This is a genomic window from Cronobacter muytjensii ATCC 51329 (genome assembly GCF_001277195.1).
Classification (GTDB): domain Bacteria; phylum Pseudomonadota; class Gammaproteobacteria; order Enterobacterales; family Enterobacteriaceae; genus Cronobacter; species Cronobacter muytjensii.
This window is the reverse complement of sequence record NZ_CP012268.1, coordinates 1768536-1882438: the sequence shown is the minus strand read 5'-3', so window position 1 is coordinate 1882438 and position 113903 is coordinate 1768536. Positions and strand designations below refer to the sequence as shown.

Annotated in this window: 108 protein-coding genes and 1 pseudogene (2 of these 109 cut by a window edge); 50 read left to right on the top strand and 59 right to left on the bottom strand. The window is 59.8% G+C overall.

The window, feature by feature from the left end:
- From AFK63_RS08740 to AFK63_RS08705, 8 genes are all read left to right on the top strand, one after another.
- Positions 1-36 carry the 3' end of a glycosyltransferase family 2 protein gene (locus AFK63_RS08740; RefSeq protein WP_038862953.1) on the top strand. The gene continues 1779 nt to the left of window position 1, outside the view, so 36 of the gene's 1815 nt are visible here — the last part of the coding sequence; the start codon falls outside the window, past its left edge; it ends in the stop codon at positions 34-36.
- Positions 33-1373, top strand: coding sequence for a DUF3131 domain-containing protein (locus AFK63_RS08735; RefSeq protein WP_053531563.1), 1341 nt, complete (start codon positions 33-35; stop codon positions 1371-1373). Before AFK63_RS08740 ends, AFK63_RS08735 begins: the two co-directional genes overlap by 4 nt.
- The gene (locus AFK63_RS08730) at positions 1370-2920 is read left to right on the top strand and encodes a DUF3131 domain-containing protein (protein WP_038862952.1); all 1551 of its coding nucleotides are present in this window, start codon (positions 1370-1372) and stop codon (positions 2918-2920) included. Before AFK63_RS08735 ends, AFK63_RS08730 begins: the two co-directional genes overlap by 4 nt.
- On the top strand, positions 2905-4302 hold the full coding sequence (locus AFK63_RS08725) for a DUF3131 domain-containing protein (RefSeq protein ID WP_038862951.1): 1398 nt from the start codon (positions 2905-2907) through the stop codon (positions 4300-4302). Before AFK63_RS08730 ends, AFK63_RS08725 begins: the two co-directional genes overlap by 16 nt.
- Complete coding sequence (locus tag AFK63_RS08720; RefSeq protein WP_038862949.1) at positions 4299-4736, top strand: globin family protein; 438 nt, start codon at positions 4299-4301, stop codon at positions 4734-4736. The genes AFK63_RS08725 and AFK63_RS08720 overlap by 4 nt, the downstream gene beginning before the upstream one ends.
- The gene (locus AFK63_RS08715; protein WP_038862948.1) at positions 4733-7411 is read left to right on the top strand and encodes a response regulator; all 2679 of its coding nucleotides are present in this window, start codon (positions 4733-4735) and stop codon (positions 7409-7411) included. The genes AFK63_RS08720 and AFK63_RS08715 overlap by 4 nt, the downstream gene beginning before the upstream one ends.
- Positions 7411-9618 carry a glycoside hydrolase family 2 protein gene (locus tag AFK63_RS08710; RefSeq protein WP_038862947.1) on the top strand — a complete coding sequence of 736 codons (2208 nt, stop codon included), beginning with the start codon at positions 7411-7413 and terminating at the stop codon, positions 9616-9618. The genes AFK63_RS08715 and AFK63_RS08710 overlap by 1 nt, the downstream gene beginning before the upstream one ends.
- A gap of 201 nt (positions 9619-9819) precedes the next feature.
- On the top strand, positions 9820-11403 hold the full coding sequence (locus AFK63_RS08705; RefSeq protein ID WP_236613100.1) for an alpha,alpha-trehalase: 1584 nt from the start codon (positions 9820-9822) through the stop codon (positions 11401-11403).
- Between the two features lie 88 nt (positions 11404-11491).
- Here AFK63_RS08705 and AFK63_RS08700 read toward each other — a convergent pair whose 3' ends face one another.
- The 10 genes from AFK63_RS08700 to sad all read right to left on the bottom strand — a co-directional run bounded on the left by AFK63_RS08700 (position 11492) and on the right by sad (position 24287).
- On the bottom strand, positions 11492-13471 hold the full coding sequence (locus AFK63_RS08700; RefSeq protein ID WP_038862943.1) for an autotransporter domain-containing esterase: 1980 nt from the start codon (positions 13469-13471) through the stop codon (positions 11492-11494).
- Between the two features lie 293 nt (positions 13472-13764).
- Positions 13765-15216 carry a tagaturonate reductase gene (locus AFK63_RS08695; protein WP_038862942.1) on the bottom strand — a complete coding sequence of 484 codons (1452 nt, stop codon included), beginning with the start codon at positions 15214-15216 and terminating at the stop codon, positions 13765-13767.
- Between the two features lie 117 nt (positions 15217-15333).
- A complete protein-coding gene (locus AFK63_RS08690; protein WP_038862940.1) occupies positions 15334-15861 on the bottom strand; it encodes a GNAT family N-acetyltransferase in 528 nt (175 codons plus the stop codon).
- Between the two features lie 88 nt (positions 15862-15949).
- Positions 15950-16921: a sensor domain-containing diguanylate cyclase gene (locus AFK63_RS08685; RefSeq protein WP_038862938.1), complete on the bottom strand. Its 972-nt coding sequence runs from the start codon at positions 16919-16921 to the stop codon at positions 15950-15952.
- A 69-nt stretch (positions 16922-16990) separates the two neighbouring features.
- Positions 16991-17983 (bottom strand): sensor domain-containing diguanylate cyclase, encoded by a 993-nt coding sequence (locus AFK63_RS08680; RefSeq protein WP_038862937.1) that lies wholly within the window; start codon positions 17981-17983, stop codon positions 16991-16993.
- A gap of 213 nt (positions 17984-18196) precedes the next feature.
- The gene (locus AFK63_RS08675; protein ID WP_038862932.1) at positions 18197-19642 is read right to left on the bottom strand and encodes a GGDEF domain-containing protein; all 1446 of its coding nucleotides are present in this window, start codon (positions 19640-19642) and stop codon (positions 18197-18199) included.
- Positions 19643-19760: 118 nt separating this feature from the next.
- On the bottom strand, positions 19761-20108 hold the full coding sequence (locus AFK63_RS08670; RefSeq protein ID WP_038862931.1) for a DUF4186 domain-containing protein: 348 nt from the start codon (positions 20106-20108) through the stop codon (positions 19761-19763).
- A gap of 9 nt (positions 20109-20117) precedes the next feature.
- Positions 20118-21044 carry a glutaminase B gene (gene glsB, locus AFK63_RS08665; protein ID WP_038862930.1) on the bottom strand — a complete coding sequence of 309 codons (927 nt, stop codon included), beginning with the start codon at positions 21042-21044 and terminating at the stop codon, positions 20118-20120.
- Positions 21045-21091: 47 nt separating this feature from the next.
- Positions 21092-22681: a methyl-accepting chemotaxis protein gene (locus tag AFK63_RS08660; RefSeq protein WP_038862929.1), complete on the bottom strand. Its 1590-nt coding sequence runs from the start codon at positions 22679-22681 to the stop codon at positions 21092-21094.
- 217 nt (positions 22682-22898) lie between these two features.
- Positions 22899-24287 (bottom strand): succinate-semialdehyde dehydrogenase, encoded by a 1389-nt coding sequence (gene sad, locus AFK63_RS08655; protein WP_038862928.1) that lies wholly within the window; start codon positions 24285-24287, stop codon positions 22899-22901.
- Between the two features lie 138 nt (positions 24288-24425).
- On the opposite strand from sad, the gene ptrR reads away from it, so the two are divergent.
- Positions 24426-25301 carry a putrescine utilization regulator PtrR gene (gene ptrR, locus AFK63_RS08650; RefSeq protein ID WP_038862927.1) on the top strand — a complete coding sequence of 292 codons (876 nt, stop codon included), beginning with the start codon at positions 24426-24428 and terminating at the stop codon, positions 25299-25301.
- Here the strand turns inward: ptrR and AFK63_RS08645 are convergent.
- Entirely contained in the window at positions 25258-25734 is a 477-nt protein-coding gene (locus AFK63_RS08645; protein ID WP_038862925.1) for a GNAT family N-acetyltransferase, read from the bottom strand. The two genes, ptrR and AFK63_RS08645, sit on opposite strands and share 44 nt — an antisense overlap.
- A gap of 168 nt (positions 25735-25902) precedes the next feature.
- On the opposite strand from AFK63_RS08645, the gene AFK63_RS08640 reads away from it, so the two are divergent.
- Positions 25903-26847 (top strand): L-lactate dehydrogenase, encoded by a 945-nt coding sequence (locus AFK63_RS08640; RefSeq protein WP_038862924.1) that lies wholly within the window; start codon positions 25903-25905, stop codon positions 26845-26847.
- Positions 26848-26880: 33 nt separating this feature from the next.
- Here AFK63_RS08640 and AFK63_RS08635 read toward each other — a convergent pair whose 3' ends face one another.
- Entirely contained in the window at positions 26881-27678 is a 798-nt protein-coding gene (locus tag AFK63_RS08635) for a PhzF family phenazine biosynthesis protein (RefSeq protein WP_038862922.1), read from the bottom strand.
- Between the two features lie 209 nt (positions 27679-27887).
- Here AFK63_RS08635 and AFK63_RS08630 point away from each other — a divergent pair, with 209 nt between their 5' ends.
- The 4 genes from AFK63_RS08630 to marB all read left to right on the top strand — a co-directional run bounded on the left by AFK63_RS08630 (position 27888) and on the right by marB (position 30434).
- Positions 27888-29087 (top strand): sugar transporter, encoded by a 1200-nt coding sequence (locus AFK63_RS08630; protein ID WP_038862921.1) that lies wholly within the window; start codon positions 27888-27890, stop codon positions 29085-29087.
- A 247-nt stretch (positions 29088-29334) separates the two neighbouring features.
- The gene (marR, locus tag AFK63_RS21225) at positions 29335-29769 is read left to right on the top strand and encodes a multiple antibiotic resistance transcriptional regulator MarR (protein WP_038862977.1); all 435 of its coding nucleotides are present in this window, start codon (positions 29335-29337) and stop codon (positions 29767-29769) included.
- Between the two features lie 18 nt (positions 29770-29787).
- The gene (gene marA / locus AFK63_RS21220; protein WP_004384918.1) at positions 29788-30162 is read left to right on the top strand and encodes an MDR efflux pump AcrAB transcriptional activator MarA; all 375 of its coding nucleotides are present in this window, start codon (positions 29788-29790) and stop codon (positions 30160-30162) included.
- Positions 30163-30230: 68 nt separating this feature from the next.
- A complete protein-coding gene (gene marB, locus AFK63_RS08615) occupies positions 30231-30434 on the top strand; it encodes a multiple antibiotic resistance regulatory protein MarB (protein ID WP_038862920.1) in 204 nt (67 codons plus the stop codon).
- 37 nt (positions 30435-30471) lie between these two features.
- Here marB and eamA read toward each other — a convergent pair whose 3' ends face one another.
- A complete protein-coding gene (eamA, locus tag AFK63_RS08610; RefSeq protein WP_038862918.1) occupies positions 30472-31368 on the bottom strand; it encodes an O-acetylserine/cysteine exporter in 897 nt (298 codons plus the stop codon).
- A gap of 208 nt (positions 31369-31576) precedes the next feature.
- Here eamA and ydeE point away from each other — a divergent pair, with 208 nt between their 5' ends.
- Positions 31577-32770 carry an efflux MFS transporter YdeE gene (gene ydeE / locus AFK63_RS08605; RefSeq protein WP_038862917.1) on the top strand — a complete coding sequence of 398 codons (1194 nt, stop codon included), beginning with the start codon at positions 31577-31579 and terminating at the stop codon, positions 32768-32770.
- 136 nt (positions 32771-32906) lie between these two features.
- Here the strand turns inward: ydeE and urtE are convergent, their stop codons facing one another.
- The 11 genes from urtE to AFK63_RS08550 form a co-directional block, all read right to left on the bottom strand.
- Positions 32907-33605, bottom strand: coding sequence for an urea ABC transporter ATP-binding subunit UrtE (urtE, locus tag AFK63_RS08600; RefSeq protein ID WP_038862916.1), 699 nt, complete (start codon positions 33603-33605; stop codon positions 32907-32909).
- 9 nt (positions 33606-33614) lie between these two features.
- Positions 33615-34412, bottom strand: a complete 798-nt coding sequence (gene urtD / locus AFK63_RS08595) for an urea ABC transporter ATP-binding protein UrtD (RefSeq protein WP_038862915.1) — start codon at positions 34410-34412, stop codon at positions 33615-33617.
- Positions 34412-35485 (bottom strand): urea ABC transporter permease subunit UrtC, encoded by a 1074-nt coding sequence (gene urtC / locus AFK63_RS08590; protein WP_038862914.1) that lies wholly within the window; start codon positions 35483-35485, stop codon positions 34412-34414. Before urtC ends, urtD begins: the two co-directional genes overlap by 1 nt.
- Positions 35482-37047 (bottom strand): urea ABC transporter permease subunit UrtB, encoded by a 1566-nt coding sequence (gene urtB / locus AFK63_RS08585; RefSeq protein WP_038862913.1) that lies wholly within the window; start codon positions 37045-37047, stop codon positions 35482-35484. Before urtB ends, urtC begins: the two co-directional genes overlap by 4 nt.
- 190 nt (positions 37048-37237) lie before the next feature.
- Complete coding sequence (urtA, locus tag AFK63_RS08580; protein WP_038862912.1) at positions 37238-38509, bottom strand: urea ABC transporter substrate-binding protein; 1272 nt, start codon at positions 38507-38509, stop codon at positions 37238-37240.
- A 36-nt stretch (positions 38510-38545) separates the two neighbouring features.
- Positions 38546-39247: a GntR family transcriptional regulator gene (locus AFK63_RS08575; RefSeq protein ID WP_038862911.1), complete on the bottom strand. Its 702-nt coding sequence runs from the start codon at positions 39245-39247 to the stop codon at positions 38546-38548.
- A 184-nt stretch (positions 39248-39431) separates the two neighbouring features.
- The gene (gene uca, locus AFK63_RS08570) at positions 39432-43040 is read right to left on the bottom strand and encodes an urea carboxylase (RefSeq protein WP_038862910.1); all 3609 of its coding nucleotides are present in this window, start codon (positions 43038-43040) and stop codon (positions 39432-39434) included.
- 12 nt (positions 43041-43052) lie between these two features.
- Positions 43053-44867 (bottom strand): allophanate hydrolase, encoded by a 1815-nt coding sequence (atzF, locus tag AFK63_RS08565; protein ID WP_038862907.1) that lies wholly within the window; start codon positions 44865-44867, stop codon positions 43053-43055.
- Positions 44868-45424: 557 nt separating this feature from the next.
- Complete coding sequence (locus tag AFK63_RS08560; protein ID WP_038862906.1) at positions 45425-46528, bottom strand: cobalamin-independent methionine synthase II family protein; 1104 nt, start codon at positions 46526-46528, stop codon at positions 45425-45427.
- 201 nt (positions 46529-46729) lie between these two features.
- Positions 46730-47503 carry an OBAP family protein gene (locus tag AFK63_RS08555; RefSeq protein WP_038862905.1) on the bottom strand — a complete coding sequence of 258 codons (774 nt, stop codon included), beginning with the start codon at positions 47501-47503 and terminating at the stop codon, positions 46730-46732.
- Between the two features lie 114 nt (positions 47504-47617).
- Complete coding sequence (locus tag AFK63_RS08550) at positions 47618-47788, bottom strand: con-10 family general stress protein (protein ID WP_038862904.1); 171 nt, start codon at positions 47786-47788, stop codon at positions 47618-47620.
- A gap of 313 nt (positions 47789-48101) precedes the next feature.
- On the opposite strand from AFK63_RS08550, the gene AFK63_RS21480 reads away from it, so the two are divergent.
- From AFK63_RS21480 to AFK63_RS21785, 4 genes are all read left to right on the top strand, one after another.
- A complete protein-coding gene (locus tag AFK63_RS21480) occupies positions 48102-48266 on the top strand; it encodes a hypothetical protein (RefSeq protein WP_007726200.1) in 165 nt (54 codons plus the stop codon).
- Positions 48267-48346: 80 nt separating this feature from the next.
- Complete coding sequence (locus AFK63_RS08545; protein WP_038862903.1) at positions 48347-49258, top strand: bestrophin family protein; 912 nt, start codon at positions 48347-48349, stop codon at positions 49256-49258.
- A gap of 162 nt (positions 49259-49420) precedes the next feature.
- Entirely contained in the window at positions 49421-50224 is an 804-nt protein-coding gene (locus AFK63_RS08540) for a MerR family transcriptional regulator (protein ID WP_038862901.1), read from the top strand.
- Positions 50225-50321: 97 nt separating this feature from the next.
- Positions 50322-50417, top strand: a complete 96-nt coding sequence (locus tag AFK63_RS21785) for a hypothetical protein (RefSeq protein WP_407638546.1) — start codon at positions 50322-50324, stop codon at positions 50415-50417.
- A gap of 132 nt (positions 50418-50549) precedes the next feature.
- Here AFK63_RS21785 and dcp read toward each other — a convergent pair whose 3' ends face one another.
- Positions 50550-52595, bottom strand: a complete 2046-nt coding sequence (gene dcp / locus AFK63_RS08535) for a peptidyl-dipeptidase Dcp (RefSeq protein ID WP_038862898.1) — start codon at positions 52593-52595, stop codon at positions 50550-50552.
- 160 nt (positions 52596-52755) lie between these two features.
- Here dcp and ydfG point away from each other — a divergent pair, with 160 nt between their 5' ends.
- From ydfG to ydfZ, 4 genes are all read left to right on the top strand, one after another.
- On the top strand, positions 52756-53502 hold the full coding sequence (ydfG, locus tag AFK63_RS08530; RefSeq protein ID WP_038862897.1) for a bifunctional NADP-dependent 3-hydroxy acid dehydrogenase/3-hydroxypropionate dehydrogenase YdfG: 747 nt from the start codon (positions 52756-52758) through the stop codon (positions 53500-53502).
- A gap of 91 nt (positions 53503-53593) precedes the next feature.
- Positions 53594-54280 carry a GntR family transcriptional regulator gene (locus AFK63_RS08525; protein WP_038862895.1) on the top strand — a complete coding sequence of 229 codons (687 nt, stop codon included), beginning with the start codon at positions 53594-53596 and terminating at the stop codon, positions 54278-54280.
- Between the two features lie 33 nt (positions 54281-54313).
- A complete protein-coding gene (locus AFK63_RS08520; protein ID WP_038862892.1) occupies positions 54314-55210 on the top strand; it encodes a hypothetical protein in 897 nt (298 codons plus the stop codon).
- 124 nt (positions 55211-55334) lie between these two features.
- Complete coding sequence (gene ydfZ / locus AFK63_RS08515) at positions 55335-55538, top strand: putative selenium delivery protein YdfZ (RefSeq protein ID WP_038862890.1); 204 nt, start codon at positions 55335-55337, stop codon at positions 55536-55538.
- 171 nt (positions 55539-55709) lie between these two features.
- Here ydfZ and AFK63_RS08510 read toward each other — a convergent pair whose 3' ends face one another.
- The 4 genes from AFK63_RS08510 to AFK63_RS08495 all read right to left on the bottom strand — a co-directional run bounded on the left by AFK63_RS08510 (position 55710) and on the right by AFK63_RS08495 (position 60366).
- Positions 55710-57176 carry a mannitol dehydrogenase family protein gene (locus tag AFK63_RS08510; protein WP_038862889.1) on the bottom strand — a complete coding sequence of 489 codons (1467 nt, stop codon included), beginning with the start codon at positions 57174-57176 and terminating at the stop codon, positions 55710-55712.
- A 164-nt stretch (positions 57177-57340) separates the two neighbouring features.
- Positions 57341-58618, bottom strand: coding sequence for an MFS transporter (locus AFK63_RS08505; RefSeq protein WP_038862888.1), 1278 nt, complete (start codon positions 58616-58618; stop codon positions 57341-57343).
- A 50-nt stretch (positions 58619-58668) separates the two neighbouring features.
- Positions 58669-59883 carry a D-mannonate dehydratase ManD gene (gene manD, locus AFK63_RS08500; RefSeq protein ID WP_038862885.1) on the bottom strand — a complete coding sequence of 405 codons (1215 nt, stop codon included), beginning with the start codon at positions 59881-59883 and terminating at the stop codon, positions 58669-58671.
- Positions 59884-60039: 156 nt separating this feature from the next.
- Positions 60040-60366 (bottom strand): YnfA family protein, encoded by a 327-nt coding sequence (locus AFK63_RS08495; protein ID WP_038862975.1) that lies wholly within the window; start codon positions 60364-60366, stop codon positions 60040-60042.
- Positions 60367-60482: 116 nt separating this feature from the next.
- Here AFK63_RS08495 and AFK63_RS08490 point away from each other — a divergent pair, with 116 nt between their 5' ends.
- Together AFK63_RS08490 and speG are read left to right on the top strand one after the other, a co-directional pair.
- On the top strand, positions 60483-60812 hold the full coding sequence (locus tag AFK63_RS08490) for a DUF1283 family protein (protein WP_038862884.1): 330 nt from the start codon (positions 60483-60485) through the stop codon (positions 60810-60812).
- Between the two features lie 66 nt (positions 60813-60878).
- Entirely contained in the window at positions 60879-61439 is a 561-nt protein-coding gene (gene speG / locus AFK63_RS08485; protein WP_038862882.1) for a spermidine N1-acetyltransferase, read from the top strand.
- Positions 61440-61493: 54 nt separating this feature from the next.
- On the opposite strand, the gene AFK63_RS08480 is transcribed toward speG, so the two are convergent.
- Complete coding sequence (locus tag AFK63_RS08480; RefSeq protein ID WP_038862881.1) at positions 61494-62201, bottom strand: YnfC family lipoprotein; 708 nt, start codon at positions 62199-62201, stop codon at positions 61494-61496.
- 115 nt (positions 62202-62316) lie between these two features.
- On the opposite strand from AFK63_RS08480, the gene AFK63_RS08475 reads away from it, so the two are divergent.
- The 5 genes from AFK63_RS08475 (at position 62317) to dmsD (ending at position 67464) form a co-directional block, all read left to right on the top strand.
- Positions 62317-62613: a DUF1161 domain-containing protein gene (locus AFK63_RS08475; RefSeq protein ID WP_007671423.1), complete on the top strand. Its 297-nt coding sequence runs from the start codon at positions 62317-62319 to the stop codon at positions 62611-62613.
- A gap of 285 nt (positions 62614-62898) precedes the next feature.
- Positions 62899-65334 (top strand): dimethylsulfoxide reductase subunit A, encoded by a 2436-nt coding sequence (gene dmsA / locus AFK63_RS08470; protein WP_038862879.1) that lies wholly within the window; start codon positions 62899-62901, stop codon positions 65332-65334.
- A gap of 9 nt (positions 65335-65343) precedes the next feature.
- Positions 65344-65961: a DMSO/selenate family reductase complex B subunit gene (locus tag AFK63_RS08465; protein ID WP_038862878.1), complete on the top strand. Its 618-nt coding sequence runs from the start codon at positions 65344-65346 to the stop codon at positions 65959-65961.
- 1 nt (position 65962) lies between these two features.
- On the top strand, positions 65963-66811 hold the full coding sequence (locus AFK63_RS08460) for a dimethyl sulfoxide reductase anchor subunit family protein (protein ID WP_038862877.1): 849 nt from the start codon (positions 65963-65965) through the stop codon (positions 66809-66811).
- 44 nt (positions 66812-66855) lie between these two features.
- Positions 66856-67464 (top strand): Tat proofreading chaperone DmsD, encoded by a 609-nt coding sequence (gene dmsD / locus AFK63_RS08455; RefSeq protein ID WP_038862876.1) that lies wholly within the window; start codon positions 66856-66858, stop codon positions 67462-67464.
- On the opposite strand, the gene AFK63_RS08450 is transcribed toward dmsD, so the two are convergent.
- Positions 67461-67796 (bottom strand): GlpM family protein, encoded by a 336-nt coding sequence (locus AFK63_RS08450; protein ID WP_038862874.1) that lies wholly within the window; start codon positions 67794-67796, stop codon positions 67461-67463. The genes dmsD and AFK63_RS08450 overlap by 4 nt on opposite strands.
- Positions 67797-68125: 329 nt before the next feature.
- Here AFK63_RS08450 and AFK63_RS08445 point away from each other — a divergent pair, with 329 nt between their 5' ends.
- From AFK63_RS08445 to osmV, 4 genes are read left to right on the top strand one after another with little or no spacing between them, the layout of a single operon-like run.
- On the top strand, positions 68126-68839 hold the full coding sequence (locus tag AFK63_RS08445) for an ABC transporter permease (RefSeq protein WP_038862873.1): 714 nt from the start codon (positions 68126-68128) through the stop codon (positions 68837-68839).
- Positions 68840-68855: 16 nt separating this feature from the next.
- Positions 68856-69758 (top strand): osmoprotectant ABC transporter substrate-binding protein OsmX, encoded by a 903-nt coding sequence (gene osmX, locus AFK63_RS08440; RefSeq protein WP_038862872.1) that lies wholly within the window; start codon positions 68856-68858, stop codon positions 69756-69758.
- Positions 69759-69767: 9 nt separating this feature from the next.
- A complete protein-coding gene (osmW, locus tag AFK63_RS08435; RefSeq protein ID WP_038862871.1) occupies positions 69768-70415 on the top strand; it encodes an osmoprotectant ABC transporter permease OsmW in 648 nt (215 codons plus the stop codon).
- Positions 70415-71563 (top strand): osmoprotectant ABC transporter ATP-binding protein OsmV, encoded by a 1149-nt coding sequence (gene osmV, locus AFK63_RS08430; RefSeq protein ID WP_038862869.1) that lies wholly within the window; start codon positions 70415-70417, stop codon positions 71561-71563. The genes osmW and osmV overlap by 1 nt, the downstream gene beginning before the upstream one ends.
- A gap of 218 nt (positions 71564-71781) precedes the next feature.
- Here the strand turns inward: osmV and bioD are convergent.
- The 3 genes and pseudogenes from bioD to AFK63_RS08415 form a co-directional block, all read right to left on the bottom strand.
- Positions 71782-72473 (bottom strand): annotated as a pseudogene (gene bioD, locus AFK63_RS08425) (dethiobiotin synthase).
- Positions 72474-72588: 115 nt separating this feature from the next.
- Positions 72589-73806, bottom strand: a complete 1218-nt coding sequence (gene mlc / locus AFK63_RS08420) for a sugar metabolism global transcriptional regulator Mlc (RefSeq protein ID WP_038862867.1) — start codon at positions 73804-73806, stop codon at positions 72589-72591.
- 106 nt (positions 73807-73912) lie between these two features.
- A complete protein-coding gene (locus AFK63_RS08415) occupies positions 73913-74833 on the bottom strand; it encodes a LysR family transcriptional regulator (RefSeq protein WP_038862865.1) in 921 nt (306 codons plus the stop codon).
- Positions 74834-74954: 121 nt separating this feature from the next.
- On the opposite strand from AFK63_RS08415, the gene AFK63_RS08410 reads away from it, so the two are divergent.
- The 4 genes from AFK63_RS08410 (at position 74955) to AFK63_RS08400 (ending at position 78979) form a co-directional block, all read left to right on the top strand.
- Positions 74955-76205 (top strand): MFS transporter, encoded by a 1251-nt coding sequence (locus AFK63_RS08410; RefSeq protein WP_038862864.1) that lies wholly within the window; start codon positions 74955-74957, stop codon positions 76203-76205.
- A gap of 73 nt (positions 76206-76278) precedes the next feature.
- Positions 76279-77763, top strand: a complete 1485-nt coding sequence (locus AFK63_RS08405; protein ID WP_038862863.1) for a carboxypeptidase M32 — start codon at positions 76279-76281, stop codon at positions 77761-77763.
- A gap of 210 nt (positions 77764-77973) precedes the next feature.
- Positions 77974-78054 (top strand): small membrane protein YdgU, encoded by an 81-nt coding sequence (gene ydgU / locus AFK63_RS21830; RefSeq protein WP_455708993.1) that lies wholly within the window; start codon positions 77974-77976, stop codon positions 78052-78054.
- 103 nt (positions 78055-78157) lie between these two features.
- Positions 78158-78979, top strand: a complete 822-nt coding sequence (locus AFK63_RS08400; protein WP_038862862.1) for a trypsin-like serine peptidase — start codon at positions 78158-78160, stop codon at positions 78977-78979.
- Positions 78980-79025: 46 nt separating this feature from the next.
- On the opposite strand, the gene mdtI is transcribed toward AFK63_RS08400, so the two are convergent.
- The 3 genes from mdtI to AFK63_RS21825 form a co-directional block, all read right to left on the bottom strand.
- Positions 79026-79355 (bottom strand): multidrug/spermidine efflux SMR transporter subunit MdtI, encoded by a 330-nt coding sequence (mdtI, locus tag AFK63_RS08395; protein ID WP_038862861.1) that lies wholly within the window; start codon positions 79353-79355, stop codon positions 79026-79028.
- On the bottom strand, positions 79342-79701 hold the full coding sequence (mdtJ, locus tag AFK63_RS08390) for a multidrug/spermidine efflux SMR transporter subunit MdtJ (RefSeq protein ID WP_038862860.1): 360 nt from the start codon (positions 79699-79701) through the stop codon (positions 79342-79344). Before mdtJ ends, mdtI begins: the two co-directional genes overlap by 14 nt.
- 153 nt (positions 79702-79854) lie before the next feature.
- Positions 79855-79959, bottom strand: a complete 105-nt coding sequence (locus tag AFK63_RS21825) for a protein YdgV (protein ID WP_428830480.1) — start codon at positions 79957-79959, stop codon at positions 79855-79857.
- A 272-nt stretch (positions 79960-80231) separates the two neighbouring features.
- On the opposite strand from AFK63_RS21825, the gene AFK63_RS08385 reads away from it, so the two are divergent.
- Together AFK63_RS08385 and AFK63_RS08380 are read left to right on the top strand one after the other, a co-directional pair.
- On the top strand, positions 80232-80642 hold the full coding sequence (locus AFK63_RS08385) for an ASCH domain-containing protein (RefSeq protein ID WP_038862858.1): 411 nt from the start codon (positions 80232-80234) through the stop codon (positions 80640-80642).
- 217 nt (positions 80643-80859) lie between these two features.
- Positions 80860-81585: a hypothetical protein gene (locus AFK63_RS08380; RefSeq protein WP_050568142.1), complete on the top strand. Its 726-nt coding sequence runs from the start codon at positions 80860-80862 to the stop codon at positions 81583-81585.
- Here AFK63_RS08380 and umuC read toward each other — a convergent pair.
- The 4 genes from umuC to AFK63_RS08360 all read right to left on the bottom strand — a co-directional run bounded on the left by umuC (position 81540) and on the right by AFK63_RS08360 (position 86165).
- Complete coding sequence (umuC, locus tag AFK63_RS08375) at positions 81540-82808, bottom strand: translesion error-prone DNA polymerase V subunit UmuC (protein WP_038862857.1); 1269 nt, start codon at positions 82806-82808, stop codon at positions 81540-81542. The two genes, AFK63_RS08380 and umuC, sit on opposite strands and share 46 nt — an antisense overlap.
- A 1-nt stretch (position 82809) precedes the next feature.
- Positions 82810-83229: a translesion error-prone DNA polymerase V autoproteolytic subunit gene (umuD, locus tag AFK63_RS08370; protein WP_038862853.1), complete on the bottom strand. Its 420-nt coding sequence runs from the start codon at positions 83227-83229 to the stop codon at positions 82810-82812.
- 205 nt (positions 83230-83434) lie between these two features.
- Complete coding sequence (locus AFK63_RS08365; RefSeq protein WP_038862852.1) at positions 83435-85399, bottom strand: peptidase U32 family protein; 1965 nt, start codon at positions 85397-85399, stop codon at positions 83435-83437.
- A 235-nt stretch (positions 85400-85634) separates the two neighbouring features.
- The gene (locus AFK63_RS08360; protein WP_038862850.1) at positions 85635-86165 is read right to left on the bottom strand and encodes a helix-turn-helix domain-containing protein; all 531 of its coding nucleotides are present in this window, start codon (positions 86163-86165) and stop codon (positions 85635-85637) included.
- Positions 86166-86259: 94 nt separating this feature from the next.
- Between AFK63_RS08360 and AFK63_RS08355 the strand changes: the two genes are divergently transcribed.
- Positions 86260-87423: a benzoate/H(+) symporter BenE family transporter gene (locus AFK63_RS08355; RefSeq protein ID WP_038862847.1), complete on the top strand. Its 1164-nt coding sequence runs from the start codon at positions 86260-86262 to the stop codon at positions 87421-87423.
- Positions 87424-87453: 30 nt separating this feature from the next.
- On the opposite strand, the gene AFK63_RS08350 is transcribed toward AFK63_RS08355, so the two are convergent.
- Both AFK63_RS08350 and tehB read right to left on the bottom strand, forming a co-directional pair.
- Positions 87454-88122 carry a DUF3313 domain-containing protein gene (locus tag AFK63_RS08350; protein WP_038862846.1) on the bottom strand — a complete coding sequence of 223 codons (669 nt, stop codon included), beginning with the start codon at positions 88120-88122 and terminating at the stop codon, positions 87454-87456.
- A 215-nt stretch (positions 88123-88337) separates the two neighbouring features.
- Positions 88338-88931, bottom strand: coding sequence for a tellurite resistance methyltransferase TehB (gene tehB / locus AFK63_RS08345; RefSeq protein WP_038862845.1), 594 nt, complete (start codon positions 88929-88931; stop codon positions 88338-88340).
- Between the two features lie 171 nt (positions 88932-89102).
- On the opposite strand from tehB, the gene ydcK reads away from it, so the two are divergent.
- The gene (gene ydcK / locus AFK63_RS08340; RefSeq protein WP_038862843.1) at positions 89103-90083 is read left to right on the top strand and encodes a YdcK family protein; all 981 of its coding nucleotides are present in this window, start codon (positions 89103-89105) and stop codon (positions 90081-90083) included.
- On the opposite strand, the gene rimL is transcribed toward ydcK, so the two are convergent.
- The 4 genes from rimL to hglS form a co-directional block, all read right to left on the bottom strand.
- On the bottom strand, positions 90080-90652 hold the full coding sequence (gene rimL, locus AFK63_RS08335; protein WP_038862842.1) for a 50S ribosomal protein L7/L12-serine acetyltransferase: 573 nt from the start codon (positions 90650-90652) through the stop codon (positions 90080-90082). The genes ydcK and rimL overlap by 4 nt on opposite strands.
- A 163-nt stretch (positions 90653-90815) precedes the next feature.
- Entirely contained in the window at positions 90816-92471 is a 1656-nt protein-coding gene (locus tag AFK63_RS08330) for a glucan biosynthesis protein D (RefSeq protein ID WP_038862841.1), read from the bottom strand.
- A gap of 558 nt (positions 92472-93029) precedes the next feature.
- Entirely contained in the window at positions 93030-94541 is a 1512-nt protein-coding gene (locus AFK63_RS08325) for a carboxylesterase/lipase family protein (protein WP_038862839.1), read from the bottom strand.
- A gap of 44 nt (positions 94542-94585) precedes the next feature.
- Positions 94586-95929, bottom strand: coding sequence for a 2-oxoadipate dioxygenase/decarboxylase HglS (gene hglS / locus AFK63_RS08320; protein ID WP_038862837.1), 1344 nt, complete (start codon positions 95927-95929; stop codon positions 94586-94588).
- 355 nt (positions 95930-96284) lie between these two features.
- On the opposite strand from hglS, the gene AFK63_RS08315 reads away from it, so the two are divergent.
- Positions 96285-97208: a LysR substrate-binding domain-containing protein gene (locus AFK63_RS08315; RefSeq protein WP_038862835.1), complete on the top strand. Its 924-nt coding sequence runs from the start codon at positions 96285-96287 to the stop codon at positions 97206-97208.
- Positions 97209-97326: 118 nt separating this feature from the next.
- On the top strand, positions 97327-98394 hold the full coding sequence (locus AFK63_RS08310) for an alkene reductase (RefSeq protein ID WP_038862833.1): 1068 nt from the start codon (positions 97327-97329) through the stop codon (positions 98392-98394).
- Between the two features lie 151 nt (positions 98395-98545).
- Here AFK63_RS08310 and AFK63_RS08305 read toward each other — a convergent pair whose 3' ends face one another.
- The 4 genes from AFK63_RS08305 to AFK63_RS08290 all read right to left on the bottom strand — a co-directional run bounded on the left by AFK63_RS08305 (position 98546) and on the right by AFK63_RS08290 (position 102540).
- Entirely contained in the window at positions 98546-99046 is a 501-nt protein-coding gene (locus AFK63_RS08305; RefSeq protein WP_007726297.1) for a YciE/YciF ferroxidase family protein, read from the bottom strand.
- A gap of 197 nt (positions 99047-99243) precedes the next feature.
- Positions 99244-100941 (bottom strand): methyl-accepting chemotaxis protein, encoded by a 1698-nt coding sequence (locus AFK63_RS08300; protein ID WP_038862830.1) that lies wholly within the window; start codon positions 100939-100941, stop codon positions 99244-99246.
- A 173-nt stretch (positions 100942-101114) separates the two neighbouring features.
- Complete coding sequence (locus AFK63_RS08295; protein WP_038862828.1) at positions 101115-102233, bottom strand: S-(hydroxymethyl)glutathione dehydrogenase/class III alcohol dehydrogenase; 1119 nt, start codon at positions 102231-102233, stop codon at positions 101115-101117.
- Between the two features lie 31 nt (positions 102234-102264).
- Positions 102265-102540, bottom strand: a complete 276-nt coding sequence (locus tag AFK63_RS08290; protein ID WP_038862827.1) for a metal/formaldehyde-sensitive transcriptional repressor — start codon at positions 102538-102540, stop codon at positions 102265-102267.
- Positions 102541-102896: 356 nt separating this feature from the next.
- Between AFK63_RS08290 and AFK63_RS20370 the strand changes: the two genes are divergently transcribed.
- Positions 102897-103379, top strand: coding sequence for a DUF2778 domain-containing protein (locus AFK63_RS20370; protein WP_071603682.1), 483 nt, complete (start codon positions 102897-102899; stop codon positions 103377-103379).
- Between the two features lie 331 nt (positions 103380-103710).
- On the opposite strand, the gene AFK63_RS08280 is transcribed toward AFK63_RS20370, so the two are convergent.
- Positions 103711-103896 (bottom strand): DUF2188 domain-containing protein, encoded by a 186-nt coding sequence (locus AFK63_RS08280; protein WP_236613099.1) that lies wholly within the window; start codon positions 103894-103896, stop codon positions 103711-103713.
- A gap of 311 nt (positions 103897-104207) precedes the next feature.
- On the opposite strand from AFK63_RS08280, the gene AFK63_RS08275 reads away from it, so the two are divergent.
- Positions 104208-104567, top strand: coding sequence for a hypothetical protein (locus tag AFK63_RS08275; protein ID WP_038862823.1), 360 nt, complete (start codon positions 104208-104210; stop codon positions 104565-104567).
- 15 nt (positions 104568-104582) lie between these two features.
- On the opposite strand, the gene AFK63_RS08270 is transcribed toward AFK63_RS08275, so the two are convergent.
- Together AFK63_RS08270 and cybB are read right to left on the bottom strand one after the other, a co-directional pair.
- The gene (locus tag AFK63_RS08270) at positions 104583-105911 is read right to left on the bottom strand and encodes an MFS transporter (RefSeq protein ID WP_053531562.1); all 1329 of its coding nucleotides are present in this window, start codon (positions 105909-105911) and stop codon (positions 104583-104585) included.
- A gap of 167 nt (positions 105912-106078) precedes the next feature.
- The gene (gene cybB, locus AFK63_RS08265; RefSeq protein WP_038862822.1) at positions 106079-106609 is read right to left on the bottom strand and encodes a cytochrome b561; all 531 of its coding nucleotides are present in this window, start codon (positions 106607-106609) and stop codon (positions 106079-106081) included.
- 105 nt (positions 106610-106714) lie between these two features.
- On the opposite strand from cybB, the gene AFK63_RS08260 reads away from it, so the two are divergent.
- Positions 106715-107647, top strand: a complete 933-nt coding sequence (locus AFK63_RS08260; protein ID WP_053531561.1) for an alpha/beta hydrolase — start codon at positions 106715-106717, stop codon at positions 107645-107647.
- 33 nt (positions 107648-107680) lie between these two features.
- Here the strand turns inward: AFK63_RS08260 and aldA are convergent, their stop codons facing one another.
- From aldA to AFK63_RS21215, 3 genes are all read right to left on the bottom strand, one after another.
- Entirely contained in the window at positions 107681-109120 is a 1440-nt protein-coding gene (gene aldA / locus AFK63_RS08255; RefSeq protein ID WP_038862789.1) for an aldehyde dehydrogenase, read from the bottom strand.
- A 208-nt stretch (positions 109121-109328) separates the two neighbouring features.
- Positions 109329-110132 carry a YdcF family protein gene (locus AFK63_RS08250; RefSeq protein WP_038862788.1) on the bottom strand — a complete coding sequence of 268 codons (804 nt, stop codon included), beginning with the start codon at positions 110130-110132 and terminating at the stop codon, positions 109329-109331.
- Between the two features lie 69 nt (positions 110133-110201).
- The gene (locus AFK63_RS21215) at positions 110202-110507 is read right to left on the bottom strand and encodes a hypothetical protein (protein WP_144420897.1); all 306 of its coding nucleotides are present in this window, start codon (positions 110505-110507) and stop codon (positions 110202-110204) included.
- Between the two features lie 30 nt (positions 110508-110537).
- Here AFK63_RS21215 and AFK63_RS08245 point away from each other — a divergent pair, with 30 nt between their 5' ends.
- The gene (locus tag AFK63_RS08245) at positions 110538-111860 is read left to right on the top strand and encodes an MFS transporter (protein ID WP_038862787.1); all 1323 of its coding nucleotides are present in this window, start codon (positions 110538-110540) and stop codon (positions 111858-111860) included.
- Here the strand turns inward: AFK63_RS08245 and fos are convergent, their stop codons facing one another.
- Positions 111861-112268 carry a FosA family fosfomycin resistance glutathione transferase gene (gene fos, locus AFK63_RS08240; protein ID WP_038862786.1) on the bottom strand — a complete coding sequence of 136 codons (408 nt, stop codon included), beginning with the start codon at positions 112266-112268 and terminating at the stop codon, positions 111861-111863.
- Positions 112252-112740, bottom strand: coding sequence for a GNAT family N-acetyltransferase (locus AFK63_RS08235; protein ID WP_038862784.1), 489 nt, complete (start codon positions 112738-112740; stop codon positions 112252-112254). The genes fos and AFK63_RS08235 overlap by 17 nt, the downstream gene beginning before the upstream one ends.
- A 189-nt stretch (positions 112741-112929) precedes the next feature.
- Between AFK63_RS08235 and AFK63_RS08230 the strand changes: the two genes are divergently transcribed.
- Both AFK63_RS08230 and AFK63_RS08225 read left to right on the top strand, forming a co-directional pair.
- Positions 112930-113361 (top strand): MarR family winged helix-turn-helix transcriptional regulator, encoded by a 432-nt coding sequence (locus tag AFK63_RS08230; RefSeq protein WP_038862783.1) that lies wholly within the window; start codon positions 112930-112932, stop codon positions 113359-113361.
- Positions 113361-113903, top strand: the 5' end (the start) of a protein-coding gene (locus AFK63_RS08225) for an MFS transporter (RefSeq protein WP_038862780.1). It continues 1113 nt past the right edge of the window; only the first 543 of its 1656 coding nucleotides appear in the window; it begins with the start codon at positions 113361-113363; its stop codon lies off the right edge, out of view. The genes AFK63_RS08230 and AFK63_RS08225 overlap by 1 nt, the downstream gene beginning before the upstream one ends.

Sequence of the window (113903 nt, the reverse complement as noted above, 5' to 3'; positions counted from 1 at the left end):
ATGTGGCAACCGGCGGATGAGGAGAGCGGCGCATGAAAGTCACCGACGCCCTGCTGAGCGCGCGCAGCTATATCACCATTCTGGTGGGCTTTTTGATTGGGTTCGCCGTCGTGGTCTGGGTTGAACGCCAGATGCCGACGCGCGTGGAGAGCAGCAGCGGCATTACGCTTAGCGAAGATTTCCCGCCGCTGCCGCAATCGCGCCAGCTCACCTTCGACGAAGCCGTGTGGGCGCGCGTCGCCTGGCAATATTTTGTCAACAATACCCGCCCCGATGGCCTGGTGAACGCCCAGGACGGCGCGCCGTGGTTCAGCCTCTGGAGCACTGGCAGTTACCTGCTGGCGGCGGTCTCCGCCTACCGCCTGGAGGTGATCACCCGCGACGAGTTTGACGAGCGCGTCACAGAGGCGCTGTATACGCTCGGCGAACTGCCGCTCACACCGCAGGGCCTGCCAGCCGCTTACTACCGTGCAGAGTCGCAGGAGATTTTGGGCAAGCCCGAGAGCAGCGCCATTGGAGCCGGACGCTTGCTGATGGCCTTACAGGTGCTGCTGTGGCACTACCCGCAGCATGCGCCCGCCGTGACCGCGCTAATGTCGCGCTGGGATCTCGACGCGCTGTTTGTTGAGGCGAAAAATACCAGCGCGGCGCTGCCGGTGCGCCACTGGGTGATCCCGACCGACGAGCCGCGCGACAGCTTCGGCTATCGCACCTACGCAAGCCATACGCTGCGCCTGATTAACACCACGGCCGGGCTTGCCGTCACGCAGCCACCGGAAGGCCAGAGCATGATTGATATCGACGGGATCATGGTGCCGGACGAAGGGCTTCGCACGCCGTGGGGCAAACAGCCGTCGCTGGTGAGCCTGCCCTGGCTGTTGACCGGGCTTGAGCTGGGTTTTGACGCGCAGAGCGGCGAAGTGGCGTGGCGCATCATGCAGATCCAGCAGCGCCGCAACAGCCTGCGGGTACGCAAGCCGCCCATCAGTACCGACTACGCCGAACAGGCGCCCGATTACGCAGCCGCCATTCCTGAGCGTCAGCCGGAGCGCGAGGCTGGCGAAACCGCCTATGACAAAACCGCGCCGGAGCGCACGGCCATTACATCCACCCGCTCCGCCTTCGCCTGGTACGCGCTTTTTCGCAACGGCTGGAGCGAAGCCCTGCGCCAGCAGGTGCAACCGTTGCTGGTGCCGGGTAAAGGCTGGCAGCGCGGTCTGAATCTGAATAACAGCGTGAATAACGTGATTGATGCCGACACCAACGCGGTGGTGCTGGAGAGCCTTGCCTATATCACCGGCGGGCAATTGCTCTGTCTGGGATGCCAGCACACGCCTTCCACCGCCAATGCTTCTGCGGGAGTAACACCATGACTTTGACATCTTTGCCCCAGTTTTTTCGCTTTTGCGCCTGCATTTTTTTACTGCTGGGCTGTTCGGTGACGGCCCAGGGGCGGGGCCAACTGCCCGCGAATGATTATCCGGCGCGTCACGGCGAGCTGACCGAGCGTGAAATGACCATGGCGAAAAACGCCTGGCAATATTTCGTGGTCAACTATCAGCCCAAAACCGGGCTGGTCAATGCCGTAAACCAGTATCCGTCGACCACCATGTGGGATACCGGCTCTTATATCGGCGCGCTTGTCGCGGCGCGCGAGCTGGGGATTATCGATAAAGCGGAGTTCGACCGCCGGATGCTGAAGCTGCTCGGCACGCTCAACAAACTCGATCTGTTTCGCAACCAGGTGCCGAACAAAGCCTATAACACCATTACCGCGCAGAAGGTGAACTACGTAAACAAACCCGGCGAGATAGGCTTCTCGGCGCTGGATATGGGACGCATGCTGCTGTGGCTGCGGATCGTTAAAGAGCGCTACCCGGAGTATGGCAACAGCGTCGATAACATCGTGCTGGGCTGGGATTTCACCAACGTGGTCGACCCGTGCGGCACCATGTATGGGGCTTATCTCGAAAACAATCAGCCGAAATATGTGCAGGAAGGCCGCCTGGGGTATGAAGAGTACGCGTCGGCGGGCTATCAGCTCTGGGGTTTTAACACCTGCCAGGCGAACCGCCCGGAGCCTTACGCGCTCGCCGATATCTATTGCGTACTGGTGCCGTATGACTCCCGCGACCCGCGTCGCACTAATCAGCATAACTACGTGGTCACCGAATCGTACCTGCTCTACGGGCTTGAGATGGGCTGGGATACCGCCAAAGACCGCGACGACAGTCCGAATAATTTCACGCACCCGTGGATGAAGGATTTCGCCGACCGCGTCTATCAGGCTCAGGAAAACCGCTACACCATTACCGGCGTGCTGACTGCCCGCTCCGAGCATCAGCTCGATAAAACTCCCTACTTCGTTTACGACACCGTGTTCAGCGACGGTTTCAACTGGAACACGATTACTGATAAAGGCCAGTACGTGCCGCAGGTGGCGGCGGTGTCGCTCAAGGCGGCGCTCGGCATGTGGGTGCTGTGGGATTCGCCCTACACCGACCGTCTTTTTACCACCATCGAGAACGCCAACGATCCGAAACAGGGCTACTACGAAGGCATCTATGAAAACGGCGACGGGACCATTAACGCCTTCACCGGTAACAACAACGGCATCATGCTCGAAGCGCTGCTGTACAAAAAACAGGGCAAGCTGATGCGCTTTAACACTAACGATCCGAAGAACAAAGATTACGCGCCGTCATTGTGGGAGAAAAAACTGGTCGATCTGTTTGAGGACAATAACACCCGACGCAACCGTCCGTTCCTCAACATGACGCCAGGCATCCAGAACTGGTGCCAGCAGAGCGGCACGGCGGTACGCAGCAAGCCGACCTGTCAGGCCTGCCAGTGCGCCACCTGTAACGATGACGCACCAGTGAAATTGCCACCGGTAACCGCGACATGCTTAAAACAGTAAGCCGACTGCTGCTTATTCTCGCCGTTCTGGGCGCGCTCGTCGCCTGGCTTTTGCTGCGCGATGACCGCGCGGGGTGGCGCTGGGTCTCGCACGGGGGCTGGCACACCACGGCACGCATCAGCGCGCTCACGCCGCAGGAGCGCGAATGGGCCGCTATCGCCTGGCGCTATTTCGAAAATAACACCCAGGAGGCGACGGGCCTGGTGAACGGCAGCGATAAGCGCCCTGTCGCCTCGCTATGGCAGATGGGCGACGCGCTGATTGCGCTGACCGCCGCGCGTGAGCTTAACCTGGTGGATGAAAAGACGTTCGATGCGCGCCTGACCCGCCTGCTCGGCACGCTCAACCGCCTGCCATTGACCGCCCGCCAGACGCCGAACCGGCTCTATTCGACCTGGACCCCGGCGATGGTGGATTTTACCGGCAAACCGGGCGTGATGGGCTGGTCGGCGCGCGATATGGCGCGCCTGATGCTGGCGCTGCGCCTGGTGGCGCAATATCACCCGCAGTACAGCGAATATCTGGAACGCGTGGTGATCCGCTGGAATTTCTGCCCGGTCATCGATAAAGACGGCGCGCTGTATGCCGCGCAGATGCAGAGCGGGCAGCTCGCGCCGCGTGACGAAATCCGGCTCGGCGAGAGCGAATACGCCGCTGCGGGCTTTAGCCTGTGGGGGTTTTCGCCCGCGAAAGCCTGGAGCCCGCCTTCGCAGAACGTGATTATGTATGATCGCGCGCTGCCGGTGGACGCCCGCGATCCGCGTACGACCTGGCAGCCATCGCTGATTACCACGCTGCCCTACACCCTGCCGGGGCTGGAGTTCGGCTGGGAAGTGCCGGGGGTTGAACGTGACAAAATCAACAACCTGCGCGAGCGCGCCCATCTCGTTTACCTGACTCAGGAGAGCCGCTGGCAGCAGGAGCGTATTCTGACCGCCCGCGCCGATTTCAATACCAGCGCCGCGCCGTGGCACGCCACCGACACCCTCTGGGCTAATGGCTATGCGTGGAACACGCTTGGCGACGACGGCAAAGAGTATCCGCGTCTGGCGCAGGTCTCCACCAAAGCGGTGTTCTCGCTCTGGGTGCTCTGGGATACGCCTTATACGGACGCGCTGATGCAGGCGACCCGCCTGATGTATGACGAAAAGCGCGGCTGGTATGAGGGCCGCATTGAGGCGACGGGCGACTACAACCGGTCGCTGACGCTTTCCACCAACGCCACCGTGCTGGAGGCGCTGTTTTACAAAGCCAACGGCGGCCCGCTGTTGTCCAGTGACGCCCCCGCCTCCGGCAGCTATTTCAGCCGCCGTCTGAGCGACGTGTTCAACCCCCTGCGCCAGTGTCTGCCTGGCGAAAGCCGCCCGGAGGTTCGCCGATGATGCTCTATCGGGATCTGTTTGATGAAAGCTACAGCCGTCTCTTTCCCAACGACGACAAACAGCCGTTTTTCGAACGCTTTTTTGCCCGTTTTATCCATATGACGCCGGAAACCGAACACCACTTCGCCACGGTGGATCCGCAGACGCTGCGCAAATTCGTCTATAAAAGCTTTTTCGCGATGTTAATGGTCGACGGCGTGCTGATGGTGCCCGATTTTCTGGAACGCCTGGCGCGCCAGCAGGAGAGCAATGGCGTGCGCCTGCCGCCCAACTTCTTCGCCCACTGGCGGCGAGCGATCCTGGAGACGGTAGCGGAGCTCGATCCGAACTGCGATGAAGAAGTGCTGACGGCCTGGGCGATGACCATCGCGCCGGGGCTTGAGTATATGCGGCGCCAGGCGGAGCTGAACTATAAGCCAGGGGCGCAATTATGAACGGCCACGCCTTTCCGCCAGCGCTCGACGCGCTGCCCGCCGCCCTGCTGTTTTACGATAAAGACGAGCGGCTGGTCGCCTGGAATGCCCAGGTCAGCCACTTTTATCCGGGGATCGTCGGCCATCTGGCGCACGGCGCGACGCTAAGCGCGCTGGCGGCGCAGTTTGTTAACGCCGGTTTTCAGACCGACAGCCGCAGCCGTAACGCGCTTATCGCCTCGCTGCTGGCCAACTGTCGGCAGGATGGGCACTGCGAAGTGCGCCAGCTTCACGCGCGGCGGCTCTTTATTCAGCATCAGCGTACCGCCGACGGCGGCATTATCAGCCTGCACACCGATATCAGCGCGCTCGATACCCTCCAGAGTACCCGTCAGCTGCTGCATGACGATTTCCTGCTGGCCGCCGAGTCGATTCATATCGGCATCTGGGACTGGCAGGTCACCACCGACGCCCTGCACCTTAACGACGCCCTTCTGAACCTGCTGGGCGAGCCGCGCGGGCAGTTGCAACACAACAGCCGCTTTTTACTGGGGCTTATCCATCCCGAAGACCGGGATCTGCTGAAAAACGCCATGCAGCGCGCCAGTGAACACCAGATGCCGGTGTTTGAATGCGAAATTCGCGTGCAGCATCGCAGCGGTAAATGGCTCTGGATGCTGCTCTCCGGGCAGATAATCGCGCTAACCGTCAGCGGCGAAATTGAGCGGTTAATCGGTACGCTCCAGGATATTACGCGCCGCAAAGAGGCGGAGCTTATCTCCCGCGAGGCGGCCAACGCCGCACGCGCCGCCAGTGAAGCTAAAAGCGCGTTCCTGGCGAACATGAGCCATGAGATCCGCACGCCCATGAATGGGATCCTCGGCATGACGCAGCTGTGCCTGGATACCGATCTCAACGCCGAACAGCGCGAATACCTGACGCTGGTGATGAGCTCCGCGCAGTCGCTGCTGCATATCATTGATGACATCCTTGATTTCTCCAAAATCGAGGCGGGTAAAATTGTGCTGCATGAAGAATATGTGGCGCTGCGGCCCTTTATTCAGTCGCTGGTGCGCCCGCTGATGCCGCTCGCCAGCGAAAAACAGATAGAGCTGCTGGTAGACGTGGACGAACGCGTGCCGGAGATGATGCGCGTCGACGTCGTGCGGCTGCGCCAGGTGCTCACCAATTTGCTCAGCAACGCGCTGAAATTCACCCCTCAGGGCGAGATCCTCCTCGCCGTCGCGCCCGGCGCGCAGCCCGGTGAATGGCGTTTTCGGGTGCGTGACAGCGGCATCGGCATTCCGCCGGAAAAACAGCAGGTGATTTTCGAAGCCTTCAGCCAGGCCGACACCTCAACAACGCGCCGCTACGGCGGCACCGGTCTGGGGCTGACGATTTCCGCGCGGCTGGTGGCGATGATGGGCGGCAAGCTGACTGTGGCCAGCGAGCCGAACCAGGGCAGCGAATTCAGTTTTACTCTGCCGCTGCAAAGCGCGGCGCAGACGACGCCGGACGTGCAGCCGCTGACGCACTTTAGCGGCGAGCGGGTGCTGGTGGTGGACGATAATGCCACCAACCGCCGCCTGATGCAGGCGATGCTCAATCAGCTTGGCTTAAACCCGATCTGCGTTTCCGGCGCTGCCGGCGCGCTCGCCCTGCTGGAGACCGACAGCGATTTCCCCGTGATCGTGCTCGACGCCCAGATGCCGGAGATGGACGGCATCTCGCTCGCACTGGAGATCTCCGTACTGCCTCAGGCGTCGCGCAGCAAAATTATTATGTTGAGCTCCATGAGCCGCGACCTGGATCTCTCGACGCTGCGGCGCACCGGCATTGCCTGGTATCTCAATAAACCGGTCGACCAGCATGAACTCGCCCGTGCGCTTGGCGAAGCGCTGAGCCCCGATCTGGCGCCATCCCCCGCGCCGGTGGCGGTCGCGCCTGCGCCGGTGCTGGCGGAAAGCGCGCCGATGCGCATTCTGCTGGCAGAGGATAACCCGGTAAACCAGCTACTGGCGGTGCGGCTGCTGGAGAAACTCGGCCATACGTGCGTGACGGTGGATAACGGCCTGCTGGCGCTGGAGCAATGGCGTCAGGGCGGCTGGGATATTTTGCTGATGGATTTGCAGATGCCGGTGATGGACGGCGAAGCGGCGATCCGCGCGCTGCGCCAGGAAGAGGTTCAGCGCGGTGGGCATCAGATGGCGATTGTGATGACCGCGCATGCGATGCAGGGCGACAGAGAGCGCTGTCTGGCGATGGGGTTTGACGGGTATCTCTCCAAACCGGTCTCTCTGGTAGCGCTGGCCGATGAGCTGTCGCGCTTCTCCCCCGGTACGCCGCCCCCACCGCCCGGCGGCCTGCCGGACGCCGCGCAGCTGCTGGCGGCATTCGACGGCGATCTGGGGCTGCTAAAAGAGCTGCTCGGGCTCTTTTCCGACGGTTTTGACGAGCTGGCGGCGCTGCTGGACGCGGCTCTGGCCAGCGGCGATGGCGAACAGGCCCACCGGCTGGCGCACAAACTGCGCGGCGAAGCGGCGACCTTCGGTTTTGAAGGGCTGACGACGCTGTTGCAGGAGGTCGAAAGCCAGGAGCCCGGCGCGTCTGCGGCGCAGCGCGAGGCGTGGCGTCAGGCGCTCGCGACGCAGCAGCGTCGGGTGCGTGAATTCCTGATTCAACTGCTGGAGGAATAATGAAACGTCTGGCCTGTGCGGTATTTTTGCTGACGAGCGGCGCGGCGTATGCCAGCCCGACACCTTCTGTACCCGTGCCGGTGAGCTGGTCGCTCGCGGGCGACTGGCGCGCCCATGACGGCAACGACGCCGCCTTTATCGGGCAGCAAAGCCCGGTGCGCGACTGGCGCAAACTGCGGGTGCCGGCAAACTGGTACACGGCGGGACTCGATCATCAGGGCGTGCTCTGGTATCGCCACGAATTCACCTTGCCGCCGCTGCCGGCGGACACGATGGCGACGCTGCAATTTGACGGCGTGGATTACTTCGCCGAGACCTGGCTGAACCGGCAACCGCTCGGTAAACATGAAGGTTACTTCCAGCGTTTCGCGTATGACATCAGCGATAAGTTACAACGTCACAACAAGCTCGCGGTACGCGTCGACAGCCCGTTTGAAGATCCGAAAACCATCTGGCCTTTACATAAAACGATGGTGAAAGGCGTACTGAATCAGCACGATACCCGCCCCGGCGGCGCCTGGTCGCCGCGCGGACAGGATGCTAACTCCGGCGGCATCTGGGCGCCGGTGCGGCTGCATCTAAGCCGCGGCGTAACGGTGGATAACCTGATCCTGCGCCCCGACTGGCAACACGGGCTCGATAAACCGCAGCTGCGCGTCGAGCTGGTCTACCGCGCTACCACGGCGCGCGAGGTGGATTTAGTCTTGCGCGCCCGTCCGGCGAATTTTGCGGGCGAGCGTTTTACGCAACAGCAGAAAGTGCGCCTTGAAGCCACAGGCGCCACGCCGCAGCGCCTGACATTCACCCTGCCGATGGAAGGCGCCAGACTCTGGTGGCCGAAAGGCTACGGCTTCCCGCATCTTTATCGCGTCAGCGCAACCTTCAGCGATGACCAGGGCGTGATGGAGCAGATTGCGAGCCGCACCGGGTTGCGGCAGATAGTGGAACAGCCGGATAACAAAGGCTGGGTGCTGAACGGCAAGCGGATTTTCATCAAGGGCAGTAACTATATCGGCTCGCCGTGGCTGAGCGAGATGGATGAGAAGAAATATCGCCGCGATATTCAACTGGTGCTGGATATGAACGCTAATGCGATCCGCGTACACGGGCATGTCGCGGGCCGCCCGCTCTACCGGATGGCCGATGAAATGGGCCTGATGATTTGGCAGGATGTCCCGCTCCAGTGGGGCTATAACGACAGCGAGGCGTTCGCCGACAACGCCGCGCGCCAGAGCCTTGAGATGACCGAACAAATCGGCAACTCCCCCGCCATTATCGCCTGGGGCGGTCATAACGAGCCGCCGTGGAACTCGCCGTGGATGGAAAAACGCTTCCCGGACTGGCACAACAACCTGAACCGCGTGCTGACGGAGCGCGTGGCGGATGCGCTGGCGAAGGACAACAGCCGTATCGTGCACCGTTATTCCGCCGTGGAAGAGCATTACTGGCAGGGCTGGTATTTCGGCGTGATGACTGACGTGCTGCAACCGGCGAAAACCGGCATCATCACAGAGTTTGGCTCCCAGGCGCTGCCGAAACTCTCGACGCTCAACACCATCATCCCTGCCGACAAACGCTGGCCCGCCTCTACCCGCGCGGATGACCCGGACTGGACGGTATGGAAATACCATAACTTCCAGCCGTTCCAGACATTCAGCTTTGCCAAAATCCCGCGTGGCGAAAATATGGAGCAGTTCATTCATAATACGCAGAAATATCAGGCCGATCTGGTGAGCCTGGCGGCGGAGAGCTATCGACGCCAGCGGTATCAGCCGGTGACCGCCCTGTTCCACTTTATGTTTGTCGAAACCTGGCCGTCGATTAACTGGGGCGTGGTGGATTATCTGCGCCAGCCGAAGGCGGGCTACTATGCGCTGCAACGCGCCTATCAACCGCTGCTGCCTTCCATCGAACCGGTGACGCTGAACTGGCGGGCCGGCACGCCAGGGACGATTAAATTATGGACAGTAAACGATAGTTTTTCAGCCTGTGACGGGTGTACACTGCGCTGGCGCGTGAAAATGCCCGGCAACACCGAGCAGCAAGAGAGCAAGCCGATGACCATCCCGCCTGACAGTGGTCGCCAGGTGGCCCAGTTGACGTTCACTCCCTCCGCCCCAGGCGCGCTGCGTATTGAGTATGAAATCCTTGATTCGCAAGGCAAAACGGTAGGTCAAAACGTTTACGAGACCGCCGTCGCGCCCTGAGGCGATTAAGCACTGTATGGATAACTGGACGCCCCGTGGCGTTCAGTCTCTTCTTAAACTCTTTGCCGCCCGGTTAAAGAGCGATAGCGATTTGCTAAACTTACAGAATCTGAAACGAAAGCCGCTCTGGAGGTACGTATTAGCATGTTTCAACAGACAACACGCTTACCTTTTACAGAGGAGTTAGCTGAAAAGGTGCGTATGGACCCTGAATCTGGCGAACTTATCCCGGATACCCGCGATGTCGAGCCGCAGCCTGAGACGATCGAGGGCATGCCTGCCCCGGACGCGCTGACGCCCGCCGACCGCTACTTAGAGCTGTTTGAGCATGTTCAGGCCTCCCGTATTTTCGCAGACAGTAAAACGTTCCCGGACTGCGCGCCGAAAATGTCGCCGCTGACTATCCTGATGAACTATCGTCAGGCCAAACGCCTGCCAGGTTTCGACCTGCGCCGTTTTGTCGAAGAGCATTTTTACTTTCCGGTGATTAACACCAACCCGTATGTCTCAGACCCGAACCGGACGCTGACGGAGCATATCGACAATCTATGGCCGATCCTGACGCGCCAGCCGCATGAGCATCTGGAGAACTCCTCGCTGCTGCCCCTGCCGCAAGCCTATATCGTGCCGGGCGGGCGTTTTACCGAGACCTATTACTGGGACTCCTACTTCACCATGCTCGGCCTTGCCGAAAGCGGCCGTCACGATATGTTGCGCTGCATGGCGGATAACTTCGCCTGGATGATCGAAAACTACGGGCATATTCCGAACGGCAACCGGACATATTACCTGAGCCGCTCGCAGCCGCCGGTGTTCGCGCTGATGGTAGAGCTTTTTGAGGAAGACGGGGTGCGAGGCGCGCGACGCTATCTGGATCACCTGCTGATGGAGTACGCGTTCTGGATGGACGGCGCGGAAAACCTCGACGCAGGCCAGGCCTTCCGTCACGTGGTGAGAATGCCTGACGGCGCGCTGCTGAACCGCTACTGGGACGATCGCGACACGCCGCGTGACGAATCCTGGCGCGAGGACGTGGAAACCGCGAAACTCTCGGGCCGCCCGGCGAGCGAAGTGTATCGCGACCTGCGCGCGGGCGCGGCGTCCGGCTGGGACTACTCCTCGCGCTGGCTGCGCGACGCCGACCGTCTGGCAAGCATCCGCACTACCCATTTCCTGCCGGTCGATCTTAACGCGTTTCTCTACAAACTGGAGACGGCTATCGCCAATGTCGCCCAGCTGAAAGGCGATCCGCTGACCGCGACGGTATTCCGTAAAAAGGCTATCGATCGCCGCGAAGCGGTGAATCGTTATCTCTGGGATGATGAACTCGGCTCGTTTCGCGATTACGACTGGCGGCGCGGCCGTCTGGCGTCGTTCTCCGCCGCCTGCGTGGTGCCGCTGTATGTCGGGATGTCCAGCTACGCGCAGGCGGATCGTATCTCAGCGAACATCCGCGAACGGTTACTGTCGCCGGGCGGTATCCTGACCACGGAAGTGGAAACCGAACAGCAATGGGATAAACCTAACGGCTGGGCGCCGCTGCAGTGGATGGCGATCCAGGGCCTGAAAAACTATGGCGATGACGCGCTGGCGGACATTATCGCCAATAACTGGTTGCGTACGGTGAAACGTTTCTACAATGAAAACCATAAGCTCATTGAGAAATATCACATCGCCGACTACTCGCCACGCCCCGGCGGCGGCGGTGAATATCCGCTGCAGGACGGCTTCGGCTGGACTAACGGCGTGACGCGTCGCCTGATTGCGCTCTACGGCGAGCCGTAAAGCAGTGAACGCGTTGGCGCGAGCGTAAAGCCCGCATAAAACATAAGGGCAGCCCTGCGGCTGCCCTTTTTACTGCGATGTCTGACCATCAGAACGAGGCGCTGACACCGAGGTTATAGCGCGTCTGCTCGCCGCTGTTCAGTCCCGCCGTTTGTGACAGCGCCGCAAATGCCGAGACGTTACGGCTAAGCGCAACGCTGGCCCCTGCGGTAATATCCATCCAGTTTTTGTCATCCTGCGCGCCGTCGCGGCTGAACGTGAGCGCAGTCGATTTCAGCCCACCCTGACCGCGCCACACCGAATCCCCGAACTGATGACGATAATCCACCTGCGCGTACGGTTTCACCGGGCCAATGTCCGCATCAAGACGCCAGCCGACGCTGCCGATTTGCGAATGGAAATTCTGGTCGCGAAAGCGCATCGCGGTACTGTCGTCACCCGCTTCGCTGTACCCATCCACATGGCTGTAATCCCAGGCGTATTGCACAACGGGGCCGGTTTTTAGCGCGTCGGTCACGGGGATATCCAGGCCCGCCGTCAGGCGCGCGCCCCAGAGCTTAGCGTCGGTTTCGCCTGTCTCGACGCGCGTCAGCGGCCCGAGCTCTACGCGACGCTGGATGTTGCGGTACTCGCCTTTAAGCCAGTGGACGTCCGCGTTGATCCAGCCAGGCCCGACATCGAGCGCCGTAAAGAGCGCCGCCTGATAGCCGCGCGCGTCGAAGCTCAGATTATCGGTTGGCCGCTGGTCATCCAGCGAACCGGCAATCAACGCGCCGACCAGCCAGTTTTCGGTAATACGGTAATCCGCGCCCAGGGTGAGATTGTTGGTGTTGGCGCTGCCGTCGGCGGTTTCATTCGCGGTAAAGCGCGCATACTCGCCGCTGTAACCACCGAACACGCCCGCGCTGCCCTGCTCGCGATCCTCACTACGGCGCTGCTGATAGCGGCTGTCGAGCGTGGCGCGGCTGTTCTGCACCTGCGCGGCGGTCGCTTTGTTGAGCAGCGCAACCTGCGCCGGCGCGGCGAGGATTGACTCGATGTAATCGGCGATAAGGCTGTGCACCTGCGGGCTCGGATGCAGGTGATCGGCGAAGAGCCACGCCTGGCTTGCGTCAAAACCGGGGCTTGACGAGGCGCAGTCGGCGGCGGAAAGCCCCGGCGGACACGCCATTCCGGCGGTATTGGTGATACCGAACTGCGTCGGGTTAGCGAGGATTTCATTGAAAATTTTGTTGATGTCGGCGCGCACGATATTGCCGCCGCCGCTGGCGACCAGCGCCTGCTCTTCGGTGGTGTTATAAAGCGTACTTAATGCCGACACCTGCTCTGCAAGCGTCTGATATGCGGAATAGAGACCGTCGGCCAGCGCCTGTTGCAGCGCAGGCAGCGCGCTGACCTCGCCCGCCGCCGCGAAAAACGCAGCACGGATAGCCTCCTGACGCGCCGCAAGCGTCGGCGTGGCGGCGCTGTTGAGCGAGGCGAACGCGGCCTGTAGCGCCGCAGTGTTGCCGCCGGTGCCGAGCTGAATAACGGATTCCATCATCGTCGGCGTGGCGGAGACATCCGGGACCGTTGGTACAATCACTGTTCCCGCCCCCGCGTTCAGCAGCGTGCGCACCTGCGAGGCGGCCGCCGTCGCGCTCCCCGTGACCACCGAGGTGGCCTGTAACGGGTTCAGCACCGCCGCGCCGAGATCGTTACCGCCGACCCAGTGAATATATAGCCCATTTTTATCTGCCCGCCCGCCGGTCTGGCTGAGATAGCGTTGCACCTGATCCTGGGTATTGTCATCGCCCAGCGCAGGCACTGCCACGCCCCCACCGGCCGCATAGTTATTGCCGCCGCTGTCGGATGGCGAAAGCGTGACCCCATATTTTTGGGCGAGGATTTCGTCATACAGCGGATAGCGGTCGCTGTCGAAGGTATAACGGCCATTGTTGCCGGTGTCGCTCAGGCTGTCGCCGAAGACATAAAGGTTATCCCAGGCGACGGCGGGCGCGGCGGCGCTACAGGCTAAGCCCAGCGCCAGCGCTACCCGGACAGAGAGACCAGAGAGAGGAAAAGACATACGCGCTCCTGCGTTTCACATGTTTCAGAGGTAAATGTCATAACCAGGGTTATGCGCTATTGAGTGTAGAGCGTTTCTGAAAGCGCACCGGGCAAACGCCTGGAAATGAGAGCCTGCCAGAAAAAGATGACAGTTTGCCCTTTTTCTCCTGCTGGAAATTTACCGACGCGGTGGTTGAGGCGATGGGTTTTATTTCAGATACAAAGAATGTTGTAACTAAAGAGTTGTGCCTAAAACAGATGTGCCATAAAAAAACCCGGGCAGCGCCGGGTTTGCTCAGAGTGTCGTGTGATTTAACACAGCGGCGCGACGGCCTCGCGCATCCCTTTGGTGAGGATAGCGTCGAGATCGCGCGTGACCTGCTCCGCAAGCCCTGGGACCGCGGTAAGATCCTGCTCCCAGTGTTCGCAATCAGCCAGTACCACGTCCACCAGCTCGCGCAGCGAAATAGTGTTATCACTAAGTTTTGTCCAGAGCTGCTGATAGCGCTCCAGCCAGTGGGCGTCATCCTGCAACGGATAGCTTTCGCCGTTGCGCTCGCCGCGATAAAACGCCACCAGCGCCGCCAGCGCGAATGTCAGGCGCGGCGGTAGCGTCCCCTGCTGCGCCTGTCCTGCCAGCAGTTGCGGCAGAATACGGGTGCGGAATTTTGTCATGCCGTTGAGCGCAATCGACAGCAGTTGATGCTTGAGATACGGGTTGCGAAAACGGCTCACCACCGCGTCAGCAAAGGATTTAAGCTCGTCACGAGGCAGATCCAGCACCGGGATAATCTCATCGTGGATAGCCTTCTCCACAAAAGCGCACATCTGCGTATCATCCATCGCCTCGCCGACCGTATTCAGCCCCGCCTGGAAAGCCACCGGCACCAGCGCGGTATGCGCGCCGTTCAGGATCGCGACTTTACGCGCTTTATACGGCTTGATGTCATCCACAATCCGCACGTTGAGCGGCAGTTTATCGAGCCGTAATTCCTGCGCGAGCCACTGCGGCCCCTGGATAACAAACAGGTAGAAGTGCTCGGCGGTATCGAGAAACGCGTCGTGGTAGCCGAGGCTCGCCTCAAGGGCCGCGACTTCATCGCGCGGATAACCTGTGACGATGCGGTCTACCAGCGTCGAGCAGAACGTACAGGCGCTGTCGAGCCATGCGCTAAAGGCTTCCGGCAGCGCCCATTCGCGGGCATAACGCAGCACCAGTTCATAAAGCGCCTCGCCGTTATAATCAATCAGCTCGCAGGGAATGATCACCCAGCCTTTATCCTGCGCGCCGTGACAATAGCTGAAACGCTCGAACAGCAGCCGGGTCAGCTTCGCCGCGTAACTGACCGCGGGCGCGTCGTCAAACTTATCGCCCGCGTGATAGCTGATCCCCGCTTCGGTGGTATTGGAGAACACAAAACGGATATCCGGATTATGGGCAAGCTCCAGAAATTGATCGTACTGCGTGTAAACGGCAATCTCACGATTCACGGAGCGAATAAGTCGCGCTTCGCTCACCGCCTCGCCCTTCTCATTCAGACCGCGAATGATAGTGGTATAAAGCCCGTCCTGCGTATTGAGCGAAGGTGGGAAATCGCTGGCGATGGGACGCACGATCACCACCCCGGCATTCAGATCGGTGTGTTCATTGAGCAGATCCACCTGCCAGTCGACAAACGCCCGCAGGAAGTTCCCTTCACCGAACTGAATGATGCGCTCCGGGTAGAGCGCGCCGGGAAAATCACGACGATTCAATGTTTTCACAATGTGTTCCTTGATGGATGATAAGCAGACCACGGACTGAGAATGCTCTCCACGCTATCAGAACAAACATTAATGAAACCCCGTTTCGATCAAACTGCACTGAGTTATTAAAAATTTTTATAGATGCTTAAAAAAATAGGTGGTCGAACAGGTGTCGCCATCCGGCATTAAGGCGTAATGCGGGATCTCACCGACTCGTTGCCATTGATTTCGTGAATAAAAACGTTCGGCATCGCTCCCGGTAGCGGTATCCAGCACCAGAACCGTTTTCCCGGCCTTGCGGGCTTCCTGTTCCAGCGTTTCCATCAATGCCTGCGCCACACCGCCGCGTCGCGCGCGAGTATGCACCAGCAGCTTTGAAACATCCGCCCGGTGCGGCTGGTTTTCTGGCTGATCGGTCACCAGTTGCACAGTCCCAATGACGTGGCCGCCCTCATCCAGCGCCGCCAGCACAACGCGCTCGTCCCGCGCCGCGCTTTGCGCCACGTTGAGCCAGAACGCGCGGGCTTTCTCCGGGCTGAACGGCAGCATAAAGCTCACCGAAGCGCCGCCTTCCACGCAGTTAATCAGGACATCACACAGGGAATCGAGATGAGAGGGAATTTCCGCCGCGCTGAGGCGACGCACAGTATAGGGTAACGCCATGTTTACTCCGCCATGAGTTGTTATTAAAAGGTTAACCTGCTAATCACTATCATGGCGGAGAAACGACGCCAAAGGTCAGAGGAAAATCTTATCGTCCGGCCTTTTTATTCGCCGTTTTCATCTGATACATCTCTTCGTCGGCCGCGTTGAGAAGCCCTGCGAGCCCCTGATGCTTCTCCTCATCAAACTGCACCACGCCCCAGGAAAAACCGAGTCGCCACGGCTTGCCGCTGTCGCGGTTAAAGGCGTCGGTCTGCTCTACCAGATACTGCATCGCAATCCAGGCGCCTTTATCGTCGGTATCGTTAAACAGCACCGCGAATTCATCGCCGCCCTGGCGCGCCAGCAGATCGCTGTCGCGAAACGCGCTTTTCATCAGCGTGGCCATCGCGCTTAATGCTTCATCCCCGGCGGCATGCCCCCAGGTATCGTTGATCGCTTTAAACTCATCGAGGTCAATAAACCCGAGCGACATCGGCTCGCTACGACGACGATGGGTGGAAATGGCATACCCCGCAAGCGAGGCGAAACCGCGGCGATTCAGCAGGCCGGTCAGCTCATCGCTGGTCGCGACACTCAGCACCGTAAACTCATCTTCAACGATGGCCGCCAGATCGCGCAGCAGCATCGCGTCAGTCTCACTGAACGCGCGGGGTTCGGTATCGATAATGCACAGCGAGCCGGCAGTCGCGCCATCGGGCAGCCGTACCGGGCAACCGGCATAAAAACGAATATGCGGCGGACCGCTTACCAGCGGGTTATCGCGAAAGCGCTCGTCGCTCAACGCATCAGCAATAATCAGCGGCGCGTTGTTGAGAATGGTGTGACCGCAGAATGAGACGCGGCGCGGCACCGGCTCGGGTGCGATGCCATCGCAGGAGGCAAACCAGAGCCGCTCCTGATCCACGAGGCTAATCAACGCCACCGGCGAGTTAAAAAGGCGCTTTGCAAGCCGGGTAAGACGGTCAAAACGCTCTGTCGGCGCCGCATCTAGCAGGCCAGAATCATGCAGGGACTGAAGACGCGCCTGCTCATTAACCGGGATATCGGGTGTTTTCATTGCGCAACCTGTAAGCACTGTTTAATTGAAGCATAGCGTATCCGGCATCAGGCAAAGAGACCGCCGCCGTCAAAGCGCGTAAATACGATTTTTACCTTCGCGCCTGGCGCTGTAAAGCGCGTTGTCCGCGGCCTTCAGCCACTGCGCCGCCCCGCTCATTTCCGGTGCGGCGCGCGCGATGCCGATACTGAGCGTGCAGCGCAGCGCGCTGTCCTCAAAGACATTGACCAGCGCGGCCTGCGCCATCATCCTGTCAGCCACGGCGCAGGCGACGCCAAGCGGCGTATCAGGCAGCAGGATGACACACTCATCGCCACCAAAACGCGCCACCGTATCGCCAGGCCGCGCTGTCTGGCGCAGGATATCGGAAAACGTCACCAGCAGCCTGTCGCCCGCCTCATGGCCGTAGCGGTTGTTGGCGGCTTTAAAATCGTCGATATCGATAAACATCAGCGCCGCGGGCTGTCCGCTTCTGTCGCAGCGCTGGAGCGCCCTGTCGATATCGCGCTCCAGCTGTCGCCGGTTGGCGATATTCAGCAGCGGATCGGGATTAGCGTAACGCTCCAGTTCCCGTGACTTCAGACGCAACCGCTGCGCCAGCGCATGGCTCACAAAACTCAGCGTCAGCACATAGACCGCGATCAGCGGCAGCGTGGCGTAAAGCGTACGGGGCGAAACCGCAAGATGTCGCGGCAGACCTGGCGCGCACCTGGTGGCGGCGACCATCAAAGTCATGACGCACGCGGCCTGCCGCATCAGGGCGAAACCGCCTGCGGCGAGCCGGTCGGAGAGTAAAATGGTGGCGATAACTACGGAAGTGAGCGGTGAGACCACCGTCTGGGCTATCCACAAGCCGCCCGCCGCCGCGTCGGCCACCAGGTGTTGCCGCTCGGTTTTGGCGGGATGACGGCTGCGCCGGGCGCGAAGCCGCGCGACACCGGGCCAGAGAAACGCGTTCGCCGCCAGCAGCCCCTGTGTCCATAACGGACGATGCAGCTCCTGCAACAGGACAATGAGCGGAATAAAGCAGAGCGTGGTGCCCAGCTGGCGCATAAAAAACATGCGCCTGACAAACCTGAGCGCAGAGGAAGGCTGATGACGGTTTAGCTGCTCAGATGCGCTCTTCATACCAGTATCCGGTGACGAAACCCAGCCATCTTAGTAACCCAGGATCGTACCGGCAAGTACTTTAAAGCGCTTCGAGAAACAATCGGTCACATTCTGAAAAGAAACCGCCGTTCAGTGACTTATTACCGTGACGTTGTCACGATAGCGTTATGATAAAGGCTGCGCTAGATGTAGCGTCGACTGATGTTCCTCCTGAACCGACGTCCGGTTGCGGCCCTGGCGTTTAGACTGATACAGCAGGCCGTCGGCTTGGCGCATCAGCCGGTTAAAGGTCTCGCTGACGCTGTCGCGCGGCGCGGCGTCATAACCCAGTCCGATACTGACGCTGATATGCAGCGTCTGATCCCCAAAGATAACCGCCTCCCCGGCGACCTGCTGGCGAATGGTTTCGGCCAGCACGCAGGCGCGCTCAAGCGTCATACCGGGGCAGACCACCACAAACTCTTCGCCGCCCATACGCGCCACGCGCCCTTCTTCGCCTGCGAGCTTACGCAGTTTCTTACCGAAAGCCGCCAGTACCGCGTCGCCGCATTCGTGACCGTGGTTGTCGTTAATACTCTTGAAGTGGTCAAGGTCCATCAGCATCACGCACAGCGGCTGCCCGGCAAGCGACGGATTGGTATCGTCGCGCGCGAGCGTTTCATACAGGCCTGAGCGTGACCAGACGCCGGTCAGATGGTCGTAATTGGCGCGGCGGGAGATCTGCGCCAGCAGATCGTTAATCGCGCTGACGCTGACTGCGACAATCGCCGGGCAGATAGCGATCGTCGCCACGCCGAGGCGCGCCGAGAACATCTGGCTGCCGAGGGAGAGCTTCGCGGAGCTGATTTCGATGATACCGTTACTGACGAGGATAATTTGCAGTACGCCGGTACAGAGAGTTAAGAAACAGGTGACGTTCAGCGGATAACGCACCGCGCACCAGATAAGCGCCGCCACCGGAAACGCCAGACAGCCCGCCCCGCCAATGACCACCGAGGCGGCCAGCGACGCCGCCAGCGCCAGTAGCGGCCACAATTGCTCCGGCTGCACGCGCGCAGGCCACGACGGACGCGTCAGCGTTAAGATCCACGGCATCAGCAAAACGCCGGTGGAGAACTGCTCGCTGAACCAGTCGCACAGCAGCGGCAGAAAGCCCTGATCGTTTACCCCGAGACTGCCGGTTGCGCCGAAAAAGGCGCACAGCAGCGCGGCAACCAGACAGTAGTTAAAGAGCCGTAGCGCATTAATCGGGCGCGAAAGCGCGTGCCCGCGGCGTTTATCGCGCACCAGCAACTGCGCCACCGTGACGATAAACACCATATTGGAGAAGTTAATCAGCAGCGACGCGGAGCCCCAGCTCGTCGTCATCGCATCATAGGCGAGCATCGCCACATAACAGATGGCGTAATACCCCGGCCGGTTAAGCCAGGGATACCGCGCAAAGACCGCCGCCATCACCGCATTGAGCGGCCAGAACAGCGACAACGGCTCAACCAGACGCATCATCGCGCCCAGAACGTAAAACAGCGTGGTCAGGAGAAAGAGAAGGGATGCGTTTAGCCACATCCTGTTTTCACGAAAACCAGTCAACGTCGCCTGGTTAAAAAACATAATCTATCGCTTACGGCTGGGCGCGGCTGAGAAACGGCGCCGGGGATAACGGAATAGCAGTAAGCTTAACACGTTTTCATAACAATTTAATTTGAGTTTCGGAAAACCGCAGCGCGGTTCAGGGGTTCATCTCCTGCACCAGCCAGCGGTGGATAACCGCGACGATATACGCCTGCTGCGCGTCGCTCAGCGCCACGCCCGCCGGGATGTTATGCCACTTTGCGAGGCAGCCGCGACAGCAGGTGGCGGTGGCGTGCTGGGCGATAAATACCGGGTGGCCGCGCATCGGCGTCTGCCTGCCGTCGTTCGCGGGCTCGGCGGGCGCGAGCCGTTTTGCGATAAAGTCCGCCGCGTGCTGGTCAATCACCCCCGGGCCCTTATCCCAGCAATACTGCCGCTCTTTCGCGCCGAGATGAAAACGGCGGCGAAAGGCGGAACGGTTCAGGCGCGCGAACAGCGCATCCATATCCTCTCCTCAGAAAATAGACCGGCCAATCTCGCGGGCGAGAATTTCCAGCGCCGCGATACCCGCCAGCGAGTTACCGGCGTTATCCAGCGCCGGACTCCAGACCGCGATAGACATCTCGTGCGGCACCACCGCGATGATCCCGCCGCCCACGCCCGATTTCCCCGGCATCCCGACGCGCCAGGCGAATTCGCCCGAGCTCTCATACATGCCGCTGGTCGCCATCAGGGCGTTCACCTGGCGCGCCTGCACCGGGCTTATCACCGGCGTGTCGAGGTGCGGCGCCCTTCCCTGATTCGCGAGAAACAGAAAAGCGCGGGCAAGCTCCGCGCAGCTCATTTTCAGCGCGCAATAGTGGAAATAGTTTTGCAGGACGGTAATCACATCGTTATGGAAATTACCGAAGGACTTCATCAGATAAGCGATGGCGGCGTTACGGGCCGAGTGTTCGAACTCAGATCGCGCCACGCCGGTGTCATAGACAATATCCTGAGCGCCGCAGAGCCCGCGCACCACTTCCAGCATCCGCTGCTTCGGCGCGCTGAGGCGGCTTTGCAGCATATCGCAGACCACCAGCGCCCCGGCGTTAATAAACGGGTTGCGCGGTTTGCCCTGCTCCAGCTCCAGCTGCACCAGCGAGTTAAACGGCTGGCCGGACGGATCTTTCCCCACCCGCCGCCAGATCTCGCTGTCGTCATAGCGACCCATGGCGAGGATGAGGCTCAGCACTTTGGAAATGGACTGAATTGAAAAGCGCTCGTCGGCGTCGCCTGCGCTAAAGCACTCGCCGGAGACCGTACAGACGGCGATGCCGAGCCGGTCGGCGGGCACCTCCGCCAGCGCCGGTATATAGTCGGCCACTTTGCCCTGTGCGGCGAGCGGGCGCACCTGCTCAAGAATTGAAGCCAGTAAATCGTTGTTAAGCTTGTGGGTCACCAGAGACTCCCGGCGCGAATGACGTTCGGGCCGGGAGTATATCAACCTCAGGCGGGAAGACGAAAGCGCGAGACGGCATCCGTAAGGCGGCGCGACTCGTCGCGCAGGCGCAGCGACGCATGCGTGGTGTGCTGCACCAGCGAGCCGGTCTCGCCCGCCACCTGATTCAGCGCGCCGATGCGCTGCGTCACCTGATGAATGCTTTCGCCCTGGTTGACGGTCGCTACCGCGATTTCGCCAAGCAATCCCGTCAGGTGGCTGACCAGCGCCATCACCCGTTGCAGGTTCTCTTCAAGCTTCGACACCGCCTCCGAGCCTTTTTCAATGCCCTGCAAGGAGTGGTGAATAAGCGCCTGGATAGTCTGCGTCGAATGGCTGCTCTTACGCGCCAGCAGCCCGACCTCTTTCGCCACAACAGCGAAACCGCGACCGTGATTCCCGGCGTGCGCCGCTTCTATCGCGGCGTTAAGCGCCAGAATATTCGTCTGGAAGGCGACGCTGTCAATCATCGCCACGATGCCGCGCATCTCGGCGGAGCGCGACACGATATCCTGCATCGAGTGGTTTACGGTTTGCATCATCGCGTCGCCGCCTGCCGCTACGCCGCGCGCCTCGTCGGCGCGGGCGTTGGCCACGCGGGCATATTCGCTGTTCTCTTCCACATGCGCTTCGAGCGTTTCGATATGTGACGTCACCTTGCGCAGCTCTTCGGCCTGTAACGCAGACTGGCTGAACAGCTGTTCGTTGCCCGCCGCCAGCTCGCTGATATTGGCGACAATAGCGGAGGTCGCCTCCCGGACATCGCTCACCAGCTGTTGCAGGCCGCCCTGCATCTGCCCGATGCTTTCGCTAAGCTCGGCCATCTCCCGGTTGATCAACGTGCCCGCCGGCAGCGGCGCGCAGAGATCCCCTGCCGCCAGACGATTGATATGATCAATAAGCCGCCTGAGCGGGCGAATCACCCACACGGCCATGCTGCGCCACACCAGCACGGCGATGAACAGCAGCACCCCCAGCGCCACGATAAACATGCGTTGTGCCTGCTCCAGTCCGCCCAGCAGTTCCTGGCTCTCTTTGTCCGCGCGCTGCGCGTTGTCGCGCTGGTAGCGGGCAAAGTTATCGTTGAAATCCGCCTGGAAGGCCTGCACCGGCACCGCGAAAAACGCGTCGACGCTGTTAGTGGTAACCAGCCCGTCCGCCTGCTCTTTCAGCGCGCTGTAAAAGTTCTGGTAGCTTGCCTTGAGCGGATCGTCTTTTGCGGTATTGAGTTGGCCGTAACGTTCAAACGCCGTATGGGAGCGTTTCAGCGCTGCCTGCGCCTCATCCATCAGGCTGTTCCAGCTTCCTACCGAGCCGGTCTCTTTATCCTGCATAAAATAGATGCCGGCGCGGTTCAGCAGGTCGCTTGCCATCAGGAGCGTGACGCGCGCGTCATCCATCGCCGCCTGCTGCTGGCGCTGCGCTTCGTGGCGCTGAACCTGCTGCTGCGTTTCGCCAAGAAGCGATGAAAGCAGTAATGTTGAGAGAATTTGCAGTGCGGAGAAAAGCGTAATAACACACAGAATGCCGGCCATCAGCCCGAAACGGGTGCGTGGCACGACGCGCCGGAGCGCGCGGAAAATTTTAGTTAGGTTCATGTTTTTCTTCGTTAAACAGCGAAAACCTCCGCGAGTCTACAAAGCAAAAATGACAGAACCATGTCACTTAAATGACAAAGAGCCGCGACAGCGGCCCTTTTGATGCTGGCATGACGCCACGATTCAGTATCCAGGGCGGGTAAGCAAAGCGCACCCGCCAGTCAGACCACACCCCTGTGCGCGCCCGGCGGGATAACGCTATTATTCACCGCATCGTTTAACGACGGTTTTTCCAGACGGTCTGAATATTGCAAAACTCATGCAGGCCGAAATGGGACAGCTCGCGGCCAAATCCGCTCTTTTTCACGCCGCCGAACGCCACGCGGGCGTCGCTCGCGCAGTAGCCGTTAATAAAGACGCCGCCGCACTCCAGACGCGCCGCGAAATCGTTCGCGCGCGCTTCATCGGCCGTCCAGACGGTGGCGCAGAGGCCGAACTCGCTCTCGTTCGCGAGCTCCAGCGCCTGTTCGGCGTCACGCGCCACGCTGATGGCCGCCACCGGGCCAAACAGCTCCTGGCGAAACGCGGTCATGTCGCGCGTCACGTTGCCAAGCACTGTCGGCGCATAGTAGTTGGCCGCGCCGGCAATCTTCTCGCCGCCAAGCAGCAGCGTCGCGCCTTCACTTAAGGTCGCGGTCACCTGCGCATGCAGTTCGTCGCGCAGATCGAAACGCGCCATCGGCCCAAGGAAGGTCTCTTCATCGGTCGGCGCGCCCATTGTCAGCGCCTGCGCGGCAGCCACGAATTTTTCGGTAAAGGCGTCAGCGATGCTGGCTTCAACAATAAAACGCTTCGAGGCGGCGCAGACCTGTCCGGTATTCTGGTAGCGCCCCGCCACCGCCGCTTTCACGGCCTCGTCGAGATCGGCATCCGCCAGCACAATGAAAGGATCGGAGCCGCCCAGCTCCAGCACGCATTTTTTCAGCGCCGCGCCCGCCTGCGCGCCAATGGCGGCACCCGCGCGCACGCTGCCGGTAACGGTGACCGCAGCGATACGCGAGTCGTTAATCGCCTGGCTCACGCCGTCGTTGGTGGCGTTAATCACTTCAAACACGCCAGACGGCACGCCCGCGTCTTCAAAAATCTCGTTAATCAACAGCGCGCAGCCCATCACATTCGGCGCATGCTTGAGCAGATAGGTGTTGCCTGCAAGCAGAATGGGTACCGCGCCGCGCATCACCTGCCACAGCGGGAAGTTCCACGGCATCACGGCGAGGACGGGCCCGAGCGGACGGTATTCAATCACCGCCTGCTGGTTTTCCACCAGCGTCGGCTCTGTCGCGAGCATCGAAGGGCCGTGCTCCGCGTACCAGTCGCACAGCCCGGCGGATTTCGCCACTTCGCCGCGGGCCTGGCGGATCGGTTTGCCCATTTCGGCGGTGATCATCTGCGCCAGTTCTTCACTCCGGGCGCGCAGCGCATTACCGATATTACGCAGCGTCTGCGCGCGCTCATCCAGGCGGGTGGCGCGCCAGCGGCGAAAGCCCTCGCTTACGCGGGTTATCGCCAGTTCGACCTGTTCGGCGCTCGCCAGCGGGTACGCCGCCAGCGTTTCGCCAGTGGCCGGGTTAACGGAAATCGCGTGAGTCGCAGGGGAAATGCTCATCAGTGGGCCTCTTTTCATCGTTGTTATGCGCGACGATTTTTACGCTACATCGTCAAAATGATTGCTATAGCCTGGCCTGCTCTGGTATTTCTGAAAAGTGAATAATATTGACGATTCCATTCACCCGGAGAGAATGCAATGGATTTAACCCAGCTTGAGATGTTCAACGCCGTGGCCGAAACCGGCAGCATTACCGCCGCCGCCCAGCGCGTGCACCGGGTGCCGTCGAATCTGACCACCCGTATCCGCCAGCTCGAAGACGATTTGGGCGTGGATCTGTTTATCCGCGAGAATCAGCGACTGAAGCTCGCCCCGGCAGGCCACAGTTTTCTCGCCTACAGCAAACGCATCCTGGCGCTGGTGCAGGAGGCGCGTGAAGTCGTCTCAGGCGACGAGCCGCAGGGCATTTTCTCGCTCGGTTCGCTGGAAAGTACGGCAGCGGTACGTATCCCTGCCGTGCTCGCCGCGTTTAACCAGCGCTACCCGAAAATCCAGTTCGATCTGGCGACCGGCCCTTCCGGCACCATGATTGACGGCGTGCTGGCGGGCGAGCTGAGCGCCGCGTTTGTCGACGGGCCGGTACTGCATCCGAACCTGGAGGGTATGCCTGTGTATCGCGAGGAGATGATGCTGGTGGCGCACGCCGGTCATCCGCCGGTGACGCGCGCCCAGGCGATTAACGGCGCGAGCATTTACGCCTTTCGCGCCAACTGCTCCTACCGGCGGCATTTTGAAAGCTGGTTTAAAGAGGATCAGGCGATGCCGGGTAAAATTCACGAAATGGAGTCTTACCACGGCATGCTGGCGTGCGTGGTGGCCGGCGCAGGGGTCGCGATGATCCCGCGCAGCATGCTGGAGAGCATGCCGGGGAGCCATCAGGTGCAGGCCTGGCCGCTGGCCGATAAATGGCAGTTTATTGATACCTGGCTTATCTGGCGGCGCGGCGCGAAAACCCGCCAGCTGGAGGCGTTTACGGAACTGCTGCCGTCGTCGCCGACACCGACTTTTGCATAAACAGGCTCAACGGATCGGGCAGATAGGGCGCAAATGGCCCGGTGTGATGAAAGCCGCAGCGCTCGTAGAGCCTTACCGCGGCGTTCTGGTGAATGCCGGTTTCCAGTCGCAGCGTATGGCAGCCGCGCAGCCGCGCGGCCTCCTCCAGCGCCGCCATCAGTTTTTCTCCAAGCTTCTGCCCGCGGTGGCGCTCATCGATATAGACACGCTTGACTTCGCCGCAGCCGTCGCCGGTCAGCAGCACCGCGCCGCAGCCTACCGCCGCCTGCTGATGGCGTATCACCATAAAAATCAGCGCGCCGTCATCCACGCCCGCGAGATCCACCAGATGATTACTCTCAGCCGGGTACAGCGCGCTCTGGTAAGCGTCGAGGGCGGCGATCAGCGCCCGGCTCTCCGCGCTTTCGGGTGATGCGACAGTTATCTGGTACATGGGTGCGCTCCTGTATTGTTTTTATTAGCTTTACGGTGCCGCGTCGCCGCGCGCAACCCACGGGTCAGAGGATTGTCTTATGATCCCCGATAAATAAGCAAAGGGGATTTCCGGGTACGGCTCTGTGCAGGTACTCTGTCGGGAAATGGGTTAACAAGGAATGACGCCATGAACAACCAGGCACGAAAAGTGATGATTATCGGCGCAGGCAATGTCGGCACCGCCGCCGCGTGGGCCCTGCTGAACCAGAATATCGGCGAGGAGCTGATTCTGGTGGATCTCGACGCCGCGCGCGTTGAGGGACACTGTCAGGATTTGCGCGACGCCGCGGCGTATATGCCAGGAATGATAAAAATCTCCACCCGGCAGGCGAGCGACTGCGCGGATGTGGATATCGCCGTCATCACCGTCTCCGGGGGCGCGCTGAAGCCCGGCCAGACACGACTTGACGAGCTGACCAATACCGCGCGCATCGTCGGGCAGATAGTCCCGCAGATGATGGCGGGCGGCTTTAACGGCATTTTCCTCGTGGCGACCAACCCGTGCGATATCATCACCTGGCAGGTCTGGACGCTCTCGGGCCTGCCGCGCAACCAGGTGATTGGCACCGGCGTCTGGCTCGACACCACGCGCCTGCGCCGCACGCTGGCCGAGGCGCTCGATATCGGCCCGCAGAGCATCGACGCTTTTATCCTCGGCGAGCACGGCGACACCCAGTTCCCGGTTTGGTCGCATTCATCGGTCTACGGCTCGCCGGTGGCGCAGGTGTATGAACGCAAAACGGGTACACCTCTCGACACCACGGCGCTCGCCGAGAAAGTACGCAAATTAGGTTTTGAGATTTACGCCCGCAAAGGCTGTACCGAATACGGCATCGCCGGGACGATTGCCGAGATCTGCCGCAATATCTTTACCGGCAGCCACCGCGCGCTGGCGGTATCGTGCATTCTCGACGGCGAATATGGCGTGGATAACGTGGCAATCGGCGTGCCGGCGGTACTCGCCCAGCGCGGCGTGCAGCAGATTATCGAGTTACAGCTGGAAGGCGAAGAGCAGGCGAAGTTTCAGCATTCCGTCGCGGTTATCAAAGAGAATATCGCCCGCCTGCCCTGAAATATGACGGCGCCCGGCATGGGCGCCGGACGTTTAGCGCAGCAATATCTGGCCGATAAGATAGGTCACGGCCTGCCCGCTAATCAGTACCCGCTCCCCCTGCCATTCACAGCGCAAATCGCCGCCGCGCGCCGACACCTGGCGCGCCAGCATCGTGGTTTTGCCAAGCTTCGCGCCCCAGTAGGGGATAAGCATACTGTGCGCGGAGCCGGTAACCGGATCTTCCGCCACGCCTTCGCCGGGGCAGAAAAAACGGCTCACGAAATCATACGGGCCGCCAGGCGTGCCCGGCGCGGTGACGCACACCATTTTGCCGAGCGGCAGCATAGCGTGAATATCCGGCCTCAGCGCCTCGACCTGCGCCTGGGTTGCGAGCTCGACGAGATAATCGCGCCCGGCGCGCACCGCGACCGGGTTGTCGATACCGAGCGAGGCCAGCAGCAGCGCGGGCGCCTCTGCCGGCTGCGTCTGCCAGGCCGGAAAATTGAGCGTCAGCCAGTCGCCGCGGCGCGCCACGATAAGCTCGCCGACAAAGCGCGTCGAGAAGCGGATCTGGCTGTGCGGATAGTCGAGATGCTCGAAAATAACGTGCGCGGCGGCAAGCGTCGCATGGCCGCACAGGTTGATTTCATTTTGTGTGGTGAACCAGCGCAGTTCAAAGCCGTCGTCGGTACGCACGAAAAACGCGGTTTCCGACTGGTTATGCTGCTGCGCCATTGAAAGCAGCGTCTCGTCCGGTAGCCAGACGCTGAGCGGACAGACCGCTGCCGCATTGCCGCTGAAAATTTTGTCGGCAAACGCGTCCACCATATAAAAGTCCACTGATTGCATTATGTTCCCTGCCCTTTTCGTGTGGTGATGGTTCTCCCACCGTATCACGCGCGCCGAAAACCGTGACGCGATTTGCATACGCGCCGCTGCGCTTGTTGCAAAACCGGCGCAAAAGTGAGATTTACGTCACAAAATGGTTGTATCCCGACCAGCGATAGTTTTAAGATCGCTTGCTTCTTATTCACTTCTAACCAGCGCGAATCTGTTCTATGACGATGAATACAGTCTCTCGCAAAACCGCATGGCTGCGGGTTGTCACGCTTGCGGTCGCGGCATTTATCTTTAACACCACCGAATTTGTGCCGGTGGGCCTGCTCTCCGATATCGCCGCAAGTTTCCATATGGAATCCGCGCAGGCGGGCATCATGCTGACTATCTACGCCTGGGTGGTGGCGCTGATGTCGCTGCCGTTTATGCTGCTGACAAGCCAGGTGGAGCGCCGCAAGCTGCTGATTGCGCTGTTTGTGGTCTTCGTCGTAAGCCATATGCTGTCGTTTATGGCCTGGAGCTTTGAGGTGCTGGTCATCAGCCGCATCGGTATCGCCTTCGCCCATGCGATTTTCTGGTCGATCACCGCATCGCTGGCTATTCGCCTGGCGCCGCCGGGCAAACGCGCCCAGGCGCTGAGCCTGATTGCTACCGGCACCGCGCTGGCTTCCGTCCTTGGGCTGCCCATCGGGCGCATCGTCGGGCAATATTTTGGCTGGCGCACTACGTTCTTCGCCATCGGCATCGGGGCGCTCATTACCCTCGCCTGTCTGGTGAAACTGCTGCCGAAAATTCCGAGCGAACACTCCGGCTCTCTTTCAAGCCTGCCGGCGCTGTTCCGCCGCCCGGCGCTGCTGTGCATCTATATTCTGACCGCCGTAGTGGTGACCGCGCACTTTACTGCTTACAGCTATATTGAGCCGTTCGTGCAAAACGTCGCGGGCCTGAGCGAAAACTTCGCGACCTTCCTGTTGCTGGTGCTCGGCACCGCCGGGATCATCGGCAGCGTGATATTCGGCAAGCTCGGCAACCTGCACGCCTCGGGGCTTATCAGCAGCGCGATTGGCGTACTGGTTATCTGCCTGCTGCTGTTACTGCCGGCATCGCACAGCGCGGTGAACCTGACCATTCTCAGCGCCTTCTGGGGCATCGCGATTATGCTTATCGGCCTTGGAATGCAGGTCAAAGTGCTGGCGCTGGCGCCCGATGCCACCGATGTCGCGATGTCGCTCTTCTCCGGTATCTTTAATATCGGCATCGGCGCAGGCGCGCTGGTGGGCAATCAGGTCAGCCTGCAGCTTTCGATGTCCTCCATCGGCTATATGGGCGCTATTCCGGCGCTGGCCGCATTTATCTGGGCGATTGTGATATTCCGGCGCTGGCCGGTACAGCTTCCGGATGAGCAACCGCACCACAGTTGATCCTGACGCCGCCGCTTGAGGCGGCGTTTTTTTACCTCTTTTCCGGCTAATTCTGCCCGGCGTCTTGCGTCGCCCCGTCATCAAAAGGCTATGGCTATCGTACTGATAGCCACCATTTAGCCTTTGATTTTTAAATGGTTTCCCGCAGTTTTAGCAGATCGTGTGATTTCAAAAATCATTCAGTTGACTTATGTTTGCCTGGGCAATAATATCTCGCGTGACTAATCTACTTGCCTGGGCAAATATGTTGGAAAATAACAGCGATCTGTTTAACGAGATTATTCCTTTAGGACGGCTGATTCATTTGGTGAATCAGAAAAAGGATCGCCTGCTCAACGAGTATCTCGCCCCGCTCGATATCACTGCGGCGCAGTTTAAGGTGCTTTGCTCCATTCGCTGCCCTGGTCGTATCACGCCGGGAGAGCTGAAAAAGGTGCTCTCAGTAGATTTAGGCGCCCTGACGCGCATGCTGGACCGTCTGGTCTGCAAAGGCTGGGTGGCACGCCTGCCCAACCCGAACGATAAACGGGGCGTACTGGTTGAGCTCACGGAAGACGGCGCGGCGCTGTGTGAACAGTGCCACCAGTTGGTAGGACAAAACCTGCATCAAGAATTAACAAAAAACCTGACGGCAGACGAAGTGGCGACCCTCGAATACCTGCTTAAAAGGGTGCTGCCGTAACAGCAAAGAGGTAAAACGATGTCCAGACGCAATAATGATGCCATTACAATTCATAGCATTTTGGACTGGATCGAAGATAACCTGGAATCCCCCCTTTCCCTTGAGAAAGTGTCGGCGCGTTCGGGTTACTCGAAATGGCACCTGCAACGGATGTTTAAAAAAGAGACCGGCCATTCGCTGGGCCAGTACATCCGTAACCGGAAACTGACTGAAATCGCGCTCAAGCTTAAAGAGAGCGATGAACCGATCCTTTATCTGGCCGAGCGCTATGGGTTTGAATCCCAGCAGACGCTGACCCGCACGTTCAAGAACTATTTCTCCGTGCCGCCGCATAAGTATCGCGTAACACGGATGCCGGGCGAAGGTAAATACCTCCATCCGCTGAATCACTAAGTGGTAAAGCACACAGACGGCACCATTGCGCCGTTACACTTCTCCTGCGGGAGATAACCGAGGACAACATGAAATCCGTAACGCGCGCCACCGTGCTGTTTCTGGCGCTGACCTCCGGCTACGCGCTGGCGGGCAGCCCGACAGCCGACGTGTGCGCCGGTGACCACAGCACGATGACGGTGCCGATTGAGCATCACGAATCGCTGGATCTCAGCCATCGCAGCGCCGGCAGCGATAAATCCGACGAGCTGGGCGTACCGTACTACAACTAACCACTCGCGCGAAAAACCGGGCACAGGCCCGGTTTTTTTATGCACTGCGCACTGCCCGCCGCACCCGCCAGCCAAACACGTTGATATACAACCCCGCCATGACCAGCAGCGCGCCGACAATCTGCAACACCGACAGCCGCTCATCCAGCAGCAGCGCGGCGCTGGCAAGGCCGACCACCGGCACCAGCAGTGAGAGCGGCGCCACGCGCCAGGTTTCATAACGCCCGAGCAGCGTCCCCCAGATGCCATAACCGAGAATGGTCGCGATAAACGCCAGGTAAACCAGCGAGAGCACCGTCACGCGGTCGATATGAAGAAGGCTCTGCGTCACCGCCTGCGCGCCGTCAAACAGCAGGCTTGCCGCGAAGAACGGCAGCACCGGGATAAGCGCGCTCCACACCACCAGCGACATTACCGCAGGCGGCGTCGGCAGTTGCATGATTTTTTTGTTAAAGATATTGCCGCAGGCCCAGCTCAGCGCCGCGGCGAGCGTCAGCATAAAGCCGGTCAGCGCCACGTGCTGGCCGTTGAGGCTGCCTTCGATCAGCACCAGCATGCCGATGACCGCGAGCGCGATGCCGGTCAGCTGTTTCGCCTGGAGCCGTTCGCGAAACGCAAACACGCCGAGCACAATGGTAAAAAACGCCTGCGCCTGGAGCACCAGCGAGGCGAGGCCCGCGGGCATGCCAAATTTGATGGCGCTGAAGAGAAACGCGAACTGCCCAAAGCTGATGGTCAGCCCGTATCCTAACAACAGGCGCAATGGCACCTTCGGGCGCGCCACGAACAGCAACGCGGGAAAGGCGACAAGCAAAAACCGCAGCCCTGCCAGGAGCAGCGGCGGCATGGCGTGAAGCCCGACTTTGATTACGACGAAATTCAGCCCCCAGGCCAGCACTACCAGTAGCGCCAGCAACCCGTCTTTGCGCGTCATCCCCTGCCCCTGTTATTTATTAAAATTATGTTAATACTTCACCATACCGGAATCTTCCGGTGAGAGACAGATCACTAAATTATGGGGGGAAGGTAAAGCACTTCTGAACACCCGCCAGGGTGTACAGCGCCGTGTGAGCGTGTTATTGCTTAAAAAGAGGCCTGCATCAGGTTATCGCTCCCGCTCACCTCATAAAAAAGATAAGAAAATGTTATCAAAGAAAACGCGTTCTACCGTCGCGCTGCTCGGCTCGTCGTTATTACTGACTATCGGTCGCGGCGCCACGCTGCCCTTTATGGCTATCTACCTTGCAAAGCGCTTCGCAATGTCGGTGGATGAAATCGGCGTGGCGCTCACCAGCGCGATGACCGCGGGCGTCTTCTTCAGCCTGGCGTTCAGCGTGCTCGCCGACCGCTTCGATAAAAAGCGCTATATGCTGATCGCCATCGCCATCTTTGTGGCGGGCTTTGTGGCGATCCCGCTGATGCATAACGCTCTGCTGGTTATCCTCTTCTTCGCGATAATTAACTGCGCGTACTCCGTGTTTTCCACCGTCCTGAAAAGCTATTTCGCCGATACCCTGGGCGCGGCGGCGAAGGCGCGCATTTTCTCGCTCAATTACACCTTTTTAAATATCGGCTGGACGGTCGGCCCGCCCATCGGCACGCTGCTGATGGTCTATGGCCTCAATATGCCGTTCTGGCTTTCAGCCGTAACCTCCGGCATTACCTTTATGGTCATTAGCGTCTTCGTGCAGCGTGTCGCGCCCGCGCATGAGCAGGCGGATTCCCCTTCCGGCCCGCCGCCGCTCTCGCTTTTGTGGCGCGACCAGCGTCTGCTGTGGTTCACCGGCTCGGCGTTTCTCGGCTCGCTGGTGGCGGGCTCCTTCGCTATCTGCATCTCGCAATATGTCCTGACCTTTTCCGACAGCGCGCTGGCGCAGCAGATTGTCGCCGTTGTATTGCCGGTAAACGCCATACTGGTCGTCTCGCTCCAGTATCTGGTAGGGAAAAACCTGCGCGCTGACAACTTAAGCCGCCTGATGCTGTTCGGCACCGTCTGCTTTATTCTGGGCCTCGGCGGTTTTCTGATGGCGGGCACCAACCTCTGGATCTGGGGCGCGGCGGCAGCGGTCTTTACGATTGGCGAAATTATCTACGCGCCTGGCGAATATATGCTTATCGACAACATTGCGCCGCCAGGGCTCAAGGCGGGTTACTTCTCAGTCCAGTCGCTCGGCTGGCTGGGCGCGTCCTTCAACCCGATGTACAGCGGGTTTGTGTTAACGACGCTGCCGTCGTGGTCGCTTTTCGCCTCGCTGATGGTCTTCGCCGCCATGGCGTACCTGATGCTGGTTAAAGGTATGCGCGTTAAAACGGTTGGGGTGATGCAGCCGGGCTGAGTGGAGCGCGGTCAACCTATGTAAAAATGCCCCTCTGAGGGGCATTTTCTTTTGGTGTTAAAGTCGGTATTAACGCTATCACCACCGCCACGCTCTGGCGCTCTCCACCAGCATCCCGCCAGCCCTGCTCCCCGCGCTAAATCGCCACCAGCCCTCTTACGCCCTCGGCGTCCATGTCCGCGCCGCGACCGCGCTGGATAATCGTCCCGCGCGACATCACCAGATAGTTGTCCGCAAGCCCGGCGGCGAAGTCGTAGAACTGCTCCACCAGCAGAATGGCCATATCGCCGCGCGCCGCCAGCTCGCGGATCACCGCGCCAATTTCTTTGATAACAGACGGCTGAATGCCTTCGGTCGGCTCGTCGAGGATCAGCAGTTGCGGACGGCTCGCCAGCGCGCGTCCGATGGCGAGCTGTTGTTGCTGACCGCCGGAAAGATCGCCGCCGCGCCGCTGGCGCATCGCTTTCAGCACCGGAAACAGCGTGTAGATCTCCTCCGGCACCCGCTTCGCCTGCGCGCCGTGAAAGCGTGACAGCCCCATCAGCAGATTTTCCTCAACGGTCAGGCGCGGGAAAATCTCACGCCCCTGCGGCACATACGCGATCCCCGCCCCGACACGCTGGTGCGGCTTATGGCGGGTGATGACGTTGCCCTGCCAGGTGACCTCGCCTGAGCGCGCCGGAATCAGCCCCATCAGGCATTTCAGCAGCGTGCTTTTCCCCACCCCGTTGCGTCCGAGCAGACAGGTGACTTCGCCTGCGCGCGCCGCAAGCGACACGCCGCGCAGAATATGGCTGCCGCCGTAATATTGATTCAGTTCGCTGACTTCTAACATGCCGGCTCCTTAACGCCCAAGATAGACTTCAATCACCTGCTCGTTCGCCTGCACCTCGGCAAGCGACCCCTCTGCCAGCACCTGGCCCTGATGCAGCACCGTCACTTTATCGGCGATGGTTTCCACAAAGCCCATGTCGTGCTCCACCACCATCAGCGAATGCTTCCCGGCGAGCGCGCGAAACAGCTCGGCGGAGTATTCCGTTTCGGCGTCGGTCATCCCCGCCGCTGGCTCGTCGAGCAGCAGCAGATGCGGCTCCTGCATCAGCAGCATGCCTGTCTCCAGAAACTGCTTTTGCCCATGGGAGAGCGCGCCAGCCGGGCGGCGACGCTCGCCTGCCAGGCGCAGCGTCATGAGCATTTCATCAATGCGATCCCGCTGTTCGCCGCTAAGCCGCGCACGCAGCGTACCGCGCACCGTTTTGTCGCCCTTTTGCGCGAGTTCCAGATTCTCCGCGACCGTCAAAGCCTCAAAGACGGTTGGCTTCTGGAATTTGCGCCCGATGCCGCGCCGCGCAATGTCCACCGGCGTGAGCCGCGTCAGGTCGGTTTCCTGATCGTAGATAACCCGCCCGCTCTGGGGCCGGGTTTTCCCGGTAATCACATCCATCAGCGTGGTTTTCCCTGCGCCGTTGGGGCCGATAATGCAACGCAGCTCGCCGACGCCGATGGAAAGCGTCAGATCGGTGAGCGCCTTAAACCCGTCGAAACTGACATTAATGTTTTCAAGCTGCAACACCGGGTCAGTCTGCGCGCGAAAACGGTCGGTCTCATACTGCCGGGTATGGAGGGTATCAATGGCGTGCATTATTTCTCTCCTCTGCGCAGAAGCCCCGCCACGCCGCGCGGCAGAAACAGGGTGATAACAATAAAAATAAGCCCGAGGAAAAGCTGCCAGTACTCCGGCATCACCACGGTGAAGAGGCTTTTCGCGCCGTTTACCAGCAGCGCGCCGAACACCGGGCCTACCAGCGTGCCGCGCCCGCCGAGCGCCACCCAGATAGCCGCTTCGATGGAGTTAGTGGGCGACATTTCGCCCGGGTTGATAATGCCGACCTGCGGCACGTAGAGCGCGCCCGCCAGCCCGCACATCACCGCCGACAGCGTCCAGACCAGCAGCTTGAAGCCGCGCGGATCGTAGCCGCAATACATCAGGCGGCTCTCGGCGTCGCGCACCGCCGTCAGCACCCGGCCAAACTTGCTGCGCGCAAGCCAGAATCCGACGCCAAGACAGCCCAGCAGCAGAGCCAGCGTCGCGATAAACAGCGCAATACGCGTGCCGGTGTGGGTCAGTGAAAAGCCGAGCAGCGTGGTGAAACCGGTGAAGCCGTTATTGCCGCCAAAGCCGGTTTCATTGCGGAAAAAGAGCAGCATGCCTGCAAACGTCAGCGCCTGAGTAATGATGGAGAAATAGACGCCTTTGATTTTTGAGCGGAAGGCGAAAAAGCCGAAGACCAGCGCCAGCAGCCCCGGCACCAGCACCACCAGCAGCAGCGCCCAGAGGAAATTCGACGTGCCCCACCAGTACCAGGGCAGCTCGCTCCAGGAGAGAAACGACATAAACGCGGGCAGGCCGTCGCCCGCGGCCTGGCGCATCAGGTACATGCCCATCGCGTAGCCGCCAAGCGCGAAGAAAATCCCGTGGCCGAGCGACAGCAGCCCGGCGTAACCCCAGACCAGATCGAGCGCCACGGCGACAATCGCATAGCAGAGAATTTTACCCATCAGCGTCAGCGTCCAGGTGGAGACCGCCAGCGGATGGCTTGCCGGCAACAGCGTCAGAAACGGCAGCGCGAACAGCGCCGCCAGCGCGAGACCGCCCGCGATAAAGCTCAGGCGCGGCGCTTTCTGAACGAGCGTTAAGGTGACTGGCTGCGTCATTCCACGGCCCTCCCTTTGAGTGCGAACAGCCCCTGCGGGCGTTTCTGGATAAACAGGATGACCATTACCAGGATGGCGATTTTACCGAGCACGGCGCCCACCTGCGGCTCAAGAATTTTATTGAAGATGCCAAGACCGAACGCCGCCGCGACGCTGCCCGCCAGCTGGCCCACCCCGCCCAGCACCACCACTAAAAAGGAGTCAATGATATAGCCCTGGCCGAGTTCCGGCCCGACATTGCCGAGCTGCGACAGCGCAACGCCGCCGAGGCCCGCGATGCCGGAGCCGAGCCCGAAGGCGAGCATATCGACGCGCCCGGTCGGCACGCCGCAGCAGGCCGCCATCGCGCGGTTTTGCGTTACCGCCCGCACGTTCATCCCAAGGCGCGTTTTGTTCAGCACAAGCCAGGTGAAGAACAGCACCAGCAGCACGAAGCCCATCACCACCAGGCGGTTCCACGGCAGGATCAGGTTCGGCAGCACCTGGACACCGCCGGAGAGCCACGCGGGGTTCGCCACCTCAACGTTCTGCGCGCCGAACGCCATACGCACCAGCTGAATAATCATCAGGCTGATGCCCCAGGTGGCGAGCAGCGTCTCAAGCGGTCGCCCGTAGAGATGACGGATGATAGTGCGCTCAAGCGCCATGCCGGCGCAGGCCGTCACCAGAAACGCCACGGGCAGCGCCAGCAGCGGATAGAACGCCAGCCACTGCGGCGCAAAGGTGGCCAGCGCGTTTTGCACGCACCAGGTGGCGTAAGCGCCGAGCATGAGCATTTCGCCGTGGGCCATGTTAATGACGCCAAGCAGCCCATATGTGATAGCGAGGCCGAGTGCGGCGAGCAGCAGGATCGATCCAAGCGACAGCCCCATAAACGCCTGACCGAGCAGGTCGCCCGCCATCAGGCGGCGCTCTATCGCCCGCACGCTGACCGTGGCGGCCTCACGCACGCGGGCGTCCGGCTCAGTCGCCGCCTGCGTATAAGGCTGCAACCGCGCGCGGGTCTGCGGGTCGCCCGATTCGCCAAGCAGCGTGACGGCGTTTAAGCGCACCGCGGCGTCGGGGCTGGTGAGCTGGAGGCTGGCGAGCGCCGTCGTCAGCGCCTCGCGCACGTTGTTTTCTTTCTCCGTCGCCAGGCGCTGCGTCAGTAAAGGCGCCATCTGCGGGTCGGCGTCGCGCTGTAATGCGCGGGCGGCCTCAAGTCTTTCCGTGACGTTGTCACTTACCAGGCGATGCGTCGCCAGCGCCGCAGCCGCCAGATTGCGCAGGCGGTTGGTAAGCCTCAGGGGTTTAAGCGCGCCCGCAGGCGTCGCGGCGCGGCCAAGCGGCGTCAGGCCGTCGGCGCGCTGCGCGAACGGGTGTTTTTCGCTATCCACCACCAGGTTTTCCTGGTTGAGCGATACCAGCAGCGGCAGACGCGCGGCGTCCGGGTTGGTCGCCCAGGTTTGCAGCAGCGCGGCCTGCTGGCTGCGGCTGCTCGCTGCGAAATCATCGGCATCGGCGGCGCGGGCAACCCACGGCAGCAGCAAGGCGGCGACCATCAGCCAGCGAAATAATGTCATGGTTATCTCCTGTGAAACCGTTATGGCGTCAGGGGCCGGAAGGTCAGTGCGATGGATAGCGTTGATGGCGGTACGCAGGCTTACCGCCTGCAACAACACGTTTTGTAGATGCAGGGCGGGTAAGCGAAGCGCCCCCGCCGCGTCAATCCACGCCACCTCATCCGGCACCCCATGAGCCCCGTCACCGCCCTTAATTGCTGGCGGTTTTCACCGGCGCGTCAGCTTTCTTGTCGTTGCCGGCGATATACGGGCTCCACGGCTGCGCGCGGACCGGCGCTTCGGTCTGCCACACCACGTTGAACTGCCCGTTGCCTTCAATCTCGCCAATCATCACCGGCTTGTGCAGATGGTGATTGGTTTTATCCATCGTCAGCGTAAAGCCGGACGGCGCGTTAAAGGATTGCCCCGCCATCGCCTCGCGCACTTTGTCCACATCCGTCGTGCCTGCCTTCTCTACCGCCTGCGCCCACATATGGATGCCCACATATGTCGCCTCCATCGGGTCGTTGGTCACCACCGTGTCGGCGTTCGGCAGCTTGTGGGCTTTGGCGTACGCGCGGTAATCAGCGACAAATTTCTGGTTCTGCGGGTTATCCACCGACTCAAAGTAGTTCCACGCCGCGAGATTACCCACCAGCGGTTTGGCGTCGATACCGCGCAGCTCTTCTTCACCCACCGAGAACGCCACCACCGGCACGTCGGTCGCCTTCAGGCCCTGGTTGGCCAGCTCTTTATAGAACGGCACGTTGGAATCACCGTTGATAGTGGAGACCACCGCCGTTTTACCGCCGGCGGAGAATTTTTTGATATTCGCGACGATGGTCTGGTAATCGCTGTAGCCAAACGGCGTGTAGACCTCTTCGATGTCTTTATCCTGAACGCCTTTTGAGTGCAGGAAGGCGCGCAAAATCTTGTTGGTGGTACGCGGGTAGACATAATCGGTGCCGAGCAGGAAGAAGCGCTTCGCGCTGCCGCCGTCTTCGCTCATCAGGTACTCCACCGCCGGGATCGCCTGCTGGTTCGGCGCGGCGCCGGTATAGAAAACGTTCGGCGACATCTCTTCGCCTTCATACTGCACCGGATAGAACAGCAGGCCGTTGAGCTCCTCAAACACCGGCAGCACCGACTTGCGCGAGACCGACGTCCAGCAGCCGAACACCGCCGCCACCTTATCCTGGCTCAACAGCTGACGGGCTTTCTCAGCGAACAGCGGCCAGTTGGAGGCCGGGTCCACCACCACCGGTTCGAGCTTTTTGCCGAGCACGCCGCCTTTGGCGTTTATCTCGTCGATGGTCATCAGCGCCACGTCTTTGAGCGGCGTTTCGGAAATCGCCATCGTGCCGGAGAGCGAGTGCATGATGCCGACTTTTATGGTGTCGGCGGCCTGGGCGCTGAAGGCGAACCCCATGCTGATGACCGAGGCGGAAAGGGCGAACGCTTTTAACAAGGTACGACGATGCATAGACTTCACTCCTGGTAGTAAGGGCTGTGTGTATGGTTAATCTCGCGTCTTCCGCCGCGCCTGATGCAGGGCGTGAAGCGTTATCTTGCGAACCTCTTTCTGGCTTTGAGCAATGTGGTCGTGCAGTTTGGTTCGGGCCTCCTGTGCGTTACGTTCAAAAACCGCGAGCAGGATCTGACCGTGCTCGGCGTACGTGGCGCTGATACGCGCCGCCTGGGTGAAATCCATCCGGCGCACGATGCGAATTTTTTCAGTGATCTCGCGATGCACTCGCGCCATTTCCGGGTTACCTACCGCGCCCACGAGCGTCATATGGAACGCCTCGTCAAAGGGGGCGACGTCGCAGCCTTCGGAAAGCGGCGGCGACTCTATCCAGAACTCGCGCAACTGAAGCAGCGGCAGCGGCGTAACGTGCGTCGGGAGCGCGCAGAGCCGCGTCACCGCCTCGGTCTCCAGCACGACGCGCAGATCGTAGAGCGCCTCAAGATTGTCGAAATCAATCGGCCTCACCTGCCAGCCGCTGCGCGGCTGAACATCCAGATAGCCCTCCTGTTCGAGCCGGTGCAGCGCCTGACGCACCGGCGTGCGGCTCGCCCCCATGCGCGCCGCGATGTCGTTTTCGCTAAAGCGGTCGCCGGGCACCAGGAGGAAATCGAAAATCTCCTGTTTAAGCAGCCGGTAAATGCGCTCGCCCTGGGCTTCCGGGTGCGCCGCGCGTTGTCTGGCCGTTAATGGCATATCCTCTCCTTTTGTGTGCCGTCCGGCGGGTGCGCTAACGCTTACCCGCCTTACAGTTAACGAGGCGCACTGGCCGTCGGCGGCGACGTCAGATTGAGCGCGGACTGTACGCCGCGAGGGGAACGTACACGCCCTACGAGCCCCAGATGAGCGCAGCCCGGCGCAATCTGACCAGTAAGCCAGGTCAGCCCAGCCACAACAGGGCATCGCCGGGGGCCACGGGCCGCCCTTGCTGACAGCGAATTTTTGACACCACACCGTCGACCGGCGCATGGACCATCAGCTCCATTTTCATCGCCTCGACCACGATCAGCGGCTCGCCCTGCTTCACCCGCTGGCCCGGCTCGACCAGGATTTTCCAGACGTTGCCATTGAGATCGGCGCTCACCAGTTGGCCTGCGGTGTCCGTCTCTTCTTCGGGCTCTACCGTAAGCGCGTCGCTCTCATTGGTCTGCGTCTGCCAGTGGGCCACTTCGGCGCTGAAAGCCGCCTGCTGCCGCTCGCGAAACGCGGCGATATCCGCCGCGTTGGCGTCTAAAAACGCCCGGTAGGCGGCGAAATCGAACTCGGTTTCTTCGATGCGCACCGGCGCGCGGCCCTCGCGGAAGGCGTCGCGGAAATCATTCAGCTCGGCTTCGCTCACCGGGTAGAACCGCACCTGGTCGAAGAATTTCAGCAGCCACGGCTCGTCGCCGAACTGCGGGTTCTTGAGGAATTTGTTCCAGATGGGCAGCGTGCGCCCTACCAGCTGATAGCCGCCTGGCGAATCCATGCCGTATATGCACATATACATGCCGCCAATACCGACGGTGCCTTCGGCAGTCCAGGTGCGCGCCGGGTTATATTTCGAGCTCAGCAGGCGGTGGCGAGGATCCACCGGCACCGCGCACGGCGCGCCGAGATAGACGTCACCCAGCCCCAGGATCAGATAGCTGGCGTCAAAGACGATGTTTTTCACCTCGTCGCGGTGCGAAAGGCCGTTGGCCCGGCAGATAAAATCGACATTGTTCGGCAGCCACGGCGCTTCTTTGCGCACGGTCTGCTGGTAACGCTCGACGGCGCCGAGCGTCGCGCTGTCTTCAAAGGCCATCGGCAGCCAGACGATGCGCGACGGGATTTTCAGCGATTCCACATCACCGAGCTGCTTCTCAAGGCTCATCAGCAGCGTTAACAGCGGGCGCTGCCCCAGACGCTGGCTGTCATAGCGCACCTGTAGCGAACGCACGCCGGGCGACAGCTCTTCAACACCCGCGACGCCACTGGCGCGGATAGCTTTCATCAGCAGATGCACCCGCAGGCGCAAGGCCAGATCCATCACGTTATCGCCATACTCAATGAGGAGGTAGCTGTCGCCCGCCTGTCGCCATACCACCGCAGGCAGCCCGTTTTGCGCGGGCACTTCGGCGAGGATCGCCGCACTCGACGTGCTGCCCGGCAGCATTGAGGGCGTCTCGTGCGGGCGCGCGCTGACCGCGCGCAGATGGTTGCACGCCACCTCCTGCGCCAGCTCCAGCGACTGCGCGTGTTCAATGCTTATCGGGTGAAAGCGGATGCGATCGCCGGGCTTCACCTGGCCTACTTTCCAAAGCTCCGCGCGGGCAATGGTGACCGGGCAGACAAAACCGCCAAGGCTCGGGCCGTCGCGCGTGAGGATCACAGGGAAATCGCCGGTGAAGTTGATCGCGCCGATGGCGTATTCGCAGTCATGCACGTTAGACGGATGCAGGCCCGCTTCGCCGCCATCGGCGCGGCTCCATTCCGGTTTCGGGCCGACCAGGCGCACGCCGAGCCGGTTGGAGTTGTAATGCACCTGCCACTCGGCGGCGAAGAAGGTATCCATCGAGGCGGGCGTAAAGAAATCGGGCGCGCCGTGCGGCCCGTAAAGCACGCCGATATCCCACACGTCGCCATAGCCCGGGATCAGCCCCGGCTCCGGCGTCTGGGGCGGCGCGATGGGCGCAGGCGTGGTGCACGCGGCGAGCGCCGGGCGGGAGACTGCCAGCACGTCGCCGGGGCGCAGCGTGCGTCCGGCATGGCCGCCGAACTGCCCGAGCGCGAAGGTGGAGCGGCTGCCGAGATAGCACGGCACGTCGATGCCGTTACGCACCGCCAGATAGCCGCGGCAGCCGGTACGCGCGCGGCCAAGCCTCAGCGTCTGTCCGGCGCGGGCGGTTACCGGCTGCCAGCAGGCGACGGGCTCGCCGTCGAGCGTCGCGTCGCAGTCCGCGCCGGTTAGCGCGAAAATCGCCTCGCTGTGAAAGCGCAGCGTCGGCCCCTGGAGCGTAAACTCCAGCCCGGCTGCCTCAGGCGCGTTGCCAACAATGCGGTTTGCCAGCCGGAAGGCGTAGTCGTCCATCGGCCCGGAGGGCGGCACGCCGATATCCCAGTAGCCCAGACGTCCCGGATAATCCTGCACGCTGCTCCAGGTGCCTGGTTCCAGCACTTCAATGGCGTGCGCCTGGTATTTCACTTCATCCAGCAGGCGCGTCCACATGGTCGCCTCTTCGAATGCCTCCAGCCGGATAATCTGGCGCAGATAGTCAAGGTTAGTGGCGATGCCGTGCAGGCGCGTCGCGTCCAGCGCCTTCCGTAGTTTCGCCAGCGCCTGCGGGCGGTCGTCGGCGTGAACGATGATTTTGGCGATCATCGGATCGTAAAACGCGCTCACTTCCGCGCCGGTGCTGACCCAGCCATCCACCCGCACGTTCGCGGGGAAAGCGACGTCGGTGAGTTGTCCCGGCGACGGCTGGAAATTTTTCAGCGGATCTTCAGCATACAGACGCACCTCAATGGCCGCGCCCTGCGGCGCCTGCGCCAGCCGCGGCCAGTCCAGCGGCTCACCTGCGGCGACCAGGATCATGCATTCGATAAGATCGAGCCCGGTCACGGCTTCAGTCACCGGATGCTCCACCTGCAAACGGGTGTTGACTTCCAGAAACCAGAAGCGGTCGCTGTCGGCATCATAAATAAACTCCACGGTGCCTGCGCTGCGGTAGTTAACCGATTCGCCCAGCGCCACCGCAGCGGCGTGCAGGGCGTCGCGCGTCGCCTGCGGCAGCCCCGGCGCTGGCGTCTCTTCCACCACTTTCTGGTTGCGGCGTTGCAGCGAGCAGTCGCGCTCGCCGAGCGCCGCCACGCGCCCCTGCCCGTCGCCCATAATTTGCACTTCGAGATGGCGGGCGCGGCTGACGAATTTCTCAATAAACACGCCGTCGTCGCTGAAGAACTGCTGACCCTGACGTTTCACGCTCTCCCAGGCGTCCCTGAGCGCCGCCTCGTCCCCGCAGCGCATAAGCCCGATACCGCCGCCGCCAGCGGTGGTTTTCAGCATCACCGGGTAGCCGATTTCGCGCGCCGCCTGTAGCGCTTCGTCAGGGGAATGCAGTAGCCCGGTGCCAGGCGTCATCGGCACGCCCGCGCCGGCGGCAAGCGCACGGGCGCGGTGTTTAAGCCCAAAATCGCTAATCTGCTGCGCGGTCGGCCCGATAAACACGAGATTCGCGGCCTCGCACGCCGCCGCGAACTCCGCGCGCTCCGATAAAAACCCGTAGCCGGGGAAAATGGCCTCTGCCCCGCTCGCTTTCGCGGCCGCCAGGATTTTATCGACGTTGAGATAGGTGTCGCGCGCCGTGTCGCCGCCGAGCGCGATGGCGATATCGGCGTCGTGCACGTGTTGTGCGTTACTGTCCGGATCGGAATAGACCGCGACGCTGACAATGCCCATTTTCTTCAGGGTACGGATGGCGCGGCAGGCGATTTCGCCACGGTTGGCGATAAGCACTTTGCTGAACATGGTCGGGTCTCCTCAGGCGCGCTGGTGACGGGCAAGCCAGGCTTTCCAGCCGCCCCATTCGGTGATGTCGGTGGCGCTCTCAAGCGCCTGCGGCTCGCAGATAAAGCCTTTTACGGCGCGACCATCGGCGAGCGTCAGCGTACCGATGCCGAGCGGTGATGGGATCTCCGCGACAAATTCGCCGAAGCGCGCGAGCGGAATGTCCCACAGCTCCACCGCGATGGGCTGACCGGCAGCAGCACGCGCGAGGCCGGGCTTCGGCGGCGTGGTGTTGGCGAGCGCATAAAGGCGGTAATCCGCCGCCGTGGTGGTTTCTTCAATAAACACGGCATCACGCGTGGTGAGCTGGTGGTTGAGCGGCATGCCGCGCAGATGCGCGCCGACCACGGCGAGGCGCACATGGTGCGGGGAGGACGGCGGCGGCAAGGCGGCGGGCAGCGCTTTATGGGTGGCGCCGAGGGGCAGCGGCGTCGCCTGCTGCCAGAGCGCGCCGAAATGCGCCAGCGCGGCGTCATACCAGGCGGGCGCGATAAGCGTAATGCCCGCAGGCAGACCATCGGCGCGGAAATCGCCAGGCAGCGCCAGCGCGCAGAGATCGGCCAGATTGGTGAAGTTGGTGTAGTAGCCGAAATGCGAGTTGTAGCGCACCGGCTCAGCGTCCATTTCTTCAAGGGTGTGAATGGTGGGCGACGTCGGGACGACCAGCGCATCGACCTCATCCAGCGCCAGGGCGATGCGCCGCGCGAGTTCCGCACGGGTGTATTCCGCCTGCCAGGCGTCGCAGGCGCTGTACTTAAGCCCCCCTTCGACGATGCCGCGCACCGTCGGGTCCATCACCTCCGGCGGCTGGTTGAGCATCTCGCCCACCGCGACGGTGCGCTCCGCCACCCAGGCCCCCTGATAGAGCTGCTCCGCAAGCTGGCGAAACGGGGTGAAATCAACGGGCACCAGCGTCGCGCCCAGCGCTTCAAGCCGGGCGAGGCTCTGGCGAAAGGCCGCTTCGCTGTGCGGGTCACCGTAAAATTCGAGCACATCAGGCACCGCCAGACGGGGGTTCGCGGGCAGACGCGCGGGCGCAGTGCGCGGGTTATGGCGCGAATACGCGTCGTCTGCGTCATAACCGCCTGCGATACTCGCAACCTGAAAGGCATCGGCGGCGCTCAGCGCGAAAACCGAGACGCAGTCGTTAAGCCGACAGGCGGGCACCACGCCGCGGTTTGAGAGCCAGCCTTTGGTGGGTTTCAGGCCGACAATATTGTTGAACCCGGCGGGCACGCGGCCGGAGCCTGCGGTGTCGGTGCCGAGCGCAAAGGCGACCAGGCCCCGCGCGACCGTCGAGGCGGAGCCGGAACTGGAGCCGCCGCTGACATAAGCCGGGTTAAACGTGTTGGGTACCGCGCCAAAGGGCGAACGGGTGCCGACAAGCCCGGTGGCGAACTGATCGAGATTGGTTTTGCCAAGCACAATGGCCCCGGCGGCTTTAAGCTTCGCAACCACCGCGGCATCGTCCTGCGGGGTATACGCAAACGCCGGACACGCCGCCGTGGTGGGCAGTCCCGCGACATCGATATTGTCTTTCACCGCGAACGGCACCCCGAAGAGCGGAAAATCCGCCAGGGTTTTTCCCTCCTTCAGCGCGGCCAGCAGCAGCGCAATTTGTTCTTCAAGATGCGTCGCGCTGGCCCGCGTTATCCACGCCGGATCGTTATTGTCGGCATCATTAAAGGCAGCGGAATATATTTCGCGAATGCGCTGCGGGCAGTCCTGATATTCGCTGCGCCACTCAGCAAGCGTCAGCGGCGTAAACAGCGGTGAACTCTGTGACATAACTGGCATCCCATCTGGTATACAAGATGGAAGCTATTTAGCAAAGGGAATGCCAGTTTTATTAATACCCTTAAAATCAGCCAGTTACTTATTTAAAAAGGCGTTACTGGCGGGATTGGTTATGTAGCGCTGAGTTTTTTAATAAAAAAGGGATACGTGATGGTGCAGCGGTGCGACATAAATGTGCAATGAAGGAAGAAATAAAGAAAAGTGATGATGAGCAGCGCGGGGAATAAGGTTTTTCGATGCGTCTTTTTATAAATGGGATATCACGGCGGGGGGGTGCGCTACGCTTACCCATCCTGGACAGGAAGACAAGGTAAAATTGGGCGGGTAAGCGCAGCGCACCCGCCGAACGGTTTTCGCAGCCGGGTTGAAGGGAAATATGCAACGGCGATGACATCGTTCCGTTCGCCATTTCACCACCCCGACATATTTTTGTTGTCCCAAAACCCGAGCCGGGAGGGAGAAAAGCCACCCCGTCCCCCGCCCATAAAAAAGGGGGGGCGCTACGCTCCCCCCTCGTAAAAGCCGATAACCCGGCTCCTTCGCTTCTGTTACCACACCTCGCTGGCGACGCTGGTTACGAGGCGCACTTTCTGCCACTGCTCGTCCGGGCTGATGCTGTTGCCTTCTTCGGTCGAGGCGAACCCGCACTGCGGACTTAAGCAGATCTGGTTGATATCGACATATTTCGCGGCCTCGGCCAGACGCGCCTTGATTAATTCCGGGTTCTCCAGTTCGCCGTTTTTCGTGGTGATAAGACCCAGCACCACCTGCTGTTTACCCGGACGGATAAAGCGCAGCGGCGCGAAATCACCGGAGCGGTCGTTGTCATATTCCAGGAAAAACGCATCAATGTTCACGGTGCCGAACAACACTTCCGCCACCGGCTCATAGCCGCCTTCCGCAATCCAGCTGGAGCGGAAATTACCGCGGCAGACATGCAGCCCGATGGTTAAATCTTCCGGCTTGCCTTCCAGCGCCTGGTTCAGCACGCGGGCATAGATGCGCGCCAGCTCGTCCGGACAGTCGCCGCGCTCGCGGATCTGGCGGCGCTGTTCGTCAGAGCACAGGTACGCCCATACGGTATCGTCAAGCTGCAGATAGCGGCAGCCCGCGTCGTAGAACGCGCGGATAGCGTCACGCCAGGTGGTAGCGAGATCGTCGAAATACGCATTCAGATCCGGATAAACGTTACGGTCGATCGCCGCAGCACCGCCACGGAAATGCAGCACGCTTGGGCTCGGGATGGTCATTTTCGGTTCGGCGTTGCCGCTGACGCTTTTCAGGAAGCGGAAATCTTCCAGCATCGGATGGTCGCCAAACGCCACTTTACCGGTCACGCGCACGCTCTGCGCTTTGGTCTGGATGCCGTTGAACTGGATGCCCTGATTCACTTCCACCAGCTCCACGCCTTGCAGCGCGGCGAAGAAATCCATGTGCCACCAGGCGCGACGGAATTCGCCATCCGTGACCACATGCAGGCCGCAGGCGCACTGCTGTTCAACGGCGTGGCGAATGGCCTCGTCTTCAACTTTGCGCAGGCGCGCGGCGTCTATCTCCCCTGCCGCAAACTGCTGGCGGGCGTGCTTAATGGCATCGGGACGTAAAAAGCTGCCGACGATATCGGCGCGAAAAGGGGCGTGTTGACGCTGCATGGTGTTCTCCTCGTGGCCTGACGCGATGATTGCGTCAGGTGATAGTTCAAAATTTGAATATTTGGCCGTCTGGATGGCTATATGTCCGAAGAATGACATCTGGCAGGCGTTCAGGCAAACGAGGAAATTTCATGGGTGTTGAAAAAAATTCATCTAAAAGAATCCCCACCGGAGTGGGGAAAAGAAAGGCACAATGCGTATTTATTTTTTCCCGGCGGCGGCGTTGCTCTCCACGACGCCCGGGATGGGTGTGGTTTCACGTTTGAACTGGCCGTTGAGGGCATCCACGCCACTTTGCGGCTTCGCGAATGTCTCTAAATCTGCGCGCGAGCGGCGGATCTCATCTGTATTAACACCAAGTTTTTTATCGCGCTCGCTGACAAGCTCCGGTTTCGCCTCGCCATCGCGACTGAACGACCAGGCAAGCATTGGCGGGCCGAGCGGCAGCGCGTCGCCCTTCTCGCCCGGCCCGCCGGTATGCCAGACGTGCCAGGTTTTACCGTAGCTGTTCATCTTGCTCTGCATCAGACGATGCTCAACCGGTGCCGGAATACCGGGCGCGATTAACTGGCCGCTAAGGATTTCACCATTATGCGGATGCCAGTACTGCTTTTCCTGCGGCGGCAACTGGTTAAAGAGTTTTTCAGAGATAATATATTCTACGCCGTTCATATTGGCGTCTTTAGAATTCCCGTCAAATAAAACGCACTGGGCGAAATCTTCGTTGACCTGATGGCAATAGTGGTGCGCTTCCATCTGTTTTTCCGGGATCTCTTTCATCGGATGGAAACCCACCAGATAAATATCAAAACCTTTTAACGGGGCATTACTTTGCAACACTGCCGAGCCGGTTTCGAGTAAATTGGTACTGGTCGATTTACTGGCGCCCGGTGGGGTATCTTTTTCCGCATGGGCAATAAATGCGACGGATAAAAGCGGGAGTAACGTTATTTTTAATGCACGTTGTAATTTCATAGGGTAATTAAACTGATGAAGAGGTATTTATGTCATGCGCGACACGACCTCCGGTATGAGCATTAACCCATACCGGAGGGACGTTATGCCGGGCGCATGCGGCCCGCCGCTCCGTCAGGAAGAGGAACGGCTGCTGCTTTTACCGCCTTTGCGGCCTGCTTCTGCTGCACGCTCGCGGTCATTTTTAAAATTCCCGCCGCTATTCTGGCCGCCTTTACGACCGGCTTCAGAAGCGCGCTCACGATTTTCAGCAAAATTACCTGAACCACCACGATGTTGAGCCATAATATTCTCCTCGGATTAGCAGAGATAATTTAAACCGCGTCCTCACAATGCGAACGCAGAACTAACTATAGGCACGCTTTCCCGTTTCGCAAGTTACATTAGCCGCCGGCATCTATTTTACCGCTGCGTTCTGCCAGATATTTCAGGAAATGCACTTTTATCTCCTGAATGCCAAAGGAAATTCTCTCCCCGCCCCTTCGCTTAATAAGAAAATTCTTAAAAGAAAGCATTAATAATTTCGTTTCTGTCGTTGCGACTATTCTTTATCTGCGAAGTGTCGTTCGTTGATTTAATTTCCGCTGAGGAGTGATTAATGAAACAGAAATGGTACTGCTGCCCTGCCATCAAACTTAAAGACCGGTTCATGGTGCTGATTATGGGACAGGATGTTTTCCTGCTGTTCCGCAAAGGCGGTTCAATAAGAAAGTCCCGCGACTGGCTGGCCCGCGAGAAAGCGAATTTTATTCCTCTGGGGTAAACCACGACGTTTTTCTGGTTGCAGACAAAAGCGCTATCTCGTTTAATGTGTAGCGCTTTTGTTAACCCCTTGTGAGTATCATGATTGTTCGTCCCCCACAGCACTGGTTTGCCCGACTCTTTGTCTGGCATGGATCCGTATTAGCCAAAATATCCACGCGTCTACTCCTTAATTTCCTGTTATCCATTACGGTTATTTTCTTTTTGCCGTGGTATGAAGCGCTCGGAATAAAACTGACCACCGCGCCATTCAGTATTCTCGGCGTGGCGATTGCGATTTTTCTCGGCTTTCGCAACAGCACCTGTTTCGCCCGCTTTAATGAAGCGCGTCAGATTTGGGGGCAACTGGTTATTCACTGCCGCTCGATGTTGCGCACCGCCCGCACGCTGATGCCCGATAACACGCAGGAGCTGCATCATCTTGTGAATCTGGAAGTGGCGTTCTGCCACTGCCTGCGCCTGACGCTGCGCCGTAAAAAGCTTGATAATGTGTTAGACCGTTATTTAACCCGCAACGAAATGGCGCGTGTGATGAACAGCAATTCGCCGTGCAATACGATTTTACTCATCATGGGCGAATGGCTCGCCGCGCGGCGCAACGGGCTGTCGGATATTCTTTTCCAGACGCTCGATCAGCATATTAACCAGCTCGCGGCTGTGCTGGCGGGCTGTGAACGCATCGCGAATACGCCGCCGCCTTTCGCCTATTCGCTGATGCTGCACCGTACGGTCTATTGCTTCTGCATTATGCTGCCGTTCGCGCTGGTGACCGACCTGCATTTTATGACGCCGTTTGTTTCGGTGTTTATTTCCTACACCTTTATTGCGCTGGATACGCTCGCGGAAGAGCTGGAAGATCCGTTCGGCACTGAAGATAACGATCTGCCGCTGGATGCGCTGTGTAATAACATTGAAATAGACCTGCGTGAAATGAATAACGAGTCGCAAAAACCGGCTAAGCTTTTGCCGAACCGGCATTATCAGCTCACCTAATGCGAGAGGCGATTCTCGATTTTTCATGAATAATCCGTAATTAATCATTAGCAGGGATAATGAGATATGGTAGCGTTACCCCTGCTCTCCTCATCCCTTCATGTCGCCTGTTGGGCCTTTTCCCTCCCCTGTTTTATTGCAGCCTGGCTTTAAGGAAACGCCATGTCTCATTTCACGATCGAAATGCTCTCAGATCAGTGCGGAGTCAGCATGACTAATTTACGCGCCTGGCAACGGTCCGGATTACTGAAGCCCGCGCGCGATGATGGCGGCAGACGCTTTTTTGATTACAGCCACCTGATGCGTATTCACGCCATTATAAAATTCCTCGACCGCGGCCTGCCCCTGAATGAAGTCGCCCGCCTTCTAAAAGGTGAAGAACGCTCGCTGGCAAGCCAGTGGGAGGTGTGGCAGGAACAACTGCTCGCCGCGCTGGAGAAGCCCACCATGGAAAAAGCCCGCGCGCTGCTGCGCAAAATGGGCCGCGAGCTGCCGGCGGCGATGCTGCTGGATAACGTGGTGCTGCCGCTGCGTCAGTGGTTGAACCATGGCGCGAGCGGCACGCAGCTCACCCTCCGCTCCCGTTTCGACACGCTGATTATTGAGTACGCCACCTTTACGCTGCAGGCGCTGCGCAAGCGCCCGGCCTCCGGGCTGGTGATCATGGCCATGAACAGCCAGGATTCGCTCAGCGTCTGGCTGGAGGCGATTCGCTTCTCAGGCGAAGGATTTCGCATTGATGTGCTGCACCAGCCGGTGCCACTGCCAGATCTCACGCAGTTCGACGCCGATCATTACCTGGTATACAGCGATGTCGCGCTGACGCCCGCGCAACTGGCGCTCTGGCAGCAGTGGCAGCTTGCGGGCAAGCCCGTTTTCAGCGCAGGCGCCGGGTTCGCCGTGCCGCCGCAATTGCCGGACGCCGCCAACGTGCCTGACGCGCCGCGTCGCGAAGAGGCGCGCTAAACGCGCGTGTCGCAAAACGGTTATCGGACTGTCGTCTTTTCGTCACATATCAGGGTCTTTGTTAAAGGATGGTGTGAATGAAAAGGCGGGAGTTACGATGCCGGATGCCGCGGAGCTGTTTATCTGTATGCCGGAAATTGTGTTACTGGTGGGGTTTCTTGCCGCTTATTGCAGTAATAAATGGGATGACTGAACGCGGAATAAAAAAATACCGCCAGGCGGACCTGACGGTAAGGCTTGCATGGATTGTTATTGTCCTGCGCTCAACATCACGCTTATTTCCCTATGATTGCACGCGCAGGTTCAACGCCGCTTAAACGCGGCGTTATTCGCTTAAGCCACGGTTTTTCAGCATCGGCTCGATACGCGGTTCATGCCCGCGCCAGGCGAGCCATACCTCTTCCAGATCCTGACTGTTGCCCCGCGAAAGCACCGCCTCGCGAAAGCGCGCGCCGTTCTGCGCCGTCAGCCCGCCCTGCTCCTCAAACCACTGGTAGCCGTCATCGGCGAGCATCTGCGTCCAGAGATAGGCGTAGTAGCCCGCCGCATAGCCGCCGCCGAAGATATGCGCGAAATAGCTGCTGCGATAGCGAGGCGGCACGGCGCGCAGCGCAATATTCTCCTGCGCCAGCGCCGTCGCCTCAAATACCGCCACGTCGTCGGGGGACGATGACGGCGTCAGGCTGTGCCAGTGCTGGTCGAGAAGCGCCGCGGCCAGCAGTTCGGTCATGTCATAGCCCTTATTGAAGCGCACCGCGCGGAAGAGTTTTTCGCGAAGCTGCGCCGGCATCGGCTCGCCGGTCTGATAGTGACGCGCGTAATGCGCGAAAACCTCCGGGTGGCTCGCCCAGTGCTCGTTGATTTGCGACGGAAATTCCACGAAATCGCGCGGCGTGTTGGTGCCGGAGAGCGTGGCGTAACGCTGGTTCGCGAACAGGCCGTGGAGTGTGTGGCCGAACTCGTGGAACAGGGTGATGACGTCATCCCAGGAGATTAACGCGGGTTGACCGGCGGCGGGCTTCTGGTAATTACACACGTTGTAGATAACCGGCTTGTGACCGGCGAGCGTCGACTGTTCGACGAAATTGCCCATCCAGGCGCCGCCGCTTTTGCTGTCGCGCGCGAAGAAATCACCGTAAAACAGCGCCAGCCCGCTGCCGTCTTTATCGAAAATCTCCCAGACGCGTACGTCCGGATGGTAAACCGGAATATCGGTGCGCTCGGTAAACGTGAGGCCAAATAGCGCGCTGGCGGCATAAAAAACGCCGCGCGTCAGCACATTGTTGAGTTCGAAATACGGTTTGATCTGCGCCTCGTCGAGCGCGTATTTCTCACGCCGCACCTGCTCGGCGTAAAATGCCCAGTCCCAGGCTTCGGCCTGAAAACCGCCATTCTGTCGGTCGATAGTCTGCTGAATATCCGCAAGCTCTCTCCCGGCGCGCGCCGTCGCCGCAGGCACAATATCGCGCATAAAGCGCAGCGCCGCGTCCGGAGTTTTCGCCATCTGATCGGCGATTGTCCAGGAGGCGAAATCGTCAAAGCCCAGGAGCGCCGCCTGCTGCGCGCGCAGCGCGGCAAGCCTCAGCACCAGCGCGCGGGTGTCGTTAGCGTCGCCTTTTTCGGTACGATGCCAGCCTGCGTTAAAGAGCGCCTCGCGCGTGGCGCGATCGGTGAGCGACTGCAGCGCGGGTTGCTGAGTGGTGTTGAGAAGCGCGATAAGCCAGCGCCCTTCCTGCCCCTTTTCACGCGCGGCTTCAGCGGCTGCGGCAATCTCCGCCTCGCTCAGGCCCGCCAGCTGTTCGCGGGATGAGATGAGCAGGCCGCCCGCTTTATCCGCCGCCAGCAGGCGCTGGTTAAACTGGCTGGTCAACTGCGCCGCCTCCTGATTCAGCGCCTTGAGCTGCGCTTTTTGCTCCGCGCCAAGCGTCGCGCCCGCGAGCATAAACTGCTGCCAGACCACCTCCACCAGCCGCAGCGATTCGTCATCCAGCCCGAGCGTATGGCGCTGTTCATATACTGCGTTGAGCCGCGCGAATAGGGTCTCGTTAAAGTGGATATCGTCCGCCAGCGCGGCCAGCTCAGTGGAAAACTCTTCATCCAGCGTTTGCAGGTAATCGTTGGTGTGCGCTGAGGTCATCGCGAAAAAGACGCTGGTGACGCGCGCGAGCATCGCGCCGCTGCGCTCCAGCGCCAGATATGTATTTTCAAAGGTGGGCGCCGCGCTATCGGCCGCGATAGCCTCCACTTCGGCGCGCTTCTGGCGCACCGCCTCATCAAAGGCGGGACGATAGTGCTGATCGGTTATCGCATTGAACGGCGGCGCTTCATATGGCAGCGCGCTCGCTGAAGAAAAAGGGGTAGTCACCGGCATGAAAGTCTCCCGCAAAAGCGTGATGGCAAAATCACAGCTTATGCAGCCACGTCCTAAACAGCAATGGTTTCACGACGCAAGCTATCAGGAAGTGATATTCCACAGTTCGCGCCGCGCGTGCTAAGGTAACGGTTCTGAAAAAGCCTTGAGGAACAGCGAGATGATTATTCTGGTTACCGGCGCCACGGCAGGCTTTGGCGAGGCCATTACCCGTCGTTTTGTGAAAAACGGCCATAAAGTGATCGCAACAGGCCGCCGCCAGGCGCGTCTTGATGCGCTGAAAGACGCGCTCGGCGAGAGCGTGCTGACGCTGCAACTGGACGTGCGCAACCGCGCGGCTATTGAAGAGGCGATGAGTAGTCTGCCGCTGGAGTGGCGCGACATCGACGTGCTGGTCAATAACGCCGGGCTGGCGCTGGGGCTGGAGCCTGCGCATAAAGCGAGCGTCGAAGACTGGGAAAATATGATAGACACCAACAATAAAGGGCTGGTGTATATGACCCGCGCCGTACTGCCGGGCATGGTGGAGCGCAATCGCGGACACGTGATTAACATCGGCTCCACGGCGGGTAGCTGGCCTTACGCGGGCGGCAATGTTTACGGCGCGACCAAAGCGTTTGTGCGCCAGTTCAGCCTTAACCTGCGCACCGATCTGCATGGCACCGCGGTCCGCGTGACCGATATTGAGCCGGGTCTCGTGGGCGGCACGGAGTTCTCAAACGTGCGCTTTAAAGGCGACGATGACAAAGCCGGTAAAACTTACGAAAACACGAACGCGCTGACGCCGGAAGATGTGACCGAGGCCGTCTGGTGGGTAGCTTCGCTGCCTGCGCATGTCAACATCAACACGCTGGAGATGATGCCGGTCAGCCAGAGCTTTGCCGGGCTTAGCGTACACCGCCAGTAGTTCCCGCCTTGCCCGTTCCCCGCGCCGCCGCTGGGCGGGGTGGGCAATTAATGGTAAATTGCCGCAGTAACCCGCAAATAAAGACAGAAGAATGGCCGCTGAAACTCCGCTCAACCCGACCCAGCCGGTGAGTCAACAAATTTACCGCATCCTGCGCCGCGATATCGTGCACTGTCTGATCCCGCCTGGCACGCCGCTTTCGGAGAAAGAGGTGTCGGTGCGCTTTGACGTGTCGCGCCAGCCGGTGCGCGAGGCGTTTATTAAGCTTGCGGAAAACGGGCTGATTCAGATCCGCCCGCAGCGCGGCAGTTTCGTGAATAAAATCTCGCTGCGCCAGGTGCGCAACGGCTGTTTTGTGCGTCAGGCCATTGAGCGGGCGGTGGTACAGCGCGCGGCCACAATGCTGACCGACGCCTCTCTCTATCAGCTTGAGCAAAATCTTAACCAGCAGCGCACCGCCATTGACCGCAAACAGCTGAGCGATTTCTTCCAGCTTGACGACGAATTTCACTACCGCCTGACGCAGGTGGCTGACTGCCAGCTCGCCTGGGACACGGTGGAGAATATTAAAGCGACCATCGACCGGGTGCGCTACATGAGCCTTGATCACGTCTCCCCGCCGGAAATGCTGCTGCGCCAGCATAACGATATTTTTCACGCGCTGGAGCGGCGCGATCCGCAGGCCGCCGATGAAACGATGCGTCTGCATTTGCAGGAAATCAGCGAATCGGTGCTGCTGATCCGCCAGGAAAACCGCGACTGGTTCAGCGAAGACTAGCTGCGCGACGTTACTTTGCTAAGGATGGATGCGATGCGCGCATTACTGCTGCTGGGCTGCGCCCTTTTCTCTTCTCCGCTGCTGGCGGACTGCCTGCAAAAAGAGGCCATCGCCACGGCCGCCGCGGATTTCACGTCATCCGTCAGTACGGTGACCGGCGCGGCCCGCGCCAGGTTCTATTCCGCCCCGTCGCCGGAGTGCAAACTCGCGGCGTTTCTGGTGCCCGGCGACGCGGTGCAGGTGGTTCGGCTTTCCCGCAGCGAGGCGGACAATCGCGATGACGCGGCGCGCCCCTTCGCCTGGGTGCGCTATCGTGATGCCGCCGGGCGCGTGGCGACGGGCTGGATGGAAACCGCCGCCCTGCGCGCGCAGCCTGACGCATTAACCCCACAGGGCGTCTGCGCCGCCCGGCTGCCGGCCCCTGACGATACGCCATTACCTGACGCGGGCACCCGTTATCAGGTGACGGGCAGCGGTCGCCATTTCTTCTACTCCGCCCCCGATGCGCAGTGCCGCAGCACAACCCTGTTTCTGGTGGACGGCGACACGGTGAGCGTCAGCCGGACGCTGCCGGACGCCGGATACCGCGAGGCGACGTGGTATGGCAAAGACGGACGCATTATTAAAGGCTGGCTCGACGCGGCCTCGCTTCGCGCGACCAACGCGCACGATGTGTGGCGTGACGATATCAGCACCAGTCCGCTTGCCCGCGTGACCCGCACCGTTTCGTTGCTGCTCGACCCGCGTGGCCAGTGCATTTTCTATGAGAACGCGCAGGATGGCGGCGTGTATCGCCTGCTGGTGCGCGAAGACCATACCCGCGAGGGGTGTCGCGGCGGCGCAGATCCTGAGGTTGCCCCCGTTGTGGCGACCATCGATATTGATATCGCGAGCGGAAAAATCGTGCGTAACGCGCCTGCCGGAGAGTAATCAGACGGCGTGACATTCATCACACAAATGCCTCGTTTTTGATCGAGATTAACGTTTTTGTGGTCGTGATTTTTAAAATGGGCCTCGTCTGGATCATTCCCAACTATTCAGAGGAGATATCACCATGATGACCTACGATCGCAACCGTAACGCCATTACTACCGGCAGCCGCGTAATGATCAGCACCTCCGGCGAAACCGGCATCATTAAAGCCATCCACGGCGACGGCCTGACTCCGGAGCAGATCCGTCGTGGCCGTACCGTGGAAGTGGAAGGCTGCGAAGGTAAATTCGAGCCGATCGAGTTGATTCGTCTGGGTATGAATTAATAACGCAGGCGTTGTGAATGGCGGGTTCGCTGCGCTTACCCGCCCCACGTGCGACAAATAATGAACATGACAGCCTGTTCAGAGTAAGTCCCGAAGCGCCGCCCACGCTTGCGCCGTCAGAATCCCGCCACTTCTCTTCATCCCTTTTCCTGTCGCGCATCCACCGCCGCGTTACGCCATTTGCTGCATATATGCCGCCACCGTGGCTTTCGCGCCGTGCGATAACAACAGGTGATAGGCTTGCGTCACTGCCGCCACAAACGCCGGCTGCTGCGCGAGATCATCGCCAAAAATCGCCTTCAGCCCCAGAAGCGCATGTACGCGCGCCTCGCCATCTTCACTGATACGCACCGCCTGTTGAATCGCGTCAAGCAGCGGATCGCAAACCTCAATCGCCTTGCCCTGCTCATCCACTCCGCTCACATAGCGCATCCAGCCTGCGACGCCGAGCGTCAGCAGATCGTGACGGCTGCCGTGCGCCCGGTGCCAGCGGATGGCATCGAGCCAGCGCTGCGGCAGCTTCTGGCTGCCATCCATCGCGATTTGCCAGGTGCGGTGGCGCAGCGCCGGGTTGCTGTAACGTTCAATCAGCAAATCCGCGTAGTGCGCAAGATCCACCCCCTGCACGCGCAGCGTCGGCGCCTGTTCATTGAGCATCAGCATGCGGGCCGCGCGGCGGTAATGGTCATCCTCCATGCAGTCGTTGATATGTGGGTAACCCGCCAGATAGCCGAGATACGCCAGAAACGAATGGCTGCCGTTGAGCATGCGCAGTTTCATCTCTTCAAACGGCACCACGTCGCGCACCAGCTGCGCCCCCGCCTTTTCCCATGCGGGGCGGCCCGCCACGAAGTTATCTTCAATTACCCACTGGCGGAACGGCTCGCAGGCGACGCCCGCGGGGTCCCGTACGCCAGTGATAGCGGCGATGCTATCGAGCGTCTCCGGCGTCACGGCGGGCACAATGCGGTCCACCATCGTCGAAGGAAACGTCACGTGCGTTTCAATCCACGAGGCCAGCGCCGGGTTCACCGCGCGGGCGTAGGCCGTCACCACGTTGCGGGCCACGCGGCCGTTTTCCGGCATGTTATCGCAGGACATCACACTAAAGCCTTTAAGCCCGGCGGCCTGACGGCGCGCCAGCGCCTCGACAATCACTCCGACAGCAGAGGATGGACGTTGCGGATGCGACAGGTCGGCGGCGATAAGCGGGTTGTCAATGACCAGCTCGCCGGTCGCGGGCGAATGGCAGTAGCCTTTCTCGGTGATCGTGAGTGACACAATCGCCACCTGCGGCTGGCAGAGCGCCGCGAACACGGCGTCCAGGCCATCCACCTCAGCATGCAGCGCGCTTTTCACCACGCCGACCACGCGGGCGCGCCAGGCGTCGGCCGACATTTCCGCCACGGTATAGAGGTTATCCTGACGCCGGATATCGGCGATTTGCTGCTCTCCGCCGATCAGGTTGATTTCGCAATACCCCCAGTCGCTGCCGTGCTCTGCGGCGAGAATATCGGCGTAAACCGCCTGGTGCGCGCGATGAAACGCGCCAAAGCCGAGGTGAACAATGCGGGCGGTGAGCGCGTCGCGGTCATACGTGGGGAGAATGGCGCGGGCTTTAAGAAGCGTGTTTTCCATAGTCATGACTCATTTGATAAATAAAGTAATTTGTATGAAGCCTACGCATCGCAGCGGCGCGCTTTATGATTTGCGACAGCTTTTACTAACTACCTTAACTAGAATGGTAGTAAAGCGTGATTTACATCACGCTTTCGCATAAGGGCCGAGGGGCAGAGCCGGGATCAGATCGTGACGGGTTTTGCGGCGAGTTTTTCGTGACCGGGCGCTTTTACCACGGTCCAGAGAATAATGGCGCCGAGGATGTCCATCATGCTCAGAATAATAAAGAAGGGATTGTAACCAACGGTTTTCACCAGGCCGCCCATGATAAGCGTGCAGATAAAAATGCCCGTCCAGCCTGCCGTGCCGGCAAAACCGCTGACGGTGGAGGTTTCATTACGGCGAAAGAGATCGGTCGCCATCGTAATCACCTGGGTTGACAACATCTGGTGCGCGAACGCGCAGATGGACACCAGCCCGACCGCCATATAGGCACTGTCGACAAACCCGACAAACGCCAGCGGCAGCATCAGTACCGCGCCGGTGCTGAACCCGATGCGCCGCGCGTTGATGGTCGAGATATTCCAGCGCTTCATCATAAAGTTATTTAAAAACCCACCCGCCATGCCCCCGAAATCCGCCGCCAGAAACGGCAGCCAGGCGAACAGCGCGATATCTTTAAGCGGCATGTGTCGAACGGTCATCAGATAGACCGGCAGCCAGAAGTTAATGGTGCCCCAGGCCGGGTCGGCCAGAAAACGCGGCAGCGCGATCCCCCAGAAATTACGCTGCCGCAGGATCTGCATGACTGACGGTTTGCTGCCGTCTGCCTCCAGATGTTTCTCCTGCCCTTCATCGATGTACTGCGCCTCTTGTACGCTCAGCGCGCGGTGGCGCGCCGGAGACTCATAGCCGAACCACCAGATGACCGCGAACACCAGGCCGAGCGCGCCGGTTATCACAAACGCCATTTCCCAGTTGTACGCCATGATGGCCCACACCACGAGCGGCGGCGCCAGCATCGCGCCAATGGAGGTGCCGATATTCGCAACCCCGCCCGCAATGCCGCGCTCTTTCGCCGGGAACCACTCTGAGTTGCACTTTACGCCAGCCGGAATGGCTGAGGCTTCGCTCAGCCCCATCAGCCCGCGCAAAAAGGCCAGGCCGCCCCACGAATGGCAGGCAGCATGCGCCATATTGGTCACCGACCAGGCGATAATCATGATGAAAAAGCCGAGCTTTAAGCCCACCACATCGATAAAGAAGCCGCAAAGGGGCTGCGCAATCGTGTAGGCGAACTGAAAGGCGCTCAAGATCCAGGCGTATTGTTGTTCATTAATATGGAGCTCGGTAAACAACGTCGGGGCCGAAACGCTGAGCGAACTGCGCGCCAGCGCATTGATAATCGTGCCCAGTGACACCAGGCCTATCATATACCAGCGTAGATGTTTAATTTTCATGGGTAGGGTCCGGGTATTGTGATGTTATCGCAGGGACAGGCGCGCCGGGCTTACCAGTTCCACAGCGTGCCGTCTTCGAGGCGGGCGACCGGGAGATAAGCCGGATCGTAGGGGTATTTCGCCGCCAGCTTTTCATCGAACTCAATGCCAAGCCCCGGCTTGTCGCCCGGATGCATATAGCCGTTGTCGAAAGTCCAGCTGTGCGGAAAGACCTCCAGCATCTGCGCCGAATAGCCCATATATTCCTGCACGCCGAAGTTCGGCACCCAGAGATCGAAATGCAGCGCGGCGGCGTGGCAGACGGGTGAGAGATCCGACGGGCCATGCGAGCCGGTGCGCACCTGATACAGCGCGGCGAAATCGGCGATGCGCCGCATGCCGGTGATGCCGCCCGCGTGGGTAACGGTGGTGCGGATATAATCAATCAACTGCTCTTCTATGAGCTGCTTGCAGTCCCAGATGCTGTTAAAGACTTCGCCGACCGCAATGGGCGTCACGGTGTGCTGGCGGATAAGCCGGAAGCAGGCCTGATTTTCGGCGGGCGTTGGATCTTCCATCCAGAACAGCCGGTGATCTTCAATGCTTTTGCCAAAACGCGCGGCCTCGATGGGCGTCAGACGGTGATGCATGTCGTGGAGCAGATGTTCGTGAAAGCCGAATTTACTGCGCACCGCTTCGAACAGTTTTGGCGTGAAATCGAGGTATTTCTCCGTTGACCAGAGCTGCTCTTCCGGCCATTGCCCTTTGGTGGCGGGCTCATACGCCGCGCCTTTGCTCTTCGCCATGCCGTACGTGGTTTTCATGCCCGGTACGCCGCACTGCACGCGAATTGCCTTAAAGCCGAGTTCTTTATGACGCGCGTAGTCGTCCAGCACGTCATCGATGGTGTAGCCGGTGGTGTGACAGTAGACCATCACGCCTTCGCGCGACGCGCCGCCCAGCAGCTGATAAAGCGGCATCCCGGCGGCTTTGGCTTTGATATCCCACAGCGCGGTGTCGATAGCCGAAATGGCTGACATCGTTACCGGGCCGCGTCGCCAGTAGGCGCCCTTATAGAAAAATTGCCAGATATCTTCGATGCGCTGCGCATCACGCCCCACCAGCTGTGGACAGAGATGATCGCGCAGGTAGCTCGCCACTGACAGTTCACGCCCGTTAAGCGTGGCATCGCCCAACCCGGTGAGCCCATCTTCCGTTGTGATTTTTAGCGTGACAAAGTTGCGACCGGGACAGGTGACAAACACTTCCGCCTTACTGATTTTCATGCATCTTTCCTTTTAGACATGGCGATACGCAAACTGTACGCACCGCGAACAACTGACTTAACTACCATACAAGTTGATTAAGAGGAAAAATGCGCGACGCTTCACAAAGCGTGAAGCGCTGCCAGAGTTACCCGTAAAGAGGAATTCACAGAAACGTCAGGCGCGGCCCCAGCCGGTGACGATAATCAGCATGCCGCACAGCGCCACCGCCGCCCCCGCCCAGTCGTAAACGCTCAGGCGGACACCGTCGACGACGCGCAGCCAGAGCAGCGCGGTCATCACATAGACGCCGCCGTAAGCGGCATAGACCCGCCCGCTCGCCGCCGGGTGCAGCGTCAGCAGCCAGACAAACAGCATCAGCGACAGCGCCGCAGGCAGCAGCCAGAGTATGCTCGCCCCCTTGCGCAGCCACAGCCACGGCAAAAAACAGCCGACGATCTCCGCAAGCGCGGTGGCGAAAAAAAGCAAAGTGGTTTTAATCATATTGAGGCTCATGTAGATAATATCGGCAATCGTCGCCGCTGTGCGCGATTCGCGCACGATGATATAGTAAAGCGTGTCGGCTTCACGACAAGAACAGCTTCATTAAGGATATCGCCATGAATAAATTCCTTCGCCACTCACTGCTGCTGGTGCTGTTGACCGGTGCATTCACCAGCGTTGCCCACGCGCAGACCGATAAACTGATTATCGAATCCGGCGACAACGCCCGCACCCGTCAGGACGCCGCGATGGATAAAGAGCAATGGAATGACACCCGTTCTTTACGCCAGAAAGTCAATAAACGCGCCGAAAAAGAGTGGGATAAAGCGGATGTCGCGTTTGACGCCCAGGATAACTGCGAAAAAAGCGCCAACCTCAACGCCTACTGGGAGCCTAACACCCTGCGTTGTCTTGACCGCCGCACCGGCCGCGTCATTAATCCGTAACGCTCGTTTGCACCACGGCTCCCGCCCGCCGGGGGCCGGCTTTCCCGCGCACAAAAAGGATGAACGATGTCAGACTACGTTGATGTCAAACTGCGCCCGCTGGAACGCGAAGATTTGCGTTTCGTCCATCAGCTCGACAATAACGCCAGCGTGATGCGCTACTGGTTTGAAGAACCTTATGAAGCGTTCGTTGAGCTTTCCGATCTCTATGACAAACATATTCACGATCAGAGCGAACGCCGCTTTGTGGTGGAGTGCGACGGCGATAAAGCGGGCCTGGTGGAGCTGGTGGAAATTAACCATGTTCACCGCCGCGCCGAATTCCAGATAATCATCTCCCCGGAACATCAGGGCAAAGGCCTCGCCAGCCGCGCGGCGAAGCTTGCGATGGATTACGGCTTTACAGTGCTGAACCTCTATAAGCTCTATCTGATCGTCGATAAAGAGAACGCCAAAGCCATCCATATTTATCGCAAGCTGGGCTTTATGGTCGAGGGCGAGCTGGTCCATGAATTCTTTATTAATGGCGAGTATCGTAACACCATCCGCATGTGCATTTTCCAGCATCAGTATCTGACGCAGCTCAAACCTGCCGGGAACAGCCTGCTGAAACCCACCGCGCAGTAAGCCCGTGAAGCGCAGGATGCCTGCGCTTTTCACGGCCCGTCACTACACCGCCTGTCAGTAGTAATTGATTTCGTTCTGGATGGTGAACTTATGCTGTTTTGGCGGCGTTGTGCCCGTGTCGGTCAGTTCCAGCACGCAGCTTAACGGATTGAGATGGCGGTCATATTCGCAACTTTGCTTCGCGGTATCGACGACCTTGTCGTTAAGTTTCGTCACCGAGGTGTAGTCATGCTTTTTACGCTTGTCGCTCGGCGTGGCTATCGTGGAAAGCTCCGCGTCTTTGGCTTTGCTGGTTTTGCCAAGCGGATAGCCTTCGTCGTCGTAACGGTAGCTGACCGTGACTTCCTGCGTATGCCCTTTCACCACGAATTCGCGCTCGTTGGTTTCATAGATCATGCCGACCGCCGGCAGCTCCGCCAGCTGGCATTTGCCCTGTAGCCGGATGCGCTTTTCGCGGGTCAGCGCGTCCAGGTAATAATTCGCGTCCAGCACCAGCGAGAGATGGCTGTTGCTCGGTTTATCGACGTAGTTCAGCGTCTCGAAGCACCCCTCTTCTGAAAGCGTGCCATTGACTTCGGTTTCCACGTCGCCGCTGTCGTTTATCAGCTTCTGGGTGAAGTTTTTTACCGGGCCGCGCAGCGGATCGAAATTAAACTCGCTGGAGAAACTGGCCATTTCCGGGCTGAACGGCGCGAGCGCGTCCGGCTTATCGCAGCCGGTCAGCGCCAGCGACACCATCATTACCGTCACGTATTTATTCACGTTTTATTATCCTTCTGCGGCCTCGCCAAAAGCGGCATGATATCTGAAAAGTCAGTGATATATATAACAACTGCTATGCTTACTACATCTGTTTTACGCCAATAAGGAGCCGTTAATGAAAAAACGTTACTGGGCAGGCGCCCTGCTGCTGGCCGCGACATTGCCGGTCAGCGCCGCGCAAAACTCCTGTGAACGGGTAAAAGCCGATATTGAACAGCGCATCATTAATAATGGCGTACCGGAAAACGGGTTTACGTTAACTATCGTGCCTAATGACCAGGCTGACCAGCCGGATGCGCAGGTTGTCGGCCACTGCGCCAACGATACGCAAAAAATTCTCTATACCCGCACCCAGAGCGGTAACGCCGCAGGCGGTGCGACGTCGCAAGGCGCGGCGAGCGAACCACAATAATTATAAGGGGCTTCGGCCCCTTTTTTGTTCCTGTCACATCCCTCAAGCCCCATCTATTGACCCTCGTTAACGTTTACTACTCCATTCTGGGTAAAAATCTTCCCACGCTAATCATTAGCGCTCTAATCGTCTGAATTTTTCCCTCATGGCCGCCGGTCGCTGCTCGCCAGAGGCAATCCGCAGCACACCAGGCTTGTGCATATAGCGAAGATCCGCTGCGGGCTAACCACAACCCTGACAACAGGTACCACATTGACTCTCCGCTATGGAGACAAGGAGCAAGTAATGTCAAATACCGATAGTCCGGCCGGGATCAGCCGCCGTACGCTGGTGAAATCTACCGCGCTGGGCGGTCTGGCGCTGGCGGCAGGCGGCATCTCTCTGCCCTTCGGGCTCCGGCATGCCGCCGCCGCAGTGGGACGCGCCGTTGGCGCGCCGGATGAACGTGTCGTCTGGAGCGCGTGCACCGTCAACTGCGGCAGCCGCTGCCCGCTGCGAATGCATGTAGTGAATGGCGAGATCCGCTATGTCGAAACCGATAACACCGGCACCGATGACTATAACGGGTTGCACCAGGTACGCGCCTGCCTGCGCGGGCGCTCCATGCGGCGGCGCGTCTACAATCCTGATCGTCTGAAATACCCCATGAAGCGCGTCGGCAAACGCGGCGAAGGCAAATTCGTGCGCATCAGCTGGGAAGAAGCGCTGGATACCATCAGCCAGGGGATGAAGCGCATTATCAGCGAATACGGCAACGAGGCGATTTATCTCAACTACGGCACCGGCACGCTCGGCGGCACCATGACCCGCTCCTGGCCGCCAGGCAAAACGCTGATTGCCCGGCTGATGAACTGCTGCGGCGGTTATCTTAATCACTACGGCGACTACTCCAGCGCGCAGATCGCCGCAGGCCTTAACTACACCTATGGCGGCTGGGCTGACGGGAACAGCCCATCGGATATTGCCAACAGCAAGCTGGTGGTACTGTTTGGCAATAACCCTGGCGAAACCCGCATGAGCGGCGGCGGCGTGACGTACTACCTTGAACAGGCGCGCGCCGCATCGCAGGCGCGGATGATAGTCATCGATCCACGCTATACCGACACCGCCGCCGGGCGCGAGGATGAATGGATCCCGATCCGCCCTGGCACCGATGCCGCGCTGGCCTCCGCCATCGCCTGGGTATTGATCGCTGAAAACTATGTCGATCAGGCGTTTCTGGATAACTACTGCGTCGGCTATGACGAGAAAACCCTGCCGCCCGGCGCGCCTGCCAATGGTCATTATAAGGCGTATATTCTCGGCGACGGGCCGGACGGAATAGCCAAAACGCCCGCCTGGGCCGCGCCCATTACCGGCATCCCCGAAGCGCGCATTATCAAACTCGCCCGCGAAATCGGCGAGGCCAAACCGGCGTTTATCGCGCAGGGCTGGGGGCCGCAGCGCCACTCTAACGGCGAACTGGCTTGCCGCGCGATAGCGATGCTTCCAATCCTCACCGGCAATGTCGGCGTTCACGGCGGCAACAGCGGCGCGCGCGAAGGCTCATTCTCGCTCCCCTTCGCGCGGATGCCGACGCTGGAAAACCCGGTACAGACCAGTATCTCAATGTTTACCTGGACCGACGCCATCGAGCGCGGCCCGTCGATGACCGCGACCGCCGACGGCGTGCGGGGTAAAGAGAAGCTCGACGTGCCGATTAAGATGATCTGGAACTACGCCGGTAACTGTCTTGTTAACCAGCACTCAAACATCAACCGCACCCATGAAATTTTGCAGGACGATAAAAAGTGCGAGCTGATCGTTGTCATCGACTGCCATATGACCGCCTCGGCGCGCTATGCCGATATCCTGCTGCCGGACTGCACCGCGTCGGAGCAGATGGATTTCGCGCTCGACGCCTCCTGCGGCAACATGGCCTACGTGATTTTCGCCGATCGGGCCATTGCGCCGCGCTTTGAATGCCGCACTATCTATGACATCACCAGCGCGCTGGCGGCGCGTATGGGTGTCAGCGATAAATTTACTGAAGGCCGCACGCAGGAAGGCTGGCTGCGCCATCTTTACGCGCAATCGCGGCGTGCTATCCCCGAGCTGCCGGATTTTGAGACGTTCCGTAAGCAGGGCATTTTTAAGCTTCGCGATCCGCAGGGCCATCACGTCGCCTATCAGGCTTTCCGTGAAAACCCGACCGCGAACCCGCTTACCACGCCCTCCGGCAAAATCGAGATTTACTCCTCGGCGCTTGCCGATATCGCCGCGCACTGGCAGTTGCCGCAAGGCGATGTGATCCACCCGCTGCCGGTCTACAGCCCCGGCTTTGAACAGGCAACCGATCCGCAGCATGCGCACTACCCGCTCCAGCTCACCGGTTTTCACTATAAATCCCGCACCCATTCCACTTACGGCAACGTCGATGTTTTACAGGCCGCCTGCCGCCAGCAGATCTGGATCAATCCGCAGGATGCGCAGGCGCGCGGCATCAATGATGGCGACCAGGTGCGGGTCTGGAACGCGCGCGGCGAAGCGCGCATCGAGGCGAAAGTGACGCCGCGCATTATGCCGGGCGTCGTGGCGCTGGGTGAAGGCGCGTGGTACCAGCCTGATGCGCAGGGCATCGATCACGCCGGTTCCATTAACGTACTGACCACCCAGCGGCCATCACCGCTGGCGAAAGGAAACCCGTCTCACAGCAATCTGGTTCAGCTTGCCAGGGTTTAAGGAGTCCCGATGACCACACAATATGGCTTTTATATCGATTCCAGCCGCTGCACCGGGTGTAAAACCTGTGAGCTGGCGTGCAAGGATTACAACGATCTCACTCCAGATGTGAGCTTTCGCCGCATTTATGAATACGCGGGCGGCGACTGGCAGGAAGACAACGGCGTCTGGCATCAGAACGTTTTTGCTTATTACCTCTCCATTGCGTGCAACCATTGTGAGGATCCCGCCTGCGCCAAAGTGTGCCCGAGCGGCGCGATGCACAAGCGTGAGGATGGCTTTGTGGTGGTGAATGAAGATGTCTGCATCGGCTGTCGCTACTGCCATATGGCGTGTCCGTACGGCGCGCCGCAGTATAACGCGGCCAAAGGGCATATGACCAAATGCGACGGCTGCTATGAGCGCATCGCTGAGGGCAAAAAACCGATTTGCGTCGAATCCTGCCCGCTGCGCGCACTGGATATGGCGCCGATTGAAGAGCTGCGTAAAAAGTACGGCTCGCTGGCGCAGGTCGCGCCGCTGCCCGCCGCCCACTTTACCCGCCCGAATATCGTGATTAAACCCAACGCAAACAGCCGCCCGACCGGTGACACCACCGGCAGACTGGCGAATCCGAAGGAGGTCTGAAATGGGAAGTGGATGGCATGAATGGCCGCTGGTGTTATTCACCGTGCTCGGCCAGTGCGTGGCGGGCGGGCTTATCGTTACCGGTCAGGCGTGGTTTACCGGCAATCAGAATGACCGCGCACGCATCGTGCGCGTCATGTTTTTTCTCTGGGTATTAATGGGTATCGCGTTTCTCGCCTCGGTGATGCATCTCGGCTCGCCGCTGCGCGCGTTTAATTCGCTGAACCGTCTCGGTGACTCGCCGCTCAGTAATGAAATCGCCAGCGGATCGCTGTTTTTCGCGGTCGGCGGGCTGTGGTGGCTGGTGGCAGTACTCGGCAAAATGCCGGAGGCGCTCGGGAAAGCATGGCTTATCGTGGCGATGGCGCTCGGCGCGCTGTTTATCTTCGCGATGACGCGCGTGTATCAGATTAACACCATACCCACCTGGCACAACGGTTACACCACGCTCGGCTTTTTCCTGACGGCGTTTCTCGGCGGGCCGTTGCTCGGCGCGCTTCTGCTGGCGGCCGCGGGTGTGGCAGGGTCGCGGGTTTTCACCGTGGTTTGTGTGCTGGCGCTGGTGATAAGCCTCGTGGGGGCGCTGATGCAAAGCGCAAGCCTTGCGGGCATCCATACCTCCGTACAACAGGCGAGCGCCCTGCTGCCGGATTACGGCTTCTGGCAGGCGTGGCGCATGGCGCTGCTGGCGCTCGGCATTGGTTGCTGGCTCTGCCCGCTGATACGCCGCGTTCCGCCGCGCCCGTGGGGGCTGACTGCAGGGTTTACGCTGGTGCTGGCAGGAGAGCTTATCGGTCGTGGCCTCTTTTATGGCCTGCATATGACGGTGGGTATGACCGTTGCAGGATAATCTTCGGGCGGCGACGCCGCCCGGCTTTTTCAGGACAGTGAGCAGTGAAACAGACATTAACGGATATCTCTACCAGCGCCCGTATTCTCGGCGCGCTCTTTTATTATTCGCCGGATGCCCCGCAGGCGCGCGGCATTGTTGACGCGCTGCGCGCGCCGGGCTGGGAGCGAGAGTGGCCCTGGGCGTTTGACGCCGCGCTGACTGCAGGATTTCGCGCGTCTGACGCTGAGGGCGAAACGCTGGCGCAGGCGTGGCAGCGGCTGTTTATCGGCCCGCACGCGCTGCCCGCGCCGCCGTGGGGCTCGGTCTGGCTCGATCGCGAATCGGTACTGTTTGGCGACTCCACGCAGGCGTTGCAGCGCTGGCTGCGTGAGAACGCCATCGCCTTTGAAACGCCGCCGCAGGAGCCCGCGGATCATATCGGTCTGTTATTGCTGCTGGCCGCCTGGCTTGCCGGGGAGGGAATAACGCGTGAGCTGGAAGAGCTGCTGGCCTGGCATCTGCTGCCGTTCGCGCCGCGCTTTCTGGAGGTCTTCTGCGCACAGGCGCGTCACCCGTTTTACGTGGCGCTCGGCGAACTGACGCGCGCGACGCTTGGCTGGTGGCGCAGTGGGCTGGCGATGCCGGTGGCGCAAAAGCCGCTGTACCGTTAGTGAAAACGGCTCCACAGCGCAATGAGCAGCCAGGCGCTCAGGCACCAGCAGGCGACCGCCCCGCCGAGCGCCAGCGGCACTTTGACCATGCCGCTCAGCACCCACAGCGAGGCCAGACAGACAAAATAGGGAATAATCGCCCACATGCCGAAAATCACCGTGGTGCGTAGCGCCCCGACGCCGCGCCCGGTGACGACGATATAGTGCGCAATAAGCGCAAAGGTCGGAAAAAGCGGGATCAGCCCGGCAAGATAATAATTTTTGGTTTTCGACAGCATGCCTGGCAGCACCACGACCGCCGCGCCAGGCAGCGCTTTTATCAACAACCCCATCGTCTCACGTTCCGTTTGCAGGTTTCGGCTTTTTCCGACCCTGTCATAACTGCTCGCATTAGCGGGATTTTTTCACGGCAGCCACCTTCTTTTGTGACGGTGTCACTTATCGCGCTCCGCTTTTAAGATAATTCTCTTGATCGCTGTGTAAACGAGACGGCGTAAGGGCAAACCGTTAATTGCCGGGATAAACCATTTGTCAGTTAATGGTCACGCCGACTGGAATCCTTCCCGCGCGGTTGCTATAGCTCAATACACCCTGCCGACACACGGCATAACAACAGGCGATACCCATCGCCATAAAACGTGCACCAGGGAGACAACGCCTCATGCAGAAAGCCTCACTGACTTTACGCGCCATCGGGGCGCTGGCCGGCCTCGCGGTAGTTATCGGGCTGCTGGTCTGGGGCATCGGCCCTGCGACTATCGCCGCCCGCCGCGAAGATCTGCTTTATCTGGGTAAACAGCATCTGATTCTGGTGTTCAGCTCAATGGCGCTGGCGCTCGCGGTCGGCATCCCGAGCGGCATTTTGTTAAGCCGCCCTGCCGCCCGTCGTTTTGCGGAATATGCGATGCAGATATTTAACATCGGCAACACCCTGCCGCCGCTGGCGGTTCTCGCCCTGGCGATGGTGGTGGTCGGCATCGGCGACAAGCCCGCCATTGTGGCGCTGTTTCTCGCCTCCCTGCTGCCGATTGTGCGCAACACTTATGCCGGGCTCTGCTCCGTGCCAGGCTCGCTGCTGGAGGCGGCCAACGGTATCGGCATGACCAAAGGACAGCGACTCTGGCAGGTAGAACTGCCCAACGCCTGGCCGGTGATGCTCTCCGGTATCCGCATCGCCACCGCCATTAACGTCGGCACCGCGCCGCTCGCTTTTCTTATCGGCGCCAGCAGCTTCGGCGAGCTGATTTTCCCCGGCATCTACCTGAACGATTTCCCGACGCTCATTCTCGGCGCTGCCGCCACGGCGTTGTTCGCGCTGATTCTGGATATGGCGCTCGCCGCGCTGGGCCGCGTGCTCAGCCCGCATACCGCCTGATGATAAGGAGCTTCCGATGACCCTGTTATATCGTCTGCTGGCCTTCGCCACCGCGGGCTTACTCTTCGCCGGCTCCGCCAGCGCCGCGCCGCTGGTACTGACCACCAAGAGCTTTACCGAGCAGCATATTCTTTCCGCCATGACCGTCCTGTACCTGCAAAAGAAAGGTTTTCAGGTCGAGCCGCGCACTAACATCGCGACGGTCATTTCACGTAACGCCATGATCAACAAACAGGTGGATATGACGTGGGAGTACACCGGCACGTCGCTGATTATCTTTAATCACATCAACAAACGGATGTCGCCGGAAGAGACCTACGACACGGTGAAAAAGCTGGATGCGAAACTCGGTCTGGTGTGGCTCAAGCCCGCCAGCATGAACAACACCTACGCGTTCGCCATGCAGCGTAAACGCGCCGAGGCGGAGCACATCAGCACCATTTCGCAACTGGCGGAAAAAGTGGAGCAGGTGCGTAAAACCGACCCGGATAACAACTGGATGCTGGCGCTCGATCTGGAGTTTTACGGGCGTAGCGACGGCATGAAGCCGCTGCAAAAGGCGTACAACATGCCGCTTGACCGCCCGCAGATCCGCCAGATGGACCCCGGCCTTGTCTATAACGCGATTCGCGACGGCTTTGTCGAGGCAGGCCTGGTGTACGCCACTGACGGGCGCGTCAAAGGGTTCGATTTGAAAGTGCTGGAGGATGATAAAGGCTTTTTCCCAAGCTATGCCGTGACGCCGGTGGTGCGCAAAGACACGCTGGCGGCGAACCCGGGCCTTGAGGACGCGCTGAATACGCTATCCGGGCTGATGGATAACGAGACCATCACCACGCTTAACGCGAAGGTGGATATCGATCACCAGACGCCGCAACAGGTCGCCCGCGACTTCCTGCGCGACAAAGGTCTGCTTTAAGGAGAGATGATGGATACCCTTCACTATATGATCGATAACGCCGGTTTCCTCGCTACCCTGACATTCCAGCATTTATGGCTGGTGCTGCTGGCAGTAGGGTTCGCGATTATTATCGGCGTGCCGCTCGGCATTCTGATTGTGCGCTACAAATGGCTCGCCACGCCTGTGCTGGGACTGGCCACGCTCGTGCTGACCATTCCGTCCATCGCCCTGTTCGGGCTGATGATCCCGCTCTTTTCGCTGATAGGCCAGGGCATTGGCGCCCTGCCCGCCATTACCGCCGTGTTTCTCTACTCGCTGCTGCCGATTGTGCGCAACACCCACACGGCGCTCGACAGCCTGCCGCCAGGGCTACGTGAAGCCGGACGCGGCATCGGCATGACGTTCTGGCAGCGTCTGCGCTGGGTAGAGATCCCGATGGCGCTGCCAGTGATTTTTGGCGGTATCCGCACCGCCGTGGTGATGAATATCGGCGTGATGGCGATCGCCGCGGTCATCGGCGCGGGCGGGCTCGGGTTACTGCTGCTTAACGGCATCGGCGGCAGCGATATTCGTATGCTCATCGCCGGCGCGCTGATGATCTGTTTACTGGCAATTATTCTGGACTGGTTACTGCACCGCTTGCAGGTCGTGCTGACGCCTAAGGGGATCCGATAATGATTAAACTTGAAAACCTCACCAAACAGTTTACGCAGAAAAACGGCCAGACCGTCAATGCCGTGGATAACGTCAACCTGAACGTGCCGGAAGGCGAAATGTGCGTACTGCTCGGCCCTTCCGGCTGCGGCAAAACCACGACGCTGAAGATGATTAACCGGCTGATAGCCCCCTCCAGCGGCAAGATTTACATCAACGGCGAAGACACGACCGATCTGGACACCGTGACGCTGCGCCGCAACATCGGCTACGTTATCCAGCAGATAGGTCTCTTCCCGAACATGACCATTGAAGAGAATATTACCGTGGTGCCGCGAATGCTGGGCTGGGACAAAGCCCGCTGTAAGGAGCGCGCGACCGAGCTGATGGCGATGGTGGCGCTCGATCCGAAACGCTTCCTGAACCGTTATCCGAAAGAGATGTCCGGCGGCCAGCAGCAGCGTATCGGTGTGATCCGCGCGCTGGCGGCGGATCCTCCGGTGCTGCTGATGGATGAGCCGTTCGGCGCGGTGGACCCGATCAACCGTGAAGTTATCCAGAACCAGTTTCTTGAGATGCAGCGCCAGCTGAAAAAAACCGTGATGCTGGTGAGCCACGATATCGACGAAGCGCTGAAGCTTGGCGACCGCATCGCGGTATTCCGCCAGGGGAAAATCATTCAGTGCGCGAGCCCCGACGAGTTGCTCGCCAAACCGGCGAATGAATTTGTGGGCTCGTTCGTAGGCCAGGATCGCACGCTCAAGCGTCTGCTGTTGATTCAGGCGGGCGATGTGACCGACAAACAGCCGACCATTACGGTGCGTACCGCAACGCCGCTCGCCGAAGCCTTCGCGCTGATGGATGACAATGATATGCGCTCGGTAACCGTGGTGGATGAAAACGAGAAACCGCTGGGGTTTGTGAAGCGTCGCGAAGCGCGCGGCGCGGTGGGCGTCTGCGCCGATATGCTCCACCCGTTCCGCGTGACCGGCAAAGCGGAAGATAACCTGCGCGTGGTGTTGTCGCGTCTGTATGAGCACAACACCGTCTGGATGCCGATTGTGGATGAAGATGGCCGCTACAGTGGTGAAATCTCTCAGGATTATATCGCCGATTACCTCAGTTCCGGTCGTACCCGCCGGGCGCTGAATATTCATGAAGGGCTGTGAAGGATGGCAGGGTTGTGAAGTAATATCAGGCGTTATGGGTATGATAGCGGGCCTGTGAGTGGGCGGCGGGTGTGCTGCGCTTACCCGCCTTACCGTCCGGCATTAACGCCACTGTCGTACAGGGCGGGTAAGCGCAGCGCTCCCGCCCTTTTCATGTCTTACCACTGCCAGGTAGCGCCGGGTAGCGTTCACACCATGATAACCGGTACAAACCGCGCTCATACCGCGGTGCGCAGCGGGTTTGTCGCGCCAAGGCGCGTGACATCCACCCACTTCGCCAGCTCGCGCTGTTCGGCGCGCGGCAGATACGGCAGCTCGCCGAGCAGCGGCGCCGGAAGTTTCTGGCTTAACACGTCGATGATTTCCGCATAATGCGCCAGACCCGGATTAATACGGTTCGCCACCCAGCCCACCAGCGGCAGACCGTCGCTCGCAATCGCCTGCGCGGTTAACAGCGCATGGTTCAGGCGCCTTCCTGAATACCCACTACCATCAGCACCGGCAATTGTTCCTGCACTACCCAGTCGGAGAGCGGGCGTAAATCGTTCATCAGGCTGCGCCAGCCGCCGGTGCCCTCGACCACGACGTGATCCGCCTGTTCGCTCAACTGCGCCAGGCCTTTTGATAACAAGGAATAGTTAATCGCGCAGCTGTGCGCCACGCTGCTCTCTTCTTCGCTAAACGCGACAGGGTTAATCGCCTCATACGGCAGCGCCAGGGTGGACACGCTTTGCAGCACCAGGGCATCTTTGTTGCGTAGCCCTTCCGGCGTGACTTTGCTTCCTTTCGCCACCGGCTTATAGCCCACCACGCGCTTGCCGGTGGCGGCCAGCGCCTGTAACAGGGCGCGGGAAACCACCGTTTTCCCGACGGCGGTATCTGTACCGGTAATAAAGACGCGCTTAAGCATCGCTGACTCCATCTGCCATTGTGTTAAAAAGAATGATCCAGTGGCAAAAGTCTAAAAGAAGACTTTCAGGGTCAGCTTGAGATAGCGCAATTTTTAGTGGATCAGGGAAAAGTTGTCACCCTTGCAGCAGGCGAATCAATAACGAACCGTTATACATCGCGTCTTTCACCAGCGCCGCGCCGGCCATTGTGCCGCGGTTGGAGAACTGGGTACTTTCGACGCTGATGTTACGGCTATAGGCGGGCAGCGACTGCTGGCGAACCGCGTCAGCAATGGCCGGGAACAGAATATCCGAGGCCCGGTTGAGCGGCGAACCAATCAGGATTTTCTGCGGATTAAACAGATTCACCATAATAGCGAGAATGCGCCCGACATTCGTGCCGACGCCGAGAATGATATCGCGCGCCAGCAGATCGCCCGCCAGCGCCGCATCGCACAGCGACGCCACGCCGAGCGGCTGTCCGTGCAGCATCGAGCCCATCGACTGGTTCATGCGCTGCTGGGCAAGCTCCAGTACGCTGTCGATGCTGGCGATGGTTTCAAGGCAGCCATGATTGCCGCAGTAGCAACGCTTGCCGTAAGGATCGACCTGCGTATGGCCAATCTCCACCAGACTGCTGCTGCCCGCATGCAACAGGCGGCCATCGGTAATAACGCCCGCGCCGACATTATGGTCGATTACCACCTGAATTACGTCGCGCGCGCCGCGGGAGGCGCCGAACAGCCCTTCGGCCATCGTCCAGGCGCTGATGTCATGCTGAATGAACACCGGCACGCCGGTATGGGCTTCCAGCGCCGCGCCGAGCGGCATATCGGTGACATCGTAAAACGGCATCTGGCGCACCAGCCCGTGCTCGGTGTCGATAACGCCCGGCAGCGTAATGGCGATGGCGGTGAGTCGTTCCAGCTGGCGCTGGTGGCGAATAAAAAAGCGATCGATATGGTCGATGATACGATCGAGCAGCGGGCGGGCCTCTTTCAGCGGCAGGTCGAGCTGCTCTTCCACCACCAGTTTGCTGCTGAGATCGCGCAGCGCGAGGTTGATTTCGCCGCGGTTGATGCGTACCGACAGATAGTGCCAGGCGTCAGTTTCCACGGCGAGTCCCACCGCCGGACGCCCGCGGCTGCCTGGCTCCTGGATTTCCGTCTCCTGCACCAGATGCGCCTCGAGCATTTCGCGCACGATTTTCGTGATGCTGGCGGGAGCGAGCTGCGCCAGTCTGGAAAGATCGATACGTGATACCGGGCCAAGCTGATCAATCAGGCGATACACCGCGCCCGCATTGGTCTGTTTTATCTGATCGATATGGCCCGGTTGACTATCAGCAGCCACGTCTCACTCCCTTATTTTCGCGCTTCGAAATAAACATTCGGCTATGGTGAAGCACTTCGCCAGGGCGCGTCAAATTTTTACTTAGCCTTGTGATTTACCGCACATTTTATTGGGCTTCAGCACGGGTTTCGGGGGGCATGGGCGCGCCGGTCAGCAGCGAAATAAAACGTTGTGCCGCGGCGCTTTGCTCGCGGTGACGCGCCCAGACCAGCCACATTTCTGAAATCGCGTCCGGCTCGCGCAGTTTTATCCAGCGCATCTCGTCAAGCCGCACGCGCTGAAACGACGCCGGCAGAATCGACACGCCGAGCCCGGCCGCCACCAGGCCGATGATCGTCATCGCCTCGCCCACCTCCTGAGTGATGCGCGGCTGCACGCCGTAACGATGCAGCAGGCCGAGAATATCGTCATACAGGCCGGTGCCGACATGCGGATCGAAAAAGACGAACGGCTCGCCCGCCAGTTCGCTTAACGATACCGCCTCGCGCGCGGCGAGCGGGTGATCGCAGGGGATCAGCGCCAGCAGCGGCTCGCGCAGCACCAGTTGCCAGGCGAGCGTCTCCGGCAGCGGCGTGTTGCGCATCAACCCGACATCCAGCCGCCCTTCCGTCAGCGGCGCTATCTGAGCACGGGTGTTGATTTCCAGCGTCTGCAGATGCACGTCCGGGTAGCGGCGGCGAAACACCGACAGCGTATCGGAAATGGCGCGGATAAAGGGAGCCGACGACGTAAAGCCAATGCGCAGTTCGCCGGTTTCGCCGTTATGGAGCCGGGCGGCGCGCACCGCCGCGGCTTCCACCTCGCTTAAGATCTGGCGGCTGTCGGCGAGAAACTGCCTGCCTGCCGCCGTCAGGCTGACGCTGCGGTTGGTGCGGGCCAGCAGCCGCGCGCCGGTCTGCGCCTCCAGCGCCTGGATCTGCTGGCTCAGGGGCGGCTGGGAGATATTCAGCCGGGCGGCGGCGCGGCCAAAATGCAGCTCTTCCGCCACCGCGACAAAATAGCGAAGATGGCGCAGTTCGATATTCATATTTAATTCATATTATTTGAGATTATTAATATATTAGACAGATGATTCGCCGCTTTCTACTCTTGCGTGAGTGCCTTACCCGTCGGCCAACAATCGCGGGGATATTCATTAAGGATCTGCTGTGAGTCGTACCTCTTCCGTCAGCGCCGCGCCGGCGCAGGCCGCTGACGATGCTGTGATTGCCGCGCCGGCGACCTGTATCAAACGCGGCACGCCCGCTTTTATGCGCGTCACGCTCGCGCTCTTCTCAGCGGGCCTCGCGACTTTCGCCCTGCTCTATTGCGTGCAACCTATACTGCCCGTGCTGTCGCAGGAGTTCGGCGTGACGCCCGCCACCAGCAGCGTCTCGCTCTCAGTCGCGACCGGGATGCTGGCGGTCGGGCTGCTGTTCACCGGGCCGCTCTCTGACGCCATCGGGCGCAAAAACGTCATGGTGACCGCACTCCTGCTGGCGTCCATCTGCACCCTGCTCGCCACCATGATGCACAGCTGGCACGGCATTCTGCTGATGCGCGCGCTGATCGGGCTCTCTCTGAGCGGCGTGGCGGCGGTCGGGATGACCTATCTTTCCGAGGAGATCCACCCAAGCGTGGTGGCGTTCTCAATGGGGCTGTACATCAGCGGCAACTCCATCGGCGGCATGAGCGGTCGTCTGCTGAGCGGCGTTATCACTGATTTCTTCGGCTGGCGCGCGGCGATGGCGTTTATCGGCTGCTTCGCGCTCGCGGCGGCGCTGATGTTCTGGAAAATCCTCCCCGCCTCGCGCCATTTTCGCGCCTCCTCGCTGCGCCCGCGTACGCTGCTCATTAACTTTCGCCTGCACTGGCGCGACGCCGGTCTGCCGCTGCTGTTTGCCGAAGGCTTTCTGCTGATGGGCGCGTTCGTCACGCTCTTTAACTATATCGGCTACCGGCTGATGCTCTCGCCCTGGCACTTAAGCCAGGCGGCGGTGGGCCTGCTGTCGGTCGCCTATCTCACCGGCACCTGGAGTTCGCCGAAAGCGGGCGCGATGACCGCGCGCTTTGGCCGCGGCCCGGTGATGCTTGCCTTCACCGGCGTGATGCTCTGCGGGCTGCTGCTGACGCTGCTCTCCTCGCTGTGGCTGATTTTCGCAGGCATGCTGCTCTTCTCCGCCGGGTTTTTCGCCGCCCATTCGGTCGCCAGCAGCTGGATTGGTCCGCGGGCGCGGCGCGCCAAAGGCCAGGCCTCGTCGCTCTATCTCTTCAGCTATTATCTGGGCTCAAGCGTCGCAGGGACGCTCGGCGGGCTGTTCTGGCATCGCTTCGGCTGGAACGGCGTCGGCGGGTTTATCGCGCTTCTGCTGGTGCTGGCGCTGCTGGTGGGGAGCGGCCTGCATCGCCGGGTCCACTGATCTGCCTCAGGGTCTCGTGTTTCGTCAGGGTTAATGCTACCTTTTCAGCTTGCCGACAACGTCACGAGGCCTTATGGAAAACAAAAACTATCAACAGCTTAGCCGCACGTTCCTGCGACTGTCCCGCTTCTCTCATCTCTCGGCTATCGCCAGCTGGGATATGTTTTCGATGATGCCGCCAGGCGGCAGCCGCGCGCGTGGCGAAGCCCTGGCCGAACTGAGCGTGCTCCAGCATCAGATCCTCACCGATAAAAAAATGGCCGAGTGGCTGCGCGGCGCGGAGCAGGAAGACCTCAACGACCTTGAACAGGCCAATCTGCGCGAAATGCAGCGCCACTATCAGCAGGCGGCGCTGCTGCCCGAGGCGCTGGTGGAGGCCAAATCGCTTGCCGGTAGCCGCTGCGAGCACGCCTGGCGCAGCCAGCGTCCGGCCAATGACTGGGACGGCTTCGCGGAAAACCTCAAAGAAGTGGTGAAACTGAGCCGTGAAGAGGCAGCCATCCGCGCCGAAGCCAAAGGCTGCTCGCGCTACGACGCGCTGCTCGATATTTTCGAGCCGGATATGACCAGCGCGCGTCTCGATACGCTATTTGGCGATCTGCGCAGCTGGCTGCCGGATCTCCTCGCCCGCGCGGTGGAAAAACAGCAGCGCACCGCGCTTATCACGCCGCAGGGGCCGTTCCCGGTCGCGCAACAGCGCGAGCTGGGCCTTGAAGCGATGCGCCTGCTGGGATTCGATTTCGACGGCGGCAGGCTGGACGTCAGCGCGCACCCGTTCTGCGGCGGCGTGCCGGAAGATGTGCGCATCACCACACGCTATGACGAAAACGAACTTTTCAGCGCGCTGTTCGGCGTCATCCATGAAACCGGCCACGCCCGCTATGAGCAAAATCTGCCGCGCGAATGGCCGGGCCAGCCGGTGGCGCTGGCGCGCTCCACCGCCATCCACGAATCCCAGAGCCTGTTCTTCGAGATGCAGCTTGGGCGCAGCCGCCCGTTCCTGAAACTCCTGCTGCCGCAGGTGGTTGAGCCTTTCGGGATGCAGCCCGCGTTTGAGGAGGAGAACTATCTCGCCTGGAACCAGCGCGTGAAGCCAGGCTTTATTCGCGTCGATGCCGACGAGGTGAGCTACCCGGCCCACGTGGTGCTGCGCTATGAAATTGAACGCGCGCTGATTGATGGCGATATCGAAGTGGATGATATCCCGGCGCTATGGGATGAGAAAATGCAGCAGTGGCTTGGGATTTCCACCACCGGCAACTATCGCGACGGCTGTATGCAGGATATTCACTGGACCGACGGCGGTTTCGGCTATTTCCCGTCGTATACGCTCGGCGCGATGTATGCCGCGCAGCTGTTCCACGCCGCGCGCCAGGCGCTGCCGAACCTCGACGCCGCGATTGCGGCAGGCGATCTGCGCCCGCTGTTTGACTGGCTGCGCCAGTCGGTGTGGCAGCACGGCAGCCGTTTCAGCACGTCGCAGCTGCTTACCAACGCCACCGGCGAAGATCTCAACCCGCGCTACTTCCAGGACCACCTGACGGCGCGCTATTTGTAACCGCGCTCCTCAGCGCCGGGCCCTGCGCCCGGCGCTGTACATTCCGTTACACGCCGATACTAATCACCTACGGACGCCCGCCCCGCCGCGCCTTTATAGTCCTGCCACGCCCCGCCGTTTTTTTTCGCCGCTTTGGTCAGGCCTGCGCGCTCAGGCACGCGCGTTGCCGTTTGCGCCGGACGCGCGGGCTGCGATTTCCGGAGGCCCGACATGATCCGCCGTTATCAGTTTGAGATAATCCTGACGCTGCTGCTGTTGTGCGGCGCGCTGACGGCCTTTTTTTACTGGTAAACCACGCTAGCACGCTGATTTTATTCTCACTTTGCTCGCGTCACGTCTATAGTTACCTCACAGGGTTACTTTAATAATCATAATTGCCCCACCAGAGAGTGATATGCGCAAAACCGTTTTCTTGTTACTGGGATCGCTATTATTACCTGCTTTTAGTACACACGCCGACGAGGGGGATGACGCCTCTGACGCCGCCAGCGAGGTGCAAACCCTCTTTTTTGGCCATGATGACCGCACGCCCGTGCCGGACCCGGCCTCTTCCCCCTGGGACGCTATCGGCCAGCTCGAAACCGAGAGCGGCAACCTGTGCACCGCCACGCTCATCTCTCCCCATCTGGCGCTGACCGCTGGCCACTGCCTGCTCTCGCCGCCGGACGGCACGGCGGATCGCCCGGTGGCGCTGCGTTTTGTGTCGCAAAAGGGCAAGTGGCGCTATGAGATCCACAGCATTGAAGGGCGCGTCGCGCCGTCCCTCGGTCGCAAGCTGAAAGCCGACGGCGAAGGCTGGATAGTGCCTTCATCCGCCGCGCCTGAAGATTTCGGGTTGATTATCCTGCGCAATCCGCCGTCGGGCCTGACGCCGCTGCCGCTCTTTGAGGGCGACCGCGCGGCGCTGAACAGCGCGTTGAAGGCCACGAGCCGCCGCGTGACGCAATCAGGCTATCCGGAAGATCATCTCGACGCGCTCTACAGCCATCAGGATTGCCTGATAACGGGCTGGGCGCAGCGTTCCGTGCTGGCGCATCAGTGCGACACGCTGCCCGGCGACAGCGGCTCGCCGCTGATGCTGCGCACCGACAGCGGCTGGCAACTGATTGGCGTACAGAGCTCCGCGCCTGCCGCCAAAGACCGCTGGCGCGCCGATAACCGGGCGATTGCGGTCACCGGCTTTCGCGAGCGGCTTGAAGCCCTGGCGGACGAATAAAGAATAAAAAAGGGGCGCTCAGCGCCCCTCTTGTTTTTTGCTCGCGTTACGCCAGCTTGATAATCACCATTCCCACCAGCAGCAGCCCGAGGCCCACCCAGCCTTTGCGATTCAGGCGCTGGCCGAACATTATCCAGCCCGCCGCGACCGTGGCCGCAATCCCGAACCCGCCCCACAGCGCATACGCCACGGCGAGATCAATGCCCTTCACCGCCTGACCGAGCGCGCTAAAGGCGGCCAGCACCGCCAGCAGCGAGGCCACGCCATACACCGGGCGACGAAAGCCGTCGGAAAATTTCAGCCAGATATTGGCGATAATTTCGAGGCCAATTGCCAGCAGCAGCCAGAGGATATGCTGTAATTCAACCTGCGACATGGCGCACCTCCGGTTTACGGGGCTGCGTCTGGGTGCCGGTTTTAATCAGCAGGATCCCGGCAATCAATACCAGCAGACCCAGCCCTTTTTGCAGCGTCAGCGTTTCGTTAAACAGCAGGACGCTGAAGAGTGTAATTAAGACAATCCCAACGCCTTCCCACAGGGCATACGCCACACCGAGCGCAATACGCTTAATCGAAAAAGAAAGAAAAATATAAGAAAGGGAAATCATCACCAGCATTAAAATAAATCCGGCGTGGCCACCGCCCACACTTGCCCATTTTAATGACAGCGTTCCGGTAATTTCGGCGACAATCGCCAGGGCTAATAAAATCCAGTAAAACATGGTCTCTCTCCTGCCTGAAAAAATACACAGGCGTATCTGATGACGCGTAGCGACACGTCATAAAAAACGGCGTCTTAAAACGACGTGATAAAAAATGACAAAACCGTTCGGGCGCACAGGGGCGGCCCAGGCCGATAAAAAGAGAGAACCTGACTACAGCGCGTTGCGCCAGTGCTGTTCGCCGCAAGGAAAGACGGCAGAGGAAAGAGTGGAAAAAGCGTAAAACGATGAAATAAAGCGATTGAACTGGTTGTCCATAATCATTCAATTTATCCGCGGTCTTGCTTCTCGTCGTTGCGGATCAAAATTGTCCTCGGTAGTCAAACACGGCTGAATTAAACCATGCCGTTAGACTTTTCTCAACCCGTTTACACTACTTTACGGCACGGTTTATTTTTTATTGAACCAGAGAACAGTGGCTTATTTTCAGGGCACGATTATTTACGCATGGCCAGCGATTAAATAATCATTGGCGAACGTTTATTCAGCCAGTATGATAATTTTCTACATTATTTTAACAGGGAAGAAATATGACAACGCAACACGACCTGCAACAGAAATATCCCGGCGCGCGCGCCTGGAGTTTCGGCGATTCACCGCACATGGCGGACGAGCTGGGCGCACTGGTGGCAAGCGGCGCTAAGCGCGCGACCTGTAGCGATTATCACGCCTGGCGCCAGGACGCGGAGCCAACCCTGCCGGGGGATTACCATATTATCCTCAACGGCGCGGGCGAGCCGCTGTGCGTGATCCGCACCCACACGCTGCGGATGGTCGCGTTTTGCGACGTGACCGACACGCTGGCGGCGCTGGAAGGCGAAGGCGATTTAAGCCTCGCATACTGGCGCCATGAGCATGAAGCGTTTTTTACCCGCGCGGGTTGTTTCGCGAAAGACATGCTGCTGATGTTTGAAGAGTTTGCCCTGGTGGAGCGCTGCTGAACACGCCCTGGTTTATTCATGCGCTTCTGAAGACGTCAAGCTGTAGAGAATATGCCCCGCCATGACCGATGCCGACGGATTTATTCGCATACTGCCGCAGACTGCGCTTCAGCCCGCTTTCCGCGAGGTAGTGGATGGGTGATAAACGCCCTGGCGCGCCGTCCGGGAGATACGCTTTACAGCGTCTTACGGTAGCGTCGCGCGCGGTAACGCCGTTGTGGGCATATCCGACCTCGAACTCTGCCTCATCCTGACGCACACCGCCACCGAAGCGGAAAGCGCGCAGTTGGCCGCCATCAAACAGGAAATGGAGGCGGCGTTTCCGGTGGTGAGCAAAATCGATTTCGCTATCGGCAGCGTCGCCGGGGTGCTTGCGCCAGACAATCTTGATAGCTGGAGCTACTGGTTAAAGCATCACTGCCGCTGTCTTTATGGCGAGGATCTTTCACAGCGTTTCGCGCGTTTCAGGCCATCACGAACCATTGCGCAGGCTGTTAACGGCGATGTCGTTGCCGTGATAAACGCTGATATCGCGGCGCTTTCAGGACAGCCTGATGAAAAGGGCCGTATACCGTTCCAACGCGCGGCCGCCGGAAAACGTATTCGCGCGACGAATTTACTTCGCGCCGACGATGACACTGACTGGCCAGATACGCTGGAAGATTACCTGGCGCTGTTCGCCAAAAAGTACCCGTCAAAAGTCCACGAGTTAAACGACGTTTTACGTGAAAGCCGCACGCCTGGCGATGCGCCCGACAAGTTCATCGCGCGAACGCAGCGGTTTATGGCGTGGTTCCGCCAGCAACTGGCGGAACAGAAATCAGCGCCAGAAGCGGGGTTAGCGCGAGGCGTGAGGCCGCCCTTCTCTTGCGCGGTCCTGCCCCGTTACAGAACGGATCACCACACGCTCGCGCGCGGCAGCTCGCTGAAACGCGTGGTATAGCCGGGTGAGAGAAATTCACGCTTCATCGCCCAGGGTTTGACGATGCCCTGGCCTGCGAACCAGAGCTTGCCCTTGCCGGAGCGATTATATTCATCCAGCAAATGCATCAGCGGCGCGCTGTTGGCCTGCGGCAGATGCTCATCAAACAGATTCAGTTGCGCCACGCCCTGGCTGAAAAAATCCCCCAGCATGACGCCCGCCTTGATGTAGCGATAACCTTCGCGCCAGATGGCGTCCAGCGCGCTCACCGCCAGACGGACGATATCGCGGGTGTCGTTGGTGGGCGTCAGCGCCTGGCCGAGCGCCTGATTGCTGTAGCGCGCCTGCGGATCGTCATGCGGACTGGTGCGGATAAACACCGCCACCTGGCGGCAGAACTGATGCTCCTGACGCAGCTTTTCCGCCGCGCGCTCGGCCCAGGCGCAGACCGCCTGACGCATATCCTGATAGTCGGTCACGCGGTAGCCAAACGAGCGGCTGCAGACTATCTGCTGCTTCGGCGCGGTAAACTCATCCAGCCCCAGACACGGCTCGCCGCGCAGCTCGCGCACGGTGCGCTCCAGCACCACGTTGAAGTTTTTGCGGATAACCCACGCCGGGCTGTTCGCCAAATCAAACGCGGTGTTGATGCCCATTACGTTGAGCTTTTTGCTGAGCCGGCGGCCAACGCCCCACACTTCGTCCACGTCAAAATGCGCCAGCGCCCGGCGCAGCCGGGCCGGATCGGAGAGATCCACCACCGCGCCCGACTTCGGCCATTTTTTCGTGGCGAGATTGGCAAGCTTGGCGAGGGTTTTGGTGGGCGCGATGCCGACGCCCACCGGCAGATGGGTTTCGCGCCAGAGCCTGTCGCGGATCTCCTGTCCAAATTCCGTCAGCGCCATCACGTTGCTGACGCCGCGCAGATCGATAAACGCCTCATCGATCGAGTAGATCTCCACTTGCGGCGACATCTCTTCGAGAATATCCATCACGCGTTTGCTCATGTCGGCGTAAAAAGCGTAGTTGGAACTAAAGACCGCCACCCGGTGGCGCTCGAACAGCGCGCGCTGTTTGAAATAAGGCTCCGCCATCGTGATGCCGAGCGCTTTCGCCTGACGGCTGCGGGCAATGACGCAGCCGTCGTTATTGCTCAGCACCACGACAGGCTTATCCCTAAGATCCGGGCGAAACACCGTCTCGCAGGAGGCATAAAAGCTGTTGACGTCGACCAGCGCGTACATGTCAGCGCCTCTTTTTCAACACCCAGGTCACCACGCCGAAAATCACCAGTTCGCCGTCGCCTGCAAGCGTAATGGGCGGGAAATCCGGGTTCATTGGCACCAGCTGCGCCACCGGGCGCAGACGCAGGGTTTTTACCGTGAACTCCCCTTCCAGCGCCGCGACGACGATATCGCCCTCCTGCGGCTTCAGGGCGCTGTCGACCACCAGCAGATCGCCATCCTCAATGCCGGCGCCGTTCATCGACTCGCCAGACGCCCGGAGAAAATAGGTCGCGTTGGGATGCACAATACAGTGCGCATCCAGGCTCACGCGCTTTTCAATGTAATCCTGCGCGGGAGACGGAAAACCGCAGGCCACCTTCTCCAGAAACAGCGGCAGCCCTTCGGCATCAGGCTGTGGTAAGAGACGCATCATTAACATGGCGTGCTCCATCCGTTTATTATGTTATTGTTTACTGTGTTTATATACAGTAGTTTGAATTGCGGTATTCTGACAACCCTATTTTTAAGCGAAGCGGCGTAATTGCCTGGAGAACGGCCAGTTTTTGCGGGTTTCGTCAGCAAATGCGGGGATAACAGGCATAAAAAAGCCAGAGCGCATGCTCTGGCTTTTACGGATAGGCGAATCAGGCGCCCTTGCGTTTCGGCAGGGTTTTCAGCAGATCTTCCGGGCTGATGGAGGCTACCACGCTGCCGGGGTGCGGCATTTTCAGGATGTGGTTTTTGATTTTGCCGACCACGTGCATTTCACAGGGTTTGCAGTCAAAGCGCAGCGTCAGCACTTCGTCGCCGTGCACCAGCTGCATCGGCGTCGCCTTCCAGCTCTTGATGTTGCCCTTCGCCTGTTTCGGACAGAGGTTAAAGGCAAAGCGCAGGCAGTGTTTGGTGATCATCACCGGCACGTCGCCTTTTTCTTCGTGCGCTTCATAAGCGGCATCAATCAGCTGCACGCCATAGCGCTGATAAAATTCACGCGCTTTATGGTTATAGACGTTGGCGAGGAAGCTCAGGTGCGTTTCCGGATAGACCGGCGGCGGCACGGAAACCGGCTTGCGCACGCCGCGCTGGTAATTCGCCAGACGCGCGGCGTCCAGCGCCTCGACAGCCTCGCGGCGCAAGGCGTTGAGCTGGCCGTTCGGCACGAACAGCGCGCCCGGAAGCGTAATCTGCACGTCGCGGGCGAAATAGATAGTCTGCCCCAGTTTCGCCAGGCCCTCTTTCAGGCTGGTCAGCGCTTTATCCGGGTTATTGGCCTCGTCGAACTGCCCGTCCAGCGTATGCGTCACGCTGACGCCGTCTTCGCTGGTTAAGGTCAGAATTAGCTGTTCCTGCCAGCCGCCAAGCTCGATATCCACCGCCACGCGGCGCTCGCTGGAGGTTTTCAGCAGCGCCTGCTGCCAGTTGTGATCGAGATTGCGGTTAAGCGTGTGGCGCGGGCGCAGGGTTTTCAGCGCGGCGGGCATCTCGTTCGGGAAAACGCGATAGCGGTTTTCGCCGGTTTTTTCCGCCACGTTAACGCGAAAACCCACCACTTCGCGCTTGATCATGACGTTCAGCCCGTCGCCATTAGCGAGCGGCTCGGTGGTTTCGACATCCAGATGATCTTTCGCAACGCTCAGCACTTCGCCGACCGGCAGGCCGACAAACGTCGGCGTGTCGAACGCGCCGATATCAATCTTACGGGCATTCACGAAGTAATCGGTGCTGCCGCGATGGAAGGTTTTCTCGGTGGATGGCACGAAATAGTGCGCCGTGTTGCCGGCGGAAGACCGCGCAAGATCGCCGCGATCTTCGATAATCGCGTCAAGCATCTGACGGTAGTGCGCCGTGATATTTTTCACGTAGCTCATGTCTTTGTAGCGCCCTTCAATCTTGAAGGAGCGCACGCCCGCGTCGATAAGCGCCGCCAGGTTGGCGGTCTGATCGTTGTCTTTCATCGACAACAGGTGTTTTTCATAGGCCACCACGCGGCCCTGATCGTCTTTCAGGGTGTACGGCAGACGGCAGGCCTGCGAGCAGTCGCCGCGGTTGGCGCTGCGCCCCGTCTGGGCGTGGGAGATATAGCACTGGCCCGAATAGGCCACGCAGAGCGCGCCGTGAATAAAGAATTCGATAGTGGCGTCAGTGCTTTCGTGAATGGCGCGGATCTGGTTGAGGTTCAGTTCGCGCGCCAGCACGATTTGCGAGAAACCAGCATCGGAGAGGAACTTCGCTTTCTCGACGCTGCGGATGTCGCACTGAGTGCTGGCGTGCAGCTCAATGGGCGGAATATCCAGCTCCATGATCCCCATATCCTGCACGATCAGGGCGTCGACGCCCGCGTCGTAGAACTGGCCGATAAGCTTACGGGCCGGCTCCAGTTCGTCGTCATGCAGAATGGTGTTGAGCGTGACAAACACTTTCGCGCCGAAGCGATGGGCGAACGGCACCAGGTCTGCGATGTCCTGGAGGCTGTTGCTGGCGTTGTGACGGGCACCGAAGCCGGGGCCGCCGATATAGACTGCATCTGCGCCGTGCAGAATGGCTTCGCGGGCGATAGCGGTATCGCGGGCGGGGCTGAGCAGTTCAAGGTGATGCGATTGCAGGCGCATAATTCGTCGTTATCCGTTATTTGAAAGGCGGCTATTGTAGTCACATTCGGGGCGTACGGAAACTGTTTCACGGCGCTGGCGGCGGTTTGCCATTCTGCGGGAAAGTATTGCACAAAGGTTTCGTTCGCGCGCCGTGCAAGACGCGATACGCTGGGGCGGTATTCCTGACTTATCACCTCAGTTTCATCGTGTCGTTGTAGATTGTCGTTGGCCGCAAGCTCGCTTGCGGTTTTTTTTATGCCGCCGGGTAGTGAATAACCGAATGGAAGCGCACCGGCAGCGGCGTCGCGTTGCGATAGGCGTGCGGCTGGTCGCCGGCAAACTTCAGTCCGTCGCCGGGGCCGAGCCGTCGCCAGACGCCCTCCGTCTGAAGCTCCAGCTCGCCCTCAATCACCACCACATGCTCCGTCACCCCTTTCTCATGCGGCGTGGAGTCGCTCTGCGCGCCGGGCGCGAGCGTAATGGCGAGCATATCGAAGCGCAACTGTTCATCCCACGGAAACAACGGCTCGACGATCATCGCCTGCCCGCCGTCAAACACGGCGCGCGCCCCCGACGCGCGCGGCAGGATAAACACCGAGAACGGCACGTTGAAGCCGGTGGCTATCTTCCACAGTGTCGCCACCGTCGGGCTTGATTCATTGCGCTCTATCTGGCCAAGCATCGCTTTCGACACGCCGGTGATTTCAGCGGCCTGCGTCAGGCTCCAGTTTTTCCGCTGGCGTAGCGCTTTCAGCGTCTGCGCGAGATGGGCGGTGATATCCATGCGTTCTCCTTTGCTGCGGTCAGTATAGCGCCTTGTGCGTTATAGCGCACGATGCTAGAGTCGCTGGACGTTATAACGCACAGCCGGAGTTATTATGCGCTTTTCGCTTCCCCCCGCGCCTGCCGTTATCGCAGGCTTTGTGGCGGTGCTGGTCGGTTACGCCAGCTCCGCCGCCATTATCTGGCAGGCCGCGGCGGCGGCCGGCGCCACGCCTGCGCAAACGGCGGGCTGGATGACGATGCTCGGCATCGGCATGGGCGTCAGCACGCTCGCGTTGAGCCTGTGGTATCGCGCGCCGGTGCTGACCGCCTGGTCGACGCCCGGCGCGGCGCTGCTGGCGACGGGGCTTCACGGCCACACTCTGCATGAGGCGGTCGGGATCTTTATATTCGCCAGCGCGCTTATCATTATCTGTGGCGCTACCGGGCTGTTCGCCCGCCTGATGAAAATCATTCCGCCTGGGCTTGCCGCCGCGATGCTGGCAGGCATTCTGCTGCGTTTCGGGCTACAGGCGTTCGGTACGCTGGAGGGGAATTTTGTGCTGTGCGCCGCCATGACGGGCGCGTGGCTTATCAGTAAAGCGATCGCTCCACGCTATGCCGTGATAGCCGCGCTGCTGGCAGGCGTCGCGGTCTGTCTGTTGCAGGGCGAGGTGAACACGGCAGCGCTGCATTTCGCCGTCGCGCCGCCGGAATTCGTCACGCCCGCGTTTAGCCTGTCGTCGTTGCTCGGCGTCGGCCTGCCCTTCTTTCTGGTGACGATGGCCTCGCAGAATGCGCCGGGCGTCGCCACATTACAGGCCTCCGGCTACCGGGTGCCGGTCTCGCCGCTGATGGTGACGACCGGGCTGCTGGCGCTGCTGCTGGCGCCATTCGGCGTCTTTTCCATCTGCATCGCCGCCATTACCGCGGCCATTTGCCAGAGCCCGGAGGCGCATCCGTCGCACGACAAACGCTGGATAGCGGCGGCGCTGGCGGGCCTGTTTTATCTGCTGGCGGGCGTGTGCGGTGGGTCTATCGGCGCACTGATGACCGCCCTGCCGACGCCCTGGCTGCAGACGCTCGCCGGGCTGGCGCTGCTCGGCACCATCGGCGGGAGCCTGCATCAGGCGCTGGCGAATGAACGCGCCCGCGACGCGGCGCTTATCACATTTCTGGTGACGGCGTCCGGCGTCACGCTGCTGGGCGTGGGCCCGGCTTTCTGGGGGTTGATCGCGGGGGGAATAAGCTACGCGCTGCTGGCGCGCCGGGCGGGATAAAAAAGAGGGAGCCAGGCTCCCTCGTGACCATTACTTCGGTGCGGGCTCGAACATGCGCGCATCGGTCGCCATATCGTCGATGACCTGTTTGAGGTTGTCGACCGTCAGCGGCGTATTTTCGTTGTTCAGATCTTTCCCCTCGCCCTTACGCACTAATTTCACTACCGGTTTTTGCGTCGCTGCGTCAATCAGTTCGCCTTCAAAGAACAGGCTGGTGTCCATGGTGCGATGGCCGGTCGCCACCTGCGTGCCCGCAACCACCAGCGCCACCGGTAACACTTCATAGAATTGCAGGCCTTCTTTGCTGCTATCCACCGCCGTGATCGCCCCGCGGAAAATGACGCTGCGCGGCCCCGGCGTCGCCACCAGCGGCTTGCGGCTCGCCGCTGCGGTTTTAAGCTTATCATTGGTGTAATTCAGCAGGCCATCCAGCACTTTTTGGGAGATCTGCCCGGTGGGTTTCGGGGCCGGGTAATAGACCACAGGGTTATAGACGATACTGTCGTAATTATTGAGATTAAACCCTGGCGCAACCCAACGCATGACCGGTTTGCCGGTGGCGGAGGTGGTTTTTTCAAGCCCCGAATAGTCTTTCAGGAAGCCAGAATATTGTTCGGGTTTAGTGACGCTGGATGAACAACCAGCCAGCAGCAAAAGCGCCGCCAGCCCGGAGGCTTTAAATAACGATGTGCTTTGCATAGGACGTTACCTGTGATTGGGTGAGCACTGAATTTATAGCAAACGGGCACGTAAAAAGAGTCATAAAAACGGTGGGATGAGAGGAAAAAGCGATCCGGGGCGTAAAATCAGATTAGAACAATAAATAAAATTGATGTTGGTTATAAAAATATATACGAGTGGTTATATTTTTAACCGGGAACCGCGCGATGGCCGTTCCCGGGCGCGCCGGTTGATTAGCGTTTTTTTGCAAGCATCGTCGCAAAGCGTAAACGAATACGATTACCGCTGGCGTCGGTTTTATGCAACTGCCCGACATCCTCATTATATTTAATCAGCTCCCAGCCTTCATAATAACGACGCAGCTCGCCCTCCTGAAAAGCAAACGGAAAGCCGACGGTACACGGATAATCAGCGGTGTCCATCGCCGCCACAATCAGGTTATAACCGCCTGGCGCGGTGCAGCGTTGCATATTATCGATAAGCCCAGGGATCGTGTCGCGCTCAAGAAACATCATCACCACGGTTGAAAGAATAAGGTCATATTCTCCCTCAAACCGCAGCGTATTGAGATCTTTCACGGCGGTATGCAGGTTATTCAGCCCTTCCGCTGCGGCGATGCGCTCAAGATTAGCGATGCTTGCCGGGTTTTTATCCCAGGCGTTGACCTCAAACCCGCGCGCGGCGAGATAAAGGCTGTTGCGCCCGTTGCCGCAGCCGAGATCCAGCGCGCGGCCCGGCTGGACGTAATTCACGGCGTTCAGTACGTCGGAGTGCGTGGCCGTCAGGCCATATTTTTCAGTGAAGTAATTTTCATCGCGAACGTTCATGGGAGTTCCTCAGAGATGTCGCCTGCGGACAATAACCCGTGCGGCCTGTCGGCGAGACGGCAAAGATATATTCTGAATGCATTTTATAAAACTTCCGCGCTGAACGCTATCGCCTTCCCGGCGCGCTAAAATTTGCTACGGTTAATTTATCGCCCCCGACAGGAAGCCATGATGAATAAATACCAGCTGAGTGAGGCCACGCGGGTGTATCGCTATACGCGCAACGGCGAACCCTGCAGCGTGACGCTGCGCCAGCTTATCGCGCTGCGCGATTTCGCTGATGTGAGCGCCGGAACGGCGGGCGGCTGGGTGGAATCCGCAGAAAACCTCAGCCAGCAGGGCGCGTGCTGGGTTTACGATCACAACAGCGCCGTGTTCGCCGGGGCGAAAATCCGCGGCAACGCGCGCGTCAGTCAGCCGTGCGTCATTCATCATAACGCGGTGATTAACGACGATGCCTGGATTGACGGCGCAGAGATTAGCGACGGCGCGCACGTGAGCGGCCGCGCGATGGTTCAGCGCTCGGTCGTGCGCGGCGACTGCCATATTTTCGGCGAGGCGCGGGTGATGCAAAACAGCCTGGTGGTGGGCGCGAAAGGGTTAACCGCTGACGGCGATAACGCGCTGCATATTTACGGCCACGCCACGGTCAGCGCCTCCCGCGTAGTGCATCAGGCGCAAATCTACGGCCACGCGCTGGTGACGCACGCGTTTATCGAACATCGCGCCGAAGTGTTTGAAAACGCCATCCTGGAAGGCAACGACGAGAATGACGTCTGGGTGTGCGACTGTGCGAAAATTTACGGCAACGCCCGACTGGTGGCGGGCCTTACGGAGAATGCCTCGCCGACGGTGCGCTACAGCTCTGAGGTGGCGGGCAACGCGCTTATCGAAGGCGAATGCCTGCTGGGGCATCACGTGCGCGTCGAGGGCCATGCCAGGATAACCGGCGGGCCGGTACGGCTCGACAATCATGTGTCGATCGCCGGGCGGGCGCAGATTAGCGGCGAGGTGATGATTGAAGATCGCGTGACCATCCTTGATGACGTGACGATCGCCGCGCCGCCGGGCGATATTATCCGGCTGAATGGTTTTAAAACGCTGAGCGGGGACGAACGCATTCTGCGCACGCCCCTTCCAGGTCTTGCCTAAGGGCGTGTATCGGCATCGATGATGCGCCCGTAGATATGCTGGTCATGGAACGCGCCGTTGAGATATTCCGCCTCTTTTAAGCGGCCTTCCAGCGTAAAACCGTTGCGCTGCGCCACGCGGTTGCTCGCCTCGTTGGTGACAATGCACTTAATCACAAACCGCCGGACTTCGCCGGTTTGCGCATAGTGCGCCATCATCGTTTGCAGCGCGCCGGAGATAATTCCCTGGCCCTGATGCTGCTCGTCGAGCCAGTAGCCGATAGAACCGGCTTTATTGGTCGGCTCAATCTGGTTAAATGACACGACGCCCGCCAGCTCGCCATCAAGCAAAATCATAAACATTTTTGCGTAGCCGCGATGGTGCAACAGATAGTTACCCTGAATGGTCTGAAGCGTATCTTCAATTTTATTAACATACTGCGGCCAGTACATCGCCTTCTGCAGCCACGCTTTATTGCGCTGTACCAGATCAAAGAGCGGCCCGGCAAACCGTTCATGAACGGAATGCAGTTGAATGCGGTCATTGACGATAAGAATGTCATCCTGCCAGGTGTCGGTGGCGTTTTGCAAGTGAGGCTCCTTTTTGCCGGAAAGGTTCTACAGTTACCACAGCGGAAGCCGCAAAAACACTGCCGGAATCGGCAGGGGTGTGCTGAACCCGCAGCGTGCCTGTCGCCTTCTGCGCCTGACGCCCATAAAAAAGCCCCGTCGAAACGGGGCTTGCAGGCATTTTTTAGCGCATCTGCCGGTCGTCGACATATTTGCGCTTATCCGGCGCGGGCGGGAAATATTGCCACAGCCAGGTTTCGCTGATGGCCTCGCCCTGACAGCGCAGGAACATGCGCATCTCGACCGGGTCGACGGAGTCAGACGTTGGATACCAGTCAAACAGAATGCGATAACCGTCGAACGGCTCCACATACAGGATCTCGACCTGTTTCGCCTCGCCGCTGGAGAGCGTGATGACCGGCTCGATACCGCGCGGCGCGGCGTCTTTCAGATCGCCACCGACAAAATCCACCGCAATACGGCGCGACCACTGCGTCGGGAAATGCTCGCCCGGCGCCCAGCCTTCCGGGAAGCTGCCCATGCCGGTACGGGTAGCGTAAACGCGCGCCAGCGGCGTGCGTACCGGCGCGTCGGCGCTCCAGTAGAGGCGATACTGGAAGTTCAGCTTATCTCCGGCGCGGATCGGCTTTTCTGGTTGCCAGAAGCAGACGATGTTATCCAGCGTTTCGCCGGTGGTCGGGATCTCCATCAGCGCGACGGTGCCCTTGCCCCAGCGGTTACGCGGCTCAACCCACAGGCTCGGCCGCTTGTTATACCAGCCCATCACATCCTGGTAACTTTCGAATTTATGGTCGGTCTGCAACAGCCCGAAGCCTTTCGGGTTTTCATCCATAAACGCGTTGAACTGCAGGCGCTGCGGATTGTTGAGCGGGCGGCACACCCACTCGCCATTGCCGCGCCACATGGCGAGGCGATCGGAATCGTGGATCTGCGGATGAATGGTGTCGCACATGCGGCGTTCGTTATTGCCGCAGCTGAACATACTGGTCATCGGCGCGATGCCGAGCTGCTTAATGTCTTTGCGCGCGAACAGGAAGTTTTCCACTTCCATGACAACCTGGCTCGACTCGCAATGGATGATGAATTTATAGGCGCCCGTAACGCTCGGGCTGTCGAGCAGCGCGTAAGCAACAAACGTGGTGTCCTGCGCTTTCGGGGTTTCAAACCAGAAGGCCGTGAAATCCGGGAACTCTTCCGGCGTGTCGGTGAAGGTATCTACCGCCAGCCCGCGCGCGGAGAGACCGTACTGATAGGTGCTGTCTACCGCGCGGAAGTAGCTCGCGCCGAGGAACGAGACGATGTCGCGGCGCGCCAGCTCTGGCGCTTTGAACGCGCGGAAACCGGCGAAGCCGAGGTCAGTCTGCCCTTCCAGCTGGCGGGTATCGACGCCCGCGTCGTGGTAGTTAAAGAGTTCAGGGCGGAAATGCACCTCGCGCGCCTGGCGGGTGGCGGGATCCAGCGAGAACATCCGCACGCGGCGGCGAAAGCCCATGCCGACGTGGAAAAACTGCACGTCGAGCTGGCGGCCATCAATGTTATTCCACAGCGAATGCCCGGCGTCATACTGAATGCTGTTGTACGCCTGCGGCGTCAGGGTTGCGAGCGTATCGGGCAACGGACGCGGCGCGCCGCCCCACGGTTTTTCCGCGAGATCGGCGGCCATTGACTGTAACACGCTGAAATCGAAGGCGCGCATCTGGCCGTCCGCAATATCGGACTCCTGCGCCCAGGCGTTGCGGGAGAAGAGCGTGGCGAGACCTGGAGTGCCGCATGCCGCGGCGAGGGCCAACGAGGCCTTGATAAAACGTCTGCGGTTCATGCCTGAGAAACCGTCCTTTTTTGTCGAAGTATTTCGCAAGGCCAGAGCCTGGCGGCGGCAAATGTTACAAGCAATATGACCGCCCACTCTAGACAAAATTCAGAGTGAAGCCAACAGGCGGCAGGAAAATTAAATAATCCCTTATATTTCAGATTAATAGATGCATAAAGATGGGTAAATTTATGTCAACGGCAGCGGCGCGGGGACGACTGGAATCAACAGGTTACTTCGCGTGCGGCCATTACAAGGCACGCCACGGCGGGTTTCGCAAAGATTAGCGAGAGCCATCACAAAAAACTATGGCTGACGATATTGCCAGCCGCACCGGGACAGGATAGTTTCTCGCACGCAGAGACTGGCGGCGCTGCGCCGTTCAGGCCCCTGTATATGCCTATATTCCTCCCTGTGGGAGGGGCCGACAGACGCACGATACAAACACATCGGTCAACACCATAATTTAATGATGATAGCTCACGGTGGCCCGGCTTCGCCGGGTTCTCTTTCGGGAAACACCGCGTATAACCCCACGCCACGGCGCGGGGTTTTGTTTTTTGCGCGCTAATCCAGCGTGACGTGATAGCGCATCACACGCTTAAACAGCGCCAGCCGCGCGCGCATAAAGCGGTTTTCAAGCCGCCACCCCGCTTTTTTATTGATGCCGATACGCAACAGGCGATCGCGACCACGCACGCAGGCGAGCCAGCGCACCGGGCCGTCGAGCGCCTGGCTTTGAGCCGTCGCCTCGGTGGCAAAGCGCACCCAGTAATCCGCTACCTGGCCTGCGAAATCCCGATCCGCCTGTGTCGCGTACGTTTTCACCGGTTCGGCAAGCGTAAGGTTATCAAACACGTAAGGCACTTCATTGCCGTGCCAGGCGCCGTGAGTGTAAGTCTCCCGTTCGGCCTCGGCCACATAGTCAAACCAGTAGCGCCAGCACGGCACGCCGCGACGGCTCTGCGCCTGCATCACCACAAAACCGAGCGTGGTAAACGCCATATCGCGGCAGACCTGTCGCCCCAGCTCGCGGTCGCCGCGCACGCCTGGGTACAGCAACCGGATAAGCCCAAGCCCGAAGCGCCGCTCGCGACGCAGCTTGCGGATCTGCTCTTCGAGATTGACACCAAAGTAAGCGAGCACGCTGGCTTCGTCGCTGTTGCTGCCGACCATCACCGGCATCGGGTGCTGGCGCGCGGCGAAAAAGGTTTCCAGCATCGGCTCCGGCAGCACGATATCGCCCGCGACTGGCGCGGGGCCGATGACATGCGGCGCGGTGAGTTGCCAGAAGGTTTCCGCGGGCAGCGCGCGCAGTTGCGCCGCCGTGGGGTTTTCCAGGCCGAGATGCCGGGTCAGCGCCGCGCCGTTCGCCAGCGCTTTACGGCGCGGGATATCCGGCAGCGTATAGCCGCTCTGGATAATCGCTTTGTGAAACAGCCCCTTCGCCAGCGGCGAGGCCATCAGCGACAGTACGCTGCGCGCGCCAGCGGATTCGCCAAACAGAGTGACGTTGTCACGGTCACCGCCAAAAGCCGCGATGTTGTCCTGCACCCAGCGCAGCGCGGCGATGTGATCGAGCAGCGCGAAATTATGCACCGGCCCGGCCTCCTCTTCGCCCTCAAGGGCCGGATGGGCGAAGAAGCCGAGATGGCCGAGGCGGTAGTTAACCGTCACCAGTATTACGCCGCGGCGCGCCAGCGCGCGACCGTCGTAAGGCGGCAGACTGCCCGCGCCAAGCGTAAACCCGCCGCCGTGCAGCCAGACCATAACGGGTAGCGGTTTATCGCGCGCGGCCGGCGACCAGACGTTGAGATAAAGGCAATCTTCGCTGAACCCGCCCGGGTCGCCGCCGGCAAGTTCACGGCAAAACTGCGCGTTCTGCCAGCTGGCGGCGGAAAAGGCGGTGGCGTCGCGCGTCTCGCGCCAGGGCTGCGGCGGCTGCGGCGCGCGCCAGCGACGCTCCCCCACCGGCGGCGCGGCATACGGAATGCCCCGCCAGACGTCGATATCCTGTTCTGTCACGCCGCGCACCTGGCCGTAGGTGGTCATGACGATCGGCTGTTCCGGGTTGCGCATTACGGCTTCCTTTTTTTAATGGCAATCCCTGGAGCGTAGCCGGTTCAGAGCAGACCGCAACGTCGTTTGCTACGATCTTCCGCCTCCTGATAGAGCGTAAACTCATCCAGCACCGGGGAGCCGAGCGCCGCTTCGAACGTATCGCGGCTGGCGTTGCCGTGGCGGCGCGCCCGCGCGTCTTCGCCAAGATTGGACTGAAAAATCCCCGCCGCGCTGACCGGCAGAAAATCCTCATAAATAATCGGCTGCGCCACCAGCCAGCCACGTTCAATGAGCGGCTGCGGATCGTCGCCCGGCCGGATGGCGTGACGGTGCGTTTCGCCGACCGGCGTCAGGCGGTAGCGGAAATAGGCCAGTCCCTGACGGCGCAGCAGCGTATCGCTGTCAGGAAAACGGCTGAAGGCTTCCTGTAGTTTCAGCTGGTGGGTCAGGTTATCTTTGCCGCTGCCCGCCGAAGCCAGAAGTTCGTCGTAAAGCGCGCGGCCTTTGGGCGTCAGCGCCATGCCGCGCTGTTCAATTTCGCCAAAGCGCGCAGTATGCGTGCCGGGGCTGTCGCCGCCGAAGCGAATCGGCTCTTCCAGCGCTTTAAAGCTGGTCTGGCGCAGCAGGATAGGAAATTCCCGGCGCGGCGGCCCTTCAATGACCGCTTTCGGCTCAATGCCATATTCCGGCATCAGCGCCTGTACCCGGTCGATATCCAGCGTGCGTGGCGTCAGGTGGTTGATATGGCAGCCGCGAAAGCACACCACGTCGGCAATCAGCCGGTGCTCGTCATGCAGCGCCTGATAAGTGGCCGCGTCCACCGTCGCGTGGCTGTGCCAGCGGAAGGTCTCCAGCGCCTCGCGCACAAACGCTTCCGCCTGCGCGGCGTCGAACCCGCCCTGCTCGTCGTAGAGATTCAGCAGCTCATAGCAGCGGTGAGTAAAAATATCGCGCCGGGCAAGCACGGCGGCGGCGCGCCTGCGCAGCTTTTCGTCGTCAATCAGCTCCAGGCGCAGCAGCGAGGTAAAAATGCGAAACGGATTGCGCGCAAGCGAGACGTCATCCACCGGACGAAACGCCGTCGAGTGCACCGGCACCCCCGCCTGTGAAAGATCGTAATAGCCGACCGGGTGCATGCCCATGATGGCGAAAATGCGCCTCAGCGTCGCCAGCTCTTCAGCGGTGCCGACGCGAATGGCCCCGTGACGCTCGACGTTAAGCCGCGCCAGTTCATCGGCGTTGGCGAGCTGTTCATGCAGCTGCGGGTGGCTTTCCAGTACCGCCAGGTTAACGTCGGCCACCAGTTCCAGCAATGTGCCGTATTGCGGCACCTCATCCTGATACATGGCCGACATGGCCTGCGAAAAATGTTCCCGAATCTCATCTGCCGTGATGCTGTTCGCCATGGTGTCGCGCCTCCAGTGAATATTGCTGAGATTGTAGAGAACGGCGGCAGTTTCAGCGGTGAAGAATTTACAATTTGTGATCCAAAACGTAACAAGGGGGCGGACGCCGCACGCAAGGCAAAACGCGCGTGAAAACAACAGAGAACGGCGCAGCTCTACCTGCCACCGCGCGCCGTCTGGCTTACATCCGGTCACACCCGGAACCACGAACGCTCCTGCATTATGGATAACTCTTCTGCGCGGCGGAGGATGATGTTGAAAATTTATCTGTTTTGTTAATATTATTTTGCTAGCAAGTTATCAAAATTAAACAAGTTATCTTGTCACCACTCCCGCTCTGTTTTTAACATCAGATATGGAAAAAAATGGTTTGTTCTCCCAGCGCATTCGCTTGCGCCATTTGCATACTTTCGTGGCCGTCGCTCAGCAGGGAACCCTCGGGCGCGCGGCGGAAACCCTTAATCTCAGCCAGCCTGCGCTGTCTAAAACGCTCAACGAGCTGGAGCAACTGACCGGCGCGCGTTTGTTCGAGCGCGGACGCCTCGGCGCGCAGCTCACCCTCCTCGGCGAGCAGTTTCTCACCCATGCGCTGAAAGTGCTCGACGCGCTCAACCACGCCGGCCAGGCGCTGAACCGCAAGCCGGAGGAAGGCTGCGACGTGGTGCGCATCGGCGCGCTGCCTACGGCCGCGCTTGGTGTACTGCCCGCGGTGATAGGCCCGTTCCATAAACAACAGAGCGATATCACGCTGCAGGTGGCTATCATGAATAACACCATGCTGCTGGCGGGCCTGAAATCGGGCGAACTGGATCTCGGCGTGGGCAGAATGTCCGATCCGGAACTGATGACCGGGCTTAATTATGAACTGCTGTTTATGGAATCCCTGAAGCTGGTGGTGCGCCCCGGCCATCCGCTGTTGCAGGACACCGTGACGCTAAGCCGCGTGATGGAGTGGCCGGTGGTGGTTTCGCCCAAAGGCACCGTGCCGCGCGACAACGCCGAAACGCTGCTGGCAAGCCAGGGCTGCGAGCTGCCTTCCACCTGTATCGAAACCCTCTCGGCCTCGCTGTCGCGCCAGTTGACTGTCGATTACAACTACGTCTGGTTTGTGCCGTCGGGCGCGGTAAAAGAGGATTTACGTCAGGGCACGCTGACGGCGCTGCCGATAGCCATACCGGGCCCCGGCGAGCCGATTGGCATTCTGACGCGCGTTGACGCACCGCTCTCGCAGGGCGCGCGGGCGCTGCTGTCATCCATCCGTAAATCGATGCTGAACTGAGCCGCCGGCGCGCAAAAGCATTGATTAGCGTGAAAAGTAATAAGCCCGAAGGCTTGCCATCCGGCGCGTGATATCGTTTAAATGACAGATACGCCTTTATCCTGACGGGAGTTCTGTTATGTCAACGCTGTTAGAACCGGTAAACATTGGCGCGCTGGAGTTAAAAAATCGCGTCGTGATGGCGCCGCTGACGCGCATGCGCGCGGTGAACGATCGCACGCCGGGGGAAATCGTCAAGACGTACTACACCCAGCGCGCCAGCGCAGGGCTTATCTTCACTGAAGCGACCTCGGTCACGCCGCAGGGCGTCGGTTACCCGAACACGCCGGGGATCTGGTCAGAGAATCAGGTTGGCGCGTGGCGGGAAATCGTCGATGCGGTGCATCAGGCGGGCGGCAAAATGGTATTGCAGCTCTGGCACGTAGGCCGCGTTTCCGACCCGGTGTTTCTCAACGGCGAAAAGCCGGTCGCGCCGAGCGCTATCGCGCCGGAAGGCCACGTTACCACCGTGCGCCCGAAGCGCCCTTACGAAACGCCGCGCGCGCTGGAAACCCATGAGATCCCAGGCATTGTGGAAGATTTCCGCCGGGCGGCGATCAACGCCAAGCGCGCGGGCTTCGACGCGGTGGAAATTCACGCGGCGAACGGCTATCTGTTCGATCAGTTCCTGCATGACGGCTCCAACCAGCGCACCGATCAATACGGCGGCAGCATTGAAAACCGCGCCCGTTTTCTGCTGGAAACCGTGGATGCGCTGCTGACCGAGTGGCCTGCCGACCGCGTCGGGGTGCACCTGAATTTAATGTCCAACTCCTATTCAATGCACGACTCCGATCCGGTGGCGATGTTTGGCTACGTGCTGGAACAACTGAACGCACGCCGTCTGGCGTTTGTCTTCTCGCGCGAGGCGCTGGACACGCCGAACCGCGTCGGCCCGCAAATTCGTCATAAATTCAGCGGCGCATGGATTGCCAACGAGGGGCTGACCAAAGAGAGCGCCGAGGCGGTGATTGCCAGCGGCGAAGCGGACGCAGCCGCGTTCGGCAAACTCTACATTGCCAACCCGGACTTAGTGGCGCGTTTTCGCCAGGACGGGCCATATAACCCGCTTAACGACGCGACCATCTACGCCGAAGGCGCGACCGGCTACACCGACTACCCGTTCCTGGGCGACGAAACCGCGTAAAGGCGGGCAACAACATGAGGGCGCTGCGGCGCCCTTTCCTTTTGCTTTTCAGATGCGGGCATAAACGCCAGGCATAAAAAACCCCCGGCGAGCCGGGGGTTGCGCGTGTGCTCTGCTTTCATGCGGTCATGAAAGCACAGGACGATCGGGATTACGCCGCTTTGGACGCTTTCGCGTTGATGGCGGTTTCGGCGATAGTGGTCAGCTTGCCGTCGGTGGATTTCTCCTCCTCAAGCGTCGCCGCCAGCAGTTTTTTCGCGTCTTTATAGCCTAACTGTTCCGCCAGGGTGCAGAGCGTGCCGTAGGCGGCGATTTCATAGTGCTCCACTTTCTGCGCGGCGGCGATAAGACCTGCATCGCGTACCGGGCCCTGTTCAATCTCGTCAATCACTTCCTGGCCTTCTTCAATCAGCCCTTCCATCGCCACGCATTTGATGCGGCGCAGTTTAAGCTCAGGCACGCTTTCAACCACCTGGTCGATACGCTCAATCTGGCCCCGGGTTTCCTCAAGGTGAGCGCGGAATGCCGCGGCCAGCTTTTCATCAGAAGAGGCGCGCGCCAGCTTCGGCAGAGCGCGGGTCAGCTGTTTCTCTGCGCTATAGGTGTCTGAAAGTAAATGTACAAAAAGATCCTGAGCGGTTTTGATCTGCATCTCTTGCCTCCATTAGGGTTGTGAAAAGTAAAGCCCTTTAAGCATGGACAAGGAATGGAAAAATAAGCCAGGCGGCAAACGCGAAAAGTGATACAGCATATTCCGAAAACGATGCGCCAAAAAAAAGCCGCTCACGGGAGCGGCCAAAGGTCAGGCTAAGAGTAGAGCGATGGGCAGGCTGCGCTGCCCTTGATGGATCAGAAGGTTTCCCAGTGTTCGCTTTTCGCGAGCGCCGCGCGCGGAACGACGGGCGCCAGCGGCTGCGCCGCCGGGGATTGCGGTTCGTTTTTACGGGCAGGCGCCGCGCCGCTTAAGCGGAAAGTGCCGACCGCCTGGGTCAGACGTCCGGCCTGCTCTTCAAGCGATACCGCCGCCGCTGAGGCCTCTTCCACCAGCGAGGCGTTCTGCTGCGTCACGTTGTCCATTTCGGCGATAGCCTGCGCCACCTGCTCAATGCCCTGACGCTGTTCGTCAGAGGCGGCAGCGATCTCCAGCATAATGTCGGTCAGGCGTTTCACCGCCTCGACGATACCTTTCATGGTATCGCCAGCGTTAACCACTTCGCTGGAGCCGCGATCGATAAGCGCCACCGATTCGCTGATAAGCCCCTCAATCTCTTTCGCCGCCTGGGCGCTGCGGCTGGCGAGCGTGCGCACTTCGCTTGCGACCACCGCGAAGCCGCGGCCCTGCTCACCGGCGCGCGCGGCTTCCACCGCGGCGTTGAGCGCCAGGATATTCGTCTGGAAAGCGATACTGTTAATCACGGCGGTGATTTCAGAAATTTTCTTCGAACTGCTGGAGATGTTGCCCATTGTCGTGACCACGCCGGAGACAATCTGCCCGCCGGTGGTGGCTTTGCCGGAGGCGTCCTGCGCCAGTTTGCTGGCATGGTGGGCGTTGTCGGCGTTCTGTTTCACGGTGGCGGTTAACTGCTCCATGCTCGCGGCGGTCTGCTCCAGCGCAGCGGCCTGTTGCTCGGTGCGAGAGGAGAGATCGGTATTGCCCGCGGAGATTTCGCTGGTGCCCTGATAAATGGCCTGCGCGCCTTCGCGCACCGCGCTGACGGTTTTCACAAGCGAGTGCTGCATCATTTGCAGATGCTGGCTCAGGCGGCCGATTTCACTGCGCCCTGTCGCCTCTTCCGGCAGCGTCAGATCGCCGCTGGCGATGGTTTCAATGCGCGTCGCGGCATGTTGCAGCGGGACTATCACCACGCGGCGCAGCACCACGAAGGTGAGGAGCGTCATGACCAGCGCCACGGCAAACGCGGCGACCATCACCATCAGGCTGACGTGGGTGCGGCTACTGGCGTCGCTTCGCAGTTGCTCGACGCGATCGGTGCGGCTCGCCAGCGCTTTCGACAGCACCTGGTTGTAGTCATCGTCAAGCTTGCGGGCCGTTTCATTTTCATGCTCGATAATCGCTTCGAACATGCCGTTTTTGGCATATTTAAGCATCGGCGCGAGGCCGCTCACGTAGGCGTCGTAACGGGCTTTCAGCTCGCTGTCGAGCGCCTCTTCCGACGCGCCGTGCGACTCGCGGTTCACATACTGCTTATAGCCCTGGTCTGCCTGGGCTATCGCTTTTTCGGCGTCCGCGATGTTGCGCTTCATCGCGTCCATCTCCGCCACACGGCTGGCAGCGCCCGCGTGGATCATATTGATTCGCGCCGTACGAAGCTGGTTAGCGCTATCCGCAAGCCCACTGCGGATTTGAATTTCCTGCGTTACGTTATTAAGCGCGCTGTCGCCTTGCATAAGGAAGTATCCTGCCAGCCCGCCGCACAGGGCGAACAACACCAGAATCCCTCCCAGAATGACAGAGAACAGCGGGACAAGCCGAATGTGATGCCAGAAGCTTAGCGCCCCGGAATCACGGGTTGTTGTTTTATTCATGGCCACGATTTCCCTTTGGGTAAGATGCAAAAATAGTCTTGCCTTTAAGACATCGGCATTTTTTCGTAAACGCTTACCCTGAAAAGCGATACCTGGCTCACAGATTCGAAAAGAGGGGCTAAAGGGCGGGAAAGTGAAAACGCCAGCGGTAGCTAACCCGCTGGCGGATAAGGTTATTTATCGCCGAAATGGATGACGGTACGAATCGATTTACCTTCATGCATCAGGTCAAACGCTTCGTTGATCTGCTCAAGCGGCAGGCGGTGCGTGATGAACGGATCGAGGCGAATTTTGCCCGCCATCGCATCTTCCACCATGCCCGGCAACTGGGTGCGCCCTTTCACGCCGCCGAACGCTGACCCGCGCCACACGCGGCCTGTCACCAGCTGGAACGGACGGGTTTTAATTTCCTGGCCCGCGCCCGCGACGCCGATGATAACGCTTTCACCCCAGCCTTTATGGCAGCATTCCAGGGCTGCGCGCATCACGTTGACGTTGCCGATGCACTCGAAGCTGAAGTCGACGCCGCCATCGGTCATCTCGACGATAACGTCCTGAATGGGCTTATCGTAATCGTTCGGGTTAACGAAATCCGTGGCGCCCATTTCGCCCGCCAGCTTAAATTTCTCCGGGTTGGTGTCGACCGCGAGAATGCGACCGGCTTTCGCCTGAACGGCACCCTGAATAACCGCAAGACCAATACCGCCGAGACCGAACACGGCAACCGTATCGCCCTCTTTCACCTTCGCGGTGTTATGCACCGCACCGATGCCGGTGGTGACGCCGCATCCCAGCAGGCAAACTTTATCAAGCGGCGCCTGCGGGTTCACTTTCGCCAGCGAAATCTCGGCGACCACGGTGTATTCAGAGAAGGTGCTGGTCCCCATGTAGTGATAAACCGGCTCGCCGTTATAAGAGAAACGGGTGGTGCCGTCCGGCATCAGGCCTTTGCCCTGGGTGGCGCGCACCGCCTGGCAGAGGTTGGTTTTGCCCGATTTACAGAACTTACACTCGCCGCATTCGGCGGTATACAGCGGGATCACATGGTCGCCCGGCTTCAGGCTGGTGACGCCCTCGCCCACTTCCACGACCACGCCGCCGCCTTCATGACCGAGCACCGCCGGAAACACGCCTTCCGGATCGTCGCCGGAGAGCGTGAACGCATCGGTATGGCAGACGCCGGTATGGGTGATTTTGACCAGCACTTCACCCTTTTTCGGCGGCGCGACGTCAATTTCTACGATCTCCAGCGGCTTGCCGGGACCAAATGCGACTGCTGCACGTGATTTCATAATGTCCTTCCGTTGTAGTGAGTCGTCATAGTTATTTTAGATAAGCACGCAGAAGCTGGCCGATTTCCGCCATCCGCTGCGCGCGCTGTTCGGGCGTGGTATCGCCGCTGACCAGCTCATCTTTTAAGTGGATTTCCACCATCTCGCCCATCAGGCCGTTGGCGGCGCCGCGCACCGCGGCGATTTGCTGCAAAATGGCGATACAGGGCTCGCCCGCCTCAAGCGCGCGCTCCAGCGCCTCCGCCTGACCGCGAATGCGGCGCACGCGCGTCAGAATGCGTTTTTTATCCTCAGGAGAATGCGGCATGGTTGTGGCCTCATTGATACTATAGGGGGGTATAGTATAGGAGCATGGAGTCATCTGTAAACAGCAAATTTAGCTGCATAAATGTTAATGTAAAACAATAGTGGCAAAAGAATAAAAATATATTAACTGGCTAGCTTAATAACATCGCAATTCATAATGGAACGCCTGGCTTTTATTTTCTCCAGGCACAATATGTCAAAAACCAAATGCCTTAAGGCGTCATTTTAGACCTCTAAAAATGATTACAGGCAGTCATTACCTGACATATTCCTGTAATTTATAAATCGACGCAACACCTTATTAAACCTCAATATATCACGAAATCATAACTTTATTACTCACATGGAGTGACAGTAATGGATTTACTGCGGTGCACATTTCGCCTGAATGGAAAAAACTATGGAACGCTTTCATGCCCTGGCGTTGGATTTTTTTCAGCATTTTCAGGTAGTGGTTCAGCTATTAACCTCGCTGATAAAACAATGCTAAAAGACATCGGCCCCTTACCCTGCGGGCGTTATTATATTGTTTTACGAGGCAGAGGCGGAGCGTTTGCTCAGGCAAGAGATAAAGCCAATGCATTTTTTACCGGCTCAGATCGTAGTACATGGTTTGCTTTGTATCGTGATGATGGAAAAATCGATGACAGCACATTCATTAATGACGTACAACGTGGGATGTTTCGTTTACACCCTATAGGCCCCAGCGGGCTAAGTAAAGGGTGCATTACCCTTTATAGCCAGCAAGATTTTGATATACTGGCTAAAGCTATTCTCAGAACCTCTGGGCAGTATGTGGGCAATTATCTTATAGCGCATGGTGTAATACAGGTTTATTAATGAAATATCTATTAATTATCGTTGCATGGGTGGTTACCCTTTTCATCTTCATTAAAAGCTTTTATGCTTTCATACCAGCAGAGACTCAGTACGCCTTTGCTGAGTTTATGGGATGCTATGGTGACGAAAACGTCATGGATTTCATTTTATATGTTTTCACCTGTACAGGCGTGGTAGCCAGCACCCTATTGCTTTACTTTTTTTTGCAGCTTATTAAATGCAAGTGAAGTGATCATTTAAAGCCCACATCATTTTTTTGTGGTCAGGTTACATGTAAAAACAGGCGCAATGCTTTTAACCAAAAAGCCGCCAGTAAGGCGGCTCTGTCGGGTTAACCTTTAGAAGATTCAGGATCATCTTTACGCTGATAAGTTCTCTCCTCCTGAATTTTACCATCCGTTGTGTGAATTTTAACTGACCCTGTTTTATCAGACATAAATTCCTGCATCTGCCTGATCATTTCTGCTTTGGTATCTGCCGTTTTACTGGGCCTGGTATTTCTTTCTGCAATTTCCACTTATCGCCGTCTTTGGTGATGTGATAATTATCCATGCTTGAACTCCTTTGGTGAGCCATAACGTCATATGGCGATCAAATTTCATCCAAAGCGGAGCGACGAAATTGTGAATGTGATCGAGCACTGAGGGGTTTCTGCTGTCATTTATGCCGCCCATTTACCCTGTGTCTCGACAAGGAAGATCCACCCTGACTTAAAAACATTCACCAGACGTATATATAACCCTCAACCAAACTAACAGCATGATATATCTCAATGCCGTCATATTTACAGCGTGTCATAACGGCCACTCTGTAAAAAACAGGATGGTTATGAAAACGTTTTTGTTAATGGTTGTACTCGCGCTTATCCCCCGCCTCGCGTATGCCTTCGCTTTTGATAACAGCGTGCTGATGCTGCGCTGCCCCGGCAGAGGCAGCATTGAGGTGATCCTGCATCGCTATGAGCACACGCAGGAAGCCTGGGGCAACGACGAGTTTGAAACCGGCGGCGGTCATATGAAGAGAGGCAGCCTGGTGATTTTTCAGTTCGCTAATCTGGATCGCATGATTTATGACCAGATGACGCAATCTTTTGGCTTCTGGTACGCCCGGGAGGCGCAGTTTGTCCACTGCCAGCTCCAGAGCATCAGAAACGCCTGGCCTGTGGATCTCCCGTATTTTCACGAATGAACCGCCGCCGGGCGTTTAACGCCGCAGCGGCAGCCCGGCGGTTTCTTTCGCGCGCATGACGGTAATAAACGTAATCAGCGCAGCCCCCATGACATAAAACGCGGGCGAGAAAAGATTGCCGGTCGAGGCGATGAGAAACGCCGAGAACCACGGCGTGATACCGCCGAAAAAGGCGACCGAGAGGTTATAGGCGACCGACAGCCCGCCGTAGCGCACGCTGGTCGGAAACAGTTCGGCCATCGCCGCGCTGCAGGCCCCGTCAAAGGCGGCGATAAACGCGCCCAGCAGCAGCATCGCCAGCACGGCGGAAAGCATATCGCCGTTGGCCATCACCATCATCGCCGGGTAGGTAAAGAGGATAAAGCCGCCGCACCCCGCCAGCATCAACGGACGACGACCGTAGCGGTCGGAGAGCCAGCCCATAAACGGCACCATCACCGCGATGCCGAACAGGCCGATGGTGGTAATGGCGTAGGCGTCGAGTTTGCTAAAGCGCATCTGGGTGATGAGATAGCCCGGCATAAAGGTTTGCAGCATCCAGTGCCCCACCGCTTTAATCACCACAAACCCGACGCAAAACAGCAGCGCGCCGCGGGCGCTTTTGAGCGTACTGCGCAGCGGCGCGGCCTCGGTCGTGCCCGCTTTCGCCGCCGCCTGGAATTCCGGCGTATCCTCAAGATGCGTGCGCAGATAAAGCCCCACCCAGCCAAGCGGCCCGGCAATCAGAAACGGAATGCGCCAGCCCCAGTCGTTCATCGCCGTTTCGCCAAGCCCGGCGGTAAGCAGAAACACAAGCCCGGAGCCCGCCACAAACGCCATAAAACCGAAGTTATCTATCCAGCAGGTAAAGTAGCCGCGCTGGTGTACCGGCGCGTATTCGGCAAGGAATGTGGTCGCGCCGGAGGTCTCGCCCCCCGCCGCGAAGCCCTGAACCAGGCGGGTGAGCACCAGCAGCGTCGGGGCCAGCAGGCCAATCTGATGATAGGTGGGCAGCAGGCCCATAATGAAGGTCGCGCCAGAGGTGAGCAAAATGACCGTCGCCAGCACCCGTTTGCGACCGATGCGATCGCCGAGCGAGCCGAAATACAGCCCGCCAAGCGGGCGCATCACAAACCCCGCGCCGAACACCGCGAACGACGACAACAGCGCCGCCGCCGGGTCGCCGGTCTGGAAAAACTGCATGCCGATAATCGCAGCCAGCGTGCCGTACAGCCCGAAATCAAACCATTCGACAAAATGCCCGACGCCGGTCGCCAGCAACACCTTGCGTAATTTACGCGCCAGCTGCGCCTGGTCATCCACGGCGGCTGCCCCTGTCACTTCACGTTGTACCGACTGCGTCATGACGCCTCTCCTGGCTGGCGCTGCGAATCACAGCGCCAGCGTGTTTCTATAATAGATATAGATCTATAAGCCGCCGTGACGAGACCGCCCACGTTGCGCCGTTTAAAATGTGAGCTACGCCACGCCGCCCTGCGTAAAAAGTCGCCAAGATCACACTTCGACGCGCGTTACCCGCGCTTGCCCGGCATCATGCGCAGCAGCGTGTTGTCCCGCCAGAAATAGTGGTGCAGCAGTGCCGCCGCCGCGTGTAGCCCAATCACAACGTAGCTGAGATTGGCGATAAACGCATGAATGGCGCGCAGTTCCATTTCGCAATCTTCGTTCGGCTCGGAAGCCACCGGCATGCTGATGCCGAAGGCGAACCATTCGCCGCCGCCATAATATTTGGCGACAATGCCGAGCAGCGGCAGGCCGATAAACATCAGGTAGATAATCAGATGCACAAGATGGGAAAGCCCGATATACATCGCGCGCGGTTTCGGCACGATGGGCGGCGCCGGGTATTTAAGCCGCACCAGCAGGCGTGTGATCATCAGCACCAGAATCGCGATGCCGCAACTGAAGTGCGTCCAGATAAACAGCCGCCCGACGCTTCGCGGCACCATCCCCCGTAACTCCATGGCCGCGTAAGCCACCACCACCAGAATAAACACCAGCCAGTGAAGCGTAATTTGCAACGACGTGTATTTACTGCGCATAAGACTATCCTGATTAAACGCAACGAAAAGACCAGGATAACGGCTGAAGATGAAAAATTCATTCGTTTTCACAGGCCCACTGAATAATGACAGCAAGGAGAGAGCATGAAGCCGGATCATCACGCCCGCGACGTTCTGCTAACCCGTATGCGCGAGGCGGTGGCGCGCGCCCAGGAACTGGCCGTCTGGCCGCAGGAGGAGGCGCCAGGCGCGCACGAAAGCCAGGCGGTGTTTACCCTTGAAGAGCGCCAGACCGGCGAGAGCGAACTCGACCGCGCCGTCAGGGGCGTGCGCGCGCCGCGCATCGTGGTCTACCCGCCGCGCGAGCCAAACGGCATCGGGCTGCTGGTGACGCCCGGCGGCTCTTACCGCCGCGTGGTGCTCGATAAAGAAGGCAGCGCGCTGTCGCCGGCGTTTAACGACCGCGGCTATACGCTGTTTGTGATGACCTACCGGCTGCCGGGCGATGGCCACGCCGAAGGGGCCGACGCGCCGCTTTCGGATGTGCAGCGCGCCATGCGGCTTATCCGCGCCCAGGCGGCACGCTGGCGGCTCGACCCGGAAAAACTCGGCGTGCTGGGGTTCTCCGCAGGCGGCCACGCCGCTGCAAGCCTCGGCACCCGCTGGAACGATGCCGTCTACGCGCCGCTTGATGACATCGACGCCTGGAGCGCCCGTCCGGCATTTATGGGGCTGGTCTATCCGGTGATGACGATGGAGGAGCCCGTAGCGCACCCCGGCTCCCGACAGGAACTCATCGGCACGCGCCCGGATGAAAGCGCCATCCACCGCTATTCGCCGGAACAGGCCGTGACCGCCGAAACCCCGCCCGCCTTTTTACTGCATGCGGTGGACGACCCGGCGGTGAAAGTGGAAAACAGCCTGCTGATGTTTAACGCGCTGCGCGCGCAGGGCGTGCCGGTGGAGATGCATCTGTTCGAAGAGGGCAAGCACGGTTTCGGCATTCGCGACGCCCTGGGGCTGCCCGCGCAGGTCTGGCCGGAACTGCTGATGAACTGGATCGAGAGTAAACAATAATGCAGCGGGCCGCCCACAGGCGGCCCGGAAACGTTAGCTTTGCAGATAGACGACCTGGGTTTGCAGATATTCATGCAGCCCATGTTTGCCGTCGGCCCCGCCGATGCCGGATTTACGCCAGCCCGCGTGGAACCCCTGCATCGCCTCGAAGTTTTCGCGGTTGATGTAGGTTTCGCCGAATTTCAGGCCCTTAATCGCCTTCATGGCGGTCGCAAGCGAGGTGGTGTAAATCGACGATGTCAGACCATAATCGCTGTCGTTCGCCATCGCGATGGCCTCTTCCAGCGTATCGAAGGTGACAACCGGAAGCACCGGCCCGAATGTCTCCTCGTGCATGATGCTCATCTCCTGGCGCACATCCACCAGCAGCGTCGGCGGGTAGAAATAGCCTTTACCCTCGACCGGCTTGCCGCCGAGCGCTACCGTTGCGCCCTCACTGACTGCGCGCGCCACTTTTTCTTTCACGCGCTCAAGCGCCGCGCCGTTAATCAGCGGCCCCATCGCGATATCGTTGCGCGCCGCCGGATCGCCGAATTTCACCGCGCTCAGCGCCTCGCCAAGCTGGCTCACAAAACGGTCATAGATGCCCTTCTGCACATAAACGCGCTCGGCGCAGTTACAGACCTGCCCGGTATTAATGACCCGCGAATCGACAATCGCTTTTACGGCGAGCGAAAGATCGGCGTCATCCATAACGATAGCAGGCGCTTTGCCGCCAAGCTCCAGGCAGACTTTTGTGATGTTTCTGGCCGCCGCCGTCATGATTTTCTCCCCCGCTCCGACGCTGCCGGTCATGCTTACCAGCGCCACTTTCGGGTTGCCCGCAAGCTCCTGACCAACGGTTTCGCCACGCCCGAGCACCAGGTTAAAGACGCCTGCCGGCAGGCCCACCTCATGGACGATCTGCGCAAAAGCGATGGCGTTATTCGGCGTGAACTCGCTTGGTTTAATGACAATGGTGTTGCCGGTAAGCAGCGCGGGCGCCATTTTGCGGGCAATCAGAAAGAACGGGAAGTTCCACGGCAGAATGCCGGTGGTGACGCCAAGCGCACGTTTAAACACCAGAATGTTTTCGCCCGGACGATCGCTTTGCAGGATTTCGCCCTCATAGCGGCGCGCCCACTCGGCCATATAGTCGATGTAATCGGCAGTGAAGCTAACCTCCACGTCAGCGAGCTGCTGCGTTTTGCCGCCTTCCGCGACAATCAGCGCGCTGATTTCCGCCGCTTTGGCGCGAATGCCAGCGGCGATTTTACGCAGCCAGCCTGCGCGCTCAATCGCCGGCAGCGCCTCCCAGGCGTCCTGCGCGCGGGCGGCGGCGTCAATGGCGCGGCGGGCGTCATCCGCCGTGCCGTCCGGAATACGGGAGAGCACCGCTTCCGTGGCGGGGTTGACCACATCGATCCACGCGTCGCCCTGCCACTGAACGAACTGACCGTCGATATACATCGGGTGTTGTACGGGTGCTGTCATCGTTGACTCCTGCTGTCGCATTGATGTTTTTAACAGGTGAATGGTTTGTTAAAAAACTACGAACAACAGGACGTCTGACGAAGCGTTTTAGCTGAAACTGTGAGGCGGCTCGGGAAAAGCGGCGAAGAGAGGCGCAAAAAATAACAAAAGCGCAACACGCCGCTGCCCGTTTGCGCGGTTTATGGCGCAAACGGGCAGCCCGACGCGCTCAGGCAAGCGAACGATGACGTAAAAAACTCGTGAGCTGCGGCTCATCGTGCAGCGCCTGCCAGGCGTCCAGCACCTCAGGCGGGATAGCCACCGCGTCGATAAAGTCGCGTCCCGCCGGGCCGTAGCCGTTCGCATCGTTGCGCAGGCGTGGGATCTCACCCAGCACCAGCGACAGATAACGCTCCACCGGCCAGAGCCCTTCCGAAGGTTCGCGAAACTGCACCGCCCGCGCGCCGTTTTCCAGCACCGGCTGCACCGCCGGGTAGCTCAGCCACTGGGGCGCTGATGGCGCGTCGCGCCAGGCGCGGGTGAACGTGGCATGGGTGCGCCGCTGCATGGTCGGATCCTGAATCAGCACCGCCCGCGCGGGCAGCTCGCCGCGTGTCTCCAGCAGCGTACGGGTGAAGCTGGCGTTCTCGCCGCAGTTCGTGGATTTCTCCTCAAGGATAAGCTGCGCTTCCGGCACCTCATGGAACTCCCGGGCGATGCGGGCCAGAATGCCCGCTTCGGTAAGCCCGGTGGTGCGCAGCCGGTTATAGCGCGGGTGCTGCGCCACAGCGGCGTAGAGGAACGTGGTTGAATGGCCCAGCCCGCCGGTGATAAGCAGCGGCAACCCGCTCTCTTTGGCAAGCTGCGCGGCGGCGTCGACGGTCGGCAACACCGCATTGCCCGCAAGCACGATAAGCTGGGCGTCGCCGGCACCGGGCGCGGCAGTAAAATCGTTACGGGCCAGCCACCCGCCGATGAGGTTAACGCGCTGCAGCGTGCCTTCCGCCAGCAGAGGAAAAGGCATCATGTTCATGGTTACCTCCTTATCAAGAGCCAGTATTCAGCCTACCGGCCGGAGCATGTCGCCCCTACCGGAGAGCTCCTAATCTGCCTGCGCCTCATGCGCCGCAGACCGCCAAATGTTACAAATTTGAAATAAATCGAATTTGCTGAAAATCGTCGGGTTGCACCCGTTTCCCATTCTGACTGATTCCCCATCCCAAATAATAATCTGCGGCAAACCAGCGTTATTTAAGGTTTTACGCCTGGTCGACATGGCTGTTTTTACGCCACTGGCGCGACCAGTCACTTGCCAAACGCTCTGACCAAACATAATTTGCTTAACACTTTGACAACCTTTTTTACCGTTCAGGGTTGCACCTGTCGCGCGCCAGGTAGCGCCTTGCACCACCATTCCACGTGCGAGGGTTTTACTCTAATGACGACACACGACAGCAGTATCGCTATCCTCAAAAAGAACCGAAAAGTGCTTATCGCGAGCCTCACCGGCAGCGCTATTGAATGGTTCGACTATTTTCTCTACGGCACCGCCGCCGCGCTGGTGTTTAACAAGATCTTTTTCCCGATGGTTGACCCGGTGATCGGGCTTATTCTCTCCTGGCTCTCCTTTTCGCTGACCTTTTTTATCCGTCCCATTGGCGGCGTGTTTTTCGCGCATATCGGCGACCGTATCGGGCGCAAGAAAACGCTGGTGCTGACGCTCTCGCTGATGGGCGGCGCGACGGTAATGATTGGTCTGCTGCCCACTTACGAAACGATAGGGATCTGGGCGCCGGTGCTGCTTATCCTGATGCGCATTATCCAGGGCATGGGCATTGGCGGTGAATGGGGCGGCGCGTTACTGCTTGCTTACGAATACGCGCCCAAAAAACGCAAAGGGTTTTTCGGCAGCATCCCGCAGGCGGGTGTGACCATCGGCATGCTGATGGCGACGTTTATCGTCTCGCTGATGACGCTGTTTAGCGAAGCGCAATTTCTCGCCTGGGGCTGGCGCATTCCGTTTCTTCTGAGCGCGGTGCTGGTGCTGCTGGGGTTATGGATCCGCCGTGGGATTGATGAAACGCCTGATTTTCAGCAGGCGAAGCGCACCGGACAGCTCAGCAAAACGCCGCTGCGCGTGACGGTTCGCCATCACTGGCGCGAAGTGCTGATCGCCGCCGGGTTAAAAGTCGTGGAGACCGCGCCCTTTTATATCTTCTCCACTTTCGTGGTGAGCTATGCCACCACGACGCTTGCCTATGAGAAATCCCAGGCGCTGGAATCGGTGACGCTGGCGGCGCTGGTGGCGACGATACTGATCCCGCTCATGGGGCTGCTGTCGGACAAAATTGGCCGCAAGCGGATGTATGCGGTGAGCGTAATGCTGCTGGGCGCGTTTATCGTGCCGTGGTTTATGCTGCTCGACACCGGCGCCACCTGGGGGATCATGCTGGCGACCGTTATCGCGTTCGGCGTGCTGTGGGCGCCCATCACAGCGGTGCTCGGCACCCTCTGTTCGGAGATTTTTCACGCGCGGGTGCGCTATACCGGCATCACGCTCGGTTATCAGCTGGGCGCCGCGCTCGCCGGCGGCACTGCGCCGCTTATCGCCACGGGCCTGCTGGCCCACTCCGGCGGCGACTGGACGCCTGTCGCCTGGTATCTGGCGGTCACGGTCGCGATTTCGCTTCTCGCTATCCTGTGCGCCAGCCGCCTCCATCGTCGTGAGACGCCTGTGGCAGGCGAAACCACGACGCGCTGATCAGTCAAAAAATCGCATTCCCCGGTACGGCCGCGCGCGACAGGCGGCCAGCCGGGTGGCGAGGCTGCCGACATGCAGTTCGAGCGGGTGCCCGTCCGGGTCGAGGAAATACCAGGAGTCACCTTCACTGCGGTTGGTTTTCCAGGTCTGCACGCCCGCGAGGGTGAGCTTCTCCACCAGCCGGGGAAAATCCGCCTCGCTGACGCTAAACGCGTAATGGGTGTAATCCGCAGGCGGCGTGCCTGCCGCGTCGTCAAGCGATAAGCAGAGCCACAGCTCACCGCAGGAGAGATACGCCCCGCCGTCCCAGACGGCATGCAGCCGAAGCCCCAGCAATGTATGGTAAAACGCGACGCTTCGCGCTACATCACGCACCGCGAGCGTCAGATGATTAAGGCCGTTCAGCATGCGGCGGCGCCTCTTCCTGCAACGATCTTGCGAAACAGACCGCGTCTTCCTGGCCTACGTAGCGCCCGTAGTTGTCGATAATCTGGTAGCCGCGCCGCAGGTAAAACTCCACCGCGCGCGGGTTGGTGCGGCGGGTTTCAAGCCACGCCTGCTGGTAGCCGAATTCGCGGGCGAAGCGCTCCGCCGCGCTTAAGAGCTGGCTGCCCGCGCCGGGGTTATCAGGCAGCGCAAACAGACGTTTAATTTCGGCGACGTCAGGCCTGAGGGGCCGGCACGCCACGCAGCCGATGGCTGCGCCGTCGGCATTACGCGCCAGCAAAAACGTCGCGCCCTCGACGCGCACATCTTCATTATCAAACGACTGGCGGCCAGAGCTGCCGGTGAGCGCCGCCAGCGTCTCGGAAAGCGCGGCCAGCAAGGGAATGGCGTCCGGGTGTGTCGGGTCGCTCGGTTCAATCAGATAATCAGGCATCTTTCTCTCTCAGTCATGCGGCATCAGACCGCATCAACAGCATAGCGCAGCGGGGATATGCCCCGCGCGATTTCAGACAACGCGCCGCAATCCATTCATACAATTATTTAAAGATAAATTTACATTCACTTGAATTATTAAAATAGCGGGTTCTAAAATAGTTAGAGCACTAACGAAATGGATACCTCAGTGGATACACGCGACCTGACTTTCTCACATCTTTTGTGGATGACCGCCCACCACTGGCGGCTCGCGGTAGACCGTCGCCTGAAAAACCTCGGCATGAGCCAGGCGAGCTGGGTGGCCGTCGCCGCTATCGCGCGCCACGACACGCCGCTGTCGCAGGGCGAACTGGCCCAGCAGCTGGGCGTCGAGAGCGCCACGCTGGTGCCGCTGTTGAATCGTCTGGTCGCGCAGCAGCTCATTGAGCGCGTCACGCCGCCAGGCGATCGTCGCAAGCGGCTGCTGGTCGCCACCGCCCGGGGCCAGGCCCTGTATGAAAAAGTGAAAGTCGAAGCGGATGGTCTCAGGGAGACTATCCTTTCCACTATTCCCCCCGAAGAACTGGCCGTAACGCGTCGCGTGCTGGACCGTTTGTTGCAGGAAATTGAAAAACAGTAATGCGATCGGTGAAACAGGACCCTTACGCGCCGCGCGAGTGGGCGCCCCATGAAAAACCCATGCTGCTCGGCTCGCCGTCGACGCCGCATCATCCGCCCTATAAGCGCATCGCCTATGGCATCGTCGGGCTGCTGGTCTGTCTGACCGGCGCGCTCAGCAACGCGATGGTGACCGCCAATCTGCAAAATTTGCAGGGCACGTTCGCCGCCTGGTCAACCGAAATCGCCTGGCTGCCGGCGGTCTATGTGATGACCAACGTCTCCATCAATTTGCTGCTGGTGAAGTTTCGCCAGCAATACGGGCTGCGCGCCTTCACCGAAGGGTTTCTGGTGCTGTATGTGCTGGTGACGTTTTTCCACCTCTTCGTAAACGATATCAACACGGCGATGATGGTGCGCGCCGCCCACGGCATGGTGGGCGCGGCGTTGAGTTCGCTTGGCATCTATTACCAGATCCAGGCATGGCCCGCGAAACACCGTCTGAAGGCGCTGACTATCGGCATCACCGGCTCACAGCTCGCGATCCCCATCGCCCGTCTTTTT

Bases quoted from the DNA above. Each gene is read 5' to 3' on its own strand.
- AFK63_RS08735 (WP_053531563.1), top strand. From the start codon at position 33: ATGAAAGTCACCGACGCCCTGCTGAGCGCGCGCAGCTATATCACCATT.
- AFK63_RS08730 (WP_038862952.1), top strand. From the start codon at position 1,370: ATGACTTTGACATCTTTGCCCCAGTTTTTTCGCTTTTGCGCCTGCATT.
- AFK63_RS08725 (WP_038862951.1), top strand. From the start codon at position 2,905: ATGCTTAAAACAGTAAGCCGACTGCTGCTTATTCTCGCCGTTCTGGGC.
- AFK63_RS08720 (WP_038862949.1), top strand. From the start codon at position 4,299: ATGATGCTCTATCGGGATCTGTTTGATGAAAGCTACAGCCGTCTCTTT.
- AFK63_RS08715 (WP_038862948.1), top strand. From the start codon at position 4,733: ATGAACGGCCACGCCTTTCCGCCAGCGCTCGACGCGCTGCCCGCCGCC.
- AFK63_RS08710 (WP_038862947.1), top strand. From the start codon at position 7,411: ATGAAACGTCTGGCCTGTGCGGTATTTTTGCTGACGAGCGGCGCGGCG.
- AFK63_RS08705 (WP_236613100.1), top strand. From the start codon at position 9,820: ATGGACCCTGAATCTGGCGAACTTATCCCGGATACCCGCGATGTCGAG.
- AFK63_RS08700 (WP_038862943.1), bottom strand. From the start codon at position 13,471: ATGTCTTTTCCTCTCTCTGGTCTCTCTGTCCGGGTAGCGCTGGCGCTG.
- AFK63_RS08690 (WP_038862940.1), bottom strand. From the start codon at position 15,861: ATGGCGTTACCCTATACTGTGCGTCGCCTCAGCGCGGCGGAAATTCCC.
- AFK63_RS08685 (WP_038862938.1), bottom strand. From the start codon at position 16,921: ATGAAAACACCCGATATCCCGGTTAATGAGCAGGCGCGTCTTCAGTCC.
- AFK63_RS08680 (WP_038862937.1), bottom strand. From the start codon at position 17,983: ATGTTTTTTATGCGCCAGCTGGGCACCACGCTCTGCTTTATTCCGCTC.
- AFK63_RS08675 (WP_038862932.1), bottom strand. From the start codon at position 19,642: ATGTTTTTTAACCAGGCGACGTTGACTGGTTTTCGTGAAAACAGGATG.
- AFK63_RS08670 (WP_038862931.1), bottom strand. From the start codon at position 20,108: ATGGATGCGCTGTTCGCGCGCCTGAACCGTTCCGCCTTTCGCCGCCGT.
- AFK63_RS08660 (WP_038862929.1), bottom strand. From the start codon at position 22,681: ATGAACCTAACTAAAATTTTCCGCGCGCTCCGGCGCGTCGTGCCACGC.
- sad (WP_038862928.1), bottom strand. From the start codon at position 24,287: ATGAGCATTTCCCCTGCGACTCACGCGATTTCCGTTAACCCGGCCACT.
- ptrR (WP_038862927.1), top strand. From the start codon at position 24,426: ATGGATTTAACCCAGCTTGAGATGTTCAACGCCGTGGCCGAAACCGGC.
- AFK63_RS08645 (WP_038862925.1), bottom strand. From the start codon at position 25,734: ATGTACCAGATAACTGTCGCATCACCCGAAAGCGCGGAGAGCCGGGCG.
- AFK63_RS08640 (WP_038862924.1), top strand. From the start codon at position 25,903: ATGAACAACCAGGCACGAAAAGTGATGATTATCGGCGCAGGCAATGTC.
- AFK63_RS08635 (WP_038862922.1), bottom strand. From the start codon at position 27,678: ATGCAATCAGTGGACTTTTATATGGTGGACGCGTTTGCCGACAAAATT.
- AFK63_RS08630 (WP_038862921.1), top strand. From the start codon at position 27,888: ATGACGATGAATACAGTCTCTCGCAAAACCGCATGGCTGCGGGTTGTC.
- marA (WP_004384918.1), top strand. From the start codon at position 29,788: ATGTCCAGACGCAATAATGATGCCATTACAATTCATAGCATTTTGGAC.
- marB (WP_038862920.1), top strand. From the start codon at position 30,231: ATGAAATCCGTAACGCGCGCCACCGTGCTGTTTCTGGCGCTGACCTCC.
- eamA (WP_038862918.1), bottom strand. From the start codon at position 31,368: ATGACGCGCAAAGACGGGTTGCTGGCGCTACTGGTAGTGCTGGCCTGG.
- ydeE (WP_038862917.1), top strand. From the start codon at position 31,577: ATGTTATCAAAGAAAACGCGTTCTACCGTCGCGCTGCTCGGCTCGTCG.
- urtE (WP_038862916.1), bottom strand. From the start codon at position 33,605: ATGTTAGAAGTCAGCGAACTGAATCAATATTACGGCGGCAGCCATATT.
- urtD (WP_038862915.1), bottom strand. From the start codon at position 34,412: ATGCACGCCATTGATACCCTCCATACCCGGCAGTATGAGACCGACCGT.
- urtC (WP_038862914.1), bottom strand. From the start codon at position 35,485: ATGACGCAGCCAGTCACCTTAACGCTCGTTCAGAAAGCGCCGCGCCTG.
- urtB (WP_038862913.1), bottom strand. From the start codon at position 37,047: ATGACATTATTTCGCTGGCTGATGGTCGCCGCCTTGCTGCTGCCGTGG.
- urtA (WP_038862912.1), bottom strand. From the start codon at position 38,509: ATGCATCGTCGTACCTTGTTAAAAGCGTTCGCCCTTTCCGCCTCGGTC.
- AFK63_RS08575 (WP_038862911.1), bottom strand. From the start codon at position 39,247: ATGCCATTAACGGCCAGACAACGCGCGGCGCACCCGGAAGCCCAGGGC.
- uca (WP_038862910.1), bottom strand. From the start codon at position 43,040: ATGTTCAGCAAAGTGCTTATCGCCAACCGTGGCGAAATCGCCTGCCGC.
- atzF (WP_038862907.1), bottom strand. From the start codon at position 44,867: ATGTCACAGAGTTCACCGCTGTTTACGCCGCTGACGCTTGCTGAGTGG.
- AFK63_RS08560 (WP_038862906.1), bottom strand. From the start codon at position 46,528: ATGCAGCGTCAACACGCCCCTTTTCGCGCCGATATCGTCGGCAGCTTT.
- AFK63_RS08555 (WP_038862905.1), bottom strand. From the start codon at position 47,503: ATGAAATTACAACGTGCATTAAAAATAACGTTACTCCCGCTTTTATCC.
- AFK63_RS08550 (WP_038862904.1), bottom strand. From the start codon at position 47,788: ATGGCTCAACATCGTGGTGGTTCAGGTAATTTTGCTGAAAATCGTGAG.
- AFK63_RS21480 (WP_007726200.1), top strand. From the start codon at position 48,102: ATGAAACAGAAATGGTACTGCTGCCCTGCCATCAAACTTAAAGACCGG.
- AFK63_RS08545 (WP_038862903.1), top strand. From the start codon at position 48,347: ATGATTGTTCGTCCCCCACAGCACTGGTTTGCCCGACTCTTTGTCTGG.
- AFK63_RS08540 (WP_038862901.1), top strand. From the start codon at position 49,421: ATGTCTCATTTCACGATCGAAATGCTCTCAGATCAGTGCGGAGTCAGC.
- AFK63_RS21785 (WP_407638546.1), top strand. From the start codon at position 50,322: ATGCCGGATGCCGCGGAGCTGTTTATCTGTATGCCGGAAATTGTGTTA.
- dcp (WP_038862898.1), bottom strand. From the start codon at position 52,595: ATGCCGGTGACTACCCCTTTTTCTTCAGCGAGCGCGCTGCCATATGAA.
- ydfG (WP_038862897.1), top strand. From the start codon at position 52,756: ATGATTATTCTGGTTACCGGCGCCACGGCAGGCTTTGGCGAGGCCATT.
- AFK63_RS08525 (WP_038862895.1), top strand. From the start codon at position 53,594: ATGGCCGCTGAAACTCCGCTCAACCCGACCCAGCCGGTGAGTCAACAA.
- AFK63_RS08520 (WP_038862892.1), top strand. From the start codon at position 54,314: ATGCGCGCATTACTGCTGCTGGGCTGCGCCCTTTTCTCTTCTCCGCTG.
- ydfZ (WP_038862890.1), top strand. From the start codon at position 55,335: ATGATGACCTACGATCGCAACCGTAACGCCATTACTACCGGCAGCCGC.
- AFK63_RS08510 (WP_038862889.1), bottom strand. From the start codon at position 57,176: ATGGAAAACACGCTTCTTAAAGCCCGCGCCATTCTCCCCACGTATGAC.
- AFK63_RS08505 (WP_038862888.1), bottom strand. From the start codon at position 58,618: ATGAAAATTAAACATCTACGCTGGTATATGATAGGCCTGGTGTCACTG.
- manD (WP_038862885.1), bottom strand. From the start codon at position 59,883: ATGAAAATCAGTAAGGCGGAAGTGTTTGTCACCTGTCCCGGTCGCAAC.
- AFK63_RS08495 (WP_038862975.1), bottom strand. From the start codon at position 60,366: ATGATTAAAACCACTTTGCTTTTTTTCGCCACCGCGCTTGCGGAGATC.
- AFK63_RS08490 (WP_038862884.1), top strand. From the start codon at position 60,483: ATGAATAAATTCCTTCGCCACTCACTGCTGCTGGTGCTGTTGACCGGT.
- speG (WP_038862882.1), top strand. From the start codon at position 60,879: ATGTCAGACTACGTTGATGTCAAACTGCGCCCGCTGGAACGCGAAGAT.
- AFK63_RS08475 (WP_007671423.1), top strand. From the start codon at position 62,317: ATGAAAAAACGTTACTGGGCAGGCGCCCTGCTGCTGGCCGCGACATTG.
- dmsA (WP_038862879.1), top strand. From the start codon at position 62,899: ATGTCAAATACCGATAGTCCGGCCGGGATCAGCCGCCGTACGCTGGTG.
- AFK63_RS08465 (WP_038862878.1), top strand. From the start codon at position 65,344: ATGACCACACAATATGGCTTTTATATCGATTCCAGCCGCTGCACCGGG.
- AFK63_RS08460 (WP_038862877.1), top strand. From the start codon at position 65,963: ATGGGAAGTGGATGGCATGAATGGCCGCTGGTGTTATTCACCGTGCTC.
- AFK63_RS08450 (WP_038862874.1), bottom strand. From the start codon at position 67,796: ATGGGGTTGTTGATAAAAGCGCTGCCTGGCGCGGCGGTCGTGGTGCTG.
- AFK63_RS08445 (WP_038862873.1), top strand. From the start codon at position 68,126: ATGCAGAAAGCCTCACTGACTTTACGCGCCATCGGGGCGCTGGCCGGC.
- osmX (WP_038862872.1), top strand. From the start codon at position 68,856: ATGACCCTGTTATATCGTCTGCTGGCCTTCGCCACCGCGGGCTTACTC.
- osmW (WP_038862871.1), top strand. From the start codon at position 69,768: ATGGATACCCTTCACTATATGATCGATAACGCCGGTTTCCTCGCTACC.
- osmV (WP_038862869.1), top strand. From the start codon at position 70,415: ATGATTAAACTTGAAAACCTCACCAAACAGTTTACGCAGAAAAACGGC.
- AFK63_RS08415 (WP_038862865.1), bottom strand. From the start codon at position 74,833: ATGAATATCGAACTGCGCCATCTTCGCTATTTTGTCGCGGTGGCGGAA.
- AFK63_RS08405 (WP_038862863.1), top strand. From the start codon at position 76,279: ATGGAAAACAAAAACTATCAACAGCTTAGCCGCACGTTCCTGCGACTG.
- ydgU (WP_455708993.1), top strand. From the start codon at position 77,974: ATGATCCGCCGTTATCAGTTTGAGATAATCCTGACGCTGCTGCTGTTG.
- AFK63_RS08400 (WP_038862862.1), top strand. From the start codon at position 78,158: ATGCGCAAAACCGTTTTCTTGTTACTGGGATCGCTATTATTACCTGCT.
- mdtI (WP_038862861.1), bottom strand. From the start codon at position 79,355: ATGTCGCAGGTTGAATTACAGCATATCCTCTGGCTGCTGCTGGCAATT.
- mdtJ (WP_038862860.1), bottom strand. From the start codon at position 79,701: ATGTTTTACTGGATTTTATTAGCCCTGGCGATTGTCGCCGAAATTACC.
- AFK63_RS21825 (WP_428830480.1), bottom strand. From the start codon at position 79,959: ATGGACAACCAGTTCAATCGCTTTATTTCATCGTTTTACGCTTTTTCC.
- AFK63_RS08385 (WP_038862858.1), top strand. From the start codon at position 80,232: ATGACAACGCAACACGACCTGCAACAGAAATATCCCGGCGCGCGCGCC.
- umuC (WP_038862857.1), bottom strand. From the start codon at position 82,808: ATGTACGCGCTGGTCGACGTCAACAGCTTTTATGCCTCCTGCGAGACG.
- umuD (WP_038862853.1), bottom strand. From the start codon at position 83,229: ATGTTAATGATGCGTCTCTTACCACAGCCTGATGCCGAAGGGCTGCCG.
- AFK63_RS08365 (WP_038862852.1), bottom strand. From the start codon at position 85,399: ATGCGCCTGCAATCGCATCACCTTGAACTGCTCAGCCCCGCCCGCGAT.
- AFK63_RS08360 (WP_038862850.1), bottom strand. From the start codon at position 86,165: ATGGATATCACCGCCCATCTCGCGCAGACGCTGAAAGCGCTACGCCAG.
- AFK63_RS08355 (WP_038862847.1), top strand. From the start codon at position 86,260: ATGCGCTTTTCGCTTCCCCCCGCGCCTGCCGTTATCGCAGGCTTTGTG.
- AFK63_RS08350 (WP_038862846.1), bottom strand. From the start codon at position 88,122: ATGCAAAGCACATCGTTATTTAAAGCCTCCGGGCTGGCGGCGCTTTTG.
- tehB (WP_038862845.1), bottom strand. From the start codon at position 88,931: ATGAACGTTCGCGATGAAAATTACTTCACTGAAAAATATGGCCTGACG.
- ydcK (WP_038862843.1), top strand. From the start codon at position 89,103: ATGAATAAATACCAGCTGAGTGAGGCCACGCGGGTGTATCGCTATACG.
- AFK63_RS08330 (WP_038862841.1), bottom strand. From the start codon at position 92,471: ATGAACCGCAGACGTTTTATCAAGGCCTCGTTGGCCCTCGCCGCGGCA.
- AFK63_RS08325 (WP_038862839.1), bottom strand. From the start codon at position 94,541: ATGCGCAACCCGGAACAGCCGATCGTCATGACCACCTACGGCCAGGTG.
- hglS (WP_038862837.1), bottom strand. From the start codon at position 95,929: ATGGCGAACAGCATCACGGCAGATGAGATTCGGGAACATTTTTCGCAG.
- AFK63_RS08315 (WP_038862835.1), top strand. From the start codon at position 96,285: ATGGAAAAAAATGGTTTGTTCTCCCAGCGCATTCGCTTGCGCCATTTG.
- AFK63_RS08310 (WP_038862833.1), top strand. From the start codon at position 97,327: ATGTCAACGCTGTTAGAACCGGTAAACATTGGCGCGCTGGAGTTAAAA.
- AFK63_RS08305 (WP_007726297.1), bottom strand. From the start codon at position 99,046: ATGCAGATCAAAACCGCTCAGGATCTTTTTGTACATTTACTTTCAGAC.
- AFK63_RS08300 (WP_038862830.1), bottom strand. From the start codon at position 100,941: ATGAATAAAACAACAACCCGTGATTCCGGGGCGCTAAGCTTCTGGCAT.
- AFK63_RS08295 (WP_038862828.1), bottom strand. From the start codon at position 102,233: ATGAAATCACGTGCAGCAGTCGCATTTGGTCCCGGCAAGCCGCTGGAG.
- AFK63_RS08290 (WP_038862827.1), bottom strand. From the start codon at position 102,540: ATGCCGCATTCTCCTGAGGATAAAAAACGCATTCTGACGCGCGTGCGC.
- AFK63_RS20370 (WP_071603682.1), top strand. From the start codon at position 102,897: ATGGATTTACTGCGGTGCACATTTCGCCTGAATGGAAAAAACTATGGA.
- AFK63_RS08275 (WP_038862823.1), top strand. From the start codon at position 104,208: ATGAAAACGTTTTTGTTAATGGTTGTACTCGCGCTTATCCCCCGCCTC.
- AFK63_RS08270 (WP_053531562.1), bottom strand. From the start codon at position 105,911: ATGACGCAGTCGGTACAACGTGAAGTGACAGGGGCAGCCGCCGTGGAT.
- cybB (WP_038862822.1), bottom strand. From the start codon at position 106,609: ATGCGCAGTAAATACACGTCGTTGCAAATTACGCTTCACTGGCTGGTG.
- AFK63_RS08260 (WP_053531561.1), top strand. From the start codon at position 106,715: ATGAAGCCGGATCATCACGCCCGCGACGTTCTGCTAACCCGTATGCGC.
- aldA (WP_038862789.1), bottom strand. From the start codon at position 109,120: ATGACAGCACCCGTACAACACCCGATGTATATCGACGGTCAGTTCGTT.
- AFK63_RS08250 (WP_038862788.1), bottom strand. From the start codon at position 110,132: ATGAACATGATGCCTTTTCCTCTGCTGGCGGAAGGCACGCTGCAGCGC.
- AFK63_RS08245 (WP_038862787.1), top strand. From the start codon at position 110,538: ATGACGACACACGACAGCAGTATCGCTATCCTCAAAAAGAACCGAAAA.
- fos (WP_038862786.1), bottom strand. From the start codon at position 112,268: ATGCTGAACGGCCTTAATCATCTGACGCTCGCGGTGCGTGATGTAGCG.
- AFK63_RS08235 (WP_038862784.1), bottom strand. From the start codon at position 112,740: ATGCCTGATTATCTGATTGAACCGAGCGACCCGACACACCCGGACGCC.